General features: G+C 49.9%; 79 protein-coding genes, 3 tRNA genes and 2 pseudogenes. 21 read left to right on the forward strand and 63 right to left on the reverse strand.

Going from position 1 to position 96,204, the window contains the following annotated elements; translation table 11 throughout:
• Positions 1-3: 3 nt before the first annotated feature.
• The 11 genes from FH968_RS18020 to mltB form a co-directional block, all read right to left on the reverse strand.
• Positions 4-80: transfer RNA gene (locus FH968_RS18020), tRNA-Arg, on the reverse strand.
• A gap of 4 nt (positions 81-84) precedes the next feature.
• Positions 85-177: transfer RNA gene (locus tag FH968_RS18025), tRNA-Ser, on the reverse strand.
• Positions 178-502: 325 nt separating this feature from the next.
• A complete protein-coding gene (gene csrA / locus FH968_RS18030) occupies positions 503-688 on the reverse strand; it encodes a carbon storage regulator CsrA (RefSeq protein ID WP_013574027.1) in 186 nt (61 codons plus the stop codon).
• Between the two features lie 249 nt (positions 689-937).
• Entirely contained in the window at positions 938-3,565 is a 2,628-nt protein-coding gene (gene alaS, locus FH968_RS18035; RefSeq protein ID WP_139882125.1) for an alanine--tRNA ligase, read from the reverse strand.
• A gap of 138 nt (positions 3,566-3,703) precedes the next feature.
• Positions 3,704-4,216, reverse strand: coding sequence for a recombination regulator RecX (gene recX / locus FH968_RS18040; protein ID WP_139882127.1), 513 nt, complete (start codon positions 4,214-4,216; stop codon positions 3,704-3,706).
• Between the two features lie 77 nt (positions 4,217-4,293).
• On the reverse strand, positions 4,294-5,358 hold the full coding sequence (recA, locus tag FH968_RS18045) for a recombinase RecA (RefSeq protein WP_139882129.1): 1,065 nt from the start codon (positions 5,356-5,358) through the stop codon (positions 4,294-4,296).
• Positions 5,359-5,441: 83 nt separating this feature from the next.
• On the reverse strand, positions 5,442-5,951 hold the full coding sequence (gene pncC, locus FH968_RS18050) for a nicotinamide-nucleotide amidase (RefSeq protein WP_139882131.1): 510 nt from the start codon (positions 5,949-5,951) through the stop codon (positions 5,442-5,444).
• A gap of 127 nt (positions 5,952-6,078) precedes the next feature.
• Positions 6,079-6,957 (reverse strand): metal ABC transporter substrate-binding protein, encoded by an 879-nt coding sequence (locus FH968_RS18055; RefSeq protein WP_139882133.1) that lies wholly within the window; start codon positions 6,955-6,957, stop codon positions 6,079-6,081.
• Positions 6,954-7,838 (reverse strand): metal ABC transporter permease, encoded by an 885-nt coding sequence (locus FH968_RS18060; protein ID WP_139882135.1) that lies wholly within the window; start codon positions 7,836-7,838, stop codon positions 6,954-6,956. The genes FH968_RS18055 and FH968_RS18060 overlap by 4 nt, the downstream gene beginning before the upstream one ends.
• Complete coding sequence (locus tag FH968_RS18065) at positions 7,835-8,563, reverse strand: metal ABC transporter ATP-binding protein (protein WP_370451529.1); 729 nt, start codon at positions 8,561-8,563, stop codon at positions 7,835-7,837. The genes FH968_RS18060 and FH968_RS18065 overlap by 4 nt, the downstream gene beginning before the upstream one ends.
• Positions 8,564-8,826: 263 nt before the next feature.
• Complete coding sequence (mltB, locus tag FH968_RS18070) at positions 8,827-9,900, reverse strand: lytic murein transglycosylase B (RefSeq protein ID WP_139882137.1); 1,074 nt, start codon at positions 9,898-9,900, stop codon at positions 8,827-8,829.
• A gap of 250 nt (positions 9,901-10,150) precedes the next feature.
• On the opposite strand from mltB, the gene mutS reads away from it, so the two are divergent.
• A complete protein-coding gene (mutS, locus tag FH968_RS18075) occupies positions 10,151-12,712 on the forward strand; it encodes a DNA mismatch repair protein MutS (RefSeq protein ID WP_139882138.1) in 2,562 nt (853 codons plus the stop codon).
• A 57-nt stretch (positions 12,713-12,769) separates the two neighbouring features.
• On the opposite strand, the gene rpoS is transcribed toward mutS, so the two are convergent.
• From rpoS to cysD, 12 genes are all read right to left on the reverse strand, one after another.
• Positions 12,770-13,762 carry an RNA polymerase sigma factor RpoS gene (gene rpoS / locus FH968_RS18080; RefSeq protein ID WP_139882139.1) on the reverse strand — a complete coding sequence of 331 codons (993 nt, stop codon included), beginning with the start codon at positions 13,760-13,762 and terminating at the stop codon, positions 12,770-12,772.
• A gap of 176 nt (positions 13,763-13,938) precedes the next feature.
• Positions 13,939-15,066 carry a murein hydrolase activator NlpD gene (gene nlpD / locus FH968_RS18085; RefSeq protein ID WP_139882140.1) on the reverse strand — a complete coding sequence of 376 codons (1,128 nt, stop codon included), beginning with the start codon at positions 15,064-15,066 and terminating at the stop codon, positions 13,939-13,941.
• A gap of 130 nt (positions 15,067-15,196) precedes the next feature.
• Positions 15,197-15,823, reverse strand: a complete 627-nt coding sequence (locus FH968_RS18090) for a protein-L-isoaspartate(D-aspartate) O-methyltransferase (protein WP_139882141.1) — start codon at positions 15,821-15,823, stop codon at positions 15,197-15,199.
• Positions 15,817-16,578: a 5'/3'-nucleotidase SurE gene (surE, locus tag FH968_RS18095; protein ID WP_139882142.1), complete on the reverse strand. Its 762-nt coding sequence runs from the start codon at positions 16,576-16,578 to the stop codon at positions 15,817-15,819. The genes FH968_RS18090 and surE overlap by 7 nt, the downstream gene beginning before the upstream one ends.
• Before the next feature lie 139 nt (positions 16,579-16,717).
• Complete coding sequence (gene truD / locus FH968_RS18100; protein WP_370451530.1) at positions 16,718-17,764, reverse strand: tRNA pseudouridine(13) synthase TruD; 1,047 nt, start codon at positions 17,762-17,764, stop codon at positions 16,718-16,720.
• Positions 17,764-18,243 (reverse strand): 2-C-methyl-D-erythritol 2,4-cyclodiphosphate synthase, encoded by a 480-nt coding sequence (ispF, locus tag FH968_RS18105; protein ID WP_139882144.1) that lies wholly within the window; start codon positions 18,241-18,243, stop codon positions 17,764-17,766. The genes truD and ispF overlap by 1 nt, the downstream gene beginning before the upstream one ends.
• Positions 18,243-18,956 carry a 2-C-methyl-D-erythritol 4-phosphate cytidylyltransferase gene (ispD, locus tag FH968_RS18110; RefSeq protein WP_139882145.1) on the reverse strand — a complete coding sequence of 238 codons (714 nt, stop codon included), beginning with the start codon at positions 18,954-18,956 and terminating at the stop codon, positions 18,243-18,245. The genes ispF and ispD overlap by 1 nt, the downstream gene beginning before the upstream one ends.
• 20 nt (positions 18,957-18,976) lie before the next feature.
• Positions 18,977-19,291, reverse strand: a complete 315-nt coding sequence (gene ftsB, locus FH968_RS18115) for a cell division protein FtsB (RefSeq protein WP_139882146.1) — start codon at positions 19,289-19,291, stop codon at positions 18,977-18,979.
• A 212-nt stretch (positions 19,292-19,503) separates the two neighbouring features.
• A complete protein-coding gene (locus FH968_RS18120) occupies positions 19,504-19,827 on the reverse strand; it encodes a DUF3561 family protein (protein WP_139882147.1) in 324 nt (107 codons plus the stop codon).
• Positions 19,828-19,878: 51 nt separating this feature from the next.
• A complete protein-coding gene (cysC, locus tag FH968_RS18125; RefSeq protein WP_139882148.1) occupies positions 19,879-20,484 on the reverse strand; it encodes an adenylyl-sulfate kinase in 606 nt (201 codons plus the stop codon).
• A complete protein-coding gene (gene cysN, locus FH968_RS18130; RefSeq protein WP_139882149.1) occupies positions 20,484-21,911 on the reverse strand; it encodes a sulfate adenylyltransferase subunit CysN in 1,428 nt (475 codons plus the stop codon). Before cysN ends, cysC begins: the two co-directional genes overlap by 1 nt.
• 11 nt (positions 21,912-21,922) lie before the next feature.
• Positions 21,923-22,831 carry a sulfate adenylyltransferase subunit CysD gene (cysD, locus tag FH968_RS18135; protein ID WP_139882150.1) on the reverse strand — a complete coding sequence of 303 codons (909 nt, stop codon included), beginning with the start codon at positions 22,829-22,831 and terminating at the stop codon, positions 21,923-21,925.
• A gap of 269 nt (positions 22,832-23,100) precedes the next feature.
• On the opposite strand from cysD, the gene FH968_RS18140 reads away from it, so the two are divergent.
• On the forward strand, positions 23,101-24,150 hold the full coding sequence (locus FH968_RS18140; RefSeq protein WP_139882151.1) for an aminopeptidase: 1,050 nt from the start codon (positions 23,101-23,103) through the stop codon (positions 24,148-24,150).
• Positions 24,151-24,340: 190 nt separating this feature from the next.
• Positions 24,341-26,443 carry a heparinase II/III family protein gene (locus FH968_RS18145; RefSeq protein ID WP_139882152.1) on the forward strand — a complete coding sequence of 701 codons (2,103 nt, stop codon included), beginning with the start codon at positions 24,341-24,343 and terminating at the stop codon, positions 26,441-26,443.
• Here FH968_RS18145 and FH968_RS18150 read toward each other — a convergent pair.
• The 7 genes from FH968_RS18150 to cysJ all read right to left on the reverse strand — a co-directional run bounded on the left by FH968_RS18150 (position 26,438) and on the right by cysJ (position 35,738).
• Positions 26,438-27,133 (reverse strand): FadR/GntR family transcriptional regulator, encoded by a 696-nt coding sequence (locus tag FH968_RS18150; RefSeq protein ID WP_139882153.1) that lies wholly within the window; start codon positions 27,131-27,133, stop codon positions 26,438-26,440. The two genes, FH968_RS18145 and FH968_RS18150, sit on opposite strands and share 6 nt — an antisense overlap.
• Positions 27,134-27,214: 81 nt before the next feature.
• Positions 27,215-27,991, reverse strand: coding sequence for an SDR family NAD(P)-dependent oxidoreductase (locus FH968_RS18155; protein ID WP_139882154.1), 777 nt, complete (start codon positions 27,989-27,991; stop codon positions 27,215-27,217).
• 96 nt (positions 27,992-28,087) lie between these two features.
• Positions 28,088-29,863 (reverse strand): transporter, encoded by a 1,776-nt coding sequence (locus FH968_RS18160; protein WP_139882155.1) that lies wholly within the window; start codon positions 29,861-29,863, stop codon positions 28,088-28,090.
• A gap of 23 nt (positions 29,864-29,886) precedes the next feature.
• Positions 29,887-31,104, reverse strand: coding sequence for a D-mannonate dehydratase ManD (gene manD / locus FH968_RS18165; protein ID WP_139882156.1), 1,218 nt, complete (start codon positions 31,102-31,104; stop codon positions 29,887-29,889).
• 325 nt (positions 31,105-31,429) lie between these two features.
• Positions 31,430-32,161 (reverse strand): phosphoadenosine phosphosulfate reductase, encoded by a 732-nt coding sequence (gene cysH, locus FH968_RS18170; protein WP_139882157.1) that lies wholly within the window; start codon positions 32,159-32,161, stop codon positions 31,430-31,432.
• A gap of 59 nt (positions 32,162-32,220) precedes the next feature.
• Entirely contained in the window at positions 32,221-33,933 is a 1,713-nt protein-coding gene (gene cysI / locus FH968_RS18175; RefSeq protein WP_139882158.1) for an assimilatory sulfite reductase (NADPH) hemoprotein subunit, read from the reverse strand.
• Positions 33,933-35,738 (reverse strand): NADPH-dependent assimilatory sulfite reductase flavoprotein subunit, encoded by a 1,806-nt coding sequence (gene cysJ / locus FH968_RS18180; protein ID WP_139882159.1) that lies wholly within the window; start codon positions 35,736-35,738, stop codon positions 33,933-33,935. Before cysJ ends, cysI begins: the two co-directional genes overlap by 1 nt.
• A 310-nt stretch (positions 35,739-36,048) precedes the next feature.
• Here cysJ and queD point away from each other — a divergent pair, with 310 nt between their 5' ends.
• On the forward strand, positions 36,049-36,411 hold the full coding sequence (gene queD / locus FH968_RS18185) for a 6-carboxytetrahydropterin synthase QueD (protein ID WP_189389220.1): 363 nt from the start codon (positions 36,049-36,051) through the stop codon (positions 36,409-36,411).
• 31 nt (positions 36,412-36,442) lie between these two features.
• Here the strand turns inward: queD and queE are convergent, their stop codons facing one another.
• Positions 36,443-37,114 (reverse strand): 7-carboxy-7-deazaguanine synthase QueE, encoded by a 672-nt coding sequence (gene queE / locus FH968_RS18190; RefSeq protein WP_139882161.1) that lies wholly within the window; start codon positions 37,112-37,114, stop codon positions 36,443-36,445.
• Between the two features lie 206 nt (positions 37,115-37,320).
• Here queE and FH968_RS18195 point away from each other — a divergent pair, with 206 nt between their 5' ends.
• A complete protein-coding gene (locus tag FH968_RS18195) occupies positions 37,321-38,433 on the forward strand; it encodes a M20 family metallopeptidase (RefSeq protein ID WP_139882162.1) in 1,113 nt (370 codons plus the stop codon).
• Between the two features lie 44 nt (positions 38,434-38,477).
• Here the strand turns inward: FH968_RS18195 and adhP are convergent, their stop codons facing one another.
• From adhP to rlmD, 6 genes are all read right to left on the reverse strand, one after another.
• Positions 38,478-39,494, reverse strand: coding sequence for an alcohol dehydrogenase AdhP (adhP, locus tag FH968_RS18200; RefSeq protein ID WP_139882163.1), 1,017 nt, complete (start codon positions 39,492-39,494; stop codon positions 38,478-38,480).
• Between the two features lie 172 nt (positions 39,495-39,666).
• Entirely contained in the window at positions 39,667-40,971 is a 1,305-nt protein-coding gene (gene eno / locus FH968_RS18205) for a phosphopyruvate hydratase (RefSeq protein ID WP_139882164.1), read from the reverse strand.
• Positions 40,972-41,055: 84 nt separating this feature from the next.
• Positions 41,056-42,696, reverse strand: coding sequence for a glutamine hydrolyzing CTP synthase (pyrG, locus tag FH968_RS18210; protein WP_139882165.1), 1,641 nt, complete (start codon positions 42,694-42,696; stop codon positions 41,056-41,058).
• 225 nt (positions 42,697-42,921) lie between these two features.
• Positions 42,922-43,713 carry a nucleoside triphosphate pyrophosphohydrolase gene (gene mazG / locus FH968_RS18215; protein ID WP_139882166.1) on the reverse strand — a complete coding sequence of 264 codons (792 nt, stop codon included), beginning with the start codon at positions 43,711-43,713 and terminating at the stop codon, positions 42,922-42,924.
• An 84-nt stretch (positions 43,714-43,797) separates the two neighbouring features.
• On the reverse strand, positions 43,798-46,026 hold the full coding sequence (gene relA / locus FH968_RS18220; protein ID WP_139882167.1) for a GTP diphosphokinase: 2,229 nt from the start codon (positions 46,024-46,026) through the stop codon (positions 43,798-43,800).
• A 50-nt stretch (positions 46,027-46,076) separates the two neighbouring features.
• A complete protein-coding gene (gene rlmD / locus FH968_RS18225) occupies positions 46,077-47,390 on the reverse strand; it encodes a 23S rRNA (uracil(1939)-C(5))-methyltransferase RlmD (protein WP_139882168.1) in 1,314 nt (437 codons plus the stop codon).
• A 60-nt stretch (positions 47,391-47,450) separates the two neighbouring features.
• Here rlmD and barA point away from each other — a divergent pair, with 60 nt between their 5' ends.
• Positions 47,451-50,210: a two-component sensor histidine kinase BarA gene (gene barA, locus FH968_RS18230; RefSeq protein ID WP_139882169.1), complete on the forward strand. Its 2,760-nt coding sequence runs from the start codon at positions 47,451-47,453 to the stop codon at positions 50,208-50,210.
• A gap of 110 nt (positions 50,211-50,320) precedes the next feature.
• Here barA and FH968_RS18235 read toward each other — a convergent pair whose 3' ends face one another.
• Genes FH968_RS18235 through FH968_RS18245 form a run of 3 tightly spaced genes read right to left on the reverse strand, consistent with a single transcriptional unit; the run spans position 50,321 to position 54,187 of the window.
• Positions 50,321-51,463, reverse strand: coding sequence for a glycerate kinase (locus FH968_RS18235; protein ID WP_139882170.1), 1,143 nt, complete (start codon positions 51,461-51,463; stop codon positions 50,321-50,323).
• 47 nt (positions 51,464-51,510) lie between these two features.
• Entirely contained in the window at positions 51,511-52,851 is a 1,341-nt protein-coding gene (gudD, locus tag FH968_RS18240) for a glucarate dehydratase (RefSeq protein WP_139882171.1), read from the reverse strand.
• A 28-nt stretch (positions 52,852-52,879) separates the two neighbouring features.
• Positions 52,880-54,187, reverse strand: a complete 1,308-nt coding sequence (locus FH968_RS18245) for an enolase C-terminal domain-like protein (RefSeq protein ID WP_139882172.1) — start codon at positions 54,185-54,187, stop codon at positions 52,880-52,882.
• A gap of 73 nt (positions 54,188-54,260) precedes the next feature.
• Between FH968_RS18245 and FH968_RS18250 the strand changes: the two are divergent.
• The 5 genes and pseudogenes from FH968_RS18250 to FH968_RS18275 form a co-directional block, all read left to right on the forward strand.
• Positions 54,261-54,569, forward strand: a pseudogene (locus FH968_RS18250) (transposase); the annotation flags it as partial.
• A gap of 980 nt (positions 54,570-55,549) precedes the next feature.
• Positions 55,550-58,282, forward strand: a complete 2,733-nt coding sequence (gene mgtA, locus FH968_RS18260) for a magnesium-translocating P-type ATPase (RefSeq protein WP_139882174.1) — start codon at positions 55,550-55,552, stop codon at positions 58,280-58,282.
• A 68-nt stretch (positions 58,283-58,350) separates the two neighbouring features.
• Entirely contained in the window at positions 58,351-58,587 is a 237-nt protein-coding gene (locus tag FH968_RS18265) for a hypothetical protein (protein ID WP_139882175.1), read from the forward strand.
• A 2-nt stretch (positions 58,588-58,589) separates the two neighbouring features.
• Positions 58,590-60,242, forward strand: a complete 1,653-nt coding sequence (locus tag FH968_RS18270) for a Na/Pi cotransporter family protein (protein WP_139882176.1) — start codon at positions 58,590-58,592, stop codon at positions 60,240-60,242.
• A 43-nt stretch (positions 60,243-60,285) separates the two neighbouring features.
• Positions 60,286-60,633: an SLOG family protein gene (locus FH968_RS18275; RefSeq protein WP_139882177.1), complete on the forward strand. Its 348-nt coding sequence runs from the start codon at positions 60,286-60,288 to the stop codon at positions 60,631-60,633.
• Positions 60,634-60,792: 159 nt separating this feature from the next.
• Here FH968_RS18275 and FH968_RS18280 read toward each other — a convergent pair.
• From FH968_RS18280 to FH968_RS18345, 14 genes and pseudogenes are all read right to left on the reverse strand, one after another.
• A pseudogene (locus FH968_RS18280) lies at positions 60,793-61,368 on the reverse strand (MFS transporter); the annotation flags it as partial.
• Between the two features lie 303 nt (positions 61,369-61,671).
• A complete protein-coding gene (locus FH968_RS18285; RefSeq protein WP_139882178.1) occupies positions 61,672-62,121 on the reverse strand; it encodes a flavodoxin in 450 nt (149 codons plus the stop codon).
• A gap of 27 nt (positions 62,122-62,148) precedes the next feature.
• Entirely contained in the window at positions 62,149-62,919 is a 771-nt protein-coding gene (gene truC, locus FH968_RS18290) for a tRNA pseudouridine(65) synthase TruC (protein WP_139882179.1), read from the reverse strand.
• Positions 62,919-63,248 (reverse strand): YqcC family protein, encoded by a 330-nt coding sequence (locus FH968_RS18295; protein ID WP_139882180.1) that lies wholly within the window; start codon positions 63,246-63,248, stop codon positions 62,919-62,921. The genes truC and FH968_RS18295 overlap by 1 nt, the downstream gene beginning before the upstream one ends.
• A 151-nt stretch (positions 63,249-63,399) precedes the next feature.
• Positions 63,400-64,221, reverse strand: a complete 822-nt coding sequence (iolB, locus tag FH968_RS18300) for a 5-deoxy-glucuronate isomerase (RefSeq protein WP_139882181.1) — start codon at positions 64,219-64,221, stop codon at positions 63,400-63,402.
• A gap of 9 nt (positions 64,222-64,230) precedes the next feature.
• Entirely contained in the window at positions 64,231-65,121 is an 891-nt protein-coding gene (gene iolE / locus FH968_RS18305) for a myo-inosose-2 dehydratase (RefSeq protein ID WP_139882182.1), read from the reverse strand.
• Positions 65,122-65,131: 10 nt separating this feature from the next.
• Positions 65,132-67,045, reverse strand: a complete 1,914-nt coding sequence (gene iolC, locus FH968_RS18310; protein WP_139882183.1) for a 5-dehydro-2-deoxygluconokinase — start codon at positions 67,043-67,045, stop codon at positions 65,132-65,134.
• 9 nt (positions 67,046-67,054) lie between these two features.
• Complete coding sequence (locus FH968_RS18315) at positions 67,055-68,188, reverse strand: Gfo/Idh/MocA family protein (protein WP_139882184.1); 1,134 nt, start codon at positions 68,186-68,188, stop codon at positions 67,055-67,057.
• A 71-nt stretch (positions 68,189-68,259) separates the two neighbouring features.
• The gene (locus FH968_RS18320; protein WP_139882185.1) at positions 68,260-69,288 is read right to left on the reverse strand and encodes an ABC transporter permease; all 1,029 of its coding nucleotides are present in this window, start codon (positions 69,286-69,288) and stop codon (positions 68,260-68,262) included.
• An 11-nt stretch (positions 69,289-69,299) separates the two neighbouring features.
• Entirely contained in the window at positions 69,300-70,847 is a 1,548-nt protein-coding gene (locus FH968_RS18325; protein ID WP_139882186.1) for a sugar ABC transporter ATP-binding protein, read from the reverse strand.
• A gap of 49 nt (positions 70,848-70,896) precedes the next feature.
• Positions 70,897-71,826, reverse strand: a complete 930-nt coding sequence (locus FH968_RS18330) for a substrate-binding domain-containing protein (protein ID WP_139882187.1) — start codon at positions 71,824-71,826, stop codon at positions 70,897-70,899.
• A 32-nt stretch (positions 71,827-71,858) separates the two neighbouring features.
• Positions 71,859-72,845, reverse strand: coding sequence for an inositol 2-dehydrogenase (iolG, locus tag FH968_RS18335; protein WP_139882188.1), 987 nt, complete (start codon positions 72,843-72,845; stop codon positions 71,859-71,861).
• Positions 72,846-73,168: 323 nt separating this feature from the next.
• Positions 73,169-75,097 carry a 3D-(3,5/4)-trihydroxycyclohexane-1,2-dione acylhydrolase (decyclizing) gene (iolD, locus tag FH968_RS18340; RefSeq protein ID WP_139882189.1) on the reverse strand — a complete coding sequence of 643 codons (1,929 nt, stop codon included), beginning with the start codon at positions 75,095-75,097 and terminating at the stop codon, positions 73,169-73,171.
• An 11-nt stretch (positions 75,098-75,108) separates the two neighbouring features.
• Positions 75,109-76,614 (reverse strand): CoA-acylating methylmalonate-semialdehyde dehydrogenase, encoded by a 1,506-nt coding sequence (locus tag FH968_RS18345; RefSeq protein WP_139882190.1) that lies wholly within the window; start codon positions 76,612-76,614, stop codon positions 75,109-75,111.
• Positions 76,615-76,868: 254 nt separating this feature from the next.
• Between FH968_RS18345 and FH968_RS18350 the strand changes: the two genes are divergently transcribed.
• Positions 76,869-77,720: a MurR/RpiR family transcriptional regulator gene (locus FH968_RS18350; RefSeq protein WP_139882191.1), complete on the forward strand. Its 852-nt coding sequence runs from the start codon at positions 76,869-76,871 to the stop codon at positions 77,718-77,720.
• Positions 77,721-78,348: 628 nt separating this feature from the next.
• Here FH968_RS18350 and syd read toward each other — a convergent pair.
• The gene (syd, locus tag FH968_RS18355) at positions 78,349-78,897 is read right to left on the reverse strand and encodes a SecY-interacting protein (RefSeq protein ID WP_139882192.1); all 549 of its coding nucleotides are present in this window, start codon (positions 78,895-78,897) and stop codon (positions 78,349-78,351) included.
• A 68-nt stretch (positions 78,898-78,965) separates the two neighbouring features.
• Between syd and queF the strand changes: the two genes are divergently transcribed.
• From queF to FH968_RS18375, 4 genes are all read left to right on the forward strand, one after another.
• Positions 78,966-79,808: an NADPH-dependent 7-cyano-7-deazaguanine reductase QueF gene (gene queF, locus FH968_RS18360; RefSeq protein WP_139882193.1), complete on the forward strand. Its 843-nt coding sequence runs from the start codon at positions 78,966-78,968 to the stop codon at positions 79,806-79,808.
• 115 nt (positions 79,809-79,923) lie between these two features.
• Positions 79,924-81,288 carry a nucleotide 5'-monophosphate nucleosidase PpnN gene (ppnN, locus tag FH968_RS18365; RefSeq protein WP_139882194.1) on the forward strand — a complete coding sequence of 455 codons (1,365 nt, stop codon included), beginning with the start codon at positions 79,924-79,926 and terminating at the stop codon, positions 81,286-81,288.
• Between the two features lie 485 nt (positions 81,289-81,773).
• Positions 81,774-83,063, forward strand: a complete 1,290-nt coding sequence (locus FH968_RS18370; protein ID WP_139882195.1) for an HAAAP family serine/threonine permease — start codon at positions 81,774-81,776, stop codon at positions 83,061-83,063.
• Between the two features lie 62 nt (positions 83,064-83,125).
• The gene (locus FH968_RS18375) at positions 83,126-84,490 is read left to right on the forward strand and encodes an L-serine ammonia-lyase (RefSeq protein WP_139882196.1); all 1,365 of its coding nucleotides are present in this window, start codon (positions 83,126-83,128) and stop codon (positions 84,488-84,490) included.
• A gap of 41 nt (positions 84,491-84,531) precedes the next feature.
• Here FH968_RS18375 and kduI read toward each other — a convergent pair whose 3' ends face one another.
• Positions 84,532-85,368 carry a 5-dehydro-4-deoxy-D-glucuronate isomerase gene (gene kduI, locus FH968_RS18380; protein ID WP_139882197.1) on the reverse strand — a complete coding sequence of 279 codons (837 nt, stop codon included), beginning with the start codon at positions 85,366-85,368 and terminating at the stop codon, positions 84,532-84,534.
• Between the two features lie 407 nt (positions 85,369-85,775).
• Between kduI and kdgT the strand changes: the two genes are divergently transcribed.
• A complete protein-coding gene (gene kdgT / locus FH968_RS18385; protein ID WP_139882198.1) occupies positions 85,776-86,768 on the forward strand; it encodes a 2-keto-3-deoxygluconate transporter in 993 nt (330 codons plus the stop codon).
• A gap of 52 nt (positions 86,769-86,820) precedes the next feature.
• Here the strand turns inward: kdgT and FH968_RS18390 are convergent, their stop codons facing one another.
• Positions 86,821-88,005: a PLP-dependent aminotransferase family protein gene (locus tag FH968_RS18390; protein ID WP_139882199.1), complete on the reverse strand. Its 1,185-nt coding sequence runs from the start codon at positions 88,003-88,005 to the stop codon at positions 86,821-86,823.
• Positions 88,006-88,260: 255 nt separating this feature from the next.
• Here FH968_RS18390 and xni point away from each other — a divergent pair, with 255 nt between their 5' ends.
• Positions 88,261-89,025 (forward strand): flap endonuclease Xni, encoded by a 765-nt coding sequence (gene xni, locus FH968_RS18395; RefSeq protein WP_139882200.1) that lies wholly within the window; start codon positions 88,261-88,263, stop codon positions 89,023-89,025.
• Positions 89,026-89,067: 42 nt separating this feature from the next.
• Here xni and rlmM read toward each other — a convergent pair whose 3' ends face one another.
• The 4 genes from rlmM to FH968_RS18415 all read right to left on the reverse strand — a co-directional run bounded on the left by rlmM (position 89,068) and on the right by FH968_RS18415 (position 92,094).
• Complete coding sequence (gene rlmM / locus FH968_RS18400) at positions 89,068-90,168, reverse strand: 23S rRNA (cytidine(2498)-2'-O)-methyltransferase RlmM (RefSeq protein WP_139882201.1); 1,101 nt, start codon at positions 90,166-90,168, stop codon at positions 89,068-89,070.
• The gene (locus FH968_RS18405) at positions 90,161-90,556 is read right to left on the reverse strand and encodes a DUF423 domain-containing protein (RefSeq protein WP_139882202.1); all 396 of its coding nucleotides are present in this window, start codon (positions 90,554-90,556) and stop codon (positions 90,161-90,163) included. Before FH968_RS18405 ends, rlmM begins: the two co-directional genes overlap by 8 nt.
• A 49-nt stretch (positions 90,557-90,605) precedes the next feature.
• Entirely contained in the window at positions 90,606-91,523 is a 918-nt protein-coding gene (gene gcvA, locus FH968_RS18410) for a glycine cleavage system transcriptional regulator GcvA (RefSeq protein ID WP_139882203.1), read from the reverse strand.
• Between the two features lie 343 nt (positions 91,524-91,866).
• Positions 91,867-92,094 carry a YgdI/YgdR family lipoprotein gene (locus FH968_RS18415; RefSeq protein ID WP_139882204.1) on the reverse strand — a complete coding sequence of 76 codons (228 nt, stop codon included), beginning with the start codon at positions 92,092-92,094 and terminating at the stop codon, positions 91,867-91,869.
• Positions 92,095-92,287: 193 nt separating this feature from the next.
• On the opposite strand from FH968_RS18415, the gene csdA reads away from it, so the two are divergent.
• Together csdA and csdE are read left to right on the forward strand one after the other, a co-directional pair.
• Positions 92,288-93,493: a cysteine desulfurase CsdA gene (csdA, locus tag FH968_RS18420; RefSeq protein WP_139882205.1), complete on the forward strand. Its 1,206-nt coding sequence runs from the start codon at positions 92,288-92,290 to the stop codon at positions 93,491-93,493.
• A complete protein-coding gene (gene csdE, locus FH968_RS18425) occupies positions 93,494-93,934 on the forward strand; it encodes a cysteine desulfurase sulfur acceptor subunit CsdE (RefSeq protein ID WP_139882206.1) in 441 nt (146 codons plus the stop codon). It abuts the gene before it with no gap.
• On the opposite strand, the gene tcdA is transcribed toward csdE, so the two are convergent.
• The gene (gene tcdA / locus FH968_RS18430; protein ID WP_139882207.1) at positions 93,925-94,734 is read right to left on the reverse strand and encodes a tRNA cyclic N6-threonylcarbamoyladenosine(37) synthase TcdA; all 810 of its coding nucleotides are present in this window, start codon (positions 94,732-94,734) and stop codon (positions 93,925-93,927) included. The genes csdE and tcdA overlap by 10 nt on opposite strands.
• 82 nt (positions 94,735-94,816) lie before the next feature.
• Positions 94,817-95,917 (reverse strand): murein transglycosylase A, encoded by a 1,101-nt coding sequence (gene mltA / locus FH968_RS18435; protein ID WP_139882208.1) that lies wholly within the window; start codon positions 95,915-95,917, stop codon positions 94,817-94,819.
• Between the two features lie 209 nt (positions 95,918-96,126).
• Here mltA and FH968_RS18440 point away from each other — a divergent pair.
• Positions 96,127-96,203 (forward strand) — tRNA-Met (locus FH968_RS18440).
• The last annotated feature ends 1 nt before the right edge of the window (position 96,204 follow it).

The raw sequence follows: 96,204 nt of genomic DNA on the forward strand, positions 1-96,204 counted from the left end.
AGATGGTGCACCCAGGAAGATTCGAACTTCCGACCGCTCGGTTCGTAGCCGAGTACTCTATCCAGCTGAGCTATGGGTGCAAAATGGCGGTGAGGCGGGGATTCGAACCCCGGATGCAGCTTTTGACCGCATACTCCCTTAGCAGGGGAGCGCCTTCAGCCTCTCGGCCACCTCACCACACGCCTCTTGCGAGTCGTACCGTCAAACATGTTTCTGCTCATCGGCACTGCGTGGCGCACATATTACTTTCCCGCACTTATAAGTCAAACAATTTTTCCCAACTAATTTTTAATTGCACACTTCACGCACAATTCGGGCAAATTGACGACAAAAAGAGTGTTTTATCAACAGGCAAGATACGGGTAATACGCAAAAGAAAGCGTTTTGGAAAACTTAGAAGTTACGGCTATATCGGAAGATTTGGGAAGTTTAACGAGGTAAAGCGAAGAAAATGGTGTGCTAAAGGAAGCGTCTCGCCAGTATTTAGCGAGACGCAGTAACTTTAGTAACTCGTTTGTTGCGATTTTTCAGCCTGGATACGTTGGTAGATCTCTTCACGGTGCACAGAAACTTCCTTAGGGGCGTTAACACCAATACGAACCTGGTTGCCTTTTACCCCAAGTACTGTCACGGTCACCTCATCCCCAATCATGAGGGTCTCACCAACTCGACGAGTTAGAATCAGCATTCTTTGCTCCTTGAAAGATTAAAAGAGTCGGGTCTCTCTGTATCCCGGCATTCTCCATCATATACGCCAAAAAGTAAGTGGTGACAAACACATAAAGTGTTAGTGGTCACGACCATACATTCTGTTATGACTAAGTCTAGCCGATATACGTGACTTTAACCTGACTTTATCATTATTGAGTGTGCGTAGATTAAGATGACGCCATAACCTGAATGAGTTATGGCGTCTGTCTACACTTTATTTTTTTACTTAGAGCTTTGCCGAGACCCAAGCTTCAACACCGGCCAGAGCATCCGGCAGTGCTGCCGTGTCTGTACCACCGGCCTGAGCCATATCTGGACGACCGCCCCCTTTGCCTCCGACTTGCTGTGCGATAACCCCAATCAGTTCCCCCGCTTTCACGCGGTCGGTAACATCTTTAGAGACACCAGCAATCAGAGAAACCTTACCGTCTGACACCGTCGCCAAAACAATGATTGCCGAACCCAGCTGATTTTTCAGATCATCAACCATTGTACGCAGCATCTTCGGTTCGACGTTGGCAAGCTCACTCACCAGGAGTTTCACGCCTTTCACATCGACAGCTTTGCTGGAAAGATTTGCACTCTCCTGCACAGCCTGCTGTTCTTTTAACTGCTGCAATTCTTTCTCAAGCTGGCGAGTTCGTTCCAGCACTGAACGCACTTTCTCGTTCAGATTCTGGCTGTCGCCTTTAAGCAATTGTGCAATATCATGGAGCTGTTCGCTTTGCGCATGCAGATTTGCCAACGCACCTTCACCGGTAACCGCTTCGATACGACGCACCCCGGCAGCAGTGCCGGATTCCGCAATGATGCTGAACAGACCGATATCACCCGTACGGCTTGCATGGATACCACCACACAATTCGGTAGAAAAATCACCCATGCTCAGAACGCGTACGTGGTCATCATATTTCTCGCCAAACAGCGCCATTGCACCTTTAGCTTTAGCCGTTTCCAGATCCATGACGTTGGTTTCGACTGGCAAATTGCGACGAATCTGTGCGTTAACAATATCTTCTACTGTACGAACTTCTGCTGGTTTCATTGCTTCGAAATGCGAGAAGTCAAAACGCAGGCCTTTGTCGTTAACCAAAGAGCCTTTCTGCGCAACGTGTGTGCCCAGAACCTGGCGCAATGCAGCATGCAGCAAGTGGGTTGCAGAGTGGTTCAGACGAATGCGTGAACGACGCTCTTCATCAACTTCAGCTTTTACACTGTCACCCACTTTCACAACACCCGCAACCAGTTTGCCGAGGTGACCAATTGCCTGGCCATATTTCTGTGTATCGTTAACGGCAAAGTCCACACCGTTACCTTTAATCACGCCTTTATCGCCAACCTGGCCACCAGACTCTGCATAGAATGGTGTCTCATTCAGGATCACAACCGCTTCCTGGCCTGCGCATATCTGCTCAACAGCTTTACCGTCAACGAACAGAGCAACAACTTTTGCAGTTAAATCTGTGTGGTCGTAACCTTTAAAGGCTGAAGCGGAATCTACACGAATCATGCTGTTGTAGTCCGCACCAAAACCGCTGGACTCACGCGCACGGCGGCGTTGTTCTTCCATTGCAGCTTCGAAGCCAGCTTCATCAACTTTAAGATTGCGCTCACGGCAAACATCCGCCGTCAGGTCAACAGGGAAACCGTAGGTGTCATACAAACGGAAAGCAGTTTCGCCATCCAAAGTATCGCCTTTTAGGTTAGCCAGTTCTTCATCCAACAGTGCCAGACCACGCTCAAGCGTACGAGCAAACTGTTCTTCTTCGGTTTTCAGAACCTGTTCCACCAGCGCTTGCTGACGTTGCAGTTCTTCACCCGCAGCACCCATTACTTCAACCAATGGGCCAACAAGTTTGTAGAAGAAGGTTTCTTTCGCGCCCAGCATGTTGCCATGACGGATTGCGCGACGAATGATACGACGCAGCACATAGCCACGGCCTTCGTTAGATGGTGTCACACCATCTGCAACCAGGAATGCGCAAGAACGAATATGGTCAGCGATAACACGTAACGATTTGCTGGTTAGATCGGTAGCATCCGTTACTTTGGCAACAGACTGAATCAGTTTGCTGAATAGGTCGATTTCGTAGTTGGAGTTAACGTGTTGCAGAACGGCAGCGATACGCTCCAGCCCCATACCGGTATCAACCGACGGCTTCGGCAGTGGCAGCATAGTGCCATCCTGCTGACGGTTGAACTGCATGAATACGAGGTTCCAGATTTCAATATAGCGGTCGCCATCTTCTTCAGCGCTGCCCGGAGGGCCACCCCAAATGTGGTCGCCATGGTCGAAGAAAATCTCGGTACATGGGCCGCAAGGGCCGGTGTCACCCATCTGCCAGAAGTTGTCAGAGGCATAGGCAGCACCTTTATTATCGCCAATGCGAATAATACGTTCACGTGGAACGCCAACTTCTTTTTCCCAGATTTCAAACGCTTCGTCGTCAGTCTCGTAAACCGTGACCCATAGACGATCTTTTGGCAGATTAAACCACTGTTCGCCGGTCAATAATTCCCAGGCGAAGTTGATGGCATCGTGTTTGAAATAGTCACCGAAGCTGAAGTTACCCAGCATTTCAAAGAAAGTGTGGTGACGGGCGGTGTAGCCGACATTTTCCAGATCATTGTGTTTACCACCAGCGCGGACACAACGTTGAGACGTTGTTGCACGGGAATAATTACGTTTGTCGAGACCAAGGAAAACATCCTTGAACTGGTTCATCCCGGCATTAGTAAACAGCAAAGTAGGATCGTTATTCGGAACCAGGGAGCTGCTCGCTACAACCTGGTGACCTTTACTATGGAAAAAATCGAGAAACGCCTGACGGATCTCAGCGGTGCTCTTGCTCATAATTATCCTGAAATCAAGCTAACGAGGAGTTGTAAACCGGATATCGCCAATTTTGATACTTTGGCCATGACCTGTTTACCTGGAAAAAGTGGGAATAAGATAAGTTTTCTTATCAGGGAAGTAAAATCTCTCTTGAGGCTAATCGGCAAAATTTCGGTATATGTACTGGATATCTTCCATAAAGAAGCCACGATACATCAAAAAACGTTGCACTTTAGCCCGCTCTTTCCATTCTGTTGGGAGGGGTTCACCAAATTTCCGCTCGGCGATTTCCCGCGCCATAGCTTGCCAGTCTACTTCACAATTCATCATCGCTGTTTCACCCGTAGCACGCTCAACGCCCTTGCTTTGCAATTCCTGGCGAATACGTTGTGGGCCATAACCTTTACGGCTACGGCTAGCAATGAAGCGGGAGGCGAACTGTTCGTCGTCCAACCAACGATGTTCGTAACACCAGGCGATAACTTTTTCGATATCTTCCGGTGTAAAAGGGTCTTCCTCCGATTTGGGCTTTCCAGGGAACGAGGGTTGGGCAGAAAGTTTACGACGGAGTTCTTGTTCGCTGTGGTCGCGCATCGCCAGTATGCGAGTGGCTTTGTCTAATAAGCGGGAGTAAGCATTGCGACGAGGAGGAGGAGTAGCATCAGGCATAGCAGATAACCTGTTTATGAGAGAAATATGTTAAGGCTGAAATAAAAAAGGGCTGCCGTAGCAGCCCTTGATGGGACTTAGAAGTCTTCGTTGGTTTCAGCAACATTTTTGTCGTGGTCATCAACCACGAAGTCTGGCGTGCCATCTTGATTATTCAGCAGCATATCGCGCAGTTTCTTCTCAATTTCAACAGCCATTGGCTTGTTCTCTTTTAGGAAGTTGCTGGCGTTTGATTTGCCCTGGCCAATCTTCTCACCGTTGTAGCTATACCAGGCACCTGCTTTTTCAATCAGCTTGTGTTTCACGCCCAAGTCAACCAGCTCACCGTAGAAGTTGATACCTTCGCCGTACATGATCTGGAATTCAGCTTGTTTAAACGGTGCAGCAATTTTGTTTTTAACGACTTTAACGCGGGTTTCACTACCCACCACGTTATCGCCATCTTTCACTGCACCGATGCGGCGGATGTCGAGACGGACAGAAGCATAAAACTTCAGTGCGTTACCACCAGTGGTGGTTTCCGGGTTACCGAACATTACACCAATTTTCATACGAATTTGGTTGATGAAGATAAGCAATGTGTTGGACTGCTTGAGGTTACCCGCAAGTTTACGCATTGCCTGGCTCATCATTCGCGCCGCAAGGCCCATGTGAGAGTCACCGATTTCGCCTTCAATTTCGGCTTTTGGTGTCAGCGCAGCAACGGAGTCAACAACGAGTACGTCGACTGCTCCAGAACGTGCCAGAGCATCACAGATTTCCAGCGCTTGTTCGCCCGTATCTGGCTGTGAACACAACAGGTTGTCAATATCTACGCCCAGTTTCTTAGCGTAAACTGGATCCAGAGCGTGCTCGGCATCAATAAACGCACACGTTTTACCTTCACGTTGAGCGGCAGCGATAACTTGCAAAGTCAGCGTTGTTTTACCAGAAGACTCTGGTCCGTAGATTTCAACGATACGACCCATTGGCAGGCCACCGGCCCCCAGAGCAATATCCAGTGAAAGTGAACCGGTAGAGATCGTTTCCACATCCATGGTACGGTCTTCACCCAGACGCATGATGGAGCCTTTACCGAATTGTTTTTCAATTTGGCCAAGTGCTGCCGCTAACGCCTTCTGTTTGTTTTCGTCGATAGCCATTTTTACTCCTGTCATGCAGGGTGATACACGAATGCGCCACGCTGCTTACTATGCTGTTTTGTTGTGCCAATTATACTGTATGGTCATACAGTATCAAGCTTATTTTTGAGAAATTCTTCCCACAGGGTTTGCAGTGCATATTCCGTGGCCTGGCGTCGAACGGTATCACGGTCACCTTTAAAAACCTGATGGCAAGCAACCGTGCCAGCAGACTTTGAAGCAAAACCAAACCACACCGTGCCGACAGGTTTTTCGTCACTGCCGCCATTTGGCCCCGCAATACCGCTGACGGCAACCGCGTAATCCGCAGCCGCTGCATCTAATGCGCCCTGAGCCATTTCACGGACTACGGCTTCACTCACCGCACCGTGTGTTTCAAGCGTGCCGTTGTCAACGCCAATCATTTGATGCTTGGCCTCATTACTGTAGGTAACAAAGCCGCGTTCAAACCAAGCGGAACTGCCTGAAATATCGGTAATCGTTTTAGCAATCCAGCCGCCGGTACAAGATTCGGCCGTCGTAACCGTGGCCCCGAGGCACCCAAGCGCTTCGCCGACCTTGTGGCTTAATTGACGTAATGTTTTATCTGTCATGTTGGCTCCGATTGTAGACACATCGCAGGGCTACACGATAGCACTTAACCATACTTTCAGAGGATTACATTAGATAATACGAGGCGGTTCCAGAAAAAGAACAGCCAGCGAATACTGGCCGATAAAATCACTTCATGCTGTTGGCGATGGTATCCACATTATGTTTGAACGCCACCTCATAGGTGCTGGCGGGTCCCGAAGCGGCAGAAAGTGCTTCAGGATAAAGCTCACCACCTGGCTGTGCGCCGCTCGCGGCTGCAATCTGTTTTACAAGACGTGGATCGGTCTGGTTCTCAATAAAGTAAGTTTTGATGTGTTGGTTTTTAATCTGCTTTATGAGTGCAGCAACATCACTGGCATTGGCTTCAGCCTCGGTTGAGAAACCAACAGGCGCAAGGAATGTTACGCCATACTCCTGGCCAAAATAACCGAAAGCATCATGGCTGGTGAGCACTTTACGGTGTGATTTCGGGATAGATTCAAAACGAGTTTTTGCCCAGCTATCCAGTAATTTCAGGCGTGTCGCATACTCGGAACCACTTTCACTCATTGCCGAGGCGTCTTGTGGATCAGCCGCTATAAGCGCCTTCATAATATTCTGCGCGTAGATTGCGCCGTTCTCAGCACTGTTCCAGGCATGAGGGTCGGTAATTTGTTTACCGTCTTGTGCCATGCTACGAGTGGAGATTCCCTCAGAGGCAACAATGACTTTCCCTTTATAGCCCGATGCACTCACCAGTCTATCCATCCACCCTTCCATGCCCAGCCCACTTACGATAACCACATCAGCTTTGCTCAGTGCCACGCTATCCTGCGGTGATGGTTCAAAGCTGTGTGGATCTCCGTCCGGTCCCACCAAACTTTTCACCGTGACATGATCACCACCTATTTGCTTCGCCATATCCGCCAGCACTGTAAAACTGGCGACGACATTTAAATTTTTCGCCAACGCCGCTTGGCTAGAACAAGCCAGCACCAATGACATCATCATCCCAAAACGTTTCATTTAATCCCCTTGCCTGTTGTTATCCAGTCTTTACAAAGACTGCGTGCCAGCCCGCTGCGCGAACCAAAAAATATCGAGATAAAGAAGCCAACGCTTGCCGTCAAAACGATGGCAGGCCCTGCCGGGAGTGCGGAAGCAAAAGACCAGGCAAGCCCAATCCAGGCTGATAACAACCCTAAGACAACAGCGATGCACATCGCGCCGGGTAATGTTTTCGCCCAACAACGTGCCGACACCGCAGGTAGCATCATCAGACCGACCGACATTAGCGTGCCGAGGATTTGAAATCCGGCGACCAAGTTAAGCACCAACAGTGCAAGAAAAGCACCGTGAATCAGATGTGGGGCCAGGCGGTTATTGACCTGCAAAAAGCTGCGGTCAAAGGTTTCCATCACCAAACCTCGGTACAAACCGGCCAGAATCAGCAACGTCACGCTGGCAATCACACCGACAAAAATCGTGGATTGGTTATCCACCGCCAGAATAGAACCGAATAGCAGATGAAGGAGGTCAACACTGGAGCCACGTAGCGAAATCAAGGTAACGCCCAACGCCAGCGACCCGAGATAAAACCCTGCAAAACTAGCATCTTCTTTAAGATTAGTGCGCGAACTTACCAGCCCCGAAATTAATGCCACCAGCACGCCGGCAACAAAGCCGCCAACACCCATCGCGACCAGAGACATACCTGCCAGTAAATATCCCACCGCAACGCCAGGTAAAATAGCGTGAGAAAGCGCATCTCCCACCAGACTCATGCGCCGCAGCAGCAGGAAGATCCCCAGCGGAGCTGTACTAATAGATAATGCCAGGCACGCAACTAGTGCACGCCGCATAAAGCCGTAAGCAATAAATGGTTCAAAGAAGAAATGATAAATCATGAAGTTAATACCAGACTCCGGCCCGTAGGATGATAACGAGGCAACACCTGTTGGATTGGTCCCCAATGACATGCTTCAGGGCCAAGCAGTAAGACTTCGGGAAAGAAGCGTTCTACGAGCTCGTTATCATGCAGAACCGTAATCACCGTTTGCCCAGACTCGTGCATCTGGCGGATTAACGTCATCAAAAATTGCGTTGTTTGGGTATCGACGCCGGTGAATGGCTCATCAAGCAGCACCAACGGGGCATTCTGAATAAGCAGGCGTGCAAACAGCATGCGCTGAAACTGGCCGCCAGAAAGGATTTCAATGGGCTGCTTGCACATTTCGCTGAGCCCAACGCGATCGATAACTTCCATCACGTGCTGTCTGTGGCGATGAGTCAGACTTGTGAAAATGCCTCGTGCCGGCCAATTTCCCATACTCACCACATCGTATATCGTGGCGGGGAACTGACGGTCCATTTCAGCTAGCTGTGGCAGCCATGCTGTTCGCGGTGTGGTCCCGGTGGTGAATGTAATCTTTCCCATCAGAGGCACATGAAACCCTAGCAACGTTTTCAATAACGTTGACTTACCCGTGCCGTTTGCGCCGATAACCGCCGTCATACTGCCCGCGCAAAATTTCCCGGACAAAGGCGAAGCCACCGCTTTACCCTGATAGCCCAACACAACATGTTGCAGCTCAATCATGGCAGTGCTACCGCCCACAGGACTGTAAGCCAAAGAACACACAGCACAATTAGCACACCGCCTGCACGTAACAATGCAGACGCGCAGAAAAGCGTACGCGGGGAAGTTACAGACATTGGGGACACACTCAATATGATTTGTTATAACATAACATAAATTATATTGAGTACATTGTAAATTCCTGATTTAAACCTCGATAAACCCGAGGCGCACTTGTTCAATTAGCAATCAACTTCAGGAGTGGATAAGGCAAATCGCCCCAAAACGGGGCGATTATTTTTCGGTTACTGCATGAGCTACTGAACGCGGGCCAGCGCGACTGTCTGGCCTAACTGCCAGACCGCCATCGCATAATGCGTGCTGTGGTTGTAACGCGTAATAGCGTAAAAGTTTGGCAAACCGTACCAGTACTGGTAACGCTCACCCATATCCAGACGTAACAAACTGGCTTCCTGATGATCTCCCAGAGAAGCCGTTGGGCTTAAACCAGATTGCGCCAGTGCAGAAACAGAGTATTTGGTGTTAAAGCCGTTAGCCAACCCCGGAACCTGGCCGTTAGCAGGAACCGCGACCAAGTCGCCTTTCACCCAACCGTGCGCTTTAAAGTAGTTCGCCACGCTACCAATGGCATCTTCTGGATCCCACAGGTTCACATGGCCGTCACCGTTGAAATCAACCGCGAACTCTTTAAATGAAGAAGGCATGAACTGGCCGTATCCCATCGCCCCGGCAAATGAACCTTTCAGCGCCAGCGGATCGTCACCTTCGTTACGCGCCATCAACAGGAACGTTTCCAGTTCACCAGAGAAATATTGTGCACGACGAGGATAAGCAAACGACAAAGTGGCGAGCGCATCAATAATGCGTGTTTTGCCCATCACACGGCCCCAGCGCGTTTCAACACCAATAATGCCGACGATAATTTCCGGCGGTACACCGTACACCTGGAATGCACGTTTCAAAGCGTCATCGTATTGATTCCAGAACGCCACACCATTTTGCACGTTATCTGGGGTAATAAATTTGCCGCGATAGCGTAACCATGCGCCATTTGGGCCGGCAGGTGGCGCCGTCGTTGGCGCTTGTTGGTCCATCAAACGCAGAACGTAGTCCAATCTTTTGGCCTGAGAAAGCACTTCATGTAATTGCTGGCGATCGAAACCATGCTCACTCACCATTTTATTGATGAATTTCTCGGCTTCAGGATTGTTAGCAAAATCCCCCGTCTGCATAAACACATCATGCTGTGGCTGCAACAAGAAACCGCCAGATGGCGTACCCGTTTGCTGAGGTTGAGTTTCAGTTTTCGGTTTACTGCTACACGCAGCCAGTAAAACAATAAGCGGAAGTAACGCGACGGAGTTACGCATGTGTTGGGATGTCCATATAACTAACAAAGAAGGTGTATTCCTTATGGTAAATCAAAATCAGAATAGGAGTAACAGACTCTGCGCGTCAGCGCGAAGTTTTCCTGCCCTTTGACGATGTGTCATTGCATGGTTCTGTGGTGTAATAGCGAAGCTTTTCGCGACACACCAGCTTCATGAGATAATGTGAGCACTAACAATAATAAAAAATCACAATTAACTTTTAATTCAATGGATTAAAAAGAAAAACACTATGAGTACAACGGAAAATCTCGACGCCCACACCCCAATGATGCAGCAGTACCTGCGCCTGAAAGCGCAGCATCCTGAAATCCTGTTGTTCTATCGCATGGGCGACTTTTACGAGTTGTTTTATGACGATGCGAAACGTGCGTCTCAGCTGCTCGACATTTCCCTGACCAAACGCGGAGCATCCGCTGGGGAACCGATTCCGATGGCTGGCGTGCCACATCACGCTATCGAAAACTATTTAGCCAAGCTTGTGAATTTTGGCGAGTCAGCTGCAATTTGCGAACAGATTGGCGACCCAGCCACCAGCAAAGGGCCGGTCGAACGCAAAGTGGTGCGTATCGTCACGCCTGGCACAATCAGCGATGAAGCGTTGTTACAGGAACGCCAGGACAACCTGTTGGCGGCAATCTGGCAGGACGGTAAAGGTTTTGGTTATGCCACACTCGATATCAGCTCAGGGCGTTTTCGCCTGTCCGAGCCAGAAGATATAGAAACCATGGCCGCTGAACTTCAACGCACTAATCCTGCGGAGTTGTTGTACGCCGAAGATTTTGCCGAAACGCGTTTAATCGAAGGCCGCCGCGGTTTACGCCGCCGCCCACTGTGGGAATTTGAAATCTCCACCGCCCGCCAGCAGCTAAACATGCAATTTGGCACTCGTGACCTGACCGGTTTTGGCGTCGAAAATGCCCATCATGCGTTATGCGCCGCGGGTTGTTTGCTGCAATATGTCAAAGATACCCAACGTACTTCTCTGCCGCATATTCGTTCCGTCACCATGGACCGCCAGCAAGACAGCATAATTATGGATGCGGCAACGCGTCGTAATCTGGAAATTACCCAGAACCTGTCCGGTGGCTTTGAAAACACGCTAGCTTCAGTGCTGGACTGCACCGTCACGCCGATGGGCAGCCGTATGCTAAAACGCTGGCTGCATATGCCAATTCGCAATGTCGACGTGCTGCAAAAGCGCCAGCAGACCATTGCTGCCCTGCAAGACAGAACTGCTGAAATTCAGCCAGTGCTGCGTCAGGTTGGTGATTTGGAACGTATTCTGGCGCGTCTGGCTTTGCGTACTGCCCGCCCACGCGATTTAGCGCGAATGCGCCACGCTTTCCAGCAACTGCCTGAACTGCGCGAATTACTGGCTGATATCCCAACGGATTATGTGCAAACGCTGCGTGAGAACATGGGCGAGTTCATTGAATTGCGCGAGTTGCTCGAACACGCCGTGGTAGAAACGCCGCCAGTGTTGGTACGTGATGGCGGTGTGATTGCACCGGGCTATCACGAGGAATTAGATGAGTGGCGAGCACTGGCAGACGGCGCAACGGATTACCTCGATAAACTGGAAATCCGTGAACGTGAAAAACTGGGTCTGGATACGCTAAAAGTCGGTTTCAATGGCGTGCACGGTTATTACATCCAAATCAGCCGCAGCCAAAGCCATCACGCACCTATTCATTATGTGCGCCGCCAGACACTGAAAAATGCCGAGCGCTACATCATCCCTGAATTGAAAGAATACGAAGACAAAGTGCTGACTTCTAAAGGGAAGGCACTGGCGTTGGAAAAGCAGCTTTACGATCAGCTATTTGATTCCCTGCTGCCCCACCTCGAGGCGTTGCAACAAAGTGCGACCGCTCTCGCGGAACTGGATGTACTGGTTAACCTTGCAGAACGTGCTTATAGTCTGAATTACACCTGCCCACAACTGACTGATAAACCGGGTATTAAAGTTATCGGTGGCCGTCATCCGGTGGTGGAGCAAGTTCTCAGCGAGCCATTTATCGCTAACCCACTCAGCCTTGCACCACAACGGCGAATGCTGATTATTACCGGTCCAAACATGGGCGGTAAAAGTACCTATATGCGCCAGTCTGCACTGATTGTGTTACTGGCATACATTGGTAGTTTTGTTCCTGCACAGCAGGCAGAGATTGGACCGATTGACCGCATATTCACCCGCGTCGGTGCAGCAGACGATCTGGCTTCCGGACGTTCTACCTTTATGGTAGAGATGACCGAAACAGCAAATATTCTGCATAACGCAACCGAGCACAGTCTGGTGCTAATGGATGAAATTGGTCGCGGGACATCAACATATGATGGTTTGTCGCTAGCCTGGGCTTGTGCTGAAAGCCTGGCAAATCGCATCAAAGCGCTGACACTGTTCGCAACTCACTATTTTGAACTGACTACGCTGCCAGAAAAAATGGAAGGTGTGGCGAACGTACATCTTGATGCCATTGAACATGGTGACACCATCGCGTTTATGCATAGTGTGCAAGATGGCGCAGCAAGCAAAAGTTACGGCCTGGCCGTTGCCGCACTTGCTGGAGTGCCAAAAGAAGTGATTAAACGTGCACGCCAAAAACTGCGCGAACTTGAGACTGTTTCTAATAACACAGCAGCCACGCAGGTAGATGGTACGCAGATGTCGTTACTTTCGGCTCCCGAAGAAACTTCGCCTGCAATAGAGGCACTGGAAGCATTAGATCCAGACTCCCTGTCCCCGCGTCAGGCGCTTGAGTGGATTTATCGCTTGAAGAGCCTGGTGTAGTTTTTAGACAAAAAAAAGCGGTGACCTGAGTCACCGCTTTTTTATTTGAAGAATCGGTTATTCGCGGAACAGTGCTTCGATGTTCAGTCCCTGAGTCTGCAAAATCTCACGCAGACGACGCAGACCTTCAACCTGAATCTGACGAACACGTTCACGAGTCAGGCCAATTTCACGACCCACATCTTCCAGTGTTGCAGCTTCATAGCCTAAAAGACCAAAACGACGAGCCAGCACTTCACGCTGTTTGGCGTTCAGTTCAAACAACCACTTAACGATGCTCTGTTTCATATCATCGTCTTGCGTGGTGTCTTCCGGGCCGTTGTCTTTCTCATCAGCCAAAATATCCAGCAGCGCTTTTTCAGAATCACCACCCAGCGGGGTGTCTACTGAAGTAATACGCTCGTTGAGACGCAGCATACGGCTAACATCATCAACCGGTTTATCCAGTTGCTCGGCAATCTCTTCAGCACTCGGCTCATGGTCGAGTTTATGAGAGAGTTCACGCGCAGTACGCAGATAAACGTTCAGCTCTTTCACGATATGAATCGGCAAACGAATCGTACGGGTTTGGTTCATGATTGCCCGTTCGATGGTCTGACGAATCCACCATGTCGCGTACGTTGAAAAACGGAACCCGCGCTCTGGGTCGAACTTCTCAACGGCACGAATTAGCCCCAGATTTCCCTCTTCAATCAAGTCCAGCAGAGCCAGACCACGATTGCTATAACGACGGGCAATCTTTACCACCAGACGCAAGTTACTTTCAATCATGCGACGGCGAGAAGCGACATCACCACGCAGTGCGCGGCGGGCAAAATACACTTCTTCTTCGGCTGTCAATAATGGGGAATAGCCGATCTCCCCAAGATAAAGCTGAGTCGCGTCAAGCACACGCTGAGTAGCTCCCTGTGACAACAACTCCTCTTCGGCAATGTCGTTATCACTGGGTTCTTCTTCTACGAGGACTTTTTCGTCAAAGACCTCAACTCCATTCTCATCATATTCCGCGTCTTCATTTAACTCGTTAACTTTCAGCGTATTCTGACTCATAAGGTGGCTCCTACCCGTGATCCCTGGGCAAAGCACCTTGCACTTATCCTTTAAGCGATATCTGTGTTGGCTGCCTTCATTCACCCCAGTCACTTACTTTAATAAGTTCTGGGGAAACACTCAGTTGCCGCCTAGATACCACTTAAATGCTTTCGTGCACTAAGTACTTTGCCGGCTTACCGCTGCGGTAAATAACGTAGCGGGTTGACGGATTTCCCCTTGTAACGAATTTCAAAATGTAACCGTGTTGAACTGGTTCCGGTGCTACCCATGGTAGCTATCTTCTGCCCCGCCGTGATTTCTTGTTGTTCCCGGACCAGCATTGTATCGTTATGGGCGTAGGCACTCAGGTAATCATCATTGTGTTTAATGATGATTAGATTACCGTAACCTCGCAGCGCATTACCGGCATAAACCACTCGCCCTGAGGCGGTAGCAACAATAGCCTGGCCTTTGCTGCCTGCGATATCGATCCCTTTATTGCCACCTTCAGTAGCAGAGAAGTTCTCAATAACCTTGCCATCAGTTGGCCAACGCCACGTCGAAATCGGCGCGCTGTCGGATGTGCTGCTAGCGGTTGGAACGGTAGTAGAGCTAACCACAGGTGCCGTAACCGGTGCTGTGACGACTGTCGCAGTACCTTTATTATTCGGCAACATTTTGTTAGCACTCTGTTCACCTGAATCCTCAGAATACGTAATTACCGGTTTAGAAGCAACCACTGTGGTGGTATTTTGCGCAGCGACTGGAGCAACACCTTGTGCACTAGCATCAGCCGCAGTTACAGCGTTTCCACCGGTAATTGGTGTTCCAGAAGAGCTGCCTACTTGCAGGGTTTGACCTACTTCTAAGCCATACGGGGCGGGGACATTATTGCGTTGCGCAAGGTCACGAAAATCGTTGCCAGTGATCCATGCAATGTAGAAAAGAGTGTCACCGCGTTTCACGGTATAGGTACTGCCACCAGCATAGCTCCCTTTCGGAATGTTCCCATACTTGCGGTTATAAACAATACGCCCGTTTTCAGTCTGAACAGGTGTTGATTCCACCTGTTGGGTGCGCATTGGTTGAATCGCCGGTTGCTGTTGTACAGGTTGAATTTGCGGAGTTTGGCTTTGGGTGGACATTTTTGGTGGCTGGGTTATCAGCATACCACCGGAAGAATTGCTGCCGGCATTACTGCTACCGCCCACTGAACTGATAGGTGCCTGGCTGTTATTACTGGTGCATCCAGCTAACCACAGGCTGACCAGCGACAACGCTGCAATACGGCGTAAAGTAAAAGTTGGGCTTCCCGCGCTCATTTATCCCCCAAAAAAAACAATCATATGCTTATGAAAATACGGCAGAACTGACATTAACAGCCAGATATAAAAAATTCGCTGCGCGTAACGTTACGCCAAAACCCTTAGAAAAAAACAAGAAACTTCTGGGTTATGCCAGTTCGCCTTTTACTAAAGGTACAAAACGAACAGCTTCTACCGTATCAATGACAAATTCCCCATTCAGTCGGCGAACACGTTTCAGATACTGCCTGTCTTCGCCTACCGGGAGAACCAGAATTCCACCTTCATCCAGTTGCGACAATAATTCACTGGGGATTTCCGGCGGAGCCGCCGTAACAATAATAGCGTCAAATGGACTGCGCGCATGCCAGCCCTGCCAGCCATCACCGTGACGGGTTGAGATATTGTGCAAATCGAGCTGCTTTAAACGCCGTCTGGCATGCCATTGCAGGCCTTTGATGCGCTCAACTGAGCAAACATGGTGCACCAGATGAGCCAGAATAGCGGTTTGATATCCAGAACCGGTGCCGATTTCCAGCACGCGGGACTCAGGAGTCAATTCAAGCAACTCAGTCATTCTTGCAACCATATAAGGTTGCGAGATGGTTTGGCCGGAGCCAATGGGTAATGCCGTGTTTTCCCAAGCTTTGTGCTCAAACGCTTCATCGACAAATTTTTCCCGTGGCACTTGCGCAATGGCATCAAGCACTTTTTCGTCTTTGATACCTTGAATGCGCAATTGTTCGAGAAGGGCTTGTACGCGCTTGCTTACCATTGCTCATCCACTCCTGATTTACTCAACCAGTGGCTGACCACCTCACGCGCACCGTGGGCTGTGAGATCAACATGCAGCGGTGTTACCGATACATAGCCTTCATCAACGGCGGCGAAATCGGTATCCGGGCCGGCATCAAATTTGTCACCTGGAGGGCCAATCCAATACAGTGTATTACCACGCGGATCTTCTTGTGGAATCACTTTATCTGAGGGATGGCGACTGCCGCAGCGCGTTACTCGAATGCCTTTAATTTCATCAAGTGGCAAATCCGGCACATTGATATTTAGGATGCGCCCGGTACGCAGCGGTTCACGCGATAGTGCTCGCAAAATGGAGCATGTCACCGCGGCAGCCGTTTCATAATGCTGATAGCCGTTCAATGAAACGGCCAGCGCCGGAATACCTAAGTGACGCCCTTCCATCGCCGCCGCAACGGTGCCGGAATAGATAACGTCATCGCCCAGATTTGGCCCGGCATTAATTCCGGAAACCACCACATCTGGGGCTGGGCGCATTAAAGCGTTAACCCCGAGATAGACGCAGTCTGTCGGCGTGCCCATTTGCACAGATATATCACCGTTTGCAAGCGTGAAGGTACGCAATGAAGATTCGAGCGTCAGTGAGTTTGATGCCCCACTGCGATTACGGTCCGGGGCGACAACCTGAACTTCAGCAAATTCCCTAAGTCGAGCAGCCAGCACCTGAATGCCCGGCGCATTGACACCGTCATCGTTACTCAAAAGTATTCTCATATTGGATTAACAAAGCTTCTTTTTGTTGTTTTATTCCATTCTGCTGATTTTAGTGCAGCTGTCATGAAATTGTTGCAGTTTTTGTAACATCCACCGTAACGACTTGTCCAGGGCAACGATACAGTCCCATGTTCCGCTACTACTCGGCGATATCTGCGTAATTACCCGGGGCACTCATCAGTTCGCGTACCACGCTGGTTGCGAAACTCCCGGCAGGTAGCCAGAAGCTTAACTCAACCGTGGTGTCATCCCACCAGTTCCAGCTCAGTTCTTTAGGCATCACCAGCATCGCTCGGCGAGACGCTTCTACGCGCTCACGTACCAGCAGCGCCTGTAAATCAGTTTCCTCGGCAACACATTGCTGTTCAAACGCCAGCGCGGCGTTTTGTGTTCCCCAGGCACCATCGCCGGGCAGCGGCGCGGTAATCAGTAACTCACCGTCATCGACACGAGTTTGCAGCTCAGGCAATTCTTCAGGCGTTGCAACAAACCAGCTACCGCGCCCAGCGAGTTGCAAAGCATCTCCGTCAATCACGTGGTTAAAGTCTGGTTTTTTCAGCCTTTCACTCACGATTTGGTTGAACATGGCGCTGCGAGCAGCTGACAGATAAAAACTGCGTTTATTGCGATCGCGTATTGGCGCATTGGTTTGCGCCCAGCGTAAAGCCTGATGAAGGTTATTACCGCCCATACCAAACCGTTGACTACCAAAATAGTTCGGTACGCCGTTATGCAGGATGGTATTCAGGCGCTGTTCTAGTTCAGCTCGATCGCTAACATTACGCAGCACCAGCGTGAAGCTGTTTCCTTTCAGAGCCCCCAAACGCAATTTGCGACGGTGACGGGCATATTCTTGTACCTGGCAGCCTTCAAGCTCGAAGCCTTTCATATTCGGCATTTCTTTGCCCGGCAGACGCACACAAAACCATTGTTCGGTCACAGCGTGCCTGTCTTTCTGACCAGCAAAGCTGACTTCGCGAGCTTGTACTTTAAGATATTTAGCCAGCGCATCGGCAACAAAGCGCGTGTTGCAGCCATTTTTCAGAATGCGTAACAACAAGTGTTCGCCATCGCCATCAGGCCCAAAGCCTAAGTCTTCGATAACGACAAAATCTTCAGGATTGGCTTTGATTAATCCTGTGCCTTGTGGCTTACCGTGCAGCCACGTCAAATTCTGCATATCCATTATTTACATGCCTTATGCAGGAGTGCCACCGCTTCGCAAGCGATTCCCTCACCACGACCGGTAAAGCCGAGCTTTTCAGTGGTGGTCGCTTTTACGTTCACATCATCCATATGACAACCCAGATCCTCGGCAATAAACACGCGCATCTGTGGGATGTGCGGAGCCATTTTAGGTGCCTGAGCAATAATGGTCACATCAACGTTGCCCAGGGTGTAGCCTTTCGCCTGAATACGACGCCACGCTTCACGCAACAATTCACGGCTGTCCGCCCCTTTAAACGCAGGGTCAGTGTCCGGGAATAACTTGCCAATATCACCCAGTGCGGCAGCGCCTAACAGAGCATCCGTTAATGCGTGTAGGGCAACATCACCATCGGAGTGCGCGAGTAACCCTTTCTCGAACGGCACGCGAACGCCGCCAATAATAATTGGGCCCGCGCCACCAAAGGCGTGTACGTCAAAACCATGTCCAATGCGCATTACTCTTTCTCCGTTTGGGTTAACCGCGTGAGGTAAAACTCCGCCAACGCCAGGTCTTCAGGGCGAGTTACTTTTATATTATCGGCGCGGGCGCTAATTAATTCGGGATGGAAACCACAATATTCAAGCGCCGAGGCTTCATCTGTAATCGAGGCATGTTCATCGAGTGCGCGCTGTAAACAACTACGCAGTAATTCCAGAGGGAAAAGCTGTGGTGTTAAAGCGTGCCAAAGGTCTTCACGATCAACAGTATTTGCAATCAGACTTTTTCCCGGTTCGCCGCGCTTCATGGTATCGCGAACGGGAGCAGCCAGAATGCCACCTATTTTGCTCGTCTCAGTGATTGCCAGCAATCGAGCTAAATCATCCTGATGCAAACAAGGACGCGCTGCATCATGCACCAGTACCCATTGTGGTACACCTTGCACGGCATTAAGCCCGGCAAGCACAGAATCTGCACGTTGTTCGCCGCCGTTAATTACCGTCACATGTGGATTTGAGGCCAGAGTTAGAGAGGCAAACCAGCTATCGGTAGGGTTAATGGCGATAACGACATGAGCCACGCGCGGGTGAGCCATCAGGCTTGCCACCGCGTGTTCTAGAATAGTTTTATCGCCGATTTTTAGATATTGCTTAGGACATTCCGTTTGCATACGGCTGCCGATGCCTGCTGCCGGCACCACGGCAATTACGTCCGGGGAGGAGTCTGCCATGTAGATTCACTTACGCTTGATTATCGATTGTTCTGCCCAGCGCCGTTACTTAAGCGCTTAGAGCTATCGGGTACCAGGCGGTAGAAAGTTTCACCCGGTTTGGTCATGCTGAGTTCGTTACGAGCACGTTCTTCAATGGCTTCTTGTCCGCCATTAAGATCGTCAATTTCCGCAAATAGCTGGTCGTTACGCGCTTTAAGTTTAGCGTTCGTCTCCTGCTGTGCGGCAACGTCGTCATTAACTCGCGTGTAATCATGTACACCGTTTTTTCCAAACCACAGCGAATACTGCAGCCAGACCAACAAGGCCAGCAATAGCAGCGTTAGTTTACCCATCCAGCCCCCTGAAAAACGGCACAATCATCGCACAAAATTTTATCGAGCATCGCTCCGGGTACAAAGCGACCCTTCGTATTTGCGGCAGAATTTATCACAGATCGCGCCGACATGCGCGTTTGCAGGTGAGTTAGCGGATTTGCAGTCATCAATAGGCAGTCATAAATAGGCAGTCATAAATAGTCTGTTACGGTTTGCTGAATATTTTACGATTAGCCCATCAGCCACAAAAAGAGGACGCCGAACATTAGCGCAACCGCCAATACAGTCGTGGCACAGCTATACAGCAAACGACCACGCAGCAGAGAGTGCAGCGCAATCCCCACGACCACGGCAACAGGTAACAACGCGAGGAAAAAAGGCCACGTATAAAGAAAGAAAAACAGTGTGTTAGGGCCGTAAATCAAGAAAGGAATACCCAGCGCCAATAGCCACGACAAAAAACCGATGAGCGCACCGGCCAATGACCAGGTTGTCTCTTCGGTTTCAGGGCTTGCTTCAGCCGATGTAATAGCTATGTTGGTGCCATTGCGCATAACGAATCCGTAAACCTTGCAAACCAGATACGTCACGCACCTGGCAATGTCTTAGGTTTTGATAATAACGTCACGACGCAGCAGGTCTAATAATTGCTCAATCAAATTTGTTACTAATTGTTCGCCATCTAAGTATATCTCCGGGTTCTCTGGCGCTTCATAAACCGAATCTATGCCCGTGAAATTACGCAACTCACCCGCACGGGCTTTTTTGTATAAACCTTTTGGGTCGCGCGCTTCGCAGACTGAAAGCGGCGTATTGACAAACACTTCGATAAACCGCCCTTCCCCGACGCGATCACGCACCATCTGACGGTCAGCACGATGTGGCGAAATAAACGCTGTTAACACCACAAGCCCGGCATCCACCATCAGATTGGCAACTTCACCAACACGGCGGATATTTTCTTTACGATCGGCATTACTAAAGCCCAGATCGCTACATAAGCCATGTCGCACGTTATCGCCATCAAGCAGATAAGTGCTTACACCAAGCTTGTGCAACGCTTCTTCCAGCGCACCTGCGATTGTGGATTTCCCCGAGCCGGAAAGCCCGGTAAACCACAGCACCGCGCCCCGATGCTGATGAAGTTTCTCACGTTGCCCAACCGTTACCGGATGGGCATGCCAGACGACGTTTTCGTCGTGCTCAGCCATTATTTACCCCCCAACAAATCACGAGCACCCCAGTGCGGGAAGTGGCGACGCACCAGCGCATTCAGTTCCAGTTCAAAGGCGCTGAAAGCTGAGGGCTCCAGATACACATCTTCTTGCGGCTCGCGCACCATGCCGGCACCAACCGTAACATTGGTCAAACGGTCGATGAAAATCAGTCCGCCGGTTACCGGGTTTTCCTGGTATTTATCCAGCACCAGCGGCTCGTCGAAAGTTAAATCTACCAGGCCAATACCATTCAGCGGCAGGCTTTCTACCACACGTTGAGTCAGACTGTTAATTTCGACCTGATAATGAATATTATCAACGCGGGCACGGGTTTTCTTGCCAGCGACCTTAATTTCATAGCTTTGACCCGGCACCAGCGCTTGTTCCGCCATCCACACCACATCGACTTTCGCAGTTTGCACCGCAGACAGCTTGTCACTGGCATCCACCAGCAAGTCGCCACGGCTGATGTCGATTTCATCTTTGAGCACCAGCGTAATGGCTTCGCCAGCAGCGGCTTGTTGCAAATCTCCATCAAAAGTTACGATTCGTGCAATCGCAGACTCAACACCTGACGGCAAAACTTTGATGCGCTGCCCGACTTTCACCACACCTGATGCCAGCGTGCCAGCATAGCCACGGAAATCCAGATTTGGACGGTTCACATACTGAACCGGGAAGCGCATCGGTTGCTGTTCTACCACGCGTAGTACTTCAACCGTTTCCAGAAGCTCAAGCAGCGTCGGGCCGCTGTACCATGGCATATTGATGCTTTGTGTCGCGACGTTATCACCTTCTAGTGCGGAGAGCGGTACAAAGCGAATATCCAAATCTGCTGGCAATTGTTCAGCAAAAGTCAGGTAGTCCTGTTTGATCTGTTCGAAAGTATCTTCGCTATAACCCACCAGATCCATTTTGTTGACCGCAACCACCAGGTGTTTGATCCCAAGCAATGTGGAGATAAAACTGTGGCGACGCGTTTGATCCAGCACGCTTTTACGCGCATCGATCAATAAGATAGCCAGGTCGCAAGTCGATGCGCCGGTCGCCATATTACGGGTGTACTGCTCATGCCCCGGCGTATCAGCAATAATGAACTTACGTTTTTCGGTAGAAAAATAACGGTATGCCACGTCGATGGTGATGCCTTGCTCACGCTCAGCTTGTAAACCATCCACCAGTAATGCCAGGTCCAGTTTTTCGCCCTGCGTACCGTGGCGTTTGCTGTCGGTATGCAGTGAAGAAAGTTGATCCTCATAAATTTGACGCGTGTCATGCAACAGGCGGCCAATCAGTGTGCTTTTGCCGTCATCTACGCTGCCGCAGGTCAGGAAGCGCAGCAGGCTTTTGTTTTGTTGCGCGTGCAGATAGGCTTCAACGCCACCTTCATCAGCAATTTGTTGTGCAATAGTGTTGTTCATCTGGCGGCTCCTTAGAAATAACCCTGGCGTTTTTTAAGCTCCATGGAGCCTGCCTGGTCGCGGTCAATTGCCCGCCCTTGACGTTCACTGGTGGTCGAAACCAACATCTCTTCGATGATTTCCGGCAACGTTTGCGCCTCAGATTTAACGGCACCGGTCAGCGGCCAACAGCCCAGGGTACGGAAGCGCACCATTTTCTGCTCAATCACTTCGCCCGGTTGTAAATCAATACGGTCATCGTCAACCATCAGCAACATGCCATCACGCTCCAGCACAGGGCGTGGAGCTGCCAGATACAACGGTACGATTTCGATATTTTCCAGGAAGATGTACTGCCAGATATCCAACTCGGTCCAGTTAGAAAGCGGGAACACGCGAATACTTTCGCCTTTATTAATCTGGCCGTTGTAGTTGTGCCACAGTTCAGGACGCTGGTTTTTTGGATCCCAACGATGGAAACGATCGCGGAACGAATAGATACGCTCTTTAGCACGGGATTTTTCTTCATCACGGCGCGCGCCACCAAAGGCAGCATCAAAACCGTATTTGCTCAGAGCTTGTTTCAACCCTTCGGTTTTCATGATGTCGGTATGTTTGGCACTGCCGTGTACGAACGGGTTAATCCCCATCGCCACGCCTTCCGGATTTTTATGCACCAGCAACTCAAAGCCGTAGTTCTTCGCAGTACGGTCACGAAAATCGTACATTTCGCGGAATTTCCAGCCGGTATCGACGTGCAACAGCGGGAATGGAAGTGTGCCTGGATAGAAGGCTTTACGGGCCAAATGCAACATCACCGATGAGTCTTTACCGATGGAATACATCATCACTGGATTGGAAAATTCGGCGGCCACCTCGCGGATGATATGGATGCTTTCTGCCTCCAACTGCCGTAAGTGTGTGAGTCGTTTTTGGTCCATAACCTTCCCTTAACCGAGGTTTAGTACGGAGGGTCATGGCCCACCGTTTAAAAAATCATTGAGGGACTATACGGCTGAGGTTTCTTTGTTATGAAATTACGAATTGGAATGAGTAGTTCCACAAAGGAATAACGCCGTGAAAATGCAAATCACAAAATGTGCTTAACAAGCGATATAACGAGGGTTTCAGAGCAATTGAAATTGTGTAACGTGTGTCACAGTTTCATACTAGGCACGCAAAAATTTTTCCTATTTAAAAGGGACCCACTATGTTTTCCGCATTGCGCCACTCGCTGACCCGCCTGGCGCCTGGCATTTGTTTTACCCTGTGCAGTGCTTTGCCAGCTTTTGCAAGTACCACGCCAGTAGGCGAAATTGCCAGTCAACAAACGCGCCACATTGCAACAGTATTCCCAGGACGCATGACCGGTAGCCCCGCGGAAATGTTAGCGGCAGATTATCTTCAACAGCAATTTAGCCAGCTTGGCTACCAAAGTGATATTCGTCGCTTTAATACTCGCTACCTTTACACCACCAAAGACGGCCACCAGAGTTGGCATAACGTCAGCGCCAGCTCTGTCATTGCAGCACGTGAAGGTACTAAACCACAGCAAATCATTATTATGGCGCACCTTGATACTTACGCCCCGCTTAGTGATATCGATGTGAATAACAATCTCGGTGGGCTCACGCTTCAGGGCGTTGATGACAACGCTTCAGGGCTCGGTGTGATGCTAGAACTCGCAACCCGCCTGAAAGATATTCCGACAAGCTATGGCATTCGTTTCATTGCCACCAGCGGCGAAGAAATTGGCGAATTGGGTGCGGCTGATATTCTCAAGCGTATGAGCGCGAGCGAAAAGAAAAATACGCTGTTGGTGATTAATCTCGATAACCTGATTGTCGGTGACAAACTCTATTTCAACAGCGGCAAATCGACTCCCACAGCCGTCAGCAAACTGACACGCGATCGCGCGTTAAAACTAGCGCGCCAACTGAATATTAAAGCCACCACCAATCCAGGGCTTAATGCCAAATATCCAAAAGGAACGGGTTGCTGTAGCGATGCTAACGTGTTCGATAAAGCAGGGATTTCGGTGCTTTCTGTTGAAGCGACAAACTGGTCGTTGGGCAAAAAAGATGGTTATCAGCAGAGAGCGAAAAGCAAAGCCTTCCCGGATGGAGTCAGTTGGCATAATGCATTGATTGATAACCAGCAATATTTGGATAAATGGTTACCGCAACGCATCGAAAAACGCAGTCACGATGTGGTGCGTGTGATGCTGCCGCTGGTGAAAGAGTTGGCCAAGGCCAAATAAGCGTTTTATCGGGCGGAGAAGTGTTGTGCTTATTCGCCCTACTACACCATTTAGTATGACTAATAAAACACTATTTTGTGACGCACCTTGCGAATCCTGTTTCCCACCTGCCAATAATCGTCTTAAATCTGGACAACCTCACCATCCCGACACTTAAATAGTCATACTAATTAAAGTCAGAGGGAAGATAATGTCTGCCTGGTCCCCACTATTTATTGATAATGACGATGCTGCTGCCCTGCGCAGCCATTTGAACCAAGATACACTGTTGGGCAATACGCTACGCCAGTATCAGCAACAAGTGGAACAGTGGCTAAATCAACCATTGAATGTCCCCGGACACGGTGAAGGTGGTGGGCCAGAACACGCGCAGCATAAGTTGAATTACCAAATGATGAGCCTGGCGGGCCGTCTGTGGCTGATAACGCAAGACTCTCGCTACAAAGAAGCCGTCATCCGTACGCTAACTGCCTATGCAGATATTTACCCTCACCTGGGTAACGCCGTCAGCCTCGACAGCAACCCACCGGGTCGTTTATTCCACCAGACCCTAAACGAAGACATGTTCTTGCTGTATGCGGCGGAAGCCTGGCATTGCGTAAAACATGGCTGTGACGTCAAACAAAGCCTGCACATAGAAACCCATTTACTGCGCCTGATGGCAAGCGACGCCATGTACACTCACGCAGCCACTTTCGATATTGTGCATAACCACGGCATGTGGTCTGTTGCCGCTGTCGCCATTTGTGGTTACGTGCTTGGCGATGAAAAAATGGTGCTTAACTCATTGCATGGCTTGCAACGGGACAACCTCAGCGGTGGCTTTTTCGCCCAGTTGGATAAGCTCTTTTCCTGCGATGGCTACTATGTAGAAGGGCTGTATTACCAGCGATTCGCCCTACGGCCAATGTTGCTACTCGCCGAAGCCATTTCCCGTTATCAACCTGAGCTGAATATTTGGGATTACCAGGACCGTCTTATTCAACGTGCTTGCTACGCTTTATTCGCTTTAGCCTTCCCTGATGGCACGCTGCCGGCTTTAAACGACGCCTCAAAAACCATGAATTTGCGGGATGAAGGTGCCGTTATGGCAGTCAGTCTGTGCTGGCAGCATTACGGTGAAGATGCGCGTTTAGCTGAATTAGCCCACTGGCAAGCTACCGCGTGGCCTGGGCGCGGGGCGTTGCAAATAACGCAATACCGCACAACACAGGAAAAAGCCGCTTGCTGGCCCTCGCAAATAGTACGAGATGGCAAAGAGGGTGAACGTGGTGCTATCGGCGTATTACGTTTTCGCGACAAAGAACAAGACGACAATATGGCGCTGCTCTACTGGGGTGGTCATGGCAACATTGTGGGAATGCACTCGGCACTCAATCATGGGCATTTCGACGGCCTACATCTGAGCCTTTTCAATCGTGGGCGGGAATTCTTGCGTGATTACGGATTCGGTCGATGGGTGAATATCGAACCTAAATTTGGCGGGCGTTACATTGCCGAAAACAGCAGCTACTGCAAACAAACTGTCGCTCACAATACTGTCGTGGTCGATGAAGGTTGCCAGCATAATTTCGATAAAGACAGGGCCGCATTACTTCACGGCGAGACACATTTTTTTATCACCGACCATCCTTCAAGCCAGGGCATGAGCGCACGCTGCAATGGTTACTGGCCTGGAGTGAACCAATTGCGCACGGTGTTAATGCTCGATTTGCCCCAGTGTGAAAAACCATTATTGCTCGACCTGTTCAGTTTAATAAGCGCTCAGACACATCAATATGATTACTGTCTTCACGGGCGCGGTCAGTTGATCAACACCTCTTCAACTCTGGATTACGCAACGCAATGGCGCCCCTTGGGTAATCAAAACGGTTATCAGCATTTGTGGGATTGTGCCCGCAGCAAAATTGGGGCGAACCAAAGTACGCAATTTACCTGGCTGGATGGCGATACGTTTTACAGCGCGACCGGGGTATTACCACTGGGCGGGGAGTTTATCGTGGCACAAACTGGAGCCAGCGATCCGCAATTTAATTTACGCGTTGAACCGGCCTGGCTATGGCGTACTCAGGGCGATAACGTCCTGTTTGCCACCGCGATTGAAAGCCACGGTTATTTTGATGAAGCGAGCGAAACATCGCGTAATGCAAGGCCGCAAGTCAGCCGTATTGAAGTGCTTGAGCATAACGTAGAGCAAAGCAAAGTTGCTGTGTATTTCGTGCAAGGGGACGCGGTGAGCGTCACGGTGGATAACCGCCCAGGATGCGGGCAGTTTACCGTTGAGCCTTTATAAACGATGTTTGCTGGCGGTCATTAACGCCAGCGACGCGTCATAGGCGGCGTCACCGTCGCCAATCATTATGGCTCGATAAATACGGTGATGATCTTCAAGGCACATGCCGCCCTCTTTCGAAGAATGGCTGATGAACCACTTAAATACGGTGGTCAACACATTGCCAAATGGGGCATAAAAACAATTGCCTGAAGCTAAGAAAATTAAACGGTGAAAGCGGGTATCAACATCTACCCAACGGTCGGGGTCGAAATCCTTCGCCACGGTACACATTTCTTCGTGCACACGGGACAGCTCAATACGCTGTTCACTTGTCGCATTTATCGCAGCAAGTCTTGTGGCATGAGGTTCAATAACGCGGCGAAACTCCAGAAACTGATGGTACATTTCCAGCGTTCCTTCCATGCCGTTCATCCACTCCAACAACTGTACATCCAGAATATTCCAGTTATTACGTGGCCGAACGCGGGTGCCAACTTTGGGGCGCGATTCCAACATCCCTTTCGATGACACCAGTTTTAGCGCTTCACGTAGAGCCGTACGACTCACACCAAATTGCTCACAAAGCTCCACTTCACTCGGCAAAATATCTCCAGGTTTTAGCTGTCCGGATAAAATTTTGCGGGCAATGTCGCTGGCAATAAGTCCATCCAGCCCACGTTGTGTCGTTGCAATGGTTGTGAATTGCATGCTTTTGTCATACCTGAAAAAGGGAAGATGAGTAGTGTACCACCAAACTGTAAAGGCACTAAGTGCCTCTACAGGCAGGAATCATGGTGCCATTTGCCCGCCATTTACATCAAGGATTTGCCCAGTAATGTAGCCGCTCATACGGTGAGAGGCGAAAAACAGGAAACTGGGTGCAACTTCTTCACTACGACCAAAACGCCCCATCGCAATGGAACCGGCGATTTTGTCACGCAGCTCCTGCGGCTTATCTTCATGAAATGCAGTGTCGATAGTGCCAGGGGAAACAATGTTGAAACGGATATTGTCTTTGGTGAACTCTTTAACCCAGTTGCGGTGAATGTCATGCAGCCAGGCCTTTGAAGCGGCATAAACCCCAGCTCCAATGCCTCCACCTTCGCGGCCAGCGATGGAGCCTGTACTGATAACCGATGCCGTTTCACCGCTGAGTTTCGCGGATTCGCGAAGATGTGGGATCGCGTATTTGGTCATCATTAATGCCGAGCGAGCGTTGAGATCCATCACCCGATCATAGAAGGCATCATCAATGTCCTCGAGCCCGGATCGTCCACCTAATCCACCGGCATTATTAATAAGCACATCAAGGCCACCAAACTGCTCCACAAAAGCGTCAACCAGCGCCTGACACGCACCAGACTGGCATAAATCTGCCTGGAAATAACTCACTTCCCCCCCGTGGGCACGGAGTTCAGCCAGAACCGATTCCATCTGCTGTGGAGAGCGACGACCATTAATTCCGACTATTGCACCGCTTTGAACAAAAGCTTTCGCGGCGGCAAGACCCACCCCCGCCGAAGCACCAGTGATTAGCACACGCTTGTTTCGTAAATCAGAGAACATCGGATCACCTCTATTTGTCATTTAGTATTACAAATACTATCAATCAACACTTAGCATGAAAACTAAAAGCGCCTGATTAAAGGCGCTTTTGTGAACTCAGAGCGGATGTTTAGCTTGCTGATGAGAATTCTGCGTAATCCGGCAACTCAGGCGTAATAAATACCCAACCAGGAAGATCATCGCGGCACATGCCAGAAATAATAGCCGTCCCCATACCGGGTTTGGAATCAAGACCATCAGCAATATTCCCGCGCTCATCAACATGGTGATAAAGCCAATTTTTTCACGTTGCTGGAGGTCAAACCCTTGCTGATGTTCATCAGCAACCACTTCGGTTTCGATGTTCTTAAAGAAGGTTTCAATTTGCTGCTGTTCTTTGAGGGAGTAGGACTCCTCACGGTAAAACAACTTAGTACAGATAAAGAAGCCACCCGTCAGCACCAGGTGCGCAATGATATTAATGATGACGTTGATTTCGCTCATTTCACGTTTAGTGAAAGCAATGCCCAGCCACTGTCCCAACGCCTTCGACGTCAGTACGTCGATGCATAACCACGAAACAAATATTCCGAACAATACCGTACCCCAGGCAGCCCAACGTGGCGTACGCTTGATAAACATGCCGAAGAATAGCGGTACCAGCAGAGGCGCTTGTGCAAGCGTGGAAACTGACATCATCAAGTCAAACAGACTCATGCCTTCGAGGTGACTAAAGAGCAACGAGACAATAATGACCAGCACCCCATTAACAATACAGAACATTTTACCGGCGAAGAGTTCGGCACGGTCGCTGATCTTCTTATTGCGACAAATCACTGGCACCCAGAAACTACGCACGAAAATCCCACTATTACGGTTGAGTGCTGGGTCCATGGTCGACATTGTTGCAGCAAATAACCCTGCGACCAGCAAACCCACTGTGCCCGCAGGCATCGCTCGTTCAACAAAGCTCAAATAAATCGTGTCTGAGGCTTTATTCCCAAGTGCGGCATATTGTGCCGTGGCATCAGGATAAAGACTGGCGGAAACCCACGGTGGAATAAACCAAATCAGCGTGCCAACAGCCATTAAAATCATGGCAAAGAAGGCCGCTTTTTGCGCATTCTTTGAATCCTTAGCATTCAAGAAACGGTAAGAGTCCTGCATGTTATTAATGTTTTGTAATTGCTTCACAATAAAGAAAATAACGGAGCCTGCTATCACTACTCCGTAATTCATATTGGGGCCCATAACAAACCCTGAAGGGAAATGAGTTACCATATTGACTGGACCACCCACTTTCACTAAAGCTACTACCGCACAGGCAACAGAAATAACAGCAACAATAAGTGTTTGTACAAAGTCGGATGCCACAACGCCCCAGGCACCACTTAATAATGAGATCATTAAAACCACAATTCCCGTAACCCAAATGGTTACAGAGAGATCCCATTTAAATACTGTGCTCACAAAAATAGCTAAAGCATTCATCATTACCGCGCCACTAAGAATACTCAGTGGAATAATGACCCAGGTAAAGAAGTGTTCACTCTGTGAACCAAAGCGATGGCGAATGACTTCTGTTGCTGTATCTACCCTAACCTGACGGAAGCGTTTAGCAAACCACAACCAGGAAATTCCGTAGGCTATGGTATTTCCAAGGAATATTGCCGCAACCATAAAACCATCACTGAAGGCTTTCCCTGCCGCTCCAGTAAAGGTCCAGGCGCTGAATTGTGTCATAAATGCGGTGGCGCCGACCATCCACCACAACATTCGCCCGCCACCACGGAAATAGTCGCTAGAGGACTTACTGGCCATTTTTTTAAATATAAAGCTAATCAACACCATTAAGATGAAATAACCACAGATTACAGCGGTATCATAGATCATAATCGTACCCTTAGGTCAGAGGATTACCAATTCCAAAGTGTTCCGTCTTCGAGGCGGCTAACAGGAAGATAAGATCTGACATAGGAATAATTTCCCATGGCGCTTTCGTCTATATCAATTCCCAGACCCGGCTTATCGGAAACCAATAACATTCCATCCTTGAGGGGTAATTCGTATTTAAATAGGCTATTTAATTCAGGCGTTCCAAACCCGACAAACTCTTGAATACCAAAATTGGGTGCCCAGCTATTAATATGCAGATGAGCCATTGTCGAAATAGGTGATAAATCGGGTGCGCCGTGTGGTGCCATGCGTACATGATAAAGTGCAGCAAAATCGCTTAACTTTCGCATCGGTGTGATTCCACCACCATGCGAAACCGCAGTACGGATATAATCTATGGATTGCGTTTCTATTAACTCTTTAGCATCCCAAATAGTATTAAATATTTCCCCAACCGCCAGCGGCGTGGTGGTGTGTTGGCGGATTTGTTGATACCCGGCTGGGTTTTCTGCGGTCACGGTGTCTTCAAGGAACAACAAATCATAAGGCTCTAGTAATTTGCCCAGTCGCGCGGCTTCAATCGGTGTCAGGCGGCTGTGCACGTCATGCAATAAATCAATCTCATACCCGAATCGCTCACGTGCCGCTTTGAATAATTCGGGAATGAAATTCATATACTTGCGCGTCGACCATGTTTGTTCCGGTGGTAACGGTCTGTTTCCCTGCAATTCATAGTAATTTTTCTTTCCTTCCAGGGTGCCATAAGTCCCTTTGGTCGAAGGAATCGCACATTGCAGACGAATAGCTTTATAACCTTGTTCAATCAAGCCCGCGGCGTTATCTAGCACTTCACCAATGCTTTCGCCATTAGCGTGAACATAAACTGTCACGCCCTGGCGGCTTTTTCCACCCAGCAATTGCCATACCGGAAGAGCCGCATGTTTGCCGAGGATATCCCACAACGCCATGTCTATCGCGACAATGGCAGTCATGGTTACCGGGCCTTTACGCCAGTAAGCGCCACGATAGAGGTATTGCCATATATCTTCGATATTGCGCGGATCTTTACCAATAAGACACGGCGCAATATGCTCTTCCAGATAAGCTGCCACAGCCATTTCCCGGCCATTTAGCGTGGCATCACCCACGCCATAGATCCCTTCGTCAGTTTCAATCTTTACCGTGACAAAATTACGTCCAGGCCGGCTAACCAGCACTTTTATACGTTCGATCTTCATAGCGACTCTCGTAGGGTAGAGAAAAGACAGGTCAATAAAACATTCTATTTGTATTACTATAGTATTTATAAGGTGTCTAATATGTGAACGAAGTCGTAATTTTTGAGTTAACGACATGCGAATCATTAGTTGCTTAAATGTAACAAGCACTAAAACATGAGAGTATCCAGACAGAATAAATCACTAACTCAATGATAAGAAATTGAATTTAAAGAAGGGTCTTTGGAGGTCACTACAGAAATAAAAAGAAAAAGCATTGCGCTTCCATCTTCATTGGTATGACTAATAAAAACCCTTCGGCAGAGTGCGAAGGGTTTTTAGATATTTACTCGTGCAATCCGCACTCACGCTTGAGGCCAAAGAAGCGAGTCTCTTCTTCCGCCATACCTTCTTCCCATTTGCGCGTGGTGTGCGTGTCGCCTACTGAGAGGTAACCCTGGTCCCATAGAGGATGGTATTTCAGGCCATTAGCAGTGAGGTATTGGTAAACCTGGCGGTTGTCCCAATCGATAATAGGCAGGATTTTAAAGACTTCGCGTTGAATCGCCAGCACCGGCAAATTCGCCCGGCTACCGGATTGTTCACGCCTTAAACCCGCAAACCAAGTTTGCCCACTCAGTTCACGCAGCGCACGGTTCATCGGCTCGACTTTGTTGATGTCATTGTATTTTTCAATACCTTCAACGCCCTGCTCCCAAAGTTTACCGTAACGCGCTTCCTGCCAGGCTGCACTTTCTTGTGCGCTATAAACCTTCAGATTCAGTTTCAGCTTATCCGTCAGTTCATCAATAAACTGGTAGGTTTCCGGGAACAGATAACCAGTATCAGTGAGGATAACCGGAATATCCGGGAACTGCCGGGTAACCAGATGCAGGCTTACCGCTGCCTGAATGCCAAAACTTGAGGACAGCGTAAACTCGCCCGGCAGATTTTCCAGCGCCCATCCAACACGTTGCTCGGCAGTGAGTTTGTCGAGTTGACTGTTTACCTCGGCCAGGGCCATGACTCGCTCGACTTTTGGTAGATCGTTCAATGCTTTTAAATCGAGAACGGACATACGTGCCTCGCTTATTTAATAGGTAACCCTCACCTCTTTGGGACGAGGGTTAGGGAAATTTAGTCCCACAAATCTCGAGCAGGATCCAACACCGGGCGAATAATCCCGACACGGATGGTGAAGTCACCAAAACCTTCGTCGGCCTCACGTTCCTTAGACCAACGCCCAACCAGTTCATCGATAGAAGCCAGAATCTCTGGTTCAGTAATGTTTTCACGATACATGCGCGGAATACGCGTGCCGATGCGATTACCGCCAATGTGTAAGTTGTAGCGCCCTGGCGCTTTTCCCACCAGGCCGATTTCTGCTAGTAATGCGCGGCCACAGCCATTCGGGCAGCCGGTTACACGCGTCACAATGTGCTCATCTGGCACATGGTGTTTTTCCAGCACTTCTTCAACTTTAGTCACAAACTGCGGCAGGAAACGTTCAGCTTCCGCCATCGCCAGCGGACAAGTCGGGAATGCGACACAGGCCATCGAGTTTTCACGCTGCGGTTTCACCGCGTTCATCAACCCGCTTTCTTTTGCAATCTTCTCAATTGCCGCTTTTTCGCCGGCAGGAACACCCGCAACTATCAGGTTTTGGTTCGCCGTCAGGCGGAAGTCACCTTTGTGGATCTTAGCGATGTCCATCAAGCCAGTTTTCAACGGTCTGCCTGGATAATCCAGAATACGACCATTTTCGATAAACAGCGTCAGGTGCCATTTGTCATCGATACCTTTAACCCAACCAATGCGATCCCCACGCCCAGTGAATTCATACGGACGAATCGGTTCGAAGGTGATGCCAGCACGGCGCTCAACCTCCGCTTTAAATACATCAACACCAACGCGCTCAAGGGTGTATTTGGTTTTAGCATTTTTACGATCGGTACGGTTGCCCCAGTCGCGTTGTGTGGAAACAACAGCTTCCGCTACCGCCAGCGTGTGCTCCAACGGGATATAACCAAACTCGCTCGCCGTACGGGCATAGGTTGCCTTGTTGCCATGTTCAACGGACAAGCCACCGCCGACTAACACGTTAAAGCCCACCAATTTGCCGTCTTTAGCGATAGCGATAAAGTTCATGTCGTTGGCATGAAGATCGACGTCATTCTGCGGTGGCACGACTACCGTCGTTTTAAATTTACGCGGCAAATAGGTGGAACCCAGGATCGGCTCTTCGTCAGTTGTCGCGACTTTCTCTTTATCCCACCAGATTTCAGCGTAAGCGCGGGTACGCGGCAATAAATGCTCAGAGAGTTTTTTCGCCCACTCGTAGGCTTCCTGGTGCAGTTCAGACTCCACCGGGTTGGAAGTACAAAGTACGTTGCGGTTCACGTCGTTGGCGGTCGCCAACGCATCCAGCCCAACCTCATGCAGCATCTCGTGAGCCGGCTTCACGTTCTTTTTCAGAATGCCGTGAAACTGGAAAGTCTGGCGGTTGGTCAGACGAATGCTGCCGTAGATCGTTTTGTCTTCGGCAAATTTATCAATCGCACGCCACTGTTCGGTGGTAATGATCCCACCGGGTAGACGGCAACGCAGCATCATCGCGTGGCGAGGTTCGAGTTTTTGTTCTGCACGTTCTGCACGAATATCGCGATCGTCTTGCTGATACATACCGTGGAAACGGATCAGCAAAAAGTTGTCGCCTCTGAAGCCGCCGGTCAACCCGTCCTGCAAATCGTCCTGAATGGTGCCGCGCAGGAAATTGCTTTCGCGTTTCAAACGCTCGGCGTCAGACAGTTTGCCTTCGACCACTAATGGTCCTGGGTGTTTTTCGCTCATTAGTAGACATCTCGCTGATAACGGCGCTCAACGCGCAGCTCACTTAAAAATTCATCTGCCGTTTCGATATCCATACCACCGAACTCGGCTACCACTTCCAGTAATACCTGCTCAACGTCTTTCGCCATGCGATTTGCATCGCCACAGACGTAAATGTGGGCACCTTCATTAATCCAGTTCCACAGCTCCGCGCCTTTTTCGCGCAGTTTATCTTGTACGTATATTTTGTGTTGCTGGTCACGGGACCAGGCGAGATCAATATGGGTCAGTAGCCCGTCTTTGACGTAGCGCTGCCATTCAACCTGATACAAGAAATCATCGGTAAAGTGCGGGTTGCCGAAGAACAGCCAGTTTTTGCCACCGGCACCGTCGTTTTCACGCTGCTGCATGAAAGCACGGAACGGTGCAATACCGGTGCCTGGGCCAATCATGATGACAGGCGTATCTGGATTCGCTGGCAGACGGAAGTTATCGTTATGTTCGATGAATACACGCACTTCACCCTCTTCTTCAAGACGGTCCGCCAGGAAGCCTGATGCGCCACCGGTACGTGCGCGCCCTTCGATGTCATAACGCACCACGCCAACCGTAATATGGACTTCGCTTTCTGCTTCTGCCTGAGAAGAAGCAATGGAGTACAGGCGCGGTGTCAGTGGGCGCAGCAAATCAATGAGCTGTTCGGCCGTTAATTCAGCCGGAGCGTAACGCACCATGTCGACAATGGGTGTGCTTTGAGCAAAATGTTGCAGCTTGGTTTTATCGCCTACTAAATCCAGCAGCACCGCGTTACGAGTGATTTGAGCGTATTTCTCAACGATATTCGCGGTGTTGACGGTCAGTTCAAAATGCCATTCCAGCGCTTCACTCAATAGCAAAGTTTTGCCATCAACAGTGACGTTCTCATCACCTTTGAGCCACAACAATTCGATCAGTTCTTTAACCAGTGCCGGACAGTTCTGATACCAGACACCCAGCGCATCGCCTGGTTGGTAACGCAAACCTGAATCACCCAAGTCAATTTCGAAATGGCGCACATCTTTTTCAGAATCTCGCCCTGTGATTTTCTGGTTAACGTTGAGCATTGCTGCCAGCGGCGCTTCTTTAGTGTATGGACTGGAGAAAACTTCGTTTACTACGCCAGTAGCAGTGGCTGCCGCTTGCGCTGGTGTTTCTGTCGGTACGCGGGATTTCAAAATATCGACAATTTTTGCACGCCATTCTGCCGCCGCGGGCTGAAACTCGACGTCAGTATCCACGCGTTCCAGCAGGCGTTCACCGCCAAGCTCCGCGAGTTTGGAATCAAAATCTTTACCGGACTGGCAGAAGAATTCGTAAGAAGTGTCACCCAGGCTGAATACTGCAAATGCGGTTCCCGGAAGTTTGGGCGCTTTTTTTGAGAACAAATATTTGTGCAATGCCACCGCTTCTTCAGGCGGTTCACCTTCGCCCTGCGTCGAGGTCACGACAATCAGCAGTTTTTCCTGGGCAATTTGTTTGAATTTATAGTCACCCGCATTAACCAGGTTAACGTTCAATTTTGCTGCCAACAAATCGTCACGCAGTTGTTCGCTCACACGACGCGCGTTACCAGTCTGAGAGGCGGAAATCAACATGATCACTGGGGTTTCAGCCGCAGCAGGCTGTGCAACTGCAACGCTGCCGGGTTGTTGATTGATCATTCCCCAAAAATAGCCGGATAACCAGGCCAGTTGAGTCTGCGAAAAATCGGTTGTCGCCGCCTGGAGGCGTGCCAGTTGCTCCGGGGTTAGCGGCAGCAAAGCGGTCGGTGGGGCCTGAGTCGTCATGCTTGATTGAGTTCCAGTAACAAAAGGTCCGTTTTTAATATCGAACGAATAAACGGGAATAGCGTAAGGTTAACGAGGCTGATAGTAACAATTAAAGAAGGGATAGAAATAACAAATAACCAAAACGACTAACCGCTTTTTCTGGTAATACATAGAGTTAAAAGTGGTTATCCAACTAATTGATATTTAAACAATTAGCTATAATCAGAATGCAGTAATGGTGGTTTACGTACCCTGGTTAGTTTTAGTTAATGCGTAAAATAGTCATTTCCGGTACTATGCGGCGGTTTTTCGCCCTACAGAGAATGTAATAATGACCACCACGCTGTTTAAAGATTTTACCTTCGAAGCCGCTCACCATCTACCGCATGTGCCAGAAGGCCACAAATGCGGTCGCCTGCATGGCCACTCTTTTATGGTGCGTCTGGAAATCACCGGAGAGGTTGATCCCTATACCGGCTGGATTATGGATTTCTCTGAGCTAAAAGCGGCGTTCAAACCGACCTATGACAGGCTGGATCATTACTACCTGAATGATATTCCAGGGCTTGAGAATCCAACCAGCGAAGTACTGGCAAAATGGATTTGGGATCAAATGAAGCCGATTGTGCCGCTGCTCAGTGCGGTGATGGTGAAAGAAACCTGTACCGCCGGTTGCGTGTATAAAGGTTAAAAGAAAGGCACCTTAAGGTGCCTTTCTTGTTTTAAGCGATATTCAAATATTTATGTGTCTGCATTGAAAGCCGCCAATTACGGGCAATACAGGTTTCAATACACAGACGCGTTGCATCTTCTTTCTGGCTGATAGGCTGCAGCGCAATCACACGCTTTTTATCATCTACCAACGTCGCTAATAGCTCGTCCAGCGCCTCAATATCACGCATACGCCCTACAGGATGTTTAATTTCATCAGCGCGTTCTAATGCCTGAGAAAGCACGTCGTAACCGCCACGCATGTTCACTTTTGGAGAAACAGTAACCCAAGTATCTGCCGTACAGCGCACTTCGTGTGTGCCGCTGGTTTCAATCTGGCAGCTATAGCCATGGTGTTCAAACAATGAGGTTAACGGTATGAGATCGTGAATACACGGTTCGCCACCGGTAATCACCACATGCCGAGCGGTGTAATCCTGACGCTGGAAAATTGCCAGCAGATCTTCAGCACTGGCGCTGCCCCATTTATCACTTTCTTTGGTTTTAGCCAGAATGCTGAACAGAGAGACTTCACGATCCGCGAGTTTTTCCCAGGTGTGTTTGGTATCGCACCACGCGCAACCCACTGGGCAGCCTTGTAGGCGAATAAAAATGGCGGGCACACCAGTAAAATAGCCCTCCCCTTGTAGGGTCTGGAACATCTCGTTAATCGGATACTGCATAGTCATCTCAGATAATAGGTGTAAAGAGCAATTATCGCAGAAGTAACGGTTGAGATCATGTGCAACTCATTATTGTGTCAGTCATCACAACAATCACCCTTCCCTCAGCTCTAAGTAAGCCCGCTTGATCACCGTCATATTTCGCAGCACATCATGCTTTTAGCATCCAAAGATTATTTATACGACTTATGATTGCGGAGTAGCCCATGGACTTAAAACAGTATATTCAAGAGCTAAAAAAAGTAGTCAATATCGACTGTGGGACGGCAACGATCGACGGTGTTGAGGAAGTTAGTCGTATTATCCAGCAGTGGTATCAGAATGAGAATTGGCACTGCGACAAGGTCTCGCTGGGTGAAAAAGTCGGTCCTGGATTGTTTGCAACCAACAAACCAGACGCTGAATATTATGACGTGTTACTCGTCGGCCATATGGATACCGTGTTCCCTGAAGGTACTGTGGCTGAACGTCCTTTTCGGATTGAAGGAAATCGAGCTTACGGCCCTGGCGTATCTGACATGAAGAGCGGGTTACTGAATATTCTTTGGGCACTTCGTGAGATGGATAAAGCGACTCTGGAGCGCTTATCCATTGGCGTGGCCATGAATCCTGATGAAGAAACCAGCTCTCTACATTCCCGTCATTGGCTTGGCGAACTGGCAAAACGTAGTCGTTGTGTACTGGTGTGTGAAGCCGCAAGAGCTGACGGTTCGCTGGTGAAAGCGCGTAAAGGCATTGCAGGCTATAAGCTGACGTTTAAAGGTGTCGCAGCACATGCCGGTAATGATCCTGAATCAGGCCGCTCCGCAATTAAAGCACTGGCGCATGCCGTTCTGGAAATAAGTGAACTGGCAGATATTTCCAAAGGAACCACCATTAATACCGGTGTAATTTCTGGCGGCGTGGTGGCGAATATCGTACCTGAGCATGCAGAAATGATTGTCGATGTCCGTTTCCAGGATAACGAAGAATATGCGCGCGTGCATGCCGCAATCCAGGCATACAACCAGCATGAATTCGAGCGGGATGTGAAAACCACTGTTCACCAGCTGACACAAAAACCAGCCATGTCGCCAACTGCCGATACTGAAGTACTGATGAAGCTTATTGAGCAAGCCGGAGCCGCTGAAGGTATAGACGTGCGCTGGAAGTCGGTAGGTGGTGGTTCTGATGCCAACTATATCGCAGCGTTAGGGGTGCCTGCACTGGATGGCCTTGGCCCAATTGGTGCTGGTTTCCATAGTGCGTCAGAGTATCTGGAACTGGATAGCATAGAGCCAAGAATTCGGTTGCTTAAACGGGTAATTCAGTCGCTGTAGTTAAAAAACGGCCGGTAATCCGGCCATTTTTCATTCAATGTCGCTTACTTCTTAGTTTTAAAATCGATAACCATGCGGCCTTTGATTTTGCCATCTTCCATTTCTTTGAAGATAGCGTTGATATCTTCAAGTGGGCGCATTGTTACTTTTGGAACCACTTTCCCTTCAGCCGCGAACTGGAATGCTTCAGTCAGGTCCATACGTGTGCCCACCAGTGAACCGACAACTTCAATACCATCAAGCACCAGGCGCGGGATATTCAGGCTCATAGACTCAGAAGGTAACCCGACAGCAACAATACGGGCACCAGCACGAACAGCATCAACAGCAGAATTAAACGCAGCTTTCGCCACTGCAGTGACTACCGCCGCGTGTGCGCCACCAACTTTCTCCTGGATGATTTTTGCAGCATCTTCATTACGTGAGTTAATCACCAAATCAGCGCCACACTCTTTAGCGAAATCGAGCTGCGCATCGTTGACGTCGATGGCAATAACTTTGGCATTAAAGACATTTTTCGCATATTGCAGTGCAAGGTTGCCAAGACCACCCAAGCCATAAATCGCAATCCACTGGCCCGGTTTAACGTGGGAAACTTTTACCGCTTTATACGTTGTAACACCTGCGCAAGTGACGCTGCTTGCGGCGGCAGATTCGAGGCCATCTGGTACTTTAACTGCGTAGTCAGCTACAACGATGCACTCTTCTGCCATGCCACCATCAGCGGTATATCCCGCATTTGTGACGCTTCGACATAGCGTTTCGTTGCCGCTATTACAGTATTCACAGTTTCCACATCCACGAAAGAACCAGGCAACGCTTGCACGATCACCCACTTTCAGTGAAGTCACACCAGGGCCGATTGACTTCACTACGCCGATACCTTCATGACCCAGCGTAATACCCGTTACATCACCAAAATCACCATTTTTTACATGTAAGTCGGTATGGCAAACCCCACAACACTCCATCGTCAGTAACGCTTCACCGTGCTCAAGTGCACGAACAGGCTTATCGATGATGCCAACAGAGTGGTCTTTGTTAACTACTGCAGCTTTCATGGCGGTCTCCTGACCTGTGAGTAAAATAACCCAGTAAGTCTGGTTGAGAGGTCAGGAAAGCGCAAACAATGGCCCTCGCTTAATACGAGCAAGCCTCAGAATTCAGGAAAAAAGAGCACAAAAAAACCCGCCGAAGCGGGTTTTTCTCAGAACTTAAAGCAGCAGTAACGAATTACTGACCTTTAACTTCTTTCAGACCGTTGAACGGAGCTGGTGTACCTTGTGCAGCCAAAGCTTCTTCGATACGAATCAGCTGGTTGTACTTAGCAACACGGTCAGAACGGCTCATAGAACCAGTTTTGATCTGGCCTGCAGCAGTACCAACAGCCAGGTCAGCGATGGTAGCGTCTTCAGTTTCGCCTGAACGGTGAGAGATAACTGCAGTGTAGCCAGCATCTTTCGCCATTTTGATCGCAGCCAGAGTTTCGGTCAGAGAACCGATCTGGTTGAATTTGATCAGAATGGAGTTAGCGATACCGTTGTCGATACCTCTTTTCAGGATTTTGGTGTTAGTTACGAACAGGTCGTCACCAACCAACTGGAGTTTGTCGCCCATGACTTTAGTCTGGTATGCGAAACCATCCCAATCAGATTCGTCCAAGCCGTCTTCGATAGAAACGATTGGGTACTGTTTGGTCAGGTCTTCCAGGAAGTGGGTAAATTCTTCAGAGGTGAAAGCTTTGTTGCCTTCGCCAGCCAGAACGTATTTACCATCTTTGTAGAATTCAGAAGCAGCACAGTCCATAGCCAGAGTAATGTCTTTACCCAGCTCGTAACCTGCAGCTTTAACCGCTTCAGCGATTACAGCCAGTGCTTCAGCGTTGGAACCCAGGTTTGGCGCATAGCCACCTTCGTCACCAACAGCAGTACCCATACCTTTAGATTTCAGAACTTTAGCCAGGGTGTGGAAAACTTCAGAACCCATACGGATGGCTTCTTTCAGAGTTTTCGCACCAACTGGTTGAATCATGAACTCTTGGATATCAACGTTGTTATCAGCGTGCTCGCCACCGTTGATGATGTTCATCATAGGCAGAGGCATAGAGTATTTGCCTGGAGTGCCGTTCAGTTCAGCGATGTGTGCATACAGCGGCAGGCCTTTAGAGGCAGCAGCAGCTTTAGCAGCAGCCAGAGATACAGCCAGGATTGCGTTAGCGCCGAAGTTAGATTTGTTCTCGGTGCCATCCAGGTCGATCATGATCTTATCGATGTTAGCCTGGTCTTTCGCATCTTTACCAGTTACAGCCGCAGCAATTGGACCGTTAACTGCAGCAACGGCTTTCAGAACGCCTTTGCCCAGGAAGCGAGATTTGTCGCCATCGCGCAGTTCCAGCGCTTCGCGGGAACCAGTAGAAGCACCTGATGGTGCAGCAGCCATACCTACGAAACCGCCTTCCAGATGAACTTCAGCTTCAACAGTCGGGTTACCACGGGAGTCGATGATTTCACGACCGATGACTTTAACGATTTTGGACATTAGATTTTCCTCAGTACAAGTTAAACTAAAACTCCAGACAAACAACGCGCGAAACATTCGCGCGTTGTCGTTCTAACTTTCTGCTTACTTCGCCTGACGCTTCTGGTACTCACCGGCAGCTTTTACAAAGCCTGCAAACAATGGGTGCCCATCACGAGGAGTAGAAGTAAATTCCGGGTGGAACTGGCAAGCAACAAACCACGGATGATTTGGCACTTCGATGATTTCTACCAGTTGATCATCACCGGAACGGCCCGCAACGCGCAGACCTGCTGTTTCGATTTGCTTCAACAACATGTTGTTGACTTCATAACGATGGCGATGGCGCTCAACGATTGTCGGTTCACCGTACATCTGGCGTACCAGACTACCATCGGTCAACTGACACTGCTGGCCACCAAGACGCATGGTGCCGCCTAAGTCACTCTTTTCAGTGCGAACTTCAACGTTACCTTCTTCATCACGCCACTCGGTGATTAATGCAACCACCGGGTATTTACAGTCTGGCACAAATTCAGTTGAGTTGGCGTTAGCCATACCTGCAACGTTTCGTGCGAACTCAATGAGCGCGACCTGCATACCCAAGCAAATGCCCAGATATGGAATATTCTGCTCACGAGCATAACGCGCGGTGGCGATTTTGCCTTCCACACCACGGTAACCAAAACCGCCAGGGATAAGGATAGCATCCAATCCCTTCAGCACTTCTTCAGCACCGCGAGTTTCAACATCCTGCGAGTCAATCAGCTTGATGTTAACGGTCAGACGATTTTTCAAACCACCGTGTTTCAATGCTTCAATCACAGATTTGTAGGCATCTGGCAGTTCAATGTACTTGCCGACCATACCAATTGTGATTTCGCTTGTCGGATTCGCTTCTTCGTAAATAACTTGTTCCCATTCGGACAAGTTAGCTTCAGGAACGTTCAAGCTGAATCGTTTACAAATATAATCGTCCAGACCCTGTGATTTCAACAGACCTGGAATTTTATAGATTGAATCGACATCTTTTAGAGAAATAACCGCTTTCTCCGGGACGTTACAGAACAATGCAATTTTTGCACGTTCGTTTGCCGGAACCACGCGGTCAGAACGGCAGATCAGCACATCAGGCTGAATACCGATAGAAAGCAGTTCTTTTACGGAGTGTTGGGTCGGTTTAGTTTTCACTTCACCGGCAGCCGCTAAATAGGGCACCAGAGTCAGGTGCATATAGAGCGTGTGCTCACGACCCACTTCTACAGCCATCTGACGAATCGCTTCGAGGAACGGCAGGGATTCGATATCACCTACAGTACCGCCGATTTCTACCAGCACGACATCGTAGCCTTCGCCACCTTCAAGGATGCGTTCTTTGATAGCGTTCGTGATGTGTGGAATAACCTGGACTGTCGCGCCCAGATAGTCGCCACGGCGTTCTTTACGCAAAACTTCTGAGTAAATACGACCAGTGGTGAAGTTGTTACGACGCGTCATTTTGTTGCGAATGAAACGCTCGTAGTGACCTAAATCCAGGTCGGTTTCAGCGCCGTCTTCTGTAACGAACACTTCCCCATGTTGAATAGGGCTCATGGTACCCGGATCGACGTTGATGTACGGATCGAGTTTCATGATGGATACGTTGAGGCCACGGGCTTCGAGAATAGCTGCGAGGGAGGCTGCGGCAATGCCTTTACCCAGAGAGGAAACGACCCCGCCGGTCACAAAAATATAGTTCGTTGTCATGCTGAACCTGAGAAGTTAGGTTTAAAGACGATGGGAGTACTAAGACGGGAAAGTAGTATACCCGAACAGTATCGGCGCCACAAATTTTCATTCTGTCTGCAAAGCCCTGACCTCGCTCGTTGTCAGGGCACTGAAAATAGCTCGTCTGGCGTAAATGTTTTTGACTCAAATCAAACGCTTGTTAAATCGAAATGGCCATAACAGGCACCTGAGCTGAAAAACACGTTAGATATCAGAATCCTTGAGTTTAACTTGCTGCCAGGCATTTTCCATCTGTTCGAGCGTCGCTTGCTCCATTTTCAACCCTTGCGCGGCAATAATCTGCTCCACCTGGCGGAAACGTCTCTCGAATTTTAGGTTGGCTTTTTGTAATGCAGTTTCGGCTTTGGTCCCTAAATGGCGTGCAAGATTAACGGTGGCAAACAATAAATCACCGACTTCTTCTTCCAGTTTTGCTTCATCAACGACAACTTGTTTAGCTTCAAACATCACTTCGTCAATCTCTTCGTAGACTTTGTCTAATACCGGGCCAAGAGTGGTCCAGTCGAAGCCGACTGTCGAACAACGCTTCTGAATTTTTTGTGCACGCATGAGAGCAGGAAGCGCATGAGGGATGTCATCCACTGCGGAATGCTGCGCTTTTTCAGCACGCTCATCGATTTTAATTTGCTCCCAACGAGCCAGCACTTCAGTGCTGTTTTCAGCAGTAGCATCTGCAAAGATGTGCGGGTGGCGGCGCTCGAGTTTGTCGCTGATTGCAGCGCAGATATCGTCGAAGTTAAAGCGACCTTCTTCTTGAGCCATTTGCGCGTAAAACACCACCTGGAACAGCAAATCGCCCAGTTCTCCGCGTAAATCATCAAAATCTTCGCGGTTGATGGCATCAAGCACTTCGTAGGTTTCTTCCAGAGTATGGGGAGCAATGGTCACGAAGGTTTGCTCTTTGTCCCACGGACAACCGGATTCAGGGTCACGCAGGCGCTTCATAATGCCCAGAAGGCGGGAAATTTGGCTCATATTGATTCCTTGCATTAAAAACACCTCTCACCCAGACCTTCTCTCTGATAAAGAGAAAACAGCCCAGAAATGAGAGGAAAATAACTAACCGTGCAATCGCTTCGCGTCGATAATATCCGGCACCTGATTCAGTTTGCCCAGCACGCGGCCCAGTACCTGAAGGTTATAGATTTCGATATTCATGTCGATGGTTGCCAACTGCTGCCTGGTATCGCTGCGGCTTGCAACACCCAATACATTCACCTTTTCATTCGCCAGAATGGTGGTGATGTCACGCAGCAAACCACTGCGATCGTTGGCGGTGACGCGTACCACCAACGAGTAGCCACTTGAATAGCTTTCGCCCCATACCGCATCAACAATACGTTCCGGTGCGTGAGATTGCAGTTCAGCAAGCTGGTCACAATCAGCGCGATGGATAGAAATACCGCGCCCTTGAGTGATGAAACCGACAATTTCATCGCCCGGAATCGGCTGGCAGCAACGCGCAATGTGGTGCATCAGATTACCGACACCTTCCACCACAACGCGGCCATTATCTTTGCTGCGCGATTGTGATGAGAAGGTTTTCTGTTTCAACTGACGAAGCGCTTGCTCATCCTGTTCAGCCGCAGTTGGCTTATTGAATTGCGCTTGCAGGTAATTGCTCATCTGGTTAAGACGAATATCACCCCCACCAATTGCCGCTAATAACTCATCGATTTCATTGAAGTTGTAGCGTGGCAGCAACGATTTCTCAGCCTCTTTCAGGCTGATACCCAGATGTTCAATTTCGTCATCGAGGATCTGCCGTCCAGCCAGAATATTTTTGTCGCGATCTTGTTTCCGGAACCAGTTGTGGATTTTGGCACGACCACGGCTGGTGGTGATGTAGCCCAGGTTTGGGTTCAACCAGTCACGGCTCGGGTTAGGTTGTTTCTGGGTGATAACTTCGATTTGGTCACCCATTTGCAACTGGTAGGTGAATGGCACAATACGCCCACCGATTTTTGCACCAATGCAACGGTGTCCAACATCACTGTGGATGTGGTAAGCAAAATCAAGCGGAGTGGAGCCTGCAGGCAAGTCCACCACATCACCTTTCGGGGTAAACACATACACGCGGTCATCAAATACCTGGCTGCGTACTTCATCCAGCAGTTCGCCAGAATCGGCCATTTCTTCTTGCCAGGCGATCAGTTTACGCAACCACGCAATGCGGTCTTCATGGCCGGAGCTTCCGCTACGGGCATTGCCCTCTTTGTACTTCCAGTGGGCTGCAACCCCCAGTTCCGACTCTTCATGCATCTGCTTAGTACGGATTTGGATTTCAATCGTTTTACCGTTTGGCCCGAGTACAACAGTATGAATCGACTGATAACCATTCGGTTTCGGGTTAGCTACATAGTCGTCAAACTCGTCCGGCATATGACGATAGTGTGTGTGCACAATGCCGAGTGCGGCGTAGCAGTCCTGCAAACGCTCCGCCACGATGCGCACGGCACGCACATCAAACAACTCATCAAAGGCAAGAGACTTTTTCTGCATCTTGCGCCAGATACTGTAGATGTGTTTGGGACGGCCATACACTTCAGCCTTAACACCCTCTTCTTTCATCGCTTTACGCAACGCACTGACAAAATCATCAATGTAATGCTCACGGTCGATACGACGCTCGTGCAGCAATGTCGCAATACGTTTGTATTCAGCAGGATGCAGGTAGCGGAAGCAGTAATCTTCCAGCTCCCATTTGAGCTGACCAATCCCAAGGCGGTTGGCGAGCGGTGCATAAATATTGGTACATTCTTTTGCCGCCAGAACGCGTTCGTCTTCCGGTGCATCTTTTACTTCACGTAAATGAGCGATGCGCTCTGCTAGTTTGATAACCACACAACGGAAATCGTCGACCATCGCCAGCAACATGCGGCGAACGTTATCAACTTGTTCAGCAGAGACGGAATCTGTATGGGCAGCTTTTAACTGACGGATGGCCGCCATGTCGCGCACGCCATGAATGAGCGTTACAACCTGGCTATCAATGCTTTCACGCATCACATCTTCGGTGACCACTCCCGCGTCGGCAAGAGGGAACAACAATGCGGCTCGCAGCGTGTCATTGTCCATGCTCAGCATCGACAGGATTTCCACCATCTCAACGCCACGCCACAACAGCAGTTCAGCGTCAGGATGGCCTTTGGTCTGTTGCTCGCAATACCGCCAGGTTTCGGCTAAGCGTTCACATGACTGCTGGTTGGTGATCCCGAGGCTAGCAATCCATCTATCGGGCGCAAATTCGCCAGCTTTATTGAGATGTGCACTTCTTACCGCAACCATTGTCCTCTCCTATTGGTTATAAATCAGGTCACACGACCTGGTCTAACCACTTAATTCCGCTCAAATAGCGCCATAGACTCCAGATGCCCCGTGTGCGGAAACATATCCAGCATGGCCAATTGGCGCAGTTGGTAGCCTGCTGCCAGCAATGCCTCGCTATCACGGGCAAGCGTTGTCGGGTTACATGAAACATAGACCACTCGCTTTGGAGCAAGTGTAATCACATGCTGCATCACTCCCGGCGCACCCGCTCTCGCGGGATCGAGCAATATTTTGTCAAAACCTTGGGCTGCCCAAGGTTGACGAGTCACATCATCTTCCAGGTTTTCATGAAAGAATGTGACATTTTTCAGCGAATTATATCGCGCATTATATTCACCTTTCGCCACCAGCGCAGCAACGCCTTCCACCCCCACGACACTTTCAGCGCGTATTGCCAGCGGCAGCGTAAAATTTCCCATTCCGCAGAACAGGTCCAGCACCCGGTCGGTTGGCTGAATATCCAGCCATTCGATGGCACGAGCGACCATCTGCTGATTCACCTCATCATTTACCTGAATGAAATCGCGCGGGCTGAACGTTAAGCGTAGCCCGTCTGAGTGATAGCAGGGTTCATCGTCACCAAGCGCCGTGAGTGTCTCACCGTCTGGGGCTAAAAACAGCGCGACGCCTGTAGAATGCGAAAAGCGTTCCAGTTTTTGCCGATCATCATCATGAAGTGCATCTAAATGGCGCAACACCATCAGTGGACCATTATCGGCAAGCACTAATTCAACATGCCCTAAACGTCGTACCGCCTTTAATTCTGATAAACATTGGTGCAATGGTTCAAGCAGCGCTTCAAGTTGGGGCGCCAACACGGGGCAGTGGTGAATATCCACCAGCTCACTATCATGGGATTTACGAAAACCTATCTGTAAGGTTTGCGTTTTAGCGTGATAATTCAAGCCCAAGCGCGCACGGCGACGATAACCCCATGGCGAGCCAGAAATTATTTCGTTCACTGCAACCGGGTTTTCACGCGTTCCCATCATGCGCGCCAGTGCACGGGATTTTGCTTGCTGCTGCAATTCGATACTGGCATGTTGCTGCTGGCAACCACCACAGACACCAAAATGTGGGCAACGCGGCGCAACACGTTGCGGGCTATCATTTAAACGGCGCTTAACTCGAGCCTGAGCGAAGTTGCGTTTATCATCGGTAATCGTGACTTCAACCTGCTCACCGGGCAGTGCGCCCTGGATAAAAAGCGCTTTGCCATTGTGACGCGCAACACCCTGGCCAAATGGGTCAAGGTCGCTAACGTTCACGGTTATGATTTGACGAGTCGTAACCCGTCGCTTTGCAGAGTAGAATTGCGCCATGAGCCAGAGTGCTCTCTCAAAATATTAATTATTGCTTCAATTGTCCCATATCGGAACCCCATGACCAACTACAGCCTGCGCGCACGCATGATGATCCTGATTCTGGCGCCGACATTAATGATCGGTTTATTGCTCAGCATCTTTTTTGTCGTCCATCGTTACAACGACTTGCAGCGTCAGTTAGAAGATTCTGGTACTAACATTATCGAGCCGCTGGCCGTTGCAAGTGAATACGGTATGAGTTTCCACAGCCGTGAATCCATTCGCCAGTTAGTTAGCGTGTTGCACCGCCGTCATTCCGATATTGTGCGGGCGATTTCCGTTTTTGACGAAAACAACAGGCTGTTTGTCACCTCCAATTATCAGCTCAATGCGTCGATACTGAGGTTGCCAAACAATGAAAAGCCACCACACAGTTTAAGCATCTCGCGGCATGGTGATTCGATTATTCTGCGCACTCCCATTATTTCCGAAAGCTACTCACCTGATGAATCAGAGGTCACCGACGCGAAACCTGCGGGTAACACCCTCGGCTATGTCGCCATTGAGCTCGACCTGAAATCCGTGCGCTTGCAACAGTACCGCGAGATTTTTATTTCAACACTGATGATGTTGTTCTGCATCGGCATCGCAATGTTGTTTGCCTACCGTTTGATGCGCGATGTCACTGGGCCTATTCGTAATATGGTGAATACGGTCGACCGGATACGGCGCGGGCAGCTCGATAGCCGAGTGGAAGGTTTCATGCTCGGCGAACTGGATATGCTGAAGAACGGGATCAATTCGATGGCGATGTCGCTGACGGCTTATCACGAAGAAATGCAGCACAATATTGACCAAGCGACATCCGATTTACGTGAAACCCTGGAGCAGATGGAAATCCAGAACGTTGAGCTGGATCTCGCGAAGAAACGTGCTCAGGAAGCCGCGCGTATTAAATCTGAATTCCTCGCTAATATGTCTCACGAACTGCGCACTCCGTTGAATGGCGTAATTGGTTTTACTCGTTTGACGCTGAAAACAGATTTGAACGCCACGCAGCGTGATCACCTGCATACTATTGAACGTTCGGCCAATAACCTGCTAACCATTATTAATGACGTGCTGGACTTCTCCAAACTTGAAGCTGGCAAACTGATTCTTGAAAGTATTCCTTTCCCGCTGCGCAATACGCTCGATGAAGTCGTGACATTGCTCGCGCATTCAGCCCATGACAAAGGTCTGGAACTGACGCTTAACATCAGAAACGATGTGCCGGATAACGTGATAGGCGATCCGCTGCGTTTGCAGCAGGTGGTGACCAATCTGGTGGGGAATGCAATCAAGTTTACCGAAAGCGGCAATATCGATCTGGTCGTCGAGAAGCGCTCGCAGGGGAACAACAAAGTCCAGGTTGAAATGCGGATCCACGATACCGGAATCGGTATTCCTGAACAGGAACAGTCGCGGTTGTTCCAGGCATTTCGTCAGGCAGACGCCAGTATTACCCGGCGCCACGGTGGTACGGGGCTTGGGCTGGTTATCACGCAAAAACTGGTTAGTGAAATGGGCGGAGATATCTCTTTCCATAGCCAGACAAATCAAGGTTCTACCTTCTGGTTCTACATCAATCTGGACTTAAATTCCAATGCAGTTCTGGATGGTTATTCGACCGAAAATCTGGCTGGCAAGCGCATTGCCTATGTTGAGCAAAATGCCACTGCGGCGCAAAGCACGCTCAATATTTTGGCGAATACTCCGCTCGAAGTGGTTTACAGCCCATCGTTTTTGACCCTTGCAGAAGGGCACTACGATATTATGCTGCTCGGCATTCCAGTCACATTCCGCGAAACGCTGACAATGGCAAATCCGAAACTGGCGAAAGCTGCCACCATGGCTGACTGCCTGATTTTCGCACTTCCAAGCCATGCACAAGTTGATGCGGAATCGCTTAAAAAGCAGGGTGTGACTGCATGCTTATTGAAGCCAGTCACCTCGACTCGCCTGCTGCCACTGTTGGCAGAACATACCTTTTCATCCGATCCAACCCTGATAAACAGCTCTGAAAACAGAAAGTTGCCGCTGACCGTGATGGCTGTTGATGATAACCCGGCAAACCTTAAACTCATCGGCGCGTTGCTTGAAGACCATGTACAAAATGTCGAACTCTGTGGCAGTGGCGCACAAGCGATTGAACGTGCAAAACAGATGCAGATAGACATTATTTTGATGGATATTCAGATGCCTGAAATGGACGGAATCCGCGCCTGTGAATTGATTCGCCAGATGCCGCACCACCAGCAAACACCGGTCATCGCCGTTACGGCGCACGCCATGGCGGGGCAAAAAGAGAAGTTACTCAGTGCTGGAATGAACGACTATCTGGCAAAACCAATTGAAGAAAACAAGCTGTATAACCTGCTAATTCGCTACCAACCAGGTGCAATAACTGCGCCTGCGTTACCTGCTAACGTAGAAACGTTAGTGCCTGACCACAATCAAAATCAAACTCTGGATTGGGCTCTGGCGTTGCAACAGTCCGCGAATAAACCAGATCTGGCGCGCGATTTACTACAAATGTTATTGGCATTCTTGCCGGAAGTGCGTAACACCGTTGAAGAACAGCTCGTGGGGGAAAACCCAGAGAGGTTGGTTGATATCATTCACAAACTCCATGGTAGTTGCAGCTACAGCGGCGTACCACGATTGAAAAATTTGTGTAAGACACTTGAGCAACAGTTGCGTAATGGCATGAAGCCAGAAGATTTGGAACCCGAACTTTTCGAGCTTCTTGACGAGATGAACAATGTTTCTAAAGAAGCACAAAGAATGCTGGGCTGAGGCTGATGACAAACCTTTTTGCTGGAGGGTTTCGTAGGTCGGGTTAGCGCATGCGACACCCGACAGCATGCATTGAATTAACTGGTGGATGTCGCTTGCGCTAATCCCCCCTACGAAAGACGTTGCCCCACAGCAAGCGTTGCGGCGATATTGCGTGAGGCCATACGCAGATTTTCCCCAGCGTTTTCCAGCGCTTCTTCCAGCGTACAAACGCGGTACAGCACGCTAAATACGGCATCCAGACCATGTTCATACACCGCGCCGACATCCGGCGTTAAACTCCCGGCAATAGCAATAACCGGTTTGTTATAGCGTTTCGCGACTTTCGCCACACCAATCGGCACTTTGCCATGAATAGACTGGCTATCGATGCGTCCTTCTCCGGTGATCACCAGATCTGCATCGCGAACCAGTTCATCAAGCTTCAACGCTTCAGTCACTATCTCAATACCTTGTCGCAGTTCTGCACCACAAAAAGCATACAACGCAGCCCCCATGCCACCCGCAGCCCCGCCACCAGAAAGTTCCAATACATTAATATCGAGGTCACGGGAAATAATTTTTGCGTAGTGTTCAAGAGCCTGGTCGAGTTCGTCGACCATTTCCGGTGTCGCGCCTTTTTGTGGGCCAAAGACTGCTGACGCCCCATCTTTGCCAGTTAGCAGATTGGTGACATCACACGCGACTTCAATGCGGCACTCTTTTAGCCGCTTATCCATCCCGCTGATATCGATAGATGCAAGCCTTGCAACTTCACCACCACCATACCCCAACGGCTCGCCATCCTGGTCCAGCAAACGTGCACCCAGCGCTTGCATCATGCCTATACCGCCGTCATTAGTGGCGCTACCACCGATGCCAATAAGAATGCTTTTCACGCCGTTGTCCAGCGCGTAGCGAATCAGCTCGCCCGTTCCCCACGATGTGGTATTAAGCGGATTGCGTAATTCAGAAGGAACTTGCTCCAGTCCACTCGCCGCTGCCATCTCTATAAAAGCCTGCTGCTTGTCACCTGATATTCCGTAAAACGCCTGAATAGGTTCACCCAATGGGCCGGTGACACCCACTTCGATGATTTCACCGTCCGTTGCCGCGACCATAGCCTCGACAGTACCTTCGCCCCCATCCGCAACGGGTAACTTCACATAGCTGGCATTCGGAAACACTTCCCGAAAACCGGCTTCAATCTGTGTCGCAACCTCCAGAGCACTGAGGCTCTCCTTGTATGAATCTGGGGCGATTACAATTTTCATATGCCATCCGTCGCTATGTGATTTGAGCCAGGTCGTTAGGGTATAGATTAGCGCACCATACAAGGCCGCTTATTATTAAACGTCCATTCTGGGATCAAGTACTGCATCGCCATTGCATCATCACGCGCGCCCAGTCCATGCTGCTGATAAAGTTCATGTGCTTTCATCACTTGATCCATATCCAGCTCAACACCTAAACCTGGAGTTTTTGGCACTTGTACCATGCCGCCTTTGATTTCAAACGGTTGTTTGGTCAGACGTTGATTACCTTCCTGCCAAATCCAGTGAGTGTCGATGGCGGTAACTTTACCCGGTGCAGCGGCTGCAACATGAGTGAACATCGCCAGTGAGATATCGAAGTGGTTGTTAGAATGCGAACCCCACGTCAGGCCAAACTCATGGCACATTTGCGCGACGCGAACCGAACCTTGCATGGTCCAGAAATGTGGGTCAGCCAATGGGATATCAACAGATTGCAGCGACAATGTGTGACCCATCTGACGCCAGTCGGTGGCAATCATATTGGTTGCGGTTGGCAAGCCTGTTGCACGACGGAATTCAGCCATAATTTCACGACCTGAATAGCCTTGCTCAGCACCGCATGGATCTTCTGCATACGCCAACACACCACGCAATTGCTTGCCAATACTAATTGCTTCATCAAGCGACCAGGCACCGTTCGGGTCAAGCGTTACACGAGCTTGTGGGAAGCGCTTTGCCAGCGCGGTCACCGCTTCTGCCTCGTCACTCCCGGCTAATACACCGCCTTTAAGTTTGAAGTCATTGAAGCCATATTTTTCGTAGGCAGCTTCTGCGAGGCGCACAACAGCATCCGGCGTCATCGCTTCATCATGGCGAATACGATACCAGTCGCATTTTTCATCGGGCTGGCTCTGATAAGGCAGCGGAGTGTGTTTGCGATTGCCAACGAAGAACAAATAACCCAGCATTTCGACTTCGCTACGCTGCTGCCCGTCGCCCAGCAAAGAGGCCACGTTCACGCCCAAGTGCTGCCCAAGCAAATCCAGCATGGCCGATTCAATACCAGTGACAACGTGAATAGTGGTGCGTAAATCAAAAGTCTGTAAACCACGGCCGCCAGAGTCACGGTCGGCAAATTCGGCTCGCACTACGTTGAGGATATTTTTGTACTCACCCAGCGTCTTGCCAATCACCAGCGCTGCGGCATCTTCCAGAGTCTGGCGAATCTTTTCCCCACCAGGGATTTCACCGACCCCTGTATGGCCTGAGTTATCTTTGATAATCACAATATTACGGGTAAAGAATGGCGAGTGAGCACCGCTCAGGTTCATCAGCATACTGTCTTGGCCCGCAACGGGAATAACCTGCATAGCGGTGACTACGGGGGTCGAAATTGAAGTCGTCATGTTACTCATTCCTTGTCATCAAGATGAATTAGTTGCGGCCAAATGCCGGGCGTTTACGGTCGAATGTCCAGCCAGACACAAGGTATTGCATTGCCGTCGCGTCGTTGCGCGAACCACCCGGAAGGGATTTATACACTTCGTGGGCTTTCTGCACCTGTTCCCAGTCAAGTTCGACACCTAAGCCTGGCGCATCCGGTACCGCGATTTTACCGTTAACTATTTGCAGCGGAGATTTCGTCAGGCGCTGGTCTCCTTCTTGCCAAATCCAGTGTGTGTCAATGGCTGTTGGTTTGCCTGGTGCTGCTGCACCAACATGGGTAAACATCGCCAGTGAAATATCGAAATGGTTATTGGAGTGACAACCCCACGTCAGGCCCCATTCATCGCACATCTGCGCGACACGAACTGCACCGCTGAGTGTCCAGAAATGCGGATCGGCTAACGGAATATCCACTGCATTTAGCATGATTGAGTGGCTCATTTCACGCCAGTTGGTGGCAATCATATTGGTCGCAACCGGTAGGCCAGTGGCGCGGCGAAATTCAGCCATAATCTCGCGCCCGGAGTAACCTTGTTCCGCGCCGCAAGGATCTTCCGCGTACGTCAACACATCACCCATACCCTTACACAGAGTAATGGCTTCATCCAGCAACCAGGCACCGTTAGGATCGACAGTAATGCGAGCATCTGGAAAGCGTTTTTTCAACTCACGAGCAGCATCCAGCTCTTGCTCTCCAGGCAAAACACCGCTTTTGAGTTTGAAATCTTTAAAGCCATACCTGTCCTGAGCGGCTTGAGCGAGCCGCACAATAGATTCGCAGCTCATTGCTTCCTGATGGCGCAAATCATACCAGGCGTGATGCGCATTTTTACCGTCCAGATAAAGCAAATCGGTTTTATTACAATCGCCGATATAAAACAGATAACCCAACACCGTAACTTCATCGCGCTGTTTACCCGGACCTAAAAGCTCGCAAACCGGAACATTCAGCGCCTTACCGAGTAAATCGAGCAATGCGGCTTCGAGTGCAGCGACTGCATTAACTCGTAGTTCAAAAGTCCACGCGCCTTTGCCGAAGGTATCAAAATCAGCGGGCTGATTACCTTTGTGGACGTTTTGCACCACGCGGTTCATTCGCGCGATTTCCTGGCCGACTACTTGAGGAATAGCATCCACCAGCGCCTGATAAATCACTTCTCCACCTGGCGCTTCACCTACGCCGGTGTGCCCGGCGTTGTCGGTAAGAACCACAATATTGCGGGTGAAAAAGGCACCGTGTGCGCCACCAATGTTCAGCAGCATGCTGTCATTCCCCGCCACAGGAATAACTTTCATCTCTGTTGTGGATCAGCCATTCAGGACACCTCGAAATCCTGTTAATGTTAAAACAGTGAACATGAGGTGATGCATGATCAATACTCGTCGGACTAAACGCACCTTTTCCCCGGAGTTCAAACTCGAAGCTGTCGAGCAGGTGGTTAAATACTTGCGCGATGCCAGGGAAGTCGCACAGGCACTCGAACTCGAACTCGATCCTGACCATTTGCGCAAATGGATACGGCTGTATAAGCAGGAACTTCAGGGGATTGCGCCAGCTGGTAATGCAATTACTCCTGAACAACGCGAAATTCAGCAGCTTAAAGCGCAGATAAAGCACCTTGAAATGGAAAAAGAAATACTAAAGCAGGCTGCCCTACTGACAACCGAAAGATACCCAGGTTAATCAGAAGACACTGAAAAAACATTAACTACCGATACGGCTTTGGAAGTTCTCTCAGCTCGCAGTTACATTCATTCTCGTGGCGGGCAGTGATGCCTGAATATCCAGGATAAAACCCACCCAACATCACTGGAATATAAACGGATGATTTTAATCTTACTTTGCACCTTGACAATAATAGAGTGCATGGGTAGATTGCACGAGCCGGAAGTAGCGGCCTTTACTAACTTAATATAAGAGAATAATGGACACTGTATCTATTAACTTGCCGAATGAAGCTGTCAAAGCTGTTCGGAATATTAAACATGAAAATGATTGTGCTCTTTTCATGGTTTGGGTGTGCACCGCCAGAGCTTAAGCTCTTGTGTTTTCATACCTCAGCCTGAAACTCACGGTCCCGAGGTGTGTTATGAAGTTCAAATCAACCTTTTTCCCCGATGCCGTCTCCTTTGCATCCACTTTGCGTGTACGCCCGTCCCGCGACAGGACAATGTCGGCCTGCAAGAAACATACATCCTCTATTTTTTCCTCAAAAATCAATAAAATGAATCAGAGACTCACCAGCTGGCGCGTCAGTCCCGTTACCGGCCAGCTGGAACAACGCTGTACCTTTTCTGAAAGCGAAGAACCTCAAAGTCGGCCCATCTCTGCCTGATTTGGCTGGCGGCGCAACAATTACCCTTTGACTGGACCTGAAGGTTTTATCAATCGGGAAAATGCCCGGCACTAAACGGCATCATCATTAACGCTTGAAACTTTTCTGGGATTTATTCCGTTTGCGAATATTCCGGAAGGCGAAGCCTCGCGTTAATAAAGCACTATAGCAGACTCTGACTATTCATAAATTGAATAGCGCGGAACCCTGCACCAAATTAATTATAAAACCGAACGCTTCATACGATGTGGGATATTTATTGCGACCTTTACAGGCTACTGACATTAAATATTTCATGTTGTCTGGCGGCAGGAGTACCACCATGACTGTAAAAAACAAAATTTCTGGCCAAAAAAGCCAAAATAAATCTGCGAAAAACAGTGCGCTATCAATGCGTGCCGTTCAGGAAGGTCACAACGATGTGACCGTCACGTTGCTTAATCTTAATACCAGCAAAGCCGGATTACTCAATACTCAGGCCGCACTGCGCCTGGAAAAAGAAGGCTTCAACGAAGTCGCCCACGATAAGCCGCCACATGCACTGGTTCAGTTGCTAAAGGCTTTTAATAATCCTTTTATTTACATTCTCGCCGCACTGGCTGCCATCAGCGTTTTTGCTGACTATTGGCTGCCAATTCATAACGGAGAAGAAGGAGATCTGACCACGGTGATTATCATCGCGACCATGGTGGGATTAAGCGGGCTCCTGCGTTTCTGGCAGGAACATCGTTCTGCAAAATCTGCGGAAGCGTTAAAAGCCATGGTGCGAACCACGGCGACGGTGCTACGCCGCGATAACCTTAATACCGCCGGGAAACCGCGCGAAATCCCAATGCGCAACCTGGTCGTTGGCGATATTGTGATGCTGTATGCCGGAGATATGATCCCCGCAGATGTGCGGCTGATTGAGTCGCGCGATCTGTTTATCAGCCAGGCTGTATTAACCGGTGAAGCCTTGCCGGTTGAGAAATACGACACGCTGGGCGACGTGGCCCAAAAGTCAGCCAGTGCAAAGGCGGAAGAAGGTGAAAACCTGCTGGATATTCCCAACATCTGCTTCATGGGGACTAACGTCGTTAGCGGTACGGCAAAAGCGGTGGTTGTGGCAACCGGTTCACGCACCTATTTTGGTTCACTGGCGAAAGCCATTGTCGGCACTCGTTCGCAAACGGCCTTTGACCGCGGCGTTAATAGCGTCAGCTGGTTATTGATTCGCTTTATGCTGGTGATGGTGCCAGTGGTGTTTATGATTAACGGCGTGATGAAAGGCGACTGGTGGGATTCCCTGCTGTTCGCCATGGCGGTCGCCGTAGGCTTAACGCCTGAAATGTTGCCGATGATTGTCAGCGCTAACCTTGCAAAGGGTGCGATGGTGATGTCGAAACGTAAGGTGGTAGTGAAACGCCTTAATGCTATCCAGAACCTCGGGGCGATGGACGTGCTGTGCACTGACAAAACCGGCACCCTGACGCAGGATAAAATAATCCTGGAGCATCATATTGATACTCTTGGGCAGAAAAATGCTTCGGTGTTATCACTGGCGTGGCTAAACAGCCACTATCAAAGCGGCATTAAAAACCTGATGGATCAGGCGGTATTGCACTTCGCGGAAAAGAGCTTCAGCGAAAATGAGCCGGGCTTCGTCAAACCCAAGGGCTATACCAAGGTTGATGAGTTACCTTTTGATTTTATTCGTCGCCGTCTGTCCATCGTCGTTGAAGACACGCAGCAGAATCACCTGCTGGTGTGTAAAGGCGCAGTTGAGGAAATGCTGGGCATTTCCAGCCACATTTATGAAAACGGCAAGGTCGTCACGCTTGACCAGAATCGTCATAAAGCGCTGCTGGAATTGGCTAACGATTACAACAAGGACGGCTTCCGTGTGCTGGTAGTAGCGACACGTGATATCCGTAAAAGTGAGGCCAAAAAGCAGTACAGCACGGCAGACGAGCATGATTTGATTATTCATGGTTTCCTGACCTTCCTCGATCCACCGAAAGAAACGGCCGGTCCAGCCATTGCTGCACTGCAAGAAATTGGCGTCAGAGTCAAAGTCCTGACCGGCGATAACGCTATAGTCACCAGTCGCATCTGTCGTCAGGTTGGGCTTGAACCCGGTGAACCGGTGCTTGGCCCGCAGCTGGAAAAATTGGATGACGAAGCACTGAAGCTGCTGGTTGAAGAGCGGACGGTGTTTGCGAAACTGACTCCGCTGCAAAAATCACGCGTGCTCAAAGCGCTACAGGCTAACGGTCATACCGTTGGTTTCCTCGGTGATGGCATCAACGACGCCCCTGCCCTGCGTGATGCTGACGTTGGCATTTCGGTCGACAGCGGAACCGACATCGCCAAAGAGTCTGCCGATATCATTTTGCTGGAAAAAAGCCTGATGGTGCTGGAAGAAGGCGTGCTCAAAGGCCGCGAGACTTTTGGCAATATCATGAAGTATCTGAACATGACGGCCAGCTCCAATTTTGGCAACGTGTTTTCTGTGCTGGTGGCCAGCGCCTTTATTCCGTTCCTGCCGATGCTGGCGATTCACTTATTACTGCAAAACCTGATGTACGATATTTCTCAGCTGGCTCTGCCATGGGACAAAATCGATAAAGAATTCCTGCAAAAACCGCGAAAATGGGATGCGAAAAATATTGGTCGCTTTATGGTCTGGATTGGGCCGACCTCTTCAATATTCGACATGACCACCTTTGCCCTGATGTGGTTCGTATTTTCTGCCAACAGCGAACAGATGCAGACTCTATTCCAGTCCGGCTGGTTTGTTGAAGGATTATTATCCCAGACGCTGGTAGTGCATATGCTCAGAACGCAGAAAATCCCGTTCTTCCAGAGTACCGCTGCTTTGCCGGTGCTGCTGATGACCGGTCTGGTCATGGCGCTGGGTATCTACATTCCGTTCTCACCGCTGGGCCCGTTGGTTGGCTTACAGGCACTGCCATGGCAGTACTTCCCCTGGCTTGTCGGCACGCTGCTGGCTTACTGCTGCGTGGCTCAGATGATGAAAACTTTCTATATTCGCCGCTTTAAACAGTGGTTCTGATTCACGCTTAACAAGGAGCCGCCAGCGGGCGGTCTCCTGTCATTCAAGTCAATAAATGTGAATGCGCCATGAAACAGTATTCCTCAGCTTTTTTGCTGATTAAAAATAAAGTCATCATGCTGGTGGTGTTATTTTTAATGAAAATTAACCGCGTACTACAGACCGTTGGGCTTAGGTATTACCGCTCAGGGGAAATTAGTCACCGCCAAATAAAACTTCTTTTGAATGTCGCCAGTGTCATACATCGGTTATCGATGGCATTGCTGCGCTGTTATAAAAGCATCACCCTGAAAAAGGGGAAGTAACTATGTCCGGAACAACTTTATTAATAAACCTGGCTGGCGCCATCGCTTTACTGCTTTGGGGCAGCCATATGATTTCTTCGGCGCTGGGCCGTGGCTTTGGTACTCCGCTGCGCAGCTGGATGGGACGTCATCTTAAAAACCGCTGGATGGCGTTGCTGGCAGGTATCGGTATTACCGCGCTGTTGCAAAGCAGTACGGCGGTGAGTTTGATGGTCACCTCTTTTACCGCTTCGGGCACGCTGAGCCTTGCCCCGGGGCTTGCCGTCATGCTGGGTGCCAATATTGGCTCCACGCTTGTGGTTCAGGTGATGAGCTTCAATACGGCGATAGCGATTCCTTTGCTGCTGCTGATGGGCTTTGTGGTCTTCAAACTGCGCGACAGCTCGGGCTTTGAGAGTGCCGGCTGCGCCATGATGGGTCTGGGAATGATGCTACTGGCGCTAAGCCAGCTCAGCGCAGCACTTGCACAGATAGAATCTACCCCGGTATTTCAGGCGGTAATGCAAGGGCTGGAAGGAGATACTCTTATTGCGCTGATTGTGGCAATGATGCTGACGCTTATTTGCCACTCAAGCGTAGCGGTGATTTTGCTGATTTCCGTACTGGCGGCGACCGGCGTAATGACGCCAGCGACGGCAATGGTTCTGGTTATCGGCGCTAATATTGGCGGTGCTCTTCCGCCTCTGCTAAGCGCAAACTCTCCCGTTGCACGCCGACTCCCGGCCGGTAATTTAATTGTGCGCACGATAGGCGGCCTGGCCGCACTGGCACTGCTGCCAGAGTTAACCGAGTTGGCAGTAACATCGGGTTTAACTACGCCACAGCTGGTAGTTGGTTTTCATACTGCTTTTAGCATAGTGCTGGCACTTTTGTTTATTGGCCTTACAGCACCTTTTGCTCGCCTGCTCGAGCGCTTTTTCCCGGACGAGCCTCAGCCTGCAGACGCAGGATTGCCGCTTTACCTTGACGAAGCCGGGCTGGATATCGCCTGGCTTGGTTTGTCGAACTCGGTGCGCGAATCTCTGCGCTCCGCTGACATGCTGACCCAAATGCTCGACCGGCTGGTGGTTCTTTTTCGCACTCATGAACAGGGCGTAGCCAATGAAATTCGCGAGGTTGATCGGTCGCTGGATCATCTCAGCGCGGCTATTCGCGCCTATCTGGCCGATATTGGTCAGGACGGGCTCAGTGACTCAGACGCAGACCGCGCGCAGGAAATACTCATGTTCGTCATTAATTTTGAACATGCGGGCGACATTATCTCCAGCAATCTGACTCAGTTAGCCACGCGCCGCGCCCGCCGAGGGGAACAATTCACCGAGTTTGAGTTAAACAACATTCACCTGCTGCACAGAGAATTGCAGACCAGCCTGCGTCTGGCCGTCACGGCATTTTTGGCTGAAGACACCAATGCCGCGCATCAGCTGAAAGCACGTAAAGAAGTCATTCGCCAGCTAGAGGCCACCGCCAGCCGGGAGCATTTCAGAAAACTGCGTGAAGATAAAAACACCTGGGCAGAATCTGGCGATATTTTCCAGCGGGTGCTTCGAGACTACCGTCGCGTGCATCACCATATTGCTGCCGTGGCCTACCCGGTACTCGACAGACTCGGAGATGAAGTCGTACAACAGACTCAGAACACTTCGGAAGCTTGAATAATAAAAACAGCCCGGTTGGGCATCAAATTTAGGACAAGAGATGAGAGTATTAATTTGTGCAGGCCGGTTTTATGCTGACAGTAATAACGTCACACGCATTCTCGAGCTTTGCGAGCAAAAGCAACCGATTGATGTAGTTATCCACGGCGGTCATCAATCTTTAGGCGGTATTATTGAGGGCTGGGCGCGGGATGCCGATGCCCATGTGGTGCGATACCCAGCCAACTGGGCGATGCACGGTAAATATGCCGAGGTTCGCCGCAATCTTTTTATGCTTGAAGACAGCCGCCCTGATGTAATACTGGCATTTCCCGGTGGCGAAGACACCGCTGACTGCATCAGCCTGGCTCATAAAGCGGGTATAAAAGTCATCGAGATCGATAGCTAATGCTCACAGCTTCAGTGAATTTTTTCCTTTTTTAGCGCCATGGGCAGACTGCTACACTTCTCGGGTCAGGCTCATACAATAAAATTTATGTGTATCCTCAGCAGTGGAAAGGAGCAGGATGTTATGTCGCAAACAGCAGTGAATCATCTCCGCCATGAACATAAAGAAATAGGTTAAGGCATTAATGCAGTACTGGCCGATGTAGATACCGATCATCATCCTTGAACCGATCAACTGTTTGATCTGGCCCCATTTCTGCGCCATCGGAATATGTTCTTTGGCTTGCTTCTGATCCATATTGATCAGCGCCCAACCGTCTTCGATGTACTCCAGTTCTTTCTTATTCACTCCTGGATGATTGTTAGGTTCGTGAATAACTTTCAGCCAGACGAAGCTGATGCCAAAGCCACTGAAGATATCAACGAAGCCTTGCAGCAAAGTAAATAGCGACCAAATAAAGATCGACCAGAAATAAACGCGTTTGGATCCAAATTTATCAAGCAACCAACCGCCGGGGATTTGACCAATAACATATGCCCAAGAAAACGCGGAAAATACATATCCCATGCCAATAGCATCAAGACCGATATCTTTCGCCATTTCCGAACCGGCAATAGATAACGTCGCGCGGTCACCATAGTTAAACGAGGTGACGATGAAGAGCATTACTACTATCCAATAACGAGCGTTGGTTCTTTTCTCGGCAACGCTCGCCGCCTGGCTAATCGTATTCATGTTGCACTCCTGAATTATAGCTTTCAGCTACAGTTCATTCTGTACTTGTAGGGTTATCAGAATGAGGTATCGGCCGGTCCGCAGTATATTTGTGGCGTTGAATCTGCGGTTTATTGTTTGGCCGAGAGAAAGTATATGAAGGGAGTGAAAATGCCTCATCGTGCAAAGACACAATTTTTCTGCACGCTTTATGAGCGCTTTGTGGCTTCTGTCCAATGTGCTGGGGGATGGTTCACGATTTTTGAAACAAAGTTAAAAGATGGCGAATAATGCTTACGTTTATTCGCCAGGTACTTTTTGTCACTAACTTAACAGCGCAGCCCACTGCTCAACCCATGGGTTAGATACCGCTTCAGGCTCTGGGTGATCGTTGGCATCAATGGCCAAAACATTGCCAATACGTTTGGCACCCTGCTCTTGTAGCAAGGCATCGAACTGTTTACCGCCACCACAAAAATGCTCGTAGTTGCTGTCGCCTAAGGCAATCAAACCGTAACGTAATTCAGGCTGGTATCCGAGTTTATCTTTTATCGCCTGAAAAAGAGGAACGATGCTGTCTGGCAAATCGCCCTGGCCGGTTGTTGAAGTCACAACCAGTACATATTGGTCGCTAAACTTTTGCCAGTCTGCCAGTTCAGGGTCTTCAAATACTGTGGCTTTGTGACCTTTCTTTTTTAGAATCGCTTCGGCTTCTTCCGCCACCAACAGCGAGTTTCCATACATCGTACCTACAAAAATCCCCACTTCGGCCATCAGTTAACTCCTTGCGTTACGGCTGTATTAATCATCCTGGCCGTTGCTTGCGACAAACTCAACCTTTTCGATATCACTCAGCAATCCGCGCCAGCCAAACTGTGACATCATCTGCATCCAGGTGTCATCAAGGCCTGCACGAATACACAGCGGTTCACCCGTTACTGGGTGATTTAATGAAAGTTGGCTTGCGTGAAGCATCAAGCGTTCGCAGCCAAAATGCTCGGCCGCAGCGCGGTTTTGACGCAAATCACCGTGTTTGGAATCACCAATCATTGGGTGGCGTAGGTGAGACATATGGCGGCGCAGCTGGTGTTTGCGGCCAGTTTTAGGTTCCAGTTCAACAAGGCTGTAGCGGGCCGTTGGGTAGCGGCCAATCGGAACCGGCATTTCAACCGTCGCCAGACCGCGATAATGCGTTACCGCTGGCTGTGGTTCTTTATTCTGAGTCGCTTTTTTATCCGCGATTTTATCCAGCTCTTCGACGAGCGGATAATCAAGCACCGCTTCATCTTCAAGCCAACCACGGGTGAGCGCATGGTAGCGCTTTTGAATTTGATGATTTTCAAACTGCTGTGATAACAAATGAGCGACTTCGCTGGAAAGTGCCATCAGCAACACACCGGAGGTCGGCCTGTCGAGGCGATGAACGGTGAAAACATGCTTCCCAATTTGGTCACGTACAGTTTGCATCACGAAAACTGTTTCATGTCTGTCTAGCCAACTGCGGTGGACTAACCAGCCTGATGGTTTGTTTACCGCCACCAGCCATTCATCCTGATAAATAATTTCCAGCATCAGTTAGTGTCACTCGCAAACAAAGCATCAAGTTCTTGCAGCGCTTTTAACAACGGATCGCGTCCAACATGTGCCGCATCCAACGCCATTTCATAATAAGGCGCGATTGCAAAATCCGCAGGCAAAGGGTGTTGGGCATCAATAAGCGCGTGCATTCTTGGGATCAGAACCCATTGCAACCATTCATGAGGTTGCAATGTATCAAGACAAAACGGTTGGGTGCTTTCAAAGGCTTCAGCGTTTGGCGCACAGCCCTGCCAAAGTTGATGGTCACGCAAAACTTGTTCAATGTTGTGTAGATGCTGGCGTACCAGCGCGTGGCGTTCCATGAAAACCTCAGGCATCAGTCGAAAGAAGCCGGCAAGCATACCATTTCTTAAGGAGCGGTTAGAAGGTTCCTTCATTGCCATTCGATGTACAAAGTACCAGAGGACGTCAGGTTTTATATTTCCACATGCGCCCTCTGGATAGCCTGGAATATTAGCCGTTTCCGCCATATTCCTCACTATTCACCCAGGCATGATCTTGCTCCCAGGTAAACATCCACTTTCTTACAGGCCCTGCCATCACGTTCAAATAATAACTGTCGTAACCCGCCATCGTCGCCACCGGGTGATACCCCTTCGGCACTTTCACCACATCTTTGTCGTAAACCGCCATGCATTCGTCAAGCGAGCGATCGTCGGTATAAACGCGCTGCATGCAGAAACCTTGCGACGGATTTAGACGGTGATAATACGTCTCTTCCAGATACGTTTCGTTGGGCGGATTATCGACGTCGTGTTTGTGGCTTGGGTACGAACTGGTACAGCCTTCGTTGGTATAAACCTCTACCACCAGCAGGCTGTCGGCAGGTTTATCTTCCGGCAAGATATTGTGGACATAGCGCTGGTTGTGGCCCTTACCCCGCGCTTCGGCATCAATATCTTGCGGAGCGATAAGCCGTGTGGCGTATGTTCCGTTACCCGGCGCGGAACATACAGCCAATTCGAGTTTGGTCAACGCCAGTACCTTTACCGACTCGCCAGAAGTGACATAAACAGCCCAGGGTTTGCTGCGTTCGAACGGGCTCATGCGATCGCCAATTTCTGGGAAAGAGGCAAAAGAAGTATCGACACTTGCGCGTCCTGCAACCAACACCAGGCAACGTTCTTCGCTCACAATAGGCAGCTCAAGCCGTTGTCCTTCGTTCAATTGGTAAACATCAAAACCAACATAGCCCCAACTTGCGTTTTGCGGCGTCACATGCTGGGTGCGCCCCTGTTCATTTGGCGACTGCTTACGTGAAAGTAATCTGGACATACGTCCCCCTCAAAGCAGCCCGGCATCACGCGCTAAACGGCTTAAATTGTTATAGCCCAGACGAGCATACGTCATCGGATGTGCAATAGCCGGGTCCTGTTCTGCCTCCACGACCAGCCAGCCTTGATAGCCCTGTTTTTTCAACAGTGTCATGATTGGCGGATAGTTCACGCAACCGTCGCCTGGCACGGTAAATACACCGCTTAGCACCGCATCAAGGAAGCTGGTTTTACGGTTTTTCACATTCGCCAGCACGCTTTCTCGCACATCTTTGCAATGAACATGGTTGATGCGAGAGATCCAGCGTTTTGCAACTTCCAGTGGATCGGCTCCGGCATAAGTCAGGTGGCCTGTATCCAGCAACAACCCGACTTCCGCGCCGGTATGGACCATCAGATTATCCACATCTTGCGCGCTCTCAATCACCGTTCCCATATGGTGATGATAGGCAATCTGCACCCCCTGCTGCTGGGTGTAGCGAGCAAACGCAGTCAGCTTTTCGCCATATTCCTGCCAGCGTTCCGCCGGGAAGCGGGGACGCAGATGAACCGGAGTCTGTTGCTCACCATGAATACAGCCCGACACTTCCGCAAACACCAGCACCTTTGCACCCAGTTCACGTAACAGCGTCAAATGCGCCTGTACCGCGTCAATTTCCTCTTCCACCGAGCGTTCAAGAAGGCGGCCTGAATACCAACCAGACACCAGCTTAAGCTCATGTTTATCCAAAATTGGCCCCAGCAGGCGCGCCTCACGTGGGAATTTGTTGCCCAGTTCGAAGCCTTCAAACCCGACTTCTTTGCCTTCACTAAGACAGGTTTCCAGCGGTGTATCCGCACCAAGTGATGGCAAATCGTCGTTAGTCCAGGTTAATGGGTTAATGCCTAAATGTACGGTCATGATGCTCTCCTTAATGTGTGTTCTGCCCACGTTCGCGCCACAAAGCGATTAACCGCAGGTAGTTTTCCCGGATGCGTTCCACCAGCTGCGCATCGTCAATATCGCGTTTTAACCAAGCCTGCGAGGCTTCGCCAAACAGCGTGCGCCCTACAGCAAAACCCTTCACAATTGGGTAGTTGGCCGCAGCATTAAACCCGGCGCGCAGCACTTCTACTGGTGCATCCAACCCGAGGATCACCACTCCGCGGCAATGCGGATCGCGTTTTTCAATCAGTTCACTCAACGCCGCCCAGCCTTCACCACTCAGCGGTGGCAGTTTCCACCAGTCCGGGTAAATGCCGAGGTTGTAGAAACGCGAGATAGCTCGCAAATAGAGCTCATCATTGCGAGGCATGTTGGAGGGCAAAATCACTTCCAGCAGCAGCTCATGGCCAGAGTGGCAACAAGCATGGTAAACCTCAGCAACCTTTTGCTCCTGCTCGAGGCGCAATTCATGGGCGTCCTCCGGATGGAAGAACACCAGGCATTTGACGATATGCTCTTGCGGCCAGCTAATGAGCTGTGAGCCGATACTACCGTGTTCCATCTCAAGCGGACGCGAACCAGGCAGTTCAATAGGACGGCCAATCCACCAACCTTCACCGGTAATCGAATTCAGTGCCTCCTGCCCGAATGTTCCGTCACACAATAGCCCCGCCTTACCTTCTAGCTCAGCCTGTTTTGCTGCCTCGCGGCTGGCCTGCAAAATGAGCTGTTTCAACGCTGGAATACGGCGTAAATCGGCTCCACTTTGCAATGCCATGTCTTCCACTTGGCTACGATGATCAAAAGCCATTACGCACAATTCCGGCCACTGACGGCGGCGTGACGTAACGCGGTGCAGGTGATTCAGACGAGCGTCTAGATCTGGGCGTGGAACCTCGTGTTCCCGGGCTAAATAGTCGTCCAGCTCGATTTCACTCGGCATCGCTGGGGCGCAACCGTGGCGGGAAACGACCAGCGCACCGCAGGCATTGGCATAGCGGCAAGCCTGTTCCCAACCTTCGTCATTGAGATAGCCACGCATCAGGCCGGACATAAACGCATCCCCCGCGCCCAGCACGTTCAGCACTTCAACGCGCACGCCAGTGGCGTTAATACCCCCGTCCAATGAATCAGGGATAAGCCCAATAAATACCGAGCATCCCTGTGCTCCACGTTTGCAAACCAGTGTGGCATCACTTACCCGGCGCACATTTTTCATGGCGGTAAGCGTATCGGTGGAGCCACCAGCAATATGGAATTCTTCTTCGGTGCCGACAACCACGTCGAACAAATGCAACACTGACTGCAACTGCTCAGTGACCTGGTCTGCGGCAATAAAGCGGGTTTCACCATCGCCCAACGCTGTCAGCCCCCATAACACTGGCCGATAATCAATATCGAGTGCCGTTCTCACACCATTGCGACGTGCATAACTGAGTGCGGTCAGCACCGCCTCGCGAGTGCGGGGATGAGAAAGATGAGTTCCGGTAATCGCCAGGCAACGTGCGGAAGCAATGTACTCCTCGCTAAAATCGTTTGCGTTAATCGCCATGTCCGCACAGTTGTCGCGGTAAAAGATAAGCGGAAAAGTATCACGGTCTTTAATGCCAAGAAGGACTAGTGCAGTAAGTCGTTCGGTGTCGGTGATCAGATGGCTGGTGTCACAACCCACTTGCGTGAGTTCTTCGCGTAGAAAACGCCCCATATGCTCGTCGCCCACACGTGCCAACATTGAAGACTTCAATCCCAGACGAGCTGTGCCATAAGCCACGTTGCCAGACGACCCCCCCAGGTAGCGGGCAAAACTAGTGGCATCCTCAAGCCGCGCGCCAATCTGTTGACTATAAAGATCGACCGCTACGCGCCCCATGCAAATTAGATCCAACTGCTTTTGTTTCATTCTTCGTCCTTAGACAATGTCAGATACATTTACCCAGCGGGCATCCTGGTGAGACAGGGCGATAGCATCGAGGATACGCGACACCTTCCAGCCCTCCTCAAAGTCCGGCCATAACGCTGTATCAGCAGCAATACCGTCGATCAGATCACGTACTTCCACAGTTTTTTGATCGTTAAAACTGATGCCATGACCTGCGCCCATACAGAACGAGCCGTAGTCCGGATGAGCCGGGCCAACTAGCAGGGTGCGGAATCCCTGGCGACCTTCAGGATCGTTTTGCAGGTAGAGTTTCAGCTCTGCCATACGTTCCTGGGTGAAAGTAATCGCCCCTCTGGTGCCGGTAATAGTCCAGGTCAGGCCCATCTTGCGGCCACTGGCAACACGAGAAGTTTCAATAACCCCCTGCGCACCACTGGCAAAACGCACTAACGCATGCGCCTGATCCTCATTTTCTACTGCAACCATTTCGCTACTGCCAGCGTGAGCTGGGCGCATAGGCACGACAACTTTCAGGTCACCACAAACTTGCTGGATGTCGCCGACCAGGTACTGCGCCATGTTGACAATATGCGCAGCCAGATCACCAAGCGCACCCAGACCTGCAGTTTCTTTAAAGCAGTGCCAGTGAATCGGGACGAGCGGATCAGCCATATAGTCTTCGTTGTGAGTACCATAAAAATGGATCACCTCACCAATCTCGCCACGTTCGATGATTTGTTTTGCTAGCTTTGCCGTGGGGTTTTTCATGTAGTTGAAGCCGACAAGGGTTTTCACTCCAGCCTGCCGAGCCGCGTCCACCATCAGCTTTGCATCACGGGCATTGAGGGCCAGCGGCTTTTCTGAGTAAACGTGTTTACCGTGACGAATCGCTTCCAGCGCCATCTCTTTGTGTAGATGGTTCGGGGAGCAGATATCCACTACGTCGATATTCGGGTCTGCCACCAGCTCGCGCCAGTCACCGGTCGAGCGCTTAAAACCAAAAGCGGCGGCACGTTTCGCGGCCAGGTCTGGATTCACTTCTGCCACCATTTCACGCACTAGCTCACCACGCAGATTGAACACCGTTGGCGCCTGGGCATAGGCGATGGCATGGGCTTTGCCAATATATCCAGTACCTATCAAACCAATTCTTACTTGTTTCATATTTTGTTCCTGAGTTTGCCAACTGACCCTTACCCCACCCTCTCCCTTCAAAAGGGTGGTATATAGCCGAATTAGATAGCCCCACGGCGGTTCTTAGCGTAGGTATCAAACGCCACAGCCAGCACGATAATCAGACCGGTAATAATTTGCTGGTAGTAAGCGGAAACGTTCATCAGCACCAAACCGTTAATCAGAACCCCCATGATTATCGAGCCAATAATCGTGCCACCGATGCGCCCGTAGCCTCCCATCAGGGAAGTCCCACCGATGACCACCGAGGCGATGACGCGCAATTCAAAAGAGATCCCTGCCACCGCTTCAGCGCTGCCAAGACGGGCACTGAGCACAAAGCCTGCCAACCCGGCAAGACAGCCGATGACCACGTAAACGCTAACCAACACGCGCTTCACGTTAACCCCGGCAAGACGAGCGGCTTCCGGGTTGCCACCGATGGCGTAGACGAAGCGTCCCCAACGAGTTTTATGCAGTGCGAGGTAGCCGATAATGGAGACAATGGCGAAAATCCAGATAGGTATCGAGATACCCAGCATTTCGCCGCGCCCCCACCAACGGTAGCCCGCATCAAATCCCGCTATTGGCGCACCATCGTTGATAACAAGCGTCAGTCCGCGCCAAATCGTCATGCCGCCGAGCGTAACGATAAACGGTGGCAGACGCAGACGAGTCACACCCAGGCCATGCAGGAAACCTATGATCGTGCCCAGCGCCATGCAAATACCCAGGCCAAGTAGCCAACTGAATCCTCCCCACGCGTTAGGATCAACGGTGGTGAAGTTGTCGCCCTTGATAACGTAGGCGGCCGTCATGGCGCATACTGCCAAAATGGAGCCAACTGAAAGATCGATCCCAGCGGTGAGGATCACAAACGTCATGCCAACCGCCATGATCCCGTAGATAGAAACCTCGGTCAGGATGTTGTAGATATTGCGTTCAGTCAGAAAGTTACTGTTCTGCAACTGGAAAAATATCAGCAGCAATATCATGAAAATCAACACGCCAAAGCGTTCAAAAAAGGCAATGGGGTCAAAGCGTGAGGCGTTCTTTGCCGGGGCCTGTGTTTTGGAAATTATCTGTGTCATGGGCTTTCCCGTTATGCGGCGTTAAAAGCGTTGTGGTTAATAGCCATCAAGGTCATCAGTCGTTCTTCGTTGGCATCATCGCCGTGCAACTCACCGGTCACCTGTCCTTCACTAAGCGTGATAATTCGGTCTGAAACCGCGAGAACCTCCGGGAGATCTGAGGAGATAACAATCACCGCCACACCTCGCTTAGCCATATCAAAGAGCACCTGATGAACTTCCGATTTGGTGCCCACATCGATGCCGCGCGTTGGCTCATCAACAATCAGCACACGCGGGTTGAGCGCCATGCAGCGAGCCAGAATCACCTTCTGCTGGTTACCGCCAGAGAGTTTGCGTACCTCCTGTTCGGCATTCACCATCTTGATTTGCAGCGCCTGACGGTAAGAATCAATCAGCGCATCTTCTTTGCGCTGGCTGACAAAAAACCGCCATGTCAGCAACGACGACAGGCTGGAAAGCGCCAGGTTGTCGCGAATCGACAGCCCAAGCACTGCACCTTCTTTTTTTCGGTCTTCCGGCACCAACGCAATACCTTGATCCAGTGCGTGCATTGGGTTTTGCGGATGATAAGGTTTGCCGTCCAGCTCAAAACTGCCCGTGGTGAATTTGTCAGCACCGAACAGGCAGCGAGCGACTTCTGTACGCCCAGCCCCCACCAGCCCGGCAATACCGAGCACTTCCCCCTCATGGACATGAAAACTGATATCTTTCAGAGCAATACCGTGTGGGTTAAGCGGAGATTTCTCACGGCTCAACCCCTTCACGGACAAGCGCACAGGTTGGTTTTCATGATGAGTCAGGCTTGAATCGCGGCGGTCAAACACCACGTCACGACCGACCATTAGCCGAATAATTTGTTCAACGTTAGTCCCACCCACATCTCCTGAACCGGTGTAACGCCCATCCTGAAATACGGTGAAACGGTCGCAAAGCTGGAAGACTTCGTGTAGACGATGCGTGACGTAAATAATGCTAACACCGCGCCCTTTCAGCTCGCGTACCACGCGATGTAGGCTTTCCACTTCGCTGTCACTGAGTGCTGCCGATGGTTCATCCATGATGATAAGTCGGGCGTTTAGTGTCAGTGCGCGGGCAATCTCCACCATTTGTTGCTGCGCCACGCTAAGCCGTGCCACTGGCGTGGTCGGTAAAATATGGAGCTGGAGATAATCGAGAATGACTTTTGCTTCCTGGTTCACCGCTTTAGCATCCACAATTAAATTGCGGTAGCGCGGTTCACGCCCCAGAAACATGTTCTCAGCCACCGTCATATTCGGCAGTAAGTTAAATTCCTGATAAATCGTGATAATGCCTTTTTTCTGACGCTCTACGGGTGAGTCATCAACCGGCAAGATTTCACCATTGAACCAGATATCACCTCGCGTTTGCGGCTGTGCTCCGGCCAGTGCTTTTAGCAGGGTAGACTTGCCTGCACCGTTCTCGCCGAGCAAGGCGTGAATCTCACCCTCCCCGACGGTGATCTGAGCATTACTTAGCGCCCAGATACCGGAAAAGCTTTTTGCCAGCTCAGTGACTTTCAGTAAGGGTTGCGACATCAGTTTGCTCCTCTGTTACGCCTGCCCACAGGCAGGCGTATTCAGAACGTTATTTACCGGCTTCGCCGATACGTTCGGCTTTATCTAGGTTGTCTTTGGTAATCATGGTCGGTGCGTAGTCCGCTCCGGTTATCTCTTTTTTGTCACGGATATTTGCGACCAGTTGGCTCATAGCGGTCGTCACCGCAAAGCCCGGACGTTGGTCAGCAGTTACCTGCAACCAACCGTCGCGCACGCGTGCCAGAGCTTCCGGAACGGCATCAAAACCAGTCACCATAATTTCGCCCGGCTTAACACCCTGCCCTTGCAACGCTTCGATGGCCCCGAGTGCCATATCGTCGTTAGCCGAGAGGATTACCTGCGGTTTTTTCGGCAGTGAAGGCAGCACGCTTTCTACGATGCGCATCCCTTCAGAACGCATCCAGTTACCGGTTTGGTCCACGACAATTTTGTATTTGTCGCCACCTGCTTTCAGGCTGTCTCGAATACCTTTGGTGCGTTCAATATTGGAAGAAGAACCGGGTTGGCCAGTAAGCAAAATAATGTCTGCACCGTTGGGGAATTTAGACTTTACGTACTCGGCTACAGCCTCACCACCTTTGTAGTTATTAGCGCCAAAATGCGGCACTTTTTTCTCGGTGGTAACAGTACGATCCAGGGTTACTACAGGCATGTTCGCATCCTGAATTTCACTCACTGCGCTAGAAACGGCATTGACGTCGTTAGGTGAGACAATAAATCCCTGAGCACCACGGGTGATGGCGTTTTCCAGGTCAGCAACCTGCTTTGGCGAACTGCCCTGGCTGTCCAATACCTGAAGTTTTACGCCCATATCTTTGGCCGCTTTCACGGCGGTGCGCTGCATGTGGACTTCAAAAGGCATTGCCAGGTTTGGAGTACTAAAAACAATCTGTTCGTTTTCAGCCAGAGCCGGTGTTGTGATGAGTGCGATGACGGCGGCGAGGATTAGCTTTTTCATTGTTATCTCTCTTTATGTAGGGTCGTCGGAGGTTACAGTGCGATTTCGCGTTTGCTGCGCAGAGATTCCAGCGCTTTATCAGCCAGATACAGCGCACGCTCACCATCATCACCGCTGCAGTCCGGTTTGACGTCACCACGCAACACAGCAACAAAATGTTGCCATTCAGCGGCGTAAGCTTCTTTGTAGCGTTGCAGGAAGAAATGCTCCGGAAGTGCACTGTTACAGCCAGTGGCGCTGAAGTGCTGAACCTGGTTTTCCAGAATATTGCCTGCAGACAGCAGGCCATTTGAACCATGTAGTTCAAGGCGCTGGTCGTAGCCATAAGCGGAACGACGACTGTTGACGATGGTCGCCAGGGCCCCGGAGGCGTATTTCAGTACGATAAACGCGGTATCAATATCACCCGCTTCACCAATTGCTGGGTCTACCAGGTTGCTGCCCTGGGCATAAATCGCCACCGGCTCTTCACCCATGATGAAACGTGCCATGTCAAAATCGTGGATGGTCATGTCGTGGAACATTCCGCCAGATACGCGAACGTACTCAGCAGGCGGCGGTGAAGGGTCACGGGAAGTGATCACCAAAGATTCAGGTTTGCCGATGCGCCCCTGCTCCACTTCCGTTTTCACACGGCGGAATTGCGGGTCAAAGCGGCGGTTAAAACCAATGAACAGCGGAACGTTGTACTCCTTCACCACTTTCAGGCAATCGCGTACCCGAGCAAGGTCGAGGTGAACAGGTTTTTCACAGAAGATGGCTTTGCCGTGTTTTGCAGCGAGTTCAATCAGGTCAGCGTGTGTGTCAGTGGCGGAGGCAATCAGCACTGCGTGAACGTTCGGATCGGTCAATGCTTCATGCACGCTCTGTTGGCGTGTCTGATACTGATTCGCAATGCGGGTGGCGTTTTCTTCGTTTGGGTCAACAACAGACCAAAGCGTAGTTTCTTTGTGGGCGGCAATATTCCCGGCATGGATCTGGCCGATGCGACCTGCGCCCAGTAAAGCAATGTTAAACATAGCGGCTCCCGATAGTGGCATAGCTTTAGCGTTATACGTCGGGGTTTCCCGGCGCGGTGTGCTACTAGATAACGACCCCTTAAATAAAACATTTATTTCATTTTAATAAAGAGTGAAAGTTTCATTTTTGAGTCAAGGTTAACATTTTGGTTATTTTATGGGTGTTTTTTGTTATCAAAGTCACAACGTTTGGCGAGAGTGGAGAAGGTTTAGGGAAACGGTGAGAGAAACAGTGCTGTCTTAGGCTAAAAATGAAATGAATATTTCAAGAGATGATATCTAGTACCTTAGACCACCCTCGTGGCGGGTGGCCTAAGTGAAGATCAATACTGCCGTGCGCGTTTCAACCCAGCCAGAGTCTGTTCTGCCGCATGAGTTACGGAAACTGAACGGGCAATCTGGGCATCACCAGTCCGCCACCAGGCCTCGTAATCGTGAGTCATGGTTTTCGGTAGCACTTTGATGTCCAGCAAGGTTGGGCCATCATGTACTCGGGCAGCCTCCAGCGCGGCAAGCAGGCTTTGTTCATCATGCACTCGCCAGGCTTTGCAACCATAGCTTTCGGCATTTTGCGCAAAATCCACCTTAACCAAAGGCCCATCCAGCCGGCCGGTATCCGGGTTACGTTTGCGGTTTTCCGTACCGTAACTCCCCATACCGTGGCCCATTTGCAGATTATTGATACAGCCAAATCCGGCGTTATCAAACAACAATATAGTTATCTTAATTCCCTCCTGCACCGCGGTTTGCAGCTCAGAATGCAGCATCAGATAGGAACCATCACCAACCATTGCATAAACAGGTTGTTCTGGCTTCGCAAGCTTCGCCCCTACTGCCGCTGCAATCTCGTAGCCCATGCAGGAGTAACCATACTCCAGGTGATAACTATCCGGGGTTTTCACCTGCCACAGGCGTTGTAAGTCTCCCGGCAGCGAACCCGCCGCACCAACCACAACCGCATCGTCTTCAACATGATGGTTTATCAAGCCAAGCACTCGCGTTTGAGTCAGTGTCGTGCCAAGCGTCTGGCTGTACTCAGACAAAGCGACATCCAGATGTCCGGCAACTTCCGGTGCCTTGCCTGGCTGCCAGTCCCGCTGCCACAATCGCTGACACTCATCCTGCCATGCCGCTTTCGCTAAGGCCGGTTCGTCCTTCCATGCCGCCTGGTAACGGATGTTACGTAACCCAGCGGTCAGTTTCTCCAGCCCTATTCGGGCATCAGCCACGAGCGGAGTCGCATCCAGCTTCAGGGCGTCAAACTCAGCGACGTTTAACAACAGGAATTCTGCGTCTGGGCTAAAGAGCGATTTCGAGCCGGTAGTAAAGTCCGTCAGACGCGTACCGATACCGATAATCAAATTAGCCTGTGGCGCGATGAGATTTGCCGCCAGGTTACCCGTTACACCAAGGCCGCCAAGGTTGCATGCATGGTCACTCACTAGCGCACCTTTCCCTGCCTGCGTTTCGGCAAACGGTAATTTCGCGCTTTCAATAAATTCGCGGAACGCCTCGTGAGCACCGGAATAACGCACCCCACCGCCACAAATCACTAACGGGTGACTTTTGCTGGAAATCAGTGCCAGAGCAGCTTGCAACCTGGTTTCATCGGGTGGGCGGCGCTCAATATGGTGCACGCGACGAGCAAAGAAACTCACCGGGTAATCCCATACTTCACCCTGCACATCCTGTGGCAGGCAAATGGTCACCGCGCCAGTTTCTGCCGGATGCGTCAGTACTCGCATTGCGCTCAACATCGCACTCATCAACTGTTCTGGCCGATTGATACGATCCCAATAACGAGACACCGGACGGAAGCAGTCGTTGGTACTAATGCTCAGGTCGTGATACTGCTCGATTTGCTGTAACACCGGATCAGGCTGGCGGCTGGCGTAGATATCACCGGGCAACAGCAAAAGCGGGATACGGTTGGCAGTTGCCGTAGCAGCAGCGGTTACCATATTTGCCGCTCCCGGCCCTACGGACGAGGTGACGGCATAAATGCGCTGGCGTCGGTGCTGTTTAGCAAAGCCGGTGGCAATATGCGCCATACCCTGCTCGTTACAACCCTGATGTACCTTAAGGTGGCCTGGTTCCTCCTCCAGCGCCTGACCAATGCCGAGCACGTTTCCATGCCCGAAAATAGCCATTACACCTTCAACAAACGGCTGTTCTTCACCGTCTATTTCTACATATTGCTGATTGAGAAACCTGACCAGCGCCTGAGCCATGGTCATTCTTTGTGTCTTCATTCTTCCCCCTGTCAGCCGAGTGTCGGCATGGAGAACGCAGCTATCTGCTCGTGGCTGGTTTCCGGCCAACGGGCAGTGACCGTTTTCATGCGTGTGTAGAAACGCACGCCATCGCTACCATGTACGTTAAGCGGGCCGAAGATGGAGCGTTTCCAACCGCCGAAACTGTGGAATGCCATTGGTACAGGGATTGGTACGTTTACACCAACCATGCCAACCTGCACCTCTTCACAGAAGCGACGTGCCGTTCCCCCATCTCGGGTGAAAATAGCCGTTCCATTGCCGTATTCGTGCTTATTAATAAGTGCAATCGCCGTCTGGTAATCCTTCGCGCGCACCACGCACAACACAGGGCCAAAAATCTCTTCTTTATAAATCGTCATTTCCGGGGTGACATTATCGAACAGCGTCGGCCCAACGAAGTAACCTTGCTCGTTGCCTGGCAGTTTCAGGCCGCGTCCATCAATACGTAGCGTCGCCCCTTGCGCCTCGCCACTATCAATGTAGCCGAGAACTTTGGCACGGTGGGGTGCTGAGATTAACGGTCCCATTTCGTTTTCGGGATTGTGACCCAGGCCTGGCCCAACACGTAATTTAGCGATTTGCTGCCCAAGGCGAACACAGAGATCGTCGGCAGTGTTATCACCTACGGCAACAACTACGGAAAGCGCCATACAGCGTTCGCCCGCGGCCCCAAAAGCTGCTCCCATAATGGCGCTGGTCGCCATATCCATGTCAGCGTCCGGCATCAAAATGCAATGGTTTTTCGCGCCACCCAAAGCCTGGCAACGCTTGCCTTGGGCAGAAGCAGTCTGGTAGATATATTCAGCAATTGATGTGGAGCCTACAAAGCTAACAGCTTGAACTCGCGGGTCGGTTAGCAGCACATCTACTGCTTCTTTATCGCCCTGCACCACGTTGAACACGCCATCCGGCAACCCCGCTTCTTTCAACAACTGCGCCAACCTGATAGCCAGCGACGGATCTTTCTCAGAAGGCTTCAGCACGAAGGTATTGCCGGTTGCCAGTGCAATCGGGAACATCCACATAGGAACCATCGCCGGGAAGTTAAACGGCGTAATGCCCGCGCAAACGCCAAGCGGCTGCATCAGCGAGAGACTATCAACCCCCGTCCCCACATTGGCTGAATGCTCCCCTTTTTGCAGATGCGGAATTCCGCAGGCAAATTCCACCACTTCCAGGCCACGAGTCACCTCACCCACTGCATCGGAATAGACTTTGCCGTGCTCTTCGCTAATCAACTTAGCCAGGCTGTCCATATTCTCTTCGAGCAAACTTTTAAAGCGGAACATCACTCGTGCGCGTTTAAGTGGCGACTGCCGTGCCCAACCGGGGAAGGCCTGTTGCGCGGAAGCAATAGCCTGCTCAGTTTGCTGCACCGTACTCATTGCCACCTGGCGGATTTGCTCCCCGGTGGCCGGGTTGAAGATCGCCTGAACGCGTGGGCTTTCGCCCGTGACGCATTCACCGTGAATAAAATTCGTTACCGTATCCATGTGAATCCTCTCGCTGTTAGGTTTGTTTCCAGAACACTGTATATGAAATAAACATTTCATTTTAATATGAAATAAAACAAATATTGATTATTGTGATCAGTAATGGATTTTTTTGTTAACAAACAGCATTCCGTACAGCGACTGAGTTGCGTTAGGTATTTCGAACTATGCTTGTTTTGGTTCATCTGTTTCATTTTTTGCAGTACTGAGTTTAAATACGTTTCAGCGAACATTAACTATTGAGGACGGCGACATTGACCACGGCCACTAACCTGAGCGAACTCCAGCAACAGATCCGCGACCGCTATGATGGCTTGAGTAAAAGGCTGCAACAGGTGTCCCGCTATGTACTGGACAACACCAACAGCGTGGCATTTGATACCGTCGCAACCATTGCTGACCGGGCTGAAGTGCCACCTTCCACTCTCATCCGTTTTGCCAATGCGTTTGATTTCAGCGGGTTCAATGAAATGAAACAGCTATTTCGTATGAATCTGGTGGAGGAAACGGCGAGCTACACCGACCGGGCAAGGTTGTTCCGTGAGATGGAAAGCGAATCTGTACCGGAAACGCCGCTCGATATTTTGCAGGAATTTGCCCGTTCCAATGCTCAGGCATTGCAACAACTGGCAGCACGCACCGATCCGGAGTTACTCCAGCGGGCAGTACAATTATTGGCGGATGCAGACACCATTTATGTAGTCGGCCTGCGTCGTTCATTCAGCGTCGCGGCTTATCTTACGTATGCGTTGAGTCATCTTGAATGCCGCCCGGTACTATTGGACGGGTTGGGTGGCATGCTGCGTGAACAAGTGAGCCGCGTGAAGGCGAAGGATATTGTGGTGTCGATTAGCTTCTCACCGTATGCCGAGGAGACAATGATGGTCAGTGAGATAGCCGCCAAAGCCGGGGCGCGTCAAATTGTCATTACCGACAGCCAGATTAGCCCGCTCGCCACTTTTAGCGATTTGTGTTTTGTGGTGAAAGAGGCACAAGTTGATGCCTTCCGTTCTCAGTCTGCAACGCTATGCCTGGTGCAGTCGCTGATGGTGGCGTTGGCCTATTTTCAGGGTACCCCACACAGCGCGTTGTCACCGGAGGCGTAGGTTTTCACAAAGAGGGGTTTTGGAATAAGCCAATGTTCAGACGAAAAAAAGGAGCACTGTATTAAACAGTGCTCCCGGTTCGTTTCGCAGCTAATCCGGCTACTTTTGGTGCTCCCTGCTCGTCCTTGACAACTATGTCCTTGGTCTCCTGACCTACAATCCATCGTACTCGCGTCCTGCTACCTACATCCTGAGGTGATCCTGCATCATCCTGGTGCGATATCCTTTGGTCTTCCAGACCCACCGAACGTTCCTGGCTCGGCTCTCATTCTCCATCCTGGAGGTGTCCTTTACTCATCCTGAGTGATCCTTGCTTCAATCCTGAAGCCTTCCTTGCAACACCTTCCTGGTGTGTTCCACTTCCTCAATGAAGTGACATCATCCTAATGTCTCCTTCATTTCCCGACTTCCTGTCGACGGACATAGAATCTACCATTTTGTTCATTCTCGCAAGGCACCCACAACCAATGCTTACGATAGCTTTCATTCAAAAGCAAAGTGATAATCTCATAACATAATGATAATAAACAATTATGTGTTTTATCGTTGTAAAAACTCTGAATGTAAAGTTAGAGATCTCTTACAGCTTGTGTAAGAGATCTCTCACAAGCTCAGCAGCGATCAGCGCTTAAATGACCTGCGGTTGCAGTTCCTGGAGAAACGCATTCAGTGAGCTTGCGAGAGTTGTACGCTGTTTTGTGCCAATTTTCTCCAGCACAACTTCGCCAGTTAAATTGCACAGAGACACCACTTCCATTTCATCTGTAGTGGTTGCCAGGAACAGTGTCGGCGGAATTTTAAGCCGTTTTTGCGTGACCAGGTGGCCAATCAAGTTTTCCTGAACGCGCTGAAAATCGTCTTCGCTCCAGGCTTGCAACAGTGTTAGCGCCTGCTTGCCAGAAAGCGCTGGCATATCTCCGGCGAATTGCGTGGTATAGAACTGATGCGCAGCAGGTTGCAAAGCAATATCCATCGCACGTTCAACCGCACTAAGATCGTTTTCAGAAGTAAAAGGTTGCGGCTGCCATCGCACATCCTTCCCGGTTGTCGTCACGATGCACGGTGACGGCACACCATATAATTCTTCGCTTGCGGGCCAGCCACCAGTCTGTTCACGCCATGCGTGACAAAAGCGATTGGTAAAATCTTCCAGTGCCTGACGTACGTCGTTATCCACCAATTTCTCACTCTCTCAAGGCTGCGGTACAATAAGGGCTAATTGTACCTGCATTCTATCGGTGACACATGTCTTATGAAAAACACCAGGCACTGAGCGGCCTGACGCTGGGTAAGCCAACAGCTTACCAGGATAAATACCAACCTTCTTTGCTTCAGCCCGTACCGCGTAGTCTTAATCGCGATCCACTTGGCTTGCAGGCTGACAACCTACCTTTTAGCGGCGGTGATATCTGGACGCTGTATGAACTGTCCTGGCTAAACAGCAACGGTTTGCCACAGGTTGCCGTTGGGCATGTGCAGCTTGATGCAAACAGCGTGAATCTGGTCGAGTCCAAGAGCTTCAAGCTTTATTTGAACAGCTTTAACCAGACCCAATTTAAGGATTGGGAAACAGTGCAGGAAACGTTAAAGCGTGATTTAAGCGCCTGCGCACAGGGCGATGTAAGCGTAGTGCTGTTCCGCCTGCATGAACTTGAAGGCCAGGAAATTGCGGCATTCACAGGCGATTGTATAGATGAGCAAAATATCACTATCGATAACTACGAATTTAACGCCGATTACCTGAGCGGTGCGGCGGGTGAAGAAATCGTAGAAGAAACCCTGGTGAGCCATTTGTTGAAATCCAACTGCCTGATTACCCACCAACCGGATTGGGGTTCTGTTCAGATTCGCTATCGTGGGCCACGCATTGAGCGTGAGAAACTGCTGCGCTATCTGGTGTCATTCCGTCATCACAACGAATTCCACGAGCAATGTGTCGAGCGGATTTTTAACGACATTCACCATTTCTGCCAGCCGGAAAGCCTGAGCGTCTATGCACGCTATACCCGTCGCGGTGGCCTGGACATTAATCCATGGCGCACAAATACCGATTTCCATCCTTCATTTGGTCGTCTGGTTCGTCAATAAGTGCGAAACACCTCGCAGCACCTTGAAGGATTATTGTTTTCAGGTTGTTAAATTGAGCATGGCGAGGCTATTGTAATCATTGGGAGCGGCACTTTACGCTTCGTAAGGAGTTAACTTGATTACACATATTAGCCCGCTAGGCTCAATGGATATGTTGTCGCAACTGGAAGTCGATATGCTTAAACGCACGGCCAGTAGCGACCTTTATCAACTGTTTCGCAATTGTTCACTTGCCGTTCTTAACTCAGGAAGCCAGACCGATAGCAGTAAAGAGCTGTTGTCGCGTTACGAAAACTTCGATATCAACGTGCTGCGTCGCGAACGTGGCGTCAAACTCGAACTGATTAATCCTCCTGAAGACGCTTTTGTCGATGGCCGTATTATTCGGGCTTTGCAAGCTAACCTGTTTGCCGTTTTACGCGATATTTTGTTCGTTAATGGGCAAATTAGCCAAACAGGGCGATTCCCTAATCTCGATTTAGAAGACACCACGCATATCACCAATATGGTGTTCTCTATCCTACGTAACGCCCGTGCACTGCACGTTGGTGAAGCGCCAAACCTGGTCGTTTGCTGGGGTGGGCACTCTATTAACGAAAACGAATATCTCTACGCTCGCCGTGTTGGTACACAATTGGGTCTGCGTGAGCTCAATATTTGTACCGGCTGTGGCCCGGGTGCCATGGAAGCGCCGATGAAAGGTGCTGCAGTGGGTCATGCTCAGCAACGTTATAAAGAAAGCCGCTTTATTGGTATGACTGAACCGTCAATCATTGCAGCAGAGCCGCCAAACCCGTTAGTGAACGAGCTGATCATCATGCCGGATATCGAAAAACGTCTTGAGGCGTTTGTGCGAGTCGCGCATGGCATCATCATCTTCCCTGGTGGCGTGGGTACCGCAGAAGAACTGCTTTATCTGCTCGGCATCCTGATGAATCCGCATAACCACGATCAAGTTCTACCATTGATTCTGACCGGGCCGAAAGAGAGCGCTGACTACTTCCGTGTATTAGACGAGTTTATCGTCAACACAGTGGGTGAACAGGCTCGTCGTCATTACCAAATCATTATTGACGATCCGGCTGAAGTGGCACGCCAGATGAAAAAAGCGATGCCAAAAGTGAAAGAGAATCGCCGTGACACGGGCGATGCTTATAGCTTCAACTGGTCGATTCGTATTGCGCCTGAGCTGCAAGTACCGTTTGAGCCAACCCATGAAAATATGGCCAATCTTAAGCTATATCCGGACCAGCCTGCGGAACAACTTGCAGCGTCTTTGCGCAGGGCGTTTTCGGGTATTGTTGCGGGTAACGTCAAAGAAGGGGGGATCCGCGCAATCGAACAGTACGGGCCGTATAAGATCCACGGCGACGCAAAAATGATGAAGCGTATGGACGACTTGCTTCAGGGCTTTGTCGCCCAGCACCGTATGAAATTACCAGGCAGTGCTTACATTCCTTGCTACGAAATCTGCACCTGAATCTCCGGGCGGAGTCACTCCGCCCTTCTTTTTTTTCTGCTTTTTTCCTGCCTTTCTCTACCTTCTTCTGCCTTGTTCAGCTTCCGTAATGTTACCGGTAGCAGAATTATCATCTTCACAAAAACTTATGATTCCCGGCATCTACAAACTAAAAACTCTGCTTATACAGTCGATTACGCTGACACCGCATATTGAAACTACATTTTACTATCTAAAATAACCGTATTTTCAGGGTTTAAATATTGCACAAAATATCAGGTGCAGACTGAAAAACTGCAAAAAACAACACAAGCAGTAGATTCTTACAATTGAGATCCTGATCACTGATGAATTGACCGTATGAATGTATCTTTCCGCCCGCTGATTATCACCGGCCAAAATTACTATAAAACAGACCGTAAACAGCATTTAGTTTCAGACGTCAATGGCAAATCATCGCGGTTGAACCAGATTTCGAATCATATGTTCCTTTGGAGAAGTAGTAGATGGAAACCACTCAAACCGGCAGTATTGCCTCTGTCGAGAGCAAAAGTTCGTGGCGCAAGTCCGATACCATGTGGATGTTGGGTCTGTACGGCACGGCAATCGGCGCAGGCGTTTTGTTCCTGCCGATTAACGCCGGTGTTGGCGGTCTGATCCCGCTATTCATCATGGCAATTCTTGCTTTCCCGATGACCTTTTTTGCCCACCGTGGTCTGACTCGCTTCGTGCTGTCAGGTAAAAACCCAGGCGAAGACATCACTGAAGTCGTAGAAGAGCACTTTGGCGTGGGCGCAGGTAAGATGATTACCCTGCTCTACTTCTTTGCCATCTATCCAATTCTGTTGGTTTATAGCGTGGCTATCACCAACACAGTGGATAACTTCATCACTCACCAGTTGGGAATGGTTTCTCCACCACGCGCGATTTTGTCTCTGATTCTGATCGTCGGTCTGATGACCATCGTTCGTTTTGGTGAACAAATGATCGTAAAAGCGATGAGTATTCTGGTATTCCCGTTTGTTGCGGCATTGATGGTTCTTGCGCTGTATCTGATTCCAAACTGGAGCAGTGCAGCATTTGATACATTGTCTTTCAGCAGCACTCCAGCAACAGGTAGCGGCTTGTGGATGACATTGTGGCTGGCAATCCCAGTAATGGTGTTCTCCTTTAACCACTCACCAATCATCTCTGCGTTTGCTGTAGCAAAACGTAATGAATATGGCGAAGACGCAGAGAAGAAATGTTCACGTATTCTGTCTTACGCACACATCATGATGGTTCTGACCGTTATGTTCTTCGTATTCAGCTGCGTACTGAGTCTGACTCCAGAAAACCTGGCAGAAGCTAAAGCACAGAACATCTCTATTCTGACTTACCTGGCTAACCACTTTAATGCGCCACTGATTGCCTGGATGGCTCCGATTATCGCCATCGTTGCTATCACAAAATCCTTCCTCGGCCACTATTTAGGTGCTCGTGAAGGCTTTAACGGTATGGTTATCAAATCCCTGCGCGGCAAAGGTAAGAGCATCGAAGTTAGTAAGCTGAACCGCATTACCGCAATCTTCATGCTGGTGAGCACATGGATTGTTGCCACTCTGAACCCAAGCATTCTGGGTATGATTGAAACCCTGGGTGGTCCAATCATCGCCATGATTCTGTTCCTGATGCCGATGTATGCCATCCAAAAAGTACCGGCAATGCGAAAATATAGTGGTCACGTTAGCAATATTTTCATCGTAATCATGGGTTTAATTGCCATCTCCGCTATCTTCTATTCGCTTTTTAGCTAACCGTTAATCGCCGCCTGCGGGCGGCGTTTTCTTTCTAAAGTTACTCAGGCAACGGATGCAACATGATTAGCGTATTCGATATTTTCAAAATCGGTATTGGCCCATCAAGCTCCCATACCGTCGGTCCAATGAAAGCAGGTTTTCAATTCGCTGACGATTTAATCGAGCAAGGGATTTTGCAGAGCGTCACGCGTGTCGTGGTTGATGTATACGGTTCGCTTTCCCTCACCGGGAAAGGTCACCATACAGATATCGCCATTATTATGGGTCTGGCAGGTAATATGCCGGACACTATCGATATCGACGCTATTCCCCACTTTATTCAGGACGTGAACACACACGGCCGTCTGTTACTGGCTAATGGCCAGCGTGAAGTGGAGTTTCCGGTCGATAGCTGCATGAACTTCCATGAAGATAATCTTTCGCTGCATGAAAATGGTATGCGCATTACCGCACTAGCGGGTGAAAAGGCTATCTACAGCCAAACGTATTACTCCATCGGTGGTGGTTTTATCGTTGATGAAGCGCACTTTGGCCTCGAAGATACCCAGCAGGTAGCCGTACCGTATCCTTATAAAAGTGCTGCTGATTTACAGCGCCATTGCAAAGAAAGCGGGCTTTCACTGTCTGGCTTGATGATGCAAAACGAGCGAGCTATGCGCCCGCAAGCTGAAATTGATGCACATTTTGCAAACGTCTGGGATGTGATGCGCAGCGGCATTGAGCGTGGTATTACCACCGAAGGCGTGCTGCCTGGGAAAATGCGAGTACCACGCCGTGCGGCGGCTTTGCGTAGACTGCTGGTCAGCAGCGACAAAAACAACTCTGACCCTATGGCCGTTGTGGACTGGATTAACATGTTCGCCCTGGCGGTCAACGAAGAAAATGCTGCTGGTGGACGTGTTGTCACTGCACCAACTAACGGAGCATGCGGTATCGTTCCTGCGGTTCTGGCCTATTACGACAAATTCATTCGTGAAGTTAATGCTAATTCTTGCGCACGCTACTTCCTTGCAGCTGGTGCGATTGGTTCTCTTTATAAGATGAACGCATCCATTTCAGGCGCGGAAGTGGGTTGCCAGGGTGAAGTCGGCGTTGCCTGTTCGATGGCGGCGGCAGGTCTTGCAGAACTGTTGGGTGGTAGCCCAATCCAGGTTTGTATCGCTGCAGAAATTGGTATGGAACACAATCTCGGTCTGACTTGTGATCCAGTAGCCGGGCAAGTTCAGGTGCCATGCATTGAACGTAATGCCATTGCTGCGGTAAAAGCGGTGAATGCAACGCGTATGGCATTGCGTCGTACCAGCGAGCCGCGAGTTTGCCTCGATAAAGTCATTGAAACGATGTACGAGACGGGCAAAGACATGAACTCAAAGTATCGGGAAACGTCGCGCGGTGGACTGGCGATGAAAGTTTCCTGCGATTAAAACAAAAAACCCGCTTTAAGCGGGTTTTTTATGGTTTCGACTTAGCGCAAATCGCCCACTTTCACGTGGTCCATATCATCAAACACCTGATTCTCACCCACCATCCCCCAGATAAAGGTATACGCGCGCGTACCCACACCTGAGTGAATTGACCAGCTTGGGGAAATCACAGCTTGCTCGTTGTGCATCACAATATGACGAGTTTCTTGCGGCTGACCCATCATGTGGAATACGCAGCTATCTTGCTCCAGACCGAAATAAAAATAGACTTCCATTCGACGTTCGTGAGTATGACAAGGCATGGTGTTCCACAGATTGCCTGGTGCCAGTTCGGTCAGACCCATGCTCAACTGGCAGGTTTCCAACACATCAGGAACGAAGTACTTATTTATAGTACGACGGTTGCTGGTAACGCTATCGCCCAGAGTCACCGGAGCCACATCCGCAGGCGTTACACGTTTGGTTGGATAAGTGGTATGCGCGGGAGCGCAGTTGTAATAGAAGCGTGCAGGATTCGTAGGATCAATGCTCGCGAACACCACTTCTTTAGCGCCTTTACCCACATATAAACCATCACGGGTGCCAATTTCATAGCAAGTCCCATCGACAGTAATCGTGCCCTGGCCACCAATGTTGATGACACCCAGCTCGCGACGCTCCAGGAAGTAACTCACCCCCAACTGCTTACCAACCTCACCACCAACACTCACAGTGCGAGTTACTGGCATGACGCCACCCACAATGATGCGGTCGATGTGGCTGTAGGTCATGGTGTACTGATCGGCAGTAAAAATGGTTTCGATGAGAAACTCTTTACGTAAACCTGCGGTATCCAGTGTTTTTGCATGATCACTATGAATGCTTTGACGAATGTCCATTACTGTTCCTTACTGAGAATAATAGGCGGAAATAAGATCACACCCGTTACTATTAATAATAATTTAGCAATTGAAATATAGTTCATTACAAAGAAACTACATTTAATCGCACCACAAAGACAGTTTATCACTTCATTCAAAAAATAATGTGATCCAAATTGAAATATTGTTTCAATTTGATTGAATTGCAATTCCAAACAATAGATAGTTCTAATCGAGATGTAAGTATGAGCACTATAACTCATGGTTACCCACTCTCCAGGTCAATGCCATTTGCCACCAAGAGCAAAAAACCAAGCTGACCAAAAACATAATAAAACCATTAAAAACAAGGGTTTTAACTGCTTACTGTTATGTGATTTTTTCATTCACTCATTCAAAGAATGAAAAAATGATGAGGAATTACCATGAAGATCAAAGCTACTATTGAACGCATTCCTGGTGGAATGATGTTAGTCCCATTGCTGCTCGGGGCTGTTCTTAATACTTTTGCTCCAGATACTGGCGCTTATTTTGGTTCATTTACTAAAGGGATGATCAGCGGAACCGTTCCAATTTTGGCAGTGTGGTTCTTCTGTATTGGTGCATCTATTGATTTGCGTGCAACCGGTACGGTACTGCGTAAGTCCGGCACGCTGGTTCTGACAAAAATTGCAGTAGCCTGGGTTGTGGCAATGATTGCCGCTTCGTTTATTCCTGTCGGTGGTGTGCAAACGGGGATGTTTGCTGGCCTGTCTGTTCTTGCTCTCGTTTCTGCGATGGACATGACTAACGGCGGACTGTATGCGAGCCTGATGAATCAATATGGAACTAAAGAAGAATCCGGTGCATTTGTTTTGATGTCTCTGGAATCTGGCCCGCTGATGACCATGGTTATTCTGGGTTCTGCTGGCCTGGCATCATTTGAACCACATCATTTCGTGGGTGCCGTTCTGCCCTTCCTTATTGGTTTTGCCTTAGGTAACCTGGACCACGATTTCCGTGCCTTCTTTAGCAAAGCTACGCCAACGCTGATTCCATTCTTCGGGTTTGCGCTGGGTAACACCATCAACCTGAACGTGATTATGCACACCGGTCTGCTCGGCATTATGTTGGGTGTTGCGGTTATCATTATCACCGGCATTCCGCTGATTCTGGCTGATAAATATATCGGTGGCGGCAATGGTACAGCAGGTATTGCAGCGTCTTCCGCAGCAGGTGCGGCGGTTGCAAACCCGGTTATTATTGCGCAGATTAACCCAGCGTTTGAACCAGTGGCAGCATCTGCAACAGCATTAGTTGCAGCGAGTGTGATTGTGACAGCGATTCTGGTGCCCATCATTACCGCTGTGTATTCAAGACGTGTAACGGGCAAAGTTGTAAAACCAAACGAGTCTGAAGCCGTCGAACTATCGCATTAATATCACGATGCTTTAATAAAAAATGGAGCCTTTTCGGCTCCATTTTTGCGTCTTACAATGCGGCTTTGAGTCGCTGTACCGCCTCATAAAGCTGTTCTTCGGTCGCCGTTGCATAAGAAAAACGCAGCGTTTTCTTGTCAGCGTGATCGCTAAAGAAGAACTCACCCGGTACATACACCACACCTTTATCCAGAGTTTGCTGTAACCAACGGGTTGTATCAAATTCATAACGGAAAGCAGCCCACAGGAACATTCCCCCCTGCGGCTGGTTAAAGGTAATGTGCTCACCTAATTCCTGGTGCAAATATTCCGACAGGCACTGGCACTTCTTCTTATAGGCTTCGCGAATCAACTCAATCTGTGGGTTAAGACGGCCAAGCGTGAGATAAGCAGATACCAGTGACTGCGCAAATGAGTTTGCATGCAAATCTGTCGCTTGTTTAATGATGGCAACTTTTTGCTTCATCCACTCTGGCAGCACAATCCAGCCCACACGCAGCCCTGGTGCCAGAATTTTAGAAAACGTCGAAGTGTAAACCACGTTTTCCTGGCTTCCACGCTCAGTCGCCACTTGCAGCAAGGTTTTCTCACGTGTTTCAGTGAAACTGATTGCGCCGTATGGGTCATCTTCAACAATGACGAAGTGATGCTCTTCCGCCAATTTGACGAGTTGCTCGCGACGGCTGGCGCTTAATGTTGTACCGCTTGGATTGCCAAAGGTTGGCACCAGATAGACGCCTTTAATCCGCGTTGTTTTCAGCAACGCTTCCAGTTCATCGACGATCATACCGTGTTCGTCGCTGCCTACTGATTTTACATCAGCTTCATTCAGACTGAGGATTTGCAGCGTCGCCAGATAAGTTGGGCGCTCAACAACGAACACGTCTCCAGGGTTCACCAGCGCGCGCATCAACAAATCCAATGCTTGCTGCGAGCCAGAAGTGATCAGGAGTTGATCCACGCTTGTGGTAATTCCACGTTCCTGGCAAAGCCCAATCAATTGCTGACGCAATTCAACGTTGCCTTCAGTCAAACCGTATTGGAACGCATCGTTAAAATTCTCAGCGACAACTTTTTGTGTCGCAATTCCCAGACCTTCGGTATCGAACAATTCGCTGGAAGGAATACCTCCGGCCAGAGAGATAACGCCAGGCATTTTGCTGTGCTTCAATAACTCTCTGATTGCCGACGGTTGTAGAGCCTGAATACGGTGTGCAAGGTGTGAACTATTACTCATGTTGTTGTCTCTAATTTTTCTATTCTTTTAAAATATACATAGCAACCTAATTAGTTAGCAATGCATTTTCAGATCAATAAGCTGTACTTTTTACTCTAAAAATTCGAGTTGCAGCCAGGTGGTAAGGGTTTCCCTGCGACTTGAAATATGACGAGTATATTTTGCGAGCGACTTTCCTGAATCACCTTCTCGCGTTCGCGGTCACCTCGCAGAAATGCTAATGTGTGCAAAGCAAATGTCGAAAGCGAAATACCTATGATGATTCATTTACTTATCGTTGATGCCCTGAACTTAATACGCCGTATTCATGCCGTTCAAGGCTCTCCCTGCATTGATACTTGTCTACACGCCCTTGATGCGTTAATAACTCATAGTCAGCCTACACACGCTGTGGCCGTATTTGACGACGAAGACCGGCGTGAAGGCTGGCGGCATCAGGTCTTGCCTGACTATAAAGCGGGGCGCGCACCAATGCCAGATACCTTGCACCAGGAAATGCCACTATTGCGGGAAGCCTTCACCAAAAGAGGCGTTGCGTGCTGGCATTCTCAGGGAAATGAAGCCGATGATTTGGCTGCAACACTCGCAGTAAAAGTTGCTGCGGGCGGGCATCGCGCCACCATCGTTTCTACCGATAAAGGTTTTTGCCAGCTGTTAGCACCCACGATTCAAATCCGTGATTATTTTCAAAAGCGTTGGCTGGATGCGCCTTTTATTGCACACGAATACGGTGTGTTACCTGAACAACTTGCCGATTTCTGGGGGCTTGCCGGAATTAGCAGTAGCAAAATATCCGGTGTTCCCGGTATCGGGCCGAAAAGTGCCACGCAATTGATCAATCAATATTCAACGCTAGAAGCGTTGTACGAACGGCTGGATGAAGTACCTGAGAAATGGCGTAAGAAGTTAGAACTGCATCGGGAAAGTGCGTTTATCAGCCGCAAGGTGGCGCAGTTACAAACGGATTTAGTGCTCGATGGGAATTTACAGCAGCTTAGATTGCCAGGAAACACAGCTTAAAGAAAAAGGTGGATAAGTTTGCTTATCCACCCTCGAATAGGATTAACGCTCGTCGCGACGCCCACCAGTAGCGGCCCACATACGACGTACGTGTACGGTCACTTCTTCGCGGTCATGGTACAGCTGGCGCGCCTGAATCTCGGCACTGATACCATGTTCTGCCAGCTTCTCATGAATCAGCGCCAGGTTTTGCGACACCTCTTCGTAACGCTTCTTCATTGGTAACTTGAGGTTGAAAATGGTTTCGCGGCACCAGCCGTTCACAAGCCAGGTCGCCATCAGGCTAGCGACTTTCGCCGGTTTTTCTACCATATCGCACACCATCCAGGAGATGTTGCTACGAGTTGGCTTATATTTAAAACCGTCTTCCTGCAACCAAGTCACCTGTCCGGTATCCATCAGGCTTTGCGCCATTGGACCGTTATCGACAGAAGAAACCCACATATTGCGCTTCACTAATTGGTAGGTCCAGCCGCCAGGGCAAGCCCCCAAATCAATGGCATACATGCCGTTTGCCAAACGTTCTTCCCACTCATCGGCAGGAATAAAAACGTGGAAAGCTTCTTCCAGTTTTAAGGTTGAACGGCTTGGTGCATCGGAAGGCAACTTCAGACGCTGGATACCCATATAGAAAGGCGAGTTGTTATTGCTATACGAATAGCCGGTATAACAACAACCTGGCGCGATAAAGAACACATGCACAACCGGGCGTTTTGGCGTTTCGTAATTAGTCAGAATACCGGCTTCGCGCAGGCTTGCGCGCAATGGCACAGTCAGCTTACGGCAGAACTTCATCAGCTCTTTGCTTTCGTTGGTGTCTGCAACTTCAACACGCAGATCGCCGCCCTTCTCAACCACACCAGTCAACATGCCGGTGATCGGCGTAATGCGATCTTCCGGTGGAAGATCTTTAAGCAGTTCACCCGCAACGATCATCTGACGAGCAAAGATCAATTCCTTAAATGGTAATTCACGCGCCAGTTTGTCAGCATCATCTTGCTGATAGCATTCGTAAATCACATAGCCGCTGTTTTCTTTAACGCGCGCAAAACCAAAAATATCACGCTGCCCGGCTTTATCGGTAATCTCCGCCGCGCACTCTTTCTCAAAACCTTGTCGGCAGTACAAAATAACTTTATTCATGGCTTACGCCCCTACGTTTCAGGCGCATTGCACCAATCAACATCAAGAACCAACCGGCGAGAAAACTGATCCCACCGACGGGAGTAACAAACGCCCACAGGCGTAAATGAGACAGCGCCAGACAATAAAGACTGCCGCTAAATAGAACCGTACCGAGCGCCATAAATACGCTGCTCCAGTAAAACCAAATGCTGATCCGGCGCTGCATAGCAACAGCCAGACCAAAAATTGCCAGGGTATGAAACGCTTGATATTCAAGGCCGGTTTGAATCCAACCCATCTCCACAACACCAAGCGTCTTACTCAATACATGCGCCCCAAAGGCTCCGAGGGCAACGAAGATAAAACCGCTGACCGCGGCAAAAATCAGCATGAAACGGCTGGTCATGGTGTAACCCTAAAGTAAGGCGTAGCGAAAGACCTACGCACAGGTTTGCTTATTGATCGTAGCGAAAACGGAATTTTTCTTGTTCGCTCGCAGTTTTTGCCAGAATCCACTGCCTGAAAGCCGCTATTTTACCCAGTTCTGCCTGGCTGTCATGACAAACAAGATAAAACGCATTTTTACTCACCAGAACATCATTGAAGGGGCAAACTAAACGGCCCGCTTCAATCTCTGATTGCGCCATAACATTATTCGCCAACGCAATACCCTGCCCGTGTATCGCGGCCTGGAGCACCATTGCGCTGTGGCTGAAAATTGGGCCTTGCTGCACATTGATGTGGCTCACGCCCAACTGACGCGTGTACGTCTGCCAGTCACGACGCGAAGCATCATGCAGTAAAGTGTGATGGGCTAAGTCTTCAGGGGTTTTGATGGGTTTATCGCCTGTTAACAACATCGGCGAGCAAACCGGCAGCAGATATTCGGCATACAATTTTTCGACGCGCAGACCTGGCCAGTTTCCTCGTCCGTAAAAAATCGCGACGTCTACATCATCAGAAAGCTTATCTTCCTGACGGTCAACGGCCTGTATGCGAACATCGATTCCCGGATAAGCTGTATTAAAGCTTGTGAGGCGTGGTACCAACCAATGAATGGCAAAACTAGGCAACAGACTGACCGTTAATGCACCTTTAGCGCTACGAGCCTGAAGCTTACGCGTCGCTTCGGTCAACTGCGAAAATATCTCTTTGATGTCCAGATAGTAACTCTGCCCTTCTTCTGTCAACAACAGCGAGCGGTTGCGGCGACGGAAGAGTTTAAGGCCCAGAAAATCCTCCAGGGACTTAATCTGGTGGCTGACAGCGGCCTGAGTCACGAACAATTCATCGGCCGCTTTAGTAAAACTCAAGTGACGAGCTGCGGCGTCAAATACACGTAAGGCATTTAAAGGTGGCAAACGCTTGGACATAGTTGATTGGCTTAAATGTTAAAGTCTGTTAACAAACAGGCGAACTTAGTTAACCTATTAGTTTTTTTTATCTGAGCCATTATAAATTGTCCGTTGAGGATGCACCAGCAAATACCTATAGTGGCGTCACTTCCTGAGCCGGAACGAAAAGTTATCTGAAATGCGTGTTTCGGAGGGCTTTTGGCTTACGGTTGTGATGTTGTGTTGTTGTGTTTGCAATTGGTCTGGCATTCCAGACCCTGGTAGCTAAGCTACCCCTTTTTCACTTCCTGTACATTTACCCTGTCTGTCCATAGTGATTAATGTAGCACCGCAAATTGCGGTGCTTTTTTTTGCCTGAAATTTACTGATTTAACTCAACCATCTCTTTTACGTCAGTACGGTTAATCTGCTGTTTATTCCCATTAGCGTCTTTGTACTGAATCATCCCCGTCTCTTCATCGGTTTGAGGTTTACCCGCGGACACGATGGTACGGCCATCATTGGTGTGCATTACGTAGTTCGGACTTGAACAGGCTGAAAGCGCAAAAACCATGAGACCTGCTGAAAATGCTGCGGCTGCCTTGTTCATATTTTTCTCCTTAGTAGCGTTTAATGCTAATTTTCACTCAAAAATAAATAGGGTGAAGCACTCACCTAACGTTAATTAGCATAACCCTCTTTCATGACCTTGCCAGGTTAAGCAGACTATTCCGAAGGTTATTGATCCCTTGTGTGATTAAGACAAATGCGCCACGATCACTCCATTGGATACGAGGAAAATCATGAAAACATTTAATCCCGCCAGTTTTCGCAGCCAGTTTCCGGCGTTGGCTGATGCTGGTGTCTATCTCGACAGTGCCGCAACCACTCTGAAACCTCTCGCAGTTATTGAAGCCACTCAGCAGTTTTATAGCCTGAGCGCCGGTAATGTTCATCGAAGCCAATTTGCGGCAGCACAGCGCCTGACAGAACGCTATGAAGCGGCTCGTGATAGCGTAGCGACTCTGCTCAATGCCCCTTCTGGCAAAGATATTGTCTGGACGCGAGGCACCACTGAAGCCATTAATTTGGTGGCGCAATGTTACGCACGCCCTCGCCTAAAGCCTGGTGACGAAATAATTGTTAGCGAAGCAGAACATCACGCCAACTTTGTGCCCTGGCTCATGGTCACGGAGCAAACTGGTGCGAAGATTATCAAACTGCCGCTTGGCAAAGATTACCTCGCTGATTTGAGCAAACTGCCTGAACTACTCAACGCACGCACAAAAATTCTGGCATTAGGTCAAATGTCGAACGTCACAGGCGGCTGCCCGGACTTGGTGAAAGCCATTACGCTTGCTCATGCAGCAGGTGCGGTAGTGATGGTCGATGGCGCACAAGGTGTGGTGCATTGCCCACCGGACGTGCAGGCACTAGATATTGATTTTTATGCGTTTTCCGCCCACAAACTTTATGGCCCAACCGGTATCGGTGCGCTGTACGGTAAAAGTGAGTTGTTAGAAGAAATGTCGCCGTGGCTAGGCGGCGGAAAAATGATCACTCACGTCTCATTTGAAGGGTTTAAAACTCAGCCGGTGCCATATCGTTTTGAAGCCGGTACGCCTAACGTTGCAGGCGTGATTGGCCTGAGCGCTGCCCTTGAATGGCTTGAAACAGTAGATTTGACGGAAGCAGAAACTTACAGCCGTGGGCTTACGACGCTTGCTGAAGCGGAACTGGCGAAACGTCCTGGTTTTCGCAGTTTCCGCTGTCAAGACTCGAGCCTTCTGGCATTTGATTTCGCCGGTGTTCACCACAACGATATGGTTACGCTTTTGGCCGAGTCAGGTATTTCACTGCGTGCCGGGCAGCATTGTGCGCAACCATTGCTCGCGGCCCTTGGCGTCGCAGGTACATTGCGCGCCTCTTTCGCCCCGTACAACACGCAAAGCGATGTCGATGCCTTAGTCAAAGCCATCGACAGTGCGTTGGAAATTTTGGTGGATTAAATGACAAGTGGATTTTTAGCCGGTCATCCCTTTGGCACGTCAATCACCGCCGATAACCTGCGTGCCACGTTTGCTCCGTTGCAGCAGTGGGAGGATAAATACCGCCAGCTGATTCTGTTAGGAAAGCAGCTTCCGGCACTTCCTGCTGACTTAAAGAGTGAGGGAATCGAAATTGCGGGCTGTGAAAACCGCGTCTGGCTGGGTCACAGCCTTCAGGCGAATGGTACGCTGCATTTCTATGGTGACAGCGAGGGGCGAATTGTTCGGGGTTTGCTGGCAGTTTTACTCACTGCAGTAGAAGGGAAAACGACAGAACAATTACTTAATGAAGATCCGCTCGCCCTGTTTGATGATTTAGGACTGCGTAATCAATTAAGTGCTTCACGTAGTAGTGGGCTTGCGGCACTTGCACAAGCCGTTCGTGCTGCTGCTCAAGCCTGATTGCGAACCGCTTTCGCCATCATTTTCTTTAACGCATGGGAAACCGCCACAAAACCAAAGCTGGCGGTGACCATGGTTGCGGCACCAAAACCAGAGGCACAATCCATACGTTTCGGGCCGTCAGCAGTACTTTTCATCGCACACACTGAACCATCAGCCTGAGGATAAACCAGCGCCTCAGTAGAAAATACGCAATCTATCCCCAGTTTTCCTTTGCTGTTCTTCACCACGCCAAAATCACTTTTTAGCCTTTCACGCAGTTTTGCCGCAAGTGGGTCCTGAATAGTCTTCGCCAGATCGGCGACCTGAATCTGTGTTGGATCGATTTGGCCACCCGCGCCACCGGTTGTTACCAACGGGATCTTATTACGGCGGCAATATGCGATCAGTGCCGCTTTCGGGCGCACGCTATCAATAGCATCAATCACATAGCTGAAACCTTGATTGAGCAACTGTGCGGTGTTCTCTGCGGTAATAAAATCATCGACCACCGTCACACGGCACTCCGGGTTTATTTCGCGAATGCGCGCCGCCATCACTTCAGTTTTGGCCTGCCCGACGTTATCACGCAAGGCGTGAATCTGACGGTTGGTATTGGTGACACACACATCATCCATATCAATAAGCGTAATCGCGCCGATACCAGTACGAGCCAGCGCTTCTGCGGCCCATGAGCCGACGCCACCAATGCCAATCACGCATACATGCGCATCAGCAAAGAGTTGCAGAGCATCACGACCATACAAACGAGCTGTGCCGCCAAAGCGTTGCAGCCAGGCATCGGTCAAAACTACAGACATTACATTATCCTCGGAAAATCTTTGCGGGTGTTGTTACAGGTAAAGATGACGGGCTGATTATACAACCCGTCGGCAGGAAATATTAACCATTGAAAACAGTGTTGGTGGTGCCCGGTGCGTTTTTCAGTACCCAGACACGGCCATAATGGTTGTACCAACCTGCACGGTGACCGGCATCTGGCCCAATCCCCTGGTAGATATCAAAGTGCTGCCCTTTAATCGCGCCACCGACATCCAGCGCAACCATTACACGTAATTCATATTGCCCTTTGAATTTGCCGTTGTTATCCAACAGCGGAACTTCAGCCAGAATAGTAGTGCCGGCAGGAATGATTGAGCGGTCTGACGCCACAGACGCACGGCCAATTAACGGCACGGCGCTTGCGCCTTTCACAGGTGCGTAGCTGGCAGGTTTAAAGAAGACGAAGGATGGATTCTGCTCCAGCAGTTCCTGCACTTGAGCCTGGCTGTGGGTTTCGCCCCAGTGACGAATAGCCTGCATCGACATATCTTCTTTCTTTACTTCACCACGGTCGATAAGCACTTTACCGATACTGCGGTAGGCGTGGCCATTTTTGCCCGAATAACCAAAGAAGGTTAATGGCTGGCCGTCACCGAAATCAATATAGCCACTACCCTGCACATCCATAATGAAGTTATCCATTAAGGAGTTGCTGTAAGCAATAATGTAGCTATCGCTTAGCGCACCGCTATAAATCTCTGCGCGGGAAGGTAAACGTCCACGTTTTGGCGGCATGCGATAAATAGGATACTGGAACTCACCCTGACGGGTGTAACGCGCCTGCACGACTGGCGTGTAATAACCGGTGAATTGCACGTTGCCGTAGTTGTCTGCACCTTCCATTTGCCAGGCATCAAGGCCGTACTGAGTAAGCTTGCTGGTATCGCCACCGTCACGTAGCCACTCCTGAACGGAACCGTACACGTCATTCTTACTATTATATAAACGTGGGGACGCGGAACGAATCTGATTAACTTGCTCAGAGAAGTCGCCACCGTTAACGGGTGTGCCCACCGCGTCAGGGCGGTTTACAAGTGAAAAGGGTTGGGTGAACTTCCCATCTTTATATTGCTGACCTTTATCTGTCGGTTTTGAAGAGCAGCCAGCCAAAATGGCGACGACTACTCCAGTTACAATGTACTTAGTCCAACGTCCTATCATTACTTCCTCGCCCTGGTTTATGCCTCTACACGCCACGCGAAGATAGCAAACACACCGCAAGAATTAAACGTGTTGCGCCCCATACGCGCCAGATGTGTTCAGTATTTGTACTTAATTTAAATTATTATCAGTTAGATGAGACAAATCGGGGATTTTTTAAAAAAAGGGTTGCATCAAAGAGCGAGCAGAGTATAGTGCGCTTCCACGGACGCGGGGTGGAGCAGCCTGGTAGCTCGTCGGGCTCATAACCCGAAGGTCGTCAGTTCAAATCTGGCCCCCGCAACCAA

It is taken from the genome of Buttiauxella sp. B2, assembly GCF_006376615.1.
GTDB lineage: Bacteria > Pseudomonadota > Gammaproteobacteria > Enterobacterales > Enterobacteriaceae > Buttiauxella.

Excerpts from the sequence above, each read along its gene's own strand:
- csrA (WP_013574027.1), bottom strand. The coding sequence starts at position 688 with ATGCTGATTCTAACTCGTCGAGTTGGTGAGACCCTCATGATTGGGGAT.
- alaS (WP_139882125.1), bottom strand. The coding sequence starts at position 3,565 with ATGAGCAAGAGCACCGCTGAGATCCGTCAGGCGTTTCTCGATTTTTTC.
- recX (WP_139882127.1), bottom strand. The coding sequence starts at position 4,216 with ATGCCTGATGCTACTCCTCCTCCTCGTCGCAATGCTTACTCCCGCTTA.
- recA (WP_139882129.1), bottom strand. The coding sequence starts at position 5,358 with ATGGCTATCGACGAAAACAAACAGAAGGCGTTAGCGGCAGCACTTGGC.
- pncC (WP_139882131.1), bottom strand. The coding sequence starts at position 5,951 with ATGACAGATAAAACATTACGTCAATTAAGCCACAAGGTCGGCGAAGCG.
- FH968_RS18055 (WP_139882133.1), bottom strand. The coding sequence starts at position 6,957 with ATGAAACGTTTTGGGATGATGATGTCATTGGTGCTGGCTTGTTCTAGC.
- FH968_RS18060 (WP_139882135.1), bottom strand. The coding sequence starts at position 7,838 with ATGATTTATCATTTCTTCTTTGAACCATTTATTGCTTACGGCTTTATG.
- mltB (WP_139882137.1), bottom strand. The coding sequence starts at position 9,900 with ATGCGTAACTCCGTCGCGTTACTTCCGCTTATTGTTTTACTGGCTGCG.
- mutS (WP_139882138.1), top strand. The coding sequence starts at position 10,151 with ATGAGTACAACGGAAAATCTCGACGCCCACACCCCAATGATGCAGCAG.
- rpoS (WP_139882139.1), bottom strand. The coding sequence starts at position 13,762 with ATGAGTCAGAATACGCTGAAAGTTAACGAGTTAAATGAAGACGCGGAA.
- nlpD (WP_139882140.1), bottom strand. The coding sequence starts at position 15,066 with ATGAGCGCGGGAAGCCCAACTTTTACTTTACGCCGTATTGCAGCGTTG.
- FH968_RS18090 (WP_139882141.1), bottom strand. The coding sequence starts at position 15,823 with ATGGTAAGCAAGCGCGTACAAGCCCTTCTCGAACAATTGCGCATTCAA.
- surE (WP_139882142.1), bottom strand. The coding sequence starts at position 16,578 with ATGAGAATACTTTTGAGTAACGATGACGGTGTCAATGCGCCGGGCATT.
- truD (WP_370451530.1), bottom strand. The coding sequence starts at position 17,764 with ATGGATATGCAGAATTTGACGTGGCTGCACGGTAAGCCACAAGGCACA.
- ispF (WP_139882144.1), bottom strand. The coding sequence starts at position 18,243 with ATGCGCATTGGACATGGTTTTGACGTACACGCCTTTGGTGGCGCGGGC.
- ispD (WP_139882145.1), bottom strand. The coding sequence starts at position 18,956 with ATGGCAGACTCCTCCCCGGACGTAATTGCCGTGGTGCCGGCAGCAGGC.
- ftsB (WP_139882146.1), bottom strand. The coding sequence starts at position 19,291 with ATGGGTAAACTAACGCTGCTATTGCTGGCCTTGTTGGTCTGGCTGCAG.
- FH968_RS18120 (WP_139882147.1), bottom strand. The coding sequence starts at position 19,827 with ATGCGCAATGGCACCAACATAGCTATTACATCGGCTGAAGCAAGCCCT.
- cysC (WP_139882148.1), bottom strand. The coding sequence starts at position 20,484 with ATGGCTGAGCACGACGAAAACGTCGTCTGGCATGCCCATCCGGTAACG.
- cysN (WP_139882149.1), bottom strand. The coding sequence starts at position 21,911 with ATGAACAACACTATTGCACAACAAATTGCTGATGAAGGTGGCGTTGAA.
- cysD (WP_139882150.1), bottom strand. The coding sequence starts at position 22,831 with ATGGACCAAAAACGACTCACACACTTACGGCAGTTGGAGGCAGAAAGC.
- FH968_RS18140 (WP_139882151.1), top strand. The coding sequence starts at position 23,101 with ATGTTTTCCGCATTGCGCCACTCGCTGACCCGCCTGGCGCCTGGCATT.
- FH968_RS18145 (WP_139882152.1), top strand. The coding sequence starts at position 24,341 with ATGTCTGCCTGGTCCCCACTATTTATTGATAATGACGATGCTGCTGCC.
- FH968_RS18150 (WP_139882153.1), bottom strand. The coding sequence starts at position 27,133 with ATGCAATTCACAACCATTGCAACGACACAACGTGGGCTGGATGGACTT.
- FH968_RS18155 (WP_139882154.1), bottom strand. The coding sequence starts at position 27,991 with ATGTTCTCTGATTTACGAAACAAGCGTGTGCTAATCACTGGTGCTTCG.
- FH968_RS18160 (WP_139882155.1), bottom strand. The coding sequence starts at position 29,863 with ATGATCTATGATACCGCTGTAATCTGTGGTTATTTCATCTTAATGGTG.
- manD (WP_139882156.1), bottom strand. The coding sequence starts at position 31,104 with ATGAAGATCGAACGTATAAAAGTGCTGGTTAGCCGGCCTGGACGTAAT.
- cysH (WP_139882157.1), bottom strand. The coding sequence starts at position 32,161 with ATGTCCGTTCTCGATTTAAAAGCATTGAACGATCTACCAAAAGTCGAG.
- cysI (WP_139882158.1), bottom strand. The coding sequence starts at position 33,933 with ATGAGCGAAAAACACCCAGGACCATTAGTGGTCGAAGGCAAACTGTCT.
- cysJ (WP_139882159.1), bottom strand. The coding sequence starts at position 35,738 with ATGACGACTCAGGCCCCACCGACCGCTTTGCTGCCGCTAACCCCGGAG.
- queE (WP_139882161.1), bottom strand. The coding sequence starts at position 37,114 with ATGCAGTATCCGATTAACGAGATGTTCCAGACCCTACAAGGGGAGGGC.
- FH968_RS18195 (WP_139882162.1), top strand. The coding sequence starts at position 37,321 with ATGGACTTAAAACAGTATATTCAAGAGCTAAAAAAAGTAGTCAATATC.
- adhP (WP_139882163.1), bottom strand. The coding sequence starts at position 39,494 with ATGAAAGCTGCAGTAGTTAACAAAGACCACTCTGTTGGCATCATCGAT.
- eno (WP_139882164.1), bottom strand. The coding sequence starts at position 40,971 with ATGTCCAAAATCGTTAAAGTCATCGGTCGTGAAATCATCGACTCCCGT.
- pyrG (WP_139882165.1), bottom strand. The coding sequence starts at position 42,696 with ATGACAACGAACTATATTTTTGTGACCGGCGGGGTCGTTTCCTCTCTG.
- mazG (WP_139882166.1), bottom strand. The coding sequence starts at position 43,713 with ATGAGCCAAATTTCCCGCCTTCTGGGCATTATGAAGCGCCTGCGTGAC.
- relA (WP_139882167.1), bottom strand. The coding sequence starts at position 46,026 with ATGGTTGCGGTAAGAAGTGCACATCTCAATAAAGCTGGCGAATTTGCG.
- rlmD (WP_139882168.1), bottom strand. The coding sequence starts at position 47,390 with ATGGCGCAATTCTACTCTGCAAAGCGACGGGTTACGACTCGTCAAATC.
- barA (WP_139882169.1), top strand. The coding sequence starts at position 47,451 with ATGACCAACTACAGCCTGCGCGCACGCATGATGATCCTGATTCTGGCG.
- FH968_RS18235 (WP_139882170.1), bottom strand. The coding sequence starts at position 51,463 with ATGAAAATTGTAATCGCCCCAGATTCATACAAGGAGAGCCTCAGTGCT.
- gudD (WP_139882171.1), bottom strand. The coding sequence starts at position 52,851 with ATGACGACTTCAATTTCGACCCCCGTAGTCACCGCTATGCAGGTTATT.
- FH968_RS18245 (WP_139882172.1), bottom strand. The coding sequence starts at position 54,187 with ATGAAAGTTATTCCTGTGGCGGGGAATGACAGCATGCTGCTGAACATT.
- mgtA (WP_139882174.1), top strand. The coding sequence starts at position 55,550 with ATGACTGTAAAAAACAAAATTTCTGGCCAAAAAAGCCAAAATAAATCT.
- FH968_RS18265 (WP_139882175.1), top strand. The coding sequence starts at position 58,351 with ATGAAACAGTATTCCTCAGCTTTTTTGCTGATTAAAAATAAAGTCATC.
- FH968_RS18270 (WP_139882176.1), top strand. The coding sequence starts at position 58,590 with ATGTCCGGAACAACTTTATTAATAAACCTGGCTGGCGCCATCGCTTTA.
- FH968_RS18275 (WP_139882177.1), top strand. The coding sequence starts at position 60,286 with ATGAGAGTATTAATTTGTGCAGGCCGGTTTTATGCTGACAGTAATAAC.
- FH968_RS18285 (WP_139882178.1), bottom strand. The coding sequence starts at position 62,121 with ATGGCCGAAGTGGGGATTTTTGTAGGTACGATGTATGGAAACTCGCTG.
- truC (WP_139882179.1), bottom strand. The coding sequence starts at position 62,919 with ATGCTGGAAATTATTTATCAGGATGAATGGCTGGTGGCGGTAAACAAA.
- FH968_RS18295 (WP_139882180.1), bottom strand. The coding sequence starts at position 63,248 with ATGGAACGCCACGCGCTGGTACGCCAGCATCTACACAACATTGAACAA.
- iolB (WP_139882181.1), bottom strand. The coding sequence starts at position 64,221 with ATGTCCAGATTACTTTCACGTAAGCAGTCGCCAAATGAACAGGGGCGC.
- iolE (WP_139882182.1), bottom strand. The coding sequence starts at position 65,121 with ATGACCGTACATTTAGGCATTAACCCATTAACCTGGACTAACGACGAT.
- iolC (WP_139882183.1), bottom strand. The coding sequence starts at position 67,045 with ATGAAACAAAAGCAGTTGGATCTAATTTGCATGGGGCGCGTAGCGGTC.
- FH968_RS18315 (WP_139882184.1), bottom strand. The coding sequence starts at position 68,188 with ATGAAACAAGTAAGAATTGGTTTGATAGGTACTGGATATATTGGCAAA.
- FH968_RS18320 (WP_139882185.1), bottom strand. The coding sequence starts at position 69,288 with ATGACACAGATAATTTCCAAAACACAGGCCCCGGCAAAGAACGCCTCA.
- FH968_RS18325 (WP_139882186.1), bottom strand. The coding sequence starts at position 70,847 with ATGTCGCAACCCTTACTGAAAGTCACTGAGCTGGCAAAAAGCTTTTCC.
- FH968_RS18330 (WP_139882187.1), bottom strand. The coding sequence starts at position 71,826 with ATGAAAAAGCTAATCCTCGCCGCCGTCATCGCACTCATCACAACACCG.
- iolG (WP_139882188.1), bottom strand. The coding sequence starts at position 72,845 with ATGTTTAACATTGCTTTACTGGGCGCAGGTCGCATCGGCCAGATCCAT.
- iolD (WP_139882189.1), bottom strand. The coding sequence starts at position 75,097 with ATGAAGACACAAAGAATGACCATGGCTCAGGCGCTGGTCAGGTTTCTC.
- FH968_RS18345 (WP_139882190.1), bottom strand. The coding sequence starts at position 76,614 with ATGGATACGGTAACGAATTTTATTCACGGTGAATGCGTCACGGGCGAA.
- queF (WP_139882193.1), top strand. The coding sequence starts at position 78,966 with ATGTCTTATGAAAAACACCAGGCACTGAGCGGCCTGACGCTGGGTAAG.
- FH968_RS18370 (WP_139882195.1), top strand. The coding sequence starts at position 81,774 with ATGGAAACCACTCAAACCGGCAGTATTGCCTCTGTCGAGAGCAAAAGT.
- FH968_RS18375 (WP_139882196.1), top strand. The coding sequence starts at position 83,126 with ATGATTAGCGTATTCGATATTTTCAAAATCGGTATTGGCCCATCAAGC.
- kduI (WP_139882197.1), bottom strand. The coding sequence starts at position 85,368 with ATGGACATTCGTCAAAGCATTCATAGTGATCATGCAAAAACACTGGAT.
- kdgT (WP_139882198.1), top strand. The coding sequence starts at position 85,776 with ATGAAGATCAAAGCTACTATTGAACGCATTCCTGGTGGAATGATGTTA.
- FH968_RS18390 (WP_139882199.1), bottom strand. The coding sequence starts at position 88,005 with ATGAGTAATAGTTCACACCTTGCACACCGTATTCAGGCTCTACAACCG.
- xni (WP_139882200.1), top strand. The coding sequence starts at position 88,261 with ATGATGATTCATTTACTTATCGTTGATGCCCTGAACTTAATACGCCGT.
- rlmM (WP_139882201.1), bottom strand. The coding sequence starts at position 90,168 with ATGAATAAAGTTATTTTGTACTGCCGACAAGGTTTTGAGAAAGAGTGC.
- FH968_RS18405 (WP_139882202.1), bottom strand. The coding sequence starts at position 90,556 with ATGACCAGCCGTTTCATGCTGATTTTTGCCGCGGTCAGCGGTTTTATC.
- gcvA (WP_139882203.1), bottom strand. The coding sequence starts at position 91,523 with ATGTCCAAGCGTTTGCCACCTTTAAATGCCTTACGTGTATTTGACGCC.
- FH968_RS18415 (WP_139882204.1), bottom strand. The coding sequence starts at position 92,094 with ATGAACAAGGCAGCCGCAGCATTTTCAGCAGGTCTCATGGTTTTTGCG.
- csdA (WP_139882205.1), top strand. The coding sequence starts at position 92,288 with ATGAAAACATTTAATCCCGCCAGTTTTCGCAGCCAGTTTCCGGCGTTG.
- csdE (WP_139882206.1), top strand. The coding sequence starts at position 93,494 with ATGACAAGTGGATTTTTAGCCGGTCATCCCTTTGGCACGTCAATCACC.
- tcdA (WP_139882207.1), bottom strand. The coding sequence starts at position 94,734 with ATGTCTGTAGTTTTGACCGATGCCTGGCTGCAACGCTTTGGCGGCACA.
- mltA (WP_139882208.1), bottom strand. The coding sequence starts at position 95,917 with ATGATAGGACGTTGGACTAAGTACATTGTAACTGGAGTAGTCGTCGCC.